The organism is Pseudomonas sp. xss_2 (assembly GCF_043104195.1).
In the GTDB taxonomy this organism is placed as follows: domain Bacteria; phylum Pseudomonadota; class Gammaproteobacteria; order Pseudomonadales; family Pseudomonadaceae; genus Aquipseudomonas; species Aquipseudomonas urmiensis.
The window spans coordinates 1-99,687 of record NZ_JBICKL010000089.1 but is presented as its reverse complement, the minus strand read 5'-3'; the positions used below and the strand labels follow the sequence as shown (position 1 = coordinate 99,687).

The window sequence follows — 99,687 nt, the reverse complement described above, 5'->3', positions numbered from 1 at the left end:
GGCAAAGGCGCCGCCAAACTTAGCGCCAGCTCTCCTTGACCGCCTTGCGCCGCCCGCCAAGAATCACCCAGCCGACCAGCAGCAACACACTCTCGACCACCAAGGCCAGCAAGAACCCCGCCCCCAGGCCCCAGCCAATCGCCTCTGGCACCAGCAGAATCTGGTAGCTGTAGCCTTTGAGGGTTTCATCGCGCAGCTGTGGATCGGCCTGCACCAGCACATGCCAACTACGGCTCAACCACGACCCTTGCAACGCCTGCCACTCGCGTTCGAGCAACTGATTGCGGATCAGCAGGCTCTCGATGCTGTTGGCGTCGCTGAGAAACACTGGATCGTCACTGCTGCGATAGTGGCGCACCAGCGCCTGCAAATCGCCTTTGAAGAAGCGCTCGGCGGTCTCCTGGAAGCCCGACAGCGCCTCGCGCGACTCCAGTACATGCGCCTCGACCCGCTGGCTGTAGTCCTTGACCACGCCTGGGACCTGAATACCGGCCAACAGGCCGAAGGTGAACAGCAGCAACCGCAGGTAACTTCTGAACATGCAGCGTCCTTAGCTTTGCCCGTGGGCGATGCACTCGCCATGGCGCCACAGCGCCCATTGGCCGGGCTCATAACGGTGCCAGGTTTCGTTTTCGGTCAGGGCCTCGGTGGTAATCACCGTGACCACGTCATTGGGAGTGGTTTCTGCCTGGAAGTCGACGATCATGTCGACATCCTTGAGCCTGGCCGGGCCAAACGGTGCGCGACGGGTAATGTGCGCCAGCTTGGTCGAACAGAAGCAGAACAGCCAGTCGCCGTTGCTCAGCAAGCCATTGAACACGCCCTTGCCACGGTACTCGGCGCAGGCCTCGACCAACACGGGCAACAGTTGCTCGACCTTGACCGGCTCCGGGAAGGCGCTACGCACGCGGTTGAGCAGGTCGCAGAAGGCCGCTTCGCTGTCGGTGTCGCCAACGGGCCGATAGAAGGTTTTCTGTCCGCTGAAATCAGCCAGTTGGCCGTTGTGCGCGAAACACCAGTTGTGCCCCCACAGTTCGCGCACGAACGGGTGGGTATTGGACAGGCAGACCTTGCCGACGTTGGCCTGGCGAATATGGCCGATGACCACCTCGCTCTTGATCGGATAGCGCTGGACCAGCTTGGCCACTTCCGATTCGCTGCTCGCTGCCGGGTCCTGGAACAGACGCAGGCCGCGCCCTTCATAGAAACCGATGCCCCAGCCATCGCGGTGCGGACCGGTGCGGCCGCCGCGCTGCATCAGCCCGGAGAAGCTGAAGACAATGTCAGTGGGGACGTTGGCACTCATGCCCAGCAGTTCGCACATATGCGCGGCTTCCTTTACAGACGGGGCTCGACCCGGCCGCGGCCAGGGGCCGCTGGCGGCGGGTCGTTGCGATAACGGTCATTGCGATCGGCGGCAACCGACGCCTCGACCAGCACCTGGTCATCTTCGTTGACCTGGCGCTGGGCGGCGGCTTCGGCCTGCTCGCGGCGCTCGCGGGCGCGTTTTTCCAGCGGCCAGCGGATCAGCACGAAGAGCAGATACAGGGCAAAGGCGATCATGCCGTACATGGCCAGGTCCGAGGCGGCGCGCCAAGCGTTGTTACCGACCTTGAAGGCGATATCCAAGGCACTGATGGCGATGGCCGGGGCGAAGCTTTCCTTGACCGGATCGACGATCGTTGGGGTCAGCAGCAGCACCGCGATGATCACCCGCAGCGGTTCGCGCAGCCAACGCCACATCCAGCCGGTGAGTTTGAAGCCCACCAGCAGGCAGCCCAGGGCGGCCACGGCATAGAGGCCCCAGGCGAGGGTATAGTCGTTCTCGGTCATGGTGTTCGTGCAAGCCAGGCAAAGAGACGCCTATGATAAACACATTTGGGCCTAGGCGCCCCTATCGCGGGGCAAGCCCGCTCCCACGTGCTGTTTGATAGAACACTGCCAGCGTGGGAGCGGGCTTGCCCGGCGATAGGGCCGGCAAAGCCCGTAACAGCACACCAAGAGATCATTCATGCCAGCCACCGCTACCGCCGCTAAAGCTCCAATAGCCCATCAGGCCACAGGCGCCGACCCCTACGCCTGGCTGCAAGAGCGCGACACCCCCGAGGTGCTGGCCTACCTGCACGCCGAAAACGCCTACCAGGAAACCTGCCTGGCCGACCAGGCGCCGTTGCGCGAGCAACTGTTCGAAGAGATCAAGGGCCGCATCAAGGAAACCGACCTGTCGTTGCCCTCGCCCTGGGGCCCTTGGCTGTACTACACACGCACCACCGCCGGCGACGAATACCCGCGCCACTACCGCTGCCCGCGTCCGGCCGACGACTCCAACACGGTCGATGAAAGCCGCGAACAATTGCTGCTCGACCCCAACGCCCTGGCCGCTGGCGGCTTCCTGGCGCTGGGCGCGTTCAATGTCAGCCCCGACCACCGCTTGCTGGCCTACAGCCTCGACACCAACGGCGAAGAAACCTACACCCTGTACGTCAAGGACCTGGCCAGCGGCAGCATCACCACCCTGCCCTTCGAAGACTGCGACGGCAGCATGACCTGGGCCAACGACAGCCAGACGCTGTTCTTCGCCGAACTGGACGACACCCATCGCCCTTGGCGCCTACGCCGCTTTACCTTGGGCGAGGCTGACGCGCAGACCGTGTTCGAGGAAGCCGATGGACGGTTCTTCCTGCACTGCTACCGCGCCAGCTCCGAGCGCCAGCTGATCCTGCTGCTCAACAGCAAGACCACCAGCGAGGCCTGGGTGCTCGACGCCAGCACCCCACAGGCCGACTTCACCTGCCTGGCGCCACGTGAGGAAAATCACGAGTACTACCCCGATCACGGCCAGCTCGATGGCCAGTGGCGCTGGTTCATCCGCAGCAACCAGGACGGGATCAACTTCGCCCTGTTCCACGCCCCTGCCGAGCAGGTGCCGGGCCGCGCGCAGTGGCAGGTGCTGGTGGCGCACCGCGAGACGATCATGCTCGAAGGCCTGAGCCTCAATGCCAGCGCGCTGGCACTGAGCCTGCGCGAAGGTGGCCTGCCGGTCATCGAAGTGCGCCCGCAAGGTTTGCCGACATACCGCGTGGAGCTGCCGGATGCGGCCTACAGCCTGTATGTGCAAGACAGCCTGGAGTTTTCCAGCAGCCGCATTCGCCTGCGTTACGAAGCGCTCAACCGCCCGGCCCAGGTGCGCCAACTGGAGCTGGCCAGCGGTGCTCAGCAGGTGCTCAAAGAGACGCCAGTGCTTGGCGCGTTCGATGCCGACGCCTATGTCAGCCAGCGCCTGTGGGCGACCGCCAAGGATGGCACGCAGGTGCCGATCAGCCTGGTCCGCCGCCGCGAGGATCTGGACAAGACAGTGCCGCTCTATCTGTACGGCTATGGCGCCTATGGCGAAAGCCTCGATCCATGGTTCTCCCACGCCCGGCTGAGCTTGCTCGAACGCGGCGTGGCTTTCGCCATCGCCCATGTGCGTGGCGGCGGCGAGCTGGGCGAGGCCTGGTACCGGGCTGGCAAGCAGCAACACAAGCAGAACAGCTTCGATGACTTCATCGCCTGCGCCGAACACCTCATCGCCGAGGGCGTCACCGGCCGCGAACGCCTGGCGATCAGCGGCGGCAGCGCCGGCGGCCTGCTGATTGGCGCGGTACTCAACCAGCGTCCGGATCTCTTCCGTTGCGCGATTGCCGAAGTGCCGTTCGTCGACGTGCTCAACACCATGCTCGACCCCGAGCTGCCGCTGACCGTGACCGAGTACGACGAGTGGGGCAATCCCGAGGAGCCGGAGGTTTACGCACGGATCAAGGCTTATGCGCCATACGAGAACGTCAAGGCCCAGGCCTACCCTGCCATGCTGGTAGTGGCCGGTTACAACGACAGCCGCGTGCAGTACTGGGAAGCAGCCAAGTGGGTCGCGCGCCTGCGCACGCGCAAGACCGACGACAACCTGCTGCTACTCAAGACCGAGATGGGCGCGGGTCACGGCGGCATGAGCGGCCGGTACCAAGGCCTCAAGGACGTGGCGTTGGAGTATGCGTTCGTCTTCAATGAGCTTGGCGTGGTGTAAATCGGTTTTTTTGTTGTCTTAGGGTGGATTTGTCCGCGGGTTTTGCGTCGCCAGTGCTGGCCTCTTCGCGGGCAAGCCCGCTCCCACAGGGATCGTGCAGACCGCTATCAATTGTGTGATCGACTCGGCCCATGTGGGAGCGGGCTTGCCCGCGAAGAGGCCAGCACTGGCGACAAAAACTGCGCTTGAAAGACGCGAACCAACGATCCACCGTCCAAGACAGAAGAACAACACATGCCAGACGCCTCCCAGCTCAACGCCGAAATCCGCGACATGCTCATGGACTGCGGCCTGTTCGACGCCCTGCAACCGACCGACTTCCACGCCGTGGCCGGCTACTTCAGCCTGGCCCATATGACTGCCGGCGAGACGATTTTCCAGGAAGGCGACGCCGGTACCTTCATGTGCATCCTGCACCGCGGCCAAGTCTCGGTGCGCAAGACCGATGGCAGCGGCCAGGCGGTGGAAATCGCCGTGCTGCGCCGCGGCGCGTTTGGCGAAATGGCCGTGCTCGACGGTGAGCGCCGCTCGGCCAGTTGCGTGGCGGCCAGCGACTGCCAACTGCTGACCCTGGGCAAGGACTCGCTGGAAAAGATGCTCAACGAAGCGCCACGCATCGCTGCGCGGATCATCCGCGCACTGGCTGTGGCGCTATCGAAGCGCTTGCGCATGCAAGACGGCCAGCGCCTGGCTCAGGTCTAATCGTCCTTGGCCGGTGGTCGCGGCGGCTCTTGCGAAAGGCCCGGCAGCGGCTGATCGCGGGGCGGCCCAGGCACGGGCATCGGCGGCAACAGCGGTGCACCGGGCTGGCGGTCGTAGGCCTTGGGCGGTGCGCTCGGGGTGATCTGTGGATAGGGCGTGGGCGTGGCGGTGCCCGGTGCGCCAGGCACCGGCGTGCTGATCCGGGGCTGCTGGCCAGCGGCGTGCGCCAAGGGCGCGGCAACCACGATCAATGCGGCGAGGATCGCATGCAACATCTGCAACCTCCTGTCGGGAATCTTTCTACAGGCTACGCCCATCTGCAGGTTTTTGCCTGTCCGCGTGGCCTGCAGGCGCGCTAGACTCAAGGCTATAACCGTCATTCGCCTGAATACAACAAAGGTAACACCATGAGTTCCACCCTATCGGCCACCGCCCGCCTCGACCGCATCCTTGCCGACGCCAAGCGCGACAAGGAAATGGGCTACCGCGACAAGGCCCTGAAGATGTATCCCCATGTCTGCGGCCGCTGCGCCCGTGAGTTCTCCGGCAAACGCCTGTCGGAGCTGACCGTGCACCATCGTGACCATAACCACGACAACAACCCCCAGGATGGCTCGAACTGGGAACTGCTGTGCCTGTATTGCCACGACAACGAGCACTCGCGCTATACCGACCAGCAGTACTTCAGCGAAGGCTCGACCAGCACGCCGAGCATCGCCAAGGCCACTCACAACCCGTTCGCCGGGTTGGCCGGTTTGCTGAAGAAAGACTGATCCCCATCACTGCCGGCAAGCCCGTATAATCGCGTCTTTTTTGCGAAGGGCCCCGGCACGTGGCAAACAAACGGTACAGCTGCATCGGCCTGTTCAATCCCAAGTCCCCGGAGAACGTCGGCTCGGTGATGCGCGCAGCGGGTTGCTACGGCGTCAACTCAGTGTTCTACACCGGCAAGCGCTATGAGCGCGCGCGCGATTTCGTCACCGATACCAAGCGGGTGCACTACGACATTCCGCTGATCGGAATCGATGACCTGCAGCGCATCATTCCCCTGGGCTGCACGCCGGTGGCGGTGGAGCTGGTCGAAGGTGCTCGGCCGCTGCCTGAGTACACCCACCCGGATCGCGCCATCTACATCTTCGGGCCTGAAGACGGCACCCTCGATGAGAGCGTGCGGGCGTGGTGTGAAGAGACCATCTATATCCCAACCGAGGGCTGCATGAACTTGGCGGCGACGGTCAATGTGGTGCTGTATGACCGCTTGGCCAAGGGGCTCAATACGCGCTCCGGGCCCAAATTCAAGTAGGCAGGGCTGGCCTCATCGCGGGGCAAGCCCGCTCCCACGCAGTGGACTGCCGCCTGAAAGCTGGATGGGTTGGGGGCAGTCCACCCATGGGCAATTGTGCCCCTCGTGGGAGCTGGCGACAGCCTGCGATGGGCCGCGAAGCGGCCGGAAAATCTCAAGCCAGACGCTCACTGGCAGGTTTGCTCCAGGCCGACAGCACCGTCGCCACGATAACCAGCGCCGCCCCCGCCAGCATCCGCAGCGACGGCTGCTCGGCGAACAGCACCCAGGCACAGGCAATCGCATACACCGGCTCCAGGGCAATGATCATCCCCGCGCTACGCGCCTGCAGCCCTTCCAGGCTCTTGACGAACAAGTACTGCGACAACCCCGTGCAAAACACCCCGAGCAGTGCCAGGTAGACCCAATCCGCGACCTGCAAGCCCTGCACCATCAACTGGTTCAGCGCAAACGGCGCTACCAGCACGGCCACCGTCAGGTTCTGCCAGAACGCCACCTGCAGCGCATCCATGCCCCGCGCGGCACGCCGATTGGCGATTGCCAGCAAGGCGAACGACAGACCCGAGGCCAAGCCCCAGAGCAGCCCCAGCGTGCCCTGGTCCAGCAGGTCGAACGACGGCACCACCAGCACCAACCCCAGCGTCACCAAGCCCAGCAACAGCGCTTCACGCAGGTGCAGACGCTCGCGAAACACCAGCAGGTCGAGCAGCGCGATAAACGCCGGGAAGCTGGCAAAGCCCAGGGTCGCCACCGCTACCCCGCCTACCTTGATGGCAATGAAGAATGTCACCCAGTGCGCTGCCAACATGGCTCCGGTGAACAGCATCACGGCGAACTTGCGCCCACTTAGGCCACGGAACAGGGCCTTGCGCTGCACCAGCGCCACCAACCCCAGGGCCAGCACGGCGAACACCGCGCGGCCGGCGGTAATGACCGTGGCGTCAGCATGGATCAGGGCGCCGAGAATGCCGGTCAGACCGAACAGCACGGCGGCGATATGGGCAACGATCAGGGCGTTGCGATGGGATAGCGCAGGCGCAAGCGCGCTGGCTTGGGAAACGATCATGGCAGTCGACTCACAAAAGATTTTAGGTGCGCACGCAGCCACTCCCCAGTGGACCTGTGCACGGGTTTTTCTTGGTTTCAGGGAATGTGTGGCCACCGGTGTCCCGGTAGCCGTCAGCGCCGCAGCCTTGTCTAGCTCATTGCCGAGCCGTGCTGCTTATTCGCTGTGAAGCGGGATGTGTCTGAAGGTTGTGTTCTAGGTTGTGTCTGATCCGGCCTCTTCGCGGGCAAGCCCGCTCCTACAGGGATAGCGCTCATCTTCGCAACGGCGCTGTACCTGTGGGAGCGGGCTTGTCGGGGCGCCGAACCGCCGCAAAGCGGCCCCAAAATGCTCGGTTTACGCCGCGTTGATCCAGATGGTCTTGAGCTCGGTGTACTGGTCATGCGCCCAGATCGACTTGTCGCGCCCACCAAAGCCGGACTCCTTGTAACCACCGAACGGCGTCGACGCATCGCCTTCGCCGAAGCAGTTGACCGTGACCACGCCCGCGCGAATCTCCCGCGACAGGCGCAGGGCATTGCGCAGGCTGCCGGTGTAGGCCGAAGCCGCCAGGCCGTAGATGGTGTCGTTAGCCAGCTCGATGGCCTCCTCGATGGTCTCGAACGAGGTAACGCTCAGCACTGGCCCGAAGATCTCCTCGACGAACAGGCGGCTATCGCGCGCCACGCCATCGACGATGGTCGGCTGCACGAACACACCCTGCTCGGTCTGGCCACCCTGCACCACGTTGAGCTTGTGCTCGGCGGCGTACTCCAGGTAGGACTTGACCTTGTCGAAGTGCGACTTGCTGACCATCGCCCCGAGGCGGTTGTCCGGGTCGAGGGGATCGCCGAGTTTCCATTCCTTCAGGTGCTTGGCAATCAAGCTCAGCAGTTGATCCTTGACGTCCTTGTGCACGATCAGCCGCGACGACGCCGAGCAGTTCTCGCCCATGTTCCAGAACGCACCGGCGGTGACGAACTGGGCCACTTCATCCAAGTCTTCGCAGTCGTTCATCACCACAGCCGGGTTCTTGCCACCCAGCTCGAGGACGATGCGCTTGAGGTTGGACTCGGCCGCGTACTTGAGGAACAAGCGGCCGGTGTCGGTGGAGCCGGTGAAGCTGACCATGGGGATGTCCATGTGCCGGCCAATGGCCTCGCCTACTTCACGGCCACCCCCAGGCACCAGGTTGAACACCCCGGCCGGGACACCCGCCTGATGGGCGAGCTCGGCCACCCGCAGGGCGCTGAGGGTGGTTTCCTTGGCCGGCTTGACCACGATCGAACAACCGGCGGCCAGTGACGGGGCGATCTTCCAGGCCAGCATCAGCAGCGGGAAGTTCCACGGCAGCACCAGGCCGACCACGCCAATCGCCTCGCGCACCACCATGGTCACGGCGGCGTTGCCGGTCGGCGCGGTGTTGTCGTAGATCTTGTCGATCAGCTCGGCGTGCCAACGGATGGTGTGGATGGTTTCTGGAACGTCGACGCTCTGGCACTCGCTGACCGGCTTGCCGCTGTCCAGCGCTTCCAGTACCGCCAGCTCGTGACTGTGGTCTTCTAGCAGCTGGGCGAACTTGAGCAGGATGTGCTTGCGCTCACCCGGTTGCAGCTTGGACCACGAACCGTCTTCGAACACGCGCTTGGCGGCCGCCACGGCGACATCCACGTCCTGCACGTCGCAGGCGGCGACTTCGGCCAGCTGCTTGCCGGTGGCCGGGTTGGTGGTGACGAAGGTGCGGCCCGAGATGGCATCGCGGAACTCACCGTCGATGAACGCCTGGGTACGCAGTTGCAGGTCGGCGGCGATGGCCGCGTATTGGTCCTTGCTCAGCAATTGGGCCATGTTCAGGCACCTCCGGTGATCTGGGCAATGTTGCGCTTGAGTTCACTCACGACGCGCTCAAGCGCTTGCTTCTCGGCAGCGTCCAGCTCGGACAGCGGCTTGCGCACGCCACCGGTGCTCAGGCCGTTCAGGGCCACGCCGTACTTGATCGACTGGACGAACTTGCCACCTTCGAGGAAGTCCATCAGCGGCATCATCGCGCCCATGATGCGCCGGCCTTTGTCGAAGTCCTTGTCGATCACGCACGCCTCATACAGGGCCACGTGCTCGCGCGGGATGAAGTTGGAGCCGGCGCACACCCAGCTCTGGGCGCCCCAGGCGAAGAACTCCAGGGCCTGGTCGTCCCAGCCGCAGGACAGTTGGATGTTCGGGCGCTGGATGGCCAGGCGGTGCAGCTGGCCCATGTCACCGGAGCTTTCCTTGATGGCGACGATGTTCTTCACATCCGCCACGGCATCGAAGAATTCCTCGCCCATGCCCACGCTCATGCGACCTGGGTAGTTGTAGAGCATGATCGGCAGGTCGGCGGCAGCGTCAACGGCTTTGACGTGTTGAGCGATCTCCTGCTGAGTCGGCAGGGCGTACGGCGGCGTGCCGACCAACAACGCATCAGCCTTGATCTCTTTGGCGTGCTTGGCAAAGGCCACCGCGTCTTCGGTGCGGATGCCACCGGTGCCGACGATCAGCGGCAGGCGGCCGTTGAGCACGTCCTTGGCCTGGGCGGCCAGCTCGATGCGCTCCTGGGAGGTATGCGCGTAGTACTCGCCGGTGGAACCGCCGATGATGACGCCATGAATCTTCGAGTCGACCAGGTACTCAAGAACGTCGGCGAACGCCGCCTTGTCGATCGAGCCGTCCGCGGCCAGCGGAGTGATTGCCGGGGTATAGATGCCTTCGAATTTCACGGTGAGTTCTCCAATGCAACGATCAGTTTTGTTCAGGCCGCAGCGCCCGATCAGCGCCACGCCGTGGTGGTGATTCAGCCCAGCGATGCAGCTTGCTGCAGGTTCAGCGAACGGGTTTCCGGCGCCAGCGCGAAAGAGAACGCCAGGCCAATGAAGGTGACGATAGCCGCGGCGTACATGGTGAAAGCGATGCCGTAGCTATCCAGCGCCATCGGCACCAGCCAGGTGCCGATGGCAGCGCCGACCCGCGACAGCGAGGTGCCCACGCCGACTGCGCCTGCACGAATTTCAGTGGGGAACAGCTCGTTCGGATACACCAGCTGCAGCACCTGCGCGCCGCCGATGAACAGCGCGTAGGCGCCAAACAAGCCGAGGATCAGCAGCTCGGAGCCGGCGTGGAATGCCGCCAGGCCCAGCAGCGCCATGCCCGACCAGGCAAAGCTGTTGATCAGCATGCGCCGCCGGCCCATGCCGTTGATCAGGCGGGTGGCGATGATGCAGCCGACCACGAACAGGAACGTGATCGCCACCGAACCGAACGAAGCCCAGTCGCCCTTGAGGTTGAGCGCGGCCAGCACCTTGGGCGCGAAGGCATACACGGCGAACACCGGGATGACCGAACAGGTCCAGAACATCGCCACGAACAGCATGCGTTTGCCGTAGCCTGAGTGCAGCAGGCTGAGCAACGACAGTTTCTTCTGCTTGGGCTCTTCAGGCAGGTTGCGCAGGGAGAAATCACTGCCGTAGACCTGCTTGATCACCGCCTCAGCCTCGGCCGCACGGCCTTTGCTCAGCAGCCAGCGTGGCGATTCCGGGGTGCCCATGCGTAGCACGAACAGCAGCGCGCCGATCACCACCGGGCTGGCCAGCACCAGGCGCCAGGACTCCTCGCCGCCGTGGCGCAAAAGCAGATCGCCGATGACATAGGCGAACGCCGCCCCGGCAAACCAGAGAATGGTCAGGGTAGCCAGGCGCGGGCCGCGGTTCTTCTTGGGCAAGAACTCCACCAGCAGCGAGGTCGCCACCGGGTACTCGATGCCCACCGCGATGCCGATGGCAAAGCGCAGCAAGAACAGCACCAGCGCCGACTCGACCCAGAACTGGCTGAGCGAGGCCAGCATGAACAGCACCGGGCCCACGAAGAACACCCGTTTGCGGCCAAAGCGGTCGGTCAGCCAACCGCCGAAAAAACCACCAAAGAAGATCCCGATCAGCGCCGACGCAGCGATCATGCCTTGCCAGAAACTGCTCAGGTTCAAGCCGGCGGACATCTGCACCAGGGCCACGCCAATAATGCTCAGTACATAGCCATCGACGAACGAGCCCCCGCCGGAGCGCACGGTCAGCAACTGGTGAAAGCGATTGAGCGGTACATCTTCAACGGAAATATTCGGACTTGTCATTATTGTTCCTACCACTTCTGTAGTGCACTTATTCAAGGCGAGCGCGTGCGCGACACTGAAAACTGCCTTCAGCCTCGTTCGATCGACTACCCGCCTCGATCATCTTTGTCTGGGCAAAGGGCGCCCGTGCCGGGTAACTAAGCCCCAGCCAATTGCACGTGAATCGTTAACTTATCGATGGCTCAGCTTTCTTTTCCGGCGCGGTATTGCCCCCACATTAGATTCAGGTTCAAGCCCAGCGATACCAAGGGCTGCGGTGGATTGGCAGAGGGCCCTGGAGCATTCAGCAAGAAGTCGATCAACTCATTGCTTTGGCCCGCCAGCCAATCGGCCAAGAGTTTGCCGGTCACCGTACCGCGGGTAACACCAAGCCCATTGCAGCACAGCGCAGCAAATACATTCGGCGCCAACTTGCCGAAGAAGCCCATGTGATTACGCGACAGGGCCAATGCACCGCCCCAGGTATAGTCAAAGTCGACCTCGGGCAACATCGGGAAACGCCGGGCGAACGACGCGCGGTGACGCTCGACGAACCGTTGCAGGTATTTGCCATTGCTGCGCCCATCGGGGTTGTAGCTGAAACTGTTGCGGATCAGCAGGCGGTTGTCGACCGTGCGGCGCAAGGTGGTCCCGAATGGGTCCGCCGGAATCACGCCCCAGTAGGGCTTGCCGCCCAGGCGCGCCTGTTCGTCCTCGCTCAGCGGGCGGGTGATGCTGGCATAGGTGAACACCGGCAGCATGCGCCCTTTGAGAAAGCCAAAGCTCATGCCAAAGGCGTTGGTGGTCAGCACCAGGTTGTCGGCGATGATCGAGCCATTGGCATGGCGCAAGAGCACCTTGTCGCCATATTCGACATCAAGGATTGGGGTGTTCTCGTACAGCGCAACGTTGCTCGGCAAGTTGTCGGCCAGACCTTTGACCAACGCCGCCGGCTGGATCAGCGCGGTGCCTGGAGTAAACAGGCCCTTGCGGTAGAAGTCGGTGCCAATGTGCTCGGGCAAATCGCGTCCATCGATCATCTGGTAAGGTTGATCGAGCTTGTCCAGCCCCCGGCGATAGGCCTCCAACACGGCGATGCCGCGATCTTCGACTGCCGCCTGGTATTTGCCGCAGTGCTTGAACTGGCAGTCGATGGCATAGCGCTCGACCAGTTCCTTGAGGTAAGACTGGCCGCCCAGATTGAGCTTGAGAATGGTCTTGGCGATGCCGATGTCGCCAATGTAGTCCTCGGCGCCGATGTCATGCGGCAGGTCGATGGCAAAGCCGGCATTGCGCCCGGAGGTGCCAAAGCCGACCTGCTGGGCCTCGATCAGCACGATCTGGTCATCGGGAAAGTTCGCTGCCAGTTGCCGCGCGGCAGCAAGGCCGGTGAAACCGGCGCCGACCACCACCCAGCGGGCTTTGCTCTGGCCGCTGTGAGCGGGCCGAGGCTGACGGGGCTTGCTCAGGTGGAACCAGCCACAGGAGGCGTCATCGGCAGGCAGCGAAGTTATTCTTGTCATTTCATGGACCTGGTGTGTTGTGGTCGTGCATTCACCGCTACGGGCGGTGACTTCAATCTCTACATTTCGATCGGCACATCCAGTCCCTGGGGTGCGGCGTACTCGGCCATGCGTCGGCGCGACAATTCCATGTGCGCACGCACCACGCGGCCTGCGGTTTCAGGATCGCGCCGCTCGATCGCCTCGATGATCTGCTCGTGCTGCGCGCAGGCAAGTTCCAGATCGCGCTGCATGTCATCGGTGGTCGGGTGGCGGTAGAAAATCTTGCCCAGGCGAGTGTGGTCGATAAGGATCCGCCGCAGGCTGGGCATCAGGTAATCGTTGTGCGCCATCTTGCCGATTTCCAGGTGGAAGGCATCGTTGTAGAGCACCCGGTTTTCCACGTCTCGCTGTTCGATCGCCTGGCGGAACTGGGCCTGGATGCCCTTGAGCGCTTCGATCTCGGCGGCGCTGGCGTAGCTGGCGGCCAGCTGGGTGGTGGCGACGTAGATCAGCGGCGCGGCCAGGTAGAAGCTGTGCAGCGACTCGTGGTTCATCGCCGCTACCCGTGGCGCACGGTTGGCTTCCAGCTCGATGTAGCCTTCGGCGGCAATCTGGCGCAGCAGCTCGCGAACCGGTGGACGCGACAGGCCGAATTCGTCGCACAGGGCCAGTTCATCCACCACCGCACCAGGCGCCAGCTCCATGCTGAGGATGCGCCGACGCAGCGCTTGGGCTAGGACGGCCTTGCGGTCCTGGGGCACCTCGTTGCTGATCGGCTGGACGATGCTGGTGGCTTTCATGGCGGCCTTCTTTGTTGTCATAGCGCTGTGTCTACTATTTGTATAACGACTATAGGACGCTGTTAGACAATTTGTCTACAGCCTTTTGGATGAATGGCTCGATCTGCGCAGGGCACGTATTTGGTGGCCTGCAAGGATTTTGAGCGACCGAGTTGGCGCGCTCAATGATGCATTGCCAAACCCGACAGAAAAGTATTCAGACCGGACATTGTGAAGCACAATCGCCGGCTGGCGTTACCTGTCGAAGCAGGGATCAACCAGCGCAGCGCAACCGCCGTCCAGCAATCGAAATGAACGCGCCTGTAACCAGCAGGGTCAGCTGCTTACACTTGCAACGGAGAGTTCGTCATGCTCGATATCCATTCCCCCACAGTAAGCAAAGAGCACAACGTCCACGGCCTGGAACGCGCCAGTTCGCTGGCGGGTGGTGCATTGATGATCGGCAAAGGCCTGCGCCATGGCGGCCTGATCGGCCTGTTGCAGGTGGCGGTTGGAGGGTTGGCACTGGCACGCGGGATCAGCGGGCACTGCTCGACCAAGGCCTGGTGGTTGAGCCATCGCCAGGAGTATCAGCGCCTGCGTGGCGACATTCAGCGCAGCGCGGCAGAGCTTGAGGTGCTCAGGGCCAGTGCCGAGGCGGCGACGCGCGGGGTGACGGTGACTGGGACGGATCCTGCGGCGAAAATTTAACTGCAGCGGCGGGCCGGTGATCGCCATCGCGGGGCAAGCCCGCTCGCACAGGTTTAGCGCAGGTTTTGAGAGAAAGGCGTCAGCGCAGGAGCTTGCTTTGCAGCACTTCGGATTGGCGCCCCAACACGCTTTCGCTGAGCTGGATGAACTCTTCGGTGTTGACGCTGGGCACGCGCATCAGCGCCCGCGCGACATCATCCAGCGAGCGCTTGTTCTGGGTGTGCAGGCGGATCTCGCGGTCCAGCGCCTGCAACAGCTGCACGCCCCGCGCGACCTGACCAGGGTCGGCCTGGTTGCCGCGCAGGCGGGTGACTTTGCTGCCTAGCTTTTGCAGGCGCGCCTGCCAGGCCTGATAGCGGTCATCACTGACGCCTCCAGCCCGACGCAGCAATTCGTTGGCGTAGTAATCGGTCAGGCTCTCACCGATCCAGTCGCTGCCATCGCGGTCATTGATCTGCGCGAACACCTGCACCAGTTCGCGTAGCAGCGGACTATTGCCGCTGTCACCGATCAACGGCCGGTTACTGTGCAGGAACAGCGAATTACGTCCGGTCAGCACGCCGCGCCACATCTCATCGCGCGCGCCGACCAGTAACAGCTTGGGCGGATTACGTGGGAATACCGCCTGCACCTGCGGCCAGACGAACGTCAGTAACGTCAGGGTATCCATGCGGCGCATGCCCTGCCCTTGCGGCGCCGCCACGGTCACGTCGGTTTCGCCCAGGCGCGCCCGACGGCTGCCGAGGTTGCCAGCCAGCATCCAACCGGTGGGACGGTCGAACAGCCGCGAGACGTTATCGATACGGAACTTCTGCTTGCCGATGCGCGGCCAGGCGGTTTCTACACTCTTCCAGCCCGCCGGCAATTCAAAAGCCAGGCGTGCGACCAGCTCGGTGCCGTCCTGCTGGTCGAGGCGCGCCGGGGGCACCAGCTGATCGCCACGAAACACTGCCCAGTGCGGGGTGATGCGGCTTTCATAGGCGCCGCCGTGGGGTTTCTGGTCGAGTTGCACGCGGTAGCTGAGGCTGGTCTTGCCTGGCGCCGGGCGCCATACCCCGCGCTCGCCCTGCTGCTGCCATTGGCCGTCGGCGTGAAACTCGCTGTAGGCGCCCGCCTTGCCCAGGTCGAAGTCCAGGCTGCGCACCGCGCTGCCGTCAGCCAGGGTCAGGCGCACCTCGGCCTGGCTGGTCGATGGCAGCAATCGCACCTGGTAATCCAGATCGACCTTCTTGGCCCAGGCCGGCGTGCAGGCCGCAAGACCCAGGACCAACAGCAGAGGGCGACGCATACAGAAACTCCTTGTTCAGCAGAGGCGAAAGACCGGGGCTCAGCCGGCGCGGAAAATCAGGTGGTCTTCCCAGTCGTCTTCATCCACATCGTTCTCACTGAGCATACGTCCGGACTGGGAGATACGCTGCTCATGCACCTGCTTGCGGTCACCGCAGACCAGGTGGTGCCAGGCGGGCAGATCCTTGCCTTCACTGACCAGGCGATAGCCGCAGGTGGGCGGCAACCATTTGAACTGATCGGCCTTGCCGGGGGTGAGCTGGATGCAGTCAGGCACCTGGGCAAAGCGGTTGGGATAGTCGCTGCACTGGCAGCTGTCGAGATCGAGCAGCTTGCAGGCGATACGCGTGTAGTAGACGCTGTTGTCGTCCTCATCCTCGAGCTTTTGCAGGCAGCACATGCCGCAGCCGTCACAGAGCGATTCCCACTCCTGCGCATCGAGCTGTTCGAGGGTCTTGCGCCGCCAGAAGGGCGCGGTTTGCGGCATCATCACACGGTTTCCTGCATTGATTCTTCATTCACGGCGCGCGGCGGCGCCAGTCTAGAGCCTGGCCTTGGGCAAAGCCAGACCGCTTGTCAGTACCTGCTGGACGCAGTAGCGTGCGCTTCTGGTCTTTCCCTACCTTGCAGGAGCCACCATGAGCGCCAATCCCCGCATTGCCGATTACGCCATCAACGAGCAGTTCATCAACCGCTGGTCGCCGCGCGCGTTTACCGCCGAGCCGATCAGCGAAGACATTCTGCTGAGCTTCCTGGAAGCGGCGCGCTGGGCGCCGTCGGCGTACAACTCGCAGCCATGGCGCTTCCTTTATGCGCGGCGCGACACCCCCAACTGGGAGCGCTACCTGGAACTGCTGGTGCCGTTCAACCGTAGCTGGGCCCAGCAGGCTTCGGCATTGGTGCTGATCATCTCCAAGACCAGCTTCGATGACAAACCGGCGCTGTGGCACACCTTCGACACCGGTTCCGCCTGGGGCCACCTGGCCCTGCAAGCGAGCATCAGTGGCTGGCACACCCACGGCATGGCCGGGTTCGACCAGGAGCTGGCGCGCAAGGAGCTGAAGATCCCCGAGGGCTATGACCTGCATGCCATGGTTGCGATCGGCAAGCTGGGCGACAAGGCCACCCTGGCCGAGGCGCTACAGGCGCGCGAAGTGCCGAGCCCGCGCCGGCCGTTGAGCGAGTTGGCGGCTGAGGGTGATTTCAGCTTGTAATAGGTTTATCGCCTGTGCCGGCCTCATCGCGGGGCAAGCCCGCTCCCACGAGATACTGAGCTACGCCCCAGATGATGGATGGGTGTCCAACATCTGGGGCGCAGCGAGCGTGGGAGCGGGCTTGCCCCGCGATGAGGCCGGCACAGCAGTCAAGCTCAGTACCCGCGCAGAAAATCCACTTCCCCACGCAAGCCCTGCCCCGCCGCATACGCCTGCGCATTCTCGACGAACAAACGCACCATCGCCGCTGGCGAGGTGGGCGCCGAGCTGTGCCCGGTCAACAGCAAGCCCCAGGCGGTCCAGAACGGGTGGCGCTGGGGCAACGGCTCCTGACGGCAGACATCGATCACCGCGCCTGCCAGATGCCCTTCCTTGAGCGCCTCGACCAGGTCGCCATCGACCACAGCCACCCCACGCCCGGCGTTGATGAACAGCGCGCTGGGCTTGAAGCGCTTGAACAGCGCAGCGTCGTACAGATCGTGGGTCGCGGGTGTATCGGGCAGCAGGTTAAGCACATAGTCCGCTTGTTCGACCATGCGCGGTAACTGATCCAACCCCGCCACTTCAATGAACGGCGCCTGCTCCCGGGCACTGCTGGCAACGCCGCGCAGGACCACGCCAAATGGCAGCAAGAACTCGGCAACACGTTGACCGATATCACCGGTCCCGACGATCAGCACCTGACGCCCCTCCAAGGTGCGCCCCGGGCGGTCGTCCCAACGCCGCTCGACCTGGCTGACCAGCCGCGACAGCACATCGCGCTCATGGCCGAGCATATAGGTCAGCATGTATTCGGCCATGACCTGGCCAAAAATCCCCACGGCGCGGGTCAGGCGGTAATCACGTGGCAGGCCGTCAGCCAACAACGGGGTGATGCCGGCCCAGGTCGATTGCACCCATTGCGGCTTATGGCCCTGGCGCAGCAGACTGGCGAGCAGGTCAGGCTGCCCCAGCCACACGGGGCTGTCGGGCGCCAGGCGGGCCAGTTCGGCGGAGTCACCGCTGGTCACCACCTGCAGCTCCGGGGCCGCTTCGGCCAACAGGCGAGCGTAGTTGGCATGATCCTGTTCAGCGATCAGAACGCGCATCTTGAAAAACAACCTTGGCAGACAACTAAACGCGGCCCGACTGGCGGGCCGCTTGGCAGAGGGTTAGCCGCGGGCCGGAATCAGACCGGGTCGTTGCGGCGCAGCAGCTCTTCGGGCAGGTGCTCGATGTACTCGTCCTCAGCGGGCGGCATCTGCAAGTGATAACCCTGACTCTCAAGGTTCTCGAGCACCTTGGCGATATCCTCGCGGGCCAGCTTGCGCTCTGGGCTGAGCACCAGGTCGAAGGCGTGGATCGGGGTGCCGAAAAACGGCAGCAGGCCGTCGGGAACACGCTCCAGGCCATCGGCCTTGAGCACGTAGAGGTACATTTCGTTCTTGCGCGGGCTTTTGTAGATCGAACAGATACGTTTCATCAGGCTTCTCCGGCACCTGCCAGATCATCCAGCAGGGCCTGGCCCATCCGCTCGCGACGCCAGCCGCGCAGCGAATCAGGCAATTGATAGGGACCGTTGGGGTAGCCGCTCTTGAGCAGGGCTTCGAGGGTCTTTTTGCGCAGCATCAGCTCGGGGGCGATGCCCAACCGCTCGCCTTCGGCCTGGCCAACCGCACGCAGGCGCTTGAGGATGCCAGAGGCTTCGATTGGCAGGGGTTCGGGCAAGGCTTGTGGATACTGCTCGGCGGGCACGCTGCCGGCCTGCTTGATCAGCTTGAGCAGGAACTCGCCGTCCTGGCGGATGGTACGCGGGTGCATGTCATCGATCTTGGCCAGCGCCGAGAGGTTGTCGGGCTGGGTCTTGGCCATCGGCCACAGCGAATGCTCACGCAGCACGCGGTTGCGCGGCAGGTCGCGGCTGCGCGCCTCGCGCTCGCGCCAGGCGCACAGCTCACGCAGCACCGCCAGTTGCTGGCGCGACAGTTTCCAGGCCAGCTTGACGTCGCGGTAGAGGGTCTGGGGTTCGACCTCGCGGCGCATCTGCGCGACCAGCTCGGCGCCGTCTTCCAGCACCCAGGCGTATTTGTCGTCCGACAGTTTCGGGCGCAGCTCGCTGAACAGCTCGGCCAGGTGCACGGCATCTTCGGCGGCGTAGCTGACCTGAGTCTCCGACAGTGGGCGCTGCAACCAGTCGGAGCGAGTCTCGCCCTTGGGCAGGTCGAGCCCGAGCACTTCCTGCACCAGGCGCGAATAGCCCATCGAGAAGCCAATGTTCAGATAGGCCGCGGCCAGTTGCGTGTCGAACAGCGGCTGGGGCAGCTTGCCGGTCAGGCGCAGCAGCACTTCGAGGTCTTCGCTACAGGCGTGCACGACCTTGACCACAGCGCTGTCTTCGAGCAGCTCGGCCAGCGGCTGCCAGTTGCCGATCAGCAACGGATCGATCAGAAAGGCCTTGTTGCCATCGCCGATCTGCAGCAGGCCGGCTTTCGGATAAAAGGTGTCGACCCGCATGAATTCGGTATCGAGCGCTACGAAGGGCAGTTCGCGCCAGGTCCGGCAGTGCTCGGCCAGGCTTTGGTCGTCACAGATCCAGTGTATTTCGATGGCCACGAGGCTCTCCCACAATCATTGGCGCGCAGTATATACGCCGTGGGCCCTGCACGCGAAACCTGGCGACCATTGCCGTGCCTGCGCCAGGTTTAGCCAGGCAGGTGAAGTTTGGCATACGGCTCACGCTCGATATCCAGCACTTCTACGCACAACTGGATATCCAGGCCGCTCTGCGCCGGGATGGCCTCGCGCAGCACCTCCAGCAGATGCGCGCTCAGTTGTTTCTTGACCGCTTCGGTGCGCCCGCTGAGGATCGCCAGGCGCACATGGGCAAACGCTCGCGCGGCCAGCGCGGTGCCTACCTGGTAGTTGGCGAAGGCCTGGGCACGGCTCTTGATATCCAGCTCATCGGCAAATTGGCCGCTGGCCAACAAGGCGTTGTTTAGGCGCAACAGCAGTACATCGACCTTCAGCTCAGGCAGGTTATCGCTGTATTCCAGGTTCAAGTGCGGCATGGCAGGGGTTTCCGGTTCGCGGGCAGAAGCGACAGCCTACCCCACTCCCCCAGCGCGGCAAAGGCGACTATCCTCAGGGTTCAACACCTTTCGCTAACCCTGAACAGAGGTGAAGAAATGCCCGTACCGCATGATCTGCTCGCTGACTTGCACATTACTGCTGATGCCTTCCAGGCCCTGATCGACAAGGACCCGGCGCTGCACAAGCTGCACAAGGAATACAACGGCAAGGACAAAGAGGTGGTGGCCGCCGAGGGCAACGGCACCGCAGACGAGGCCGTCAACCGGCTACGCAAGGAAAGGTTGCTGATCAAGGACAAGATCGAACGAATTATCCATCCGCCCAAATCCTGACCCGGGCACAACCAAACATCGCCGGGCACACCTGCTGCCACCTGCTACTCGCGACGAGTTCGACGTGGCAGCGGGCTTGCCCCGCGATGGCTCTGTCAGGCGCTTACGCAGACGCCTTCAGGGCCACATCCAGATCCTCGATCAGATCCCGGTAATCCTCGATCCCCACCGACAGCCGCAGCAGGTTTTCGCCGATCCCCATCAGCCCTTTCTGCTCAGGGCTCAGGGAGTTGTGCGACATGCTCCAGGAGTGGTTGATCATGCTCTCCACCCCACCCAGGGAGTCGGCCAGGACAAAGATCGACAGCGCTTCGACCAGGCGATTGACCGCCGCCCGATCACCCTTGATGCGCATGGCCACCACCGCACCACCGGTGCGCATCTGGCGCTTGCTCAGCGCGTGTTGCGGATGGCTCTCAAGGCCTGGGTAATACACCTGTTCGACCTGTGGATGCGCCTCAAGGAACTGCGCTACACGCAAGGCGTTGGCGCTCTGGCGCTCCATACGCACATCGAGGGTCTTCAGCCCGCGCAGGGCCAGGTAGCAATCGAACGGGCCCTGGATCGCGCCCACCGCCATGCTGATCTTGCGCAGGCGCCCGAGCAGTTCCTGGTTGGCCGCGACCACCACGCCACCGGTCAGGTCGGAGTGGCCGCCAATGTACTTGCTCGCCGAATGCATCACCAAGTCCACGCCCAGGGTGATTGGCTGCTGGTTCCAGGGCGAGCAGAAGGTGTTGTCGATGCAGGTCAGAATGCCGCGCTCGCGGGCCAGCGTGCACACCGCCTGGATATCGACCAGGTGCAGCAGCGGGTTGGTGGGCGACTCGATCCAGATCAGCTGGGTTTCTGGGCGAATTGCGGCGGCGACGGCCTCCAGGTCATTGAGGTCGACATAGCTGGTGGTCAGCCCCGAAGTGCGCCCACGGTAGTCTTCAAGCAGGCGGAAGGTGCCGCCGTAGACGCCGTTCATCACCACCACGTGAGCGTCCTTGGAGAGCAGCTCGAGCACTGTGGCGGTGGCGCTCACACCCGAGGCGCATGCCACCGCGCCAACCCCTTCTTCCAAAGCGGCGACGCAGGTTTCATAGGCATGCCGGGTCGGGTTGGCGACGCGGCTGTAGGCGTACTCGGGGTTATCGTCCAGGCCGCGCTTGATGTACGAGCTGGCGGTGTAGATCGGCGGGAAGATGGCGTTGTCGGCAACGCTGGATTGCTCGCCAGCATGAATGGTGCGAGTGGCGAAATTACGCGGCTTGTCGGACATGGTCGGGTCCATTGACTGGGAAAGAAGTGAAGTGCGCCACTATCGCATATCCAACGCGCCCTGGCCGAGCGGGGAATTTCCTTTGCGCGGATAAGCCCATGGTGTTTTCTGCATGCTCTGGCTGAGCTAATGTGGAGGATATTTTTCTGCTGATAGCCGCCCGCCGATATGGACAGTTTCGACCAGCACATCCTCACCCTGCTCCAGCGCGACGCATCGATTTCCCTCAAGGACTTGGCCGAAGCGGTCAACCTCACCACCACCCCCTGCTGGAAGCGGGTCAAGCGCCTGGAAGACGAAGGCTACATCCGTGGCCGCGTCGCCCTGCTCGACCCTGAGCGCCTGGGGCTGGGCCTGACCGTGTTCGTCCAGCTCAAGACCCAACGCCACGACAGCGCCTGGCTCGAGCAGTTTGCCGCGACGGTGAGCAGCTTCGAGGAGGTGATGGAGTTTTATCGCATGTCGGGGGATTGGGACTACATGCTGCGTGTGGTGGTGGGCGATATCGCAGCCTATGACCGCTTCTACAAGAAGCTAATTACCAGCACCGATGGGCTGTCGAACATCACCTCGAGTTTTGCCATGGAGCAGATGAAGTACACCACGGCTTATCCGGTTCATCGCTGAAATCTGGGCAAGTTGCAGCGGCGCACCGGCCTTGCAACTTGCCCGCGAAGTGGCCGGTATTGGCGCCATCAATCAGCAGTAACCAGCCCGATCCGATTGCCCTGCTTGGCTTTCTCCAAACGAATCGCCACGAACTTGGAGGTCGGCGTGTACGTCCCTTCGCCATAGCTCTCCAACGGCACCAGCGGATTGGTCTCCGGGTAATACGCCGCCGCCTGCCCCTCGGGCACATCGAACGCCACCAGGCGAAAGCCACTAACCCGCCGCTCAAGGCCGTCTTCCCAGAGCGAAACCATGTCCACCTGCTCGCCAGGCTCGAAGCCCAGGCGGCGGATGTCGGCTTCGTTGACGAACACCACTTCGCGCAGGCCAAACACCCCGCGATAGCGATCATCCAGGCCATACAGCGTGGTGTTGTACTGATCGTGCGAGCGCAAGGTCTGCAAGATCAAATCGGGTTTATCCCCGCGTGCCAGCACCTGGGCGTTGACCAGGTGCTCAGGCAGGGCGCTGGCGGTAAAGCGCGCGGTGCCCGTAGAGGTGCGCCAGGTGCGCTCGGCCGCACTGTTGCCCAGATGGAAGCCGCCGGGTTGCTCAAGGCGCTGATTGAACTGGGCAAAACCCGGGATCACATCGGCGATCATGCTGCGGATACGGCTGTAATCGGCGATGGCGTACTCCCAGTCGATGGGGTGCTTGCCCAAGGTCGCCTGGGCCATTCCGGCAATGATCGCCGGCTCCGAGCGCATGTGCGGCGAGCGCGCTTTGAGCTGGCCGTGAGAGATGTGCACCATGCTGAAGGTGTCTTCCACCGTCACCCCTTGCGGGCCGTTGGCTTGCAGGTCGATCTCGGTCCGGCCCAGGCACGGCAGGATCAGCGCGTCCCGCCCGGTCACCAGGTGCGAGCGGTTGAGCTTGGTGGAAATCTGCACGGTCAGCGCACACTTGCGCAGCGCCTCGTGAGTGCGTGGGGTATCGGGGGTGGCTTGGGCGAAGTTGCCGCCCAGGCCGATGAACACCTTGGCCCGGCCCTGCTCCATCGCCTGGATCGCCAGCACAGCGTTATGCCCATGCTCACGCGGCACCTTGAACTGGAAGCGTTTTTCCAGGGCGTCGAGCAGTGATGCCTTGGGCTTCTCGTCGATGCCCATGGTGCGGTCGCCCTGCACGTTGCTGTGGCCGCGCACTGGCGACAGGCCGGCCCCCGGCTTGCCGACGTTGCCGCGCAGCAGTTGCAGGTTGACCAGCTCCTGCACGGTCGGCACCGAGTGGCGATGCTGGGTAACGCCCATGGCCCAGCACATGATCACCCGCTCAGCCTTGCGGTACATGCGCGCAGCCAGCTCGATCTCGGCCAGGGTCAGGCCAGACTGTTCGACGATATGCGCCCACGAGGTAGCATCGACCGCCGCCAGGTAGTCGTCGATGCCGTCGGTGTGCTCGGCGATGAAGGCATGGTCGAACACCGCTGGCTGGCCATTGGCCTGGGCCTCGCGCTCCCACTGCAAAAGGAACTTGGCAATGCCGCGCATGGCCGCCATGTCACCGCCCAGCGCTGGGCGGAAGTAGGCGGTATTGGTGGGTTCAGAGCCATTGCTGAGCATCTCGAATGGGTGCTGCGGGTGCTGGAAACGCTCCAGGCCGCGCTCCTTGAGCGGGTTGAAACACACCACCTGCGCGCCGCGGCGAACCGCCTCACGCAACGGTTCGAGCATGCGCGGGTGATTGGTGCCAGGGTTCTGGCCAATCACGAAGATAGCATCGGCCAGTTCCAGGTCATGGAACACCACCGTGCCCTTGCCCACCCCCAGCGTGCTGCCCATACCCACGCCACTGGCTTCATGGCACATGTTCGAGCAGTCGGGGAAGTTGTTGGTGCCATAGGCGCGGACGAACAGCTGATAGAGAAACGCCGCTTCGTTGCTGGCCCGACCTGAGGTGTAGAACTCGGCTTCATCGGGCGAAGCAAGCGCCTTAAGGTGCTCGGCGATCAGGGCGAAGGCCTCGTCCCAGCTGGTCTCTACGTAATGATCGGTGGCGGCGTCGTAGCGCATCGGGTGGGTCAGGCGGCCTTGGTATTCGAGCCAATAGTCGCTCTGCTCGGCCAGGGCGCTGACGCTGTACTTGGCGAAGAACGCCGGGTCCACCGAGCGGCCGGTGGCCTCCCAGTTGACCGCCTTGGCGCCGTTTTCGCAGAACTTGACCATGTCGCTTTCCGGCGACTCGCCCCAGGCGCAGCCTGGGCAGTCGAAGCCCCCGTTCTGGTTGGTCTTGAGCATGGCCCGCAGGTTCTTGAAGGCGTTTTCACTGCCCAGCCAGCTCTTGGTCACGCTCTTGAGCGCGCCCCAGCCGGCGGCGGGGCCCTTGTAGTCCCTGATGTGTTGGTCTTGGCTCATGCGGTAGATCCTCACGCGGGGCATCGAATGGTTCACCGGATCGAGTCGCCCGATGTTTTTTCCAGCCTAAGAAGGCCGCCCCTGGTGCGTCCAATCGAAATGTCTTACAGCACGATAAGCCCTGTCGATCATGGCCTACAGCCCTTGCCAATCGAGGCCTGCGGCAGTGATAGAGGAGATTGATCATGTGAGAGGGCAAAGCAATTTGACGCAGCCCGGCGCAGGTTATAGCTTGGACCTAACCCCCTCTTACTCAGAGCGCGAATGTGGAACCCAACGGCCAGGCCCTGATCGACGGCTTCAACCGAAGAATCGACTACCTGCGGATGTCGGTCACCGACCGTTGCGACTTCCGTTGCGTGTACTGCATGGCCGAAGACATGCAGTTCTTGCCGCGCCAGCAGATCCTCAGCCTCGAAGAGCTGTACCAAGTGGCCGAGCGCTTCGTCGCCCTCGGTACCCGCAAGATCCGCCTGACCGGTGGCGAGCCGCTGGTGCGCCAGGGCATCGTCGAACTGTGCGCGCGTATCGCCGCCCTGCCCGGCCTGCGTGAGCTGTGCCTGACCAGCAACGGCTCGCAACTGGGCCGACTCGCGCAGCCTTTGTTCGACGCCGGCGTCAGCCGCCTGAACATCAGCCTCGACAGCCTCGACAGCGCGCGTTTCCGCCAACTCACCCGCACCGGCGACCTGGCCCAGGTGATCGCCGGCATCGACGCTGCACGCCAGGCAGGCTTTCGCCGCACCAAGCTCAACTGCGTGGTGCTCAAGGGCCGCAATGACGATGAAATCGTCGACCTGGTGCGCTTTGCCATCGACCGCGAGCTGGATATCTCCTTTATCGAAGAAATGCCGCTCGGGGTGATCAGCGAGCATCAACGCGGCGAATCCTACTGCTCCAGCGACGAAGTGCGCGAGCTTTTGGCCGAGCACTTCACCCTGATCGAATCGGCCGAGTCCTCCCAAGGGCCGGCCCGTTACTGGCGCCTGGCCGAGGCGCCGCAGACCCGGGTCGGATTCATCTCGCCGCACAGCCACAACTTCTGCGCCACCTGCAATCGCGTGCGTCTGACCGTCGAAGGGCGCTTGCTGCTGTGCCTGGGCAACGAGCATTCGATGGACCTCAAGCAAGTCCTGCGTGCCCATCCGGGCGATAGCCAACGGCTGGAGAACGCCATCCGTGAGGCCGTGCACCTCAAGCCTTACCGTCACCACTTCGAGGTCGGCGGCGAGGTACAGATCCTGCGCTTCATGAACATGACCGGCGGCTGATCGGCCGCCTCTGGATTGCCATGATCGTCCACTCCCGCCCCGATGTGCTGCGTGTGCTGTTCACCCTCAAAGGCTCGATCGTCAAACGCATCGCCTTGCGCTGCCTGCTGGTGACCTTGCTGGCGGCGCTGATCGTGCTGGTCGAGCGGCATTATCCGGAACGCTTCTCGCCGGTCAGCGCCACGCCGTTCACCTTGCTTGGCCTGTCGCTGTCGATCTTCATGAGCTTTCGCAACAACGCCTGCTATGACCGCTGGTGGGAGGGGCGCAAGGCCTGGGGCAGGATGATCATCGAGATGCGCTCGTTCGTGCGCGAAAGCACGGCAATTGCCGATCAGCGACTGCGTGCAGAGCTGCTGCGCAGCTTGTGTGGCTTTGCCCATGCGCTCAATGCCGGGCTGCGCAATGAAGATCCGCTCAGTGCTGCGCGGCCATGGCTGGCCGAGTCGAGTGCGATCAGTTCACACAATGTCTGTGATGGGATCCTGCGCGAGCTGGGCCAGCACTGTTCGGACTTGGCGCAGCGCCAGCAGATCAGTGAGTGGCGCTACACCCTGCTTGAGCAGCGGCTGGTTGGCTTGTCGGAAGTCCAGGCGACCTGCGAGCGGATCAAAGGTACGCCGCTGCCCTTCCCCTACACCTTGCTGCTGCACCGAACCATCTACATCTTCTGTTTGTTGCTGCCGTTTGCTCTTGCCGAACCGCTGGGCTGGCTGGCGCCATTGTTCACCACCATCGTCAGCTACACGTTCTTTGGCCTGGATGCGATTGGCAACGAGCTGGAAGATCCGTTTGGCCGCGATGAGAACGACCTGCCGACCGATGCCATGGTGCGCACGATCGAGCGCGATGTGCTGTCGGCGCTGGGGCATGAGCCGCTGCCACCGGCGTTGGTGCCAGTGGACCATGTCCTGAGCTGACTAGCAGGAGCGGCCCTATCGCGGGGCAAGCCCGCTCCCACGAGATGTCCAAGATAAATGTCGACTGCGTGGGAGCGGGCTTGCCCCGCGATAGGCCCGGCACAGACGAAGCCCTACTCCATTCACTCAACCACGCGTTTCACACAACCCCACGGCCTTCAAATGCGGCACGAAGTTGCACGGCCGATGGCGCGCATCCAACTGCTCGGCCAAGATCCCCTCCCATGCCGTACGGCACGCCCCCGTCGACCCCGGCAGGCAGCACACCAGGGTGCCATTGCTCAACCCGGCCAGTGCCCGGCTTTGCACGGTCGAGGTGCCGATATCGAGGATCGACAACGCCCGGAACAGCTCACCGAAACCATCGATACGCTTGTCCAGCAAACATTCCACCGCCTCCGGCGTACTGTCGCGCCCGGTAAATCCAGTGCCGCCGGTGATCAACACCACCTGTACCTGATCATCGGCGATCCAGGTCGCGACCTGGGCGCGGATCTTGTACAGGTCGTCCTTGAGCAGCACCCGCTCGACCAGACGATGGCCGATCTGCACCGAGCGGGTGGCCAACAGCTCGCCCGAGGTGTCGTTGGCAAAGCTGCGGGTATCGCTGACGGTCAGCACGGCGATATTAAGCGGCACGAACTGCGCATCGGGTTTTACACTCACCTGGGCATCCTCTGGAAATTGGCAGTGCCGTCACGCTAGTGGCAAGCCTTGGCAGCGTCCAATCGATATGGCGAACCAGCCGATCAACCGCCTCTATCATTCGGTCACCATTAAAGATTGGCCAGCCTCGGCAGACTTGGTTAAGGTCAAGCAACTCCGTTTCCCGCCCGCCAGGCCGCCCCATGGATATCAAGCAGCTCAAGTTTCTCCTCGCCCTCGACCAGACCCGCCACTTCGGCCAGGCCGCGGCGCTGTGCCACATCACCCAGCCGACCCTGTCCATGCGCCTGCGCAACCTGGAAGACGAACTGGACCTGGTGCTGGTCAAGCGTGGCCAGCGCTTCGAAGGTTTCACCGAGGCCGGCGAGCGCATCCTGGCCTGGGCCCGCACCCTGCTGGCGGCGCATGACGGCCTGCAAGCCGAAGCGGCCAGTTGTCGCGGCCAAGTGGTCGGCAGCCTGCGCCTGGGCAGCGTGCCGCTGGCCAGCTTCAACCCCATGCACCTGCTGCTGCCCCTGCGGGAAAAATACCCCGAACTGCACTTTCAACTCAGCTCGCACACCTCCGAGCAGATCGTCGACGGCCTGAGCCGCAACCAGCTGGACCTGGGCATCTGCTATCTGGACCAAGTCAACGCGAGCTTCTTCGACGTGATCGAACTGGGCACTACCACCATGGGCCTGTTGCACGACACCCGGCATTTCCAGCTACCGCACAGCGCCCTGCGTTGGGAGGAGCTCGGCGATATCCCGTTGGGCCTGTTGAGCAAGGGCATGCATTACCGCCAATCGCTCGACCTGAGTTTTCGCAGCCGCGGCCTGGAGCCGATGGCCGTGCTGGAAAGCGACTCCACCTTCCAGCTGATCCAGGCCATCACCAGCGGCGTGTGCTGTGCGGTGATGCCGCTCGATTGCGGCCTGGAAGACTTGAGCGAACACATGCGCATCATCCCCATCACCGACGCCAGCGTGCTCAGCCCGGTTGGCCTGCTATTGCGCCGCAGCGAGCCTCGTTCGGCAATTGCCGAGCAATGCTTCGACGAGGCGCGGGCGTTGTTTGCGTCGACGCCCCGTTGAAAGCATCGCGGGACCCGCCCGCTCCCACGAGGTGTTCGAATACATCCCGTGGGAGCGGGCTTGCCCCGCGATAGCGCCGTAACTGACTACAAATCAGCTAGGGTTCAACGATAGCGCTCAAGCCAATGCGCATAGGGTGCTGGCAAGGTCCACGAGGCCTTGTCGACCCCCAGCTCCTTGGCCGCAAAGTACGCCCAGTGCGGATCGGCCAGGTGCGCCCGGCCTACCGACACTAGGTCCAACTGACCGGCCTGCAGCGCCCCCTCAGCCAGCTGCGGCGTACCGAAGCCCCAGGCTGAAGTCACCGGCAAATCTGCCTCACGACGCACGCGCTCGGCAATCGGCCCCATGAACGCCGGGCCCCACGGGATGTTGGTCTCGGCAATGGTGAAGCCGACGCTGACGCTGAGCAGATCCAGGCCACCGGCCTTGAAGCGGCGGGCCAGCTCGATCGATTCTTCAAGGGTCTGCTCGTCGCGACCGTCATATTCCAGCACACCGAAACGCGCCGTCAGTGGCAGGTTCTCTGGCCACACTTCGCGCACCGCAGCCAGGGTTTCCAGAAGGAAGCGGCTGCGGTTGTCGAAGCTGCCGCCGTAGGCGTCGGTGCGCTGGTTGGAATGCTCGGAGAAGAAGCTTTGACCCAGATAACCGTGGGCAAAGTGCAGTTCGATCCACTCAAAGCCTGCGTCTCGCGCGCGCCGGGCGGCATCGACGAAGTCTTGCTGGACACGGGCGATGTCAGCCAGGGTCATCTCACGCGGCACTTTCGGCAAGTGGGCACCGAAGGCAATGGCCGAGGGCGCGATGGTCTGCCAGCCGCGCGCATCGTCGGCAGCAATGTGGTCGTCGCCTTCCCACGGCCGATTGGCGCTGGCCTTGCGCCCGGCGTGGGCGATCTGGATGCCTGGCACCGCACCTGCCGCCTTGATCGCCTTGACCACCGGCACGAAGGCTTGCGCATGGGCGTCGCTCCAGATACCCGCGCAGCCGGGGGTGATGCGCCCCTCCGGTGCGACTGCCGTGGCCTCGACCACCACCAGGCCCGCACCACCACGGGCCAGGCTGGCCAGGTGGACGTGGTGCCAGTCATTGATCATGCCGTCCTCGGCGGTGTACTGGCACATCGGCGGAATGGCGATGCGATTGCGTAGGGTAACGTCCTTGAGGGTGTAGGGTTGGAACAGCGCGGTCATGAACAATCTCCAGAAGCTGAATTGGCATTCGATTGTTCGATCATATTCGAACTATGGCAATTTGTGAAACCCCCGTTATCATGTGTGCCATGCGAGCCTATAAACATCCCAACCCTGAAGACCTGATTCTGGAGCGCGTGCTCTACGCCCTGAGCGACCCTGTGCGCCTGGAAATCGTCCGCCATCTGGCGGCTGTGGCCGAGGCCAGCTGTGGCGAGTTGGACGGCGGGCGGCCCAAATCGAGCATGTCCCATCACTTTCGTGTGCTGCGCGATGCCGGGCTGGTGCATACGCGCAATGTCGGCACCACGCATATGAATTCGCTCAGAAGCGCTGAGCTCGATGGGCGTTTTCCGGGCTTGCTGGGGTCGATTCTCCAGCAGCAGTAAGCGCGGCTGGCCCAACCCCTTTGCGGTGGTTGGGCGCCGCGCACAGGCCCGGAGTGGCGTCAGTGCGCTGAGATCACCGCGCGCACCACGCAGTCGGCCATGGCTTGGCGGGCCTGCAAGGTGGCGCTGCCCAAATGCGGCTGGAGCACCACGTTGTCCATGCCCAGCAACACCTCGGGCACTTGCGGCTCATCGGCAAACACATCCAGCGCAGCGCCGGCCAGACGGCCGTCGGCCAAGCGAGCGACCAGTTCAGCTTCATCGACCACGCTGCCCCTGGCCACGTTGACGATGACCCCGTTCGGCCCCAAGGCCTCCAACACCCGGGCATTGACCAGGTGACGCGAGCCGCTACCGCCGGCCGCCGCCACCACCAAGATATCGCAGGCCGCAGCCAGGCTGAGTGGATCGGCGTGATAGGCAAACGTACAAGCAGCTTGTGGCCGACGGTTGTGATAAGCAAGCACGACGCCAAAGGGCTGCAGCCGTTCGGCGATGGCCATGCCGATCCGCCCCAGACCGATGATGCCAACTCGCTGCCCGCGCAGGCTGGTCCCCAACAGCGGGAAACCACCCAGAGGCCACTGCCCCTGCCTGACGAAGCGATCGGCCAGGCACACCTGGCGCAGTTGAGCCAGCAGCAGGGCCACGGCCTGGTCGGCCACGGCATCGGTGAGAAGATCGTCGGTGGTGACGATCGCGATGCCCCGCGCGTGCGCCTGCTCAAGGTCGATGCGGTCCACCCCCACCCCATTGACCGCAATCAGCTGCAGGTTGACCAGCGCCTGCATGAGCCAGGGCGGGACGCCCTCGCCGCCATTGGTCACCAGCGTGGTGAAGCGCTCCGGGCGCTCGCTCAGCAATGCCCGCCGGCTGGCTTCATCAAAGGCGCAGGCCCGCTGGAAACGCTCATCCAGGCGCGCCTGGTAATCGGCCAGCAACGGCGCCAGCATCAACAGTTCAGCTTTCATCGGCTCACTCTCAATCTGCCTGTACGGTGAGCTGGCGCTGTTCGCCAAGGCCTTCAATGCCCAAGTGCATGACCTGCCCGGGACGCAGGAACACCGGCGTTGGCTTGATCCCCATGCCGACTCCGGGCGGGGTGCCAGTGGAGATCACATCACCCGGTTGCAGGCTCATGCAGCGGCTCAGGTAGGCGATCAACTGGGCAATACCGAAGATCAAGGTACGGGTGTTGCCGCGCTGATAACGCTTGCCGTCGACCTCCAGCCAGAGATCCAGCGCATGCGGATCGGGCACCTCGTCACGGGTCACCAGCCACGGTCCAATCGGCCCGAACGTGTCGAAGCCTTTGCCCTTGTCCCAGGTACCGCCGCGCTCAAGCTGCCATTCGCGCTCCGATACGTCGTTGATCACGCAGTAACCGGCGACGTGCTCCAGGGCATTGGCTGGGTCGATATAGCGCCCGCCCTTGCCGATCACTACCCCCAGCTCCACTTCCCAGTCAGTCTTGGTCGAGCCTCGTGGGATCTGCACATCGTCGTTGGGACCACAGACCGCGCTGGTCCACTTGTTGAAAATGATCGGCTCGCTGGGCACGGCCATGCCGGCTTCAGCGGCATGGTCGGCGTAATTGAGGCCGATGCAGATGAACTTGCCAATCTGCCCGACGCAGGGGCCGATACGCGGCGTGCCAGGGACCAACGGCAGGCTGGCATGATCCAGGCTGGCCAAGCGGGTCAGGCTGTCGCTGGACAGTGCTGCACCGGCGATATCCGCCACATGTTGGCTGAGGTCGCGAATCTGCCCTGCGCTGTCCAGCAGGCCCGGACGCTCGGCCCCTTTGTCGCCATAACGCAACAACTTCATGGGTATCTCCTGTCTCGATACAAAGGATTCACAAGCTCATGCCACCGTCGATCAGGTGCACACCACCAGTGGTGTAGGCTGCGGCGTCGCTGGCCAGGTACACGGCCAATTGCGCGATCTCTTCGGCGCTGCCCAGCCGGCCCATGGGCTGGCGGTTGACGAATTGCCGGTAGACCTCCTGGGCATCGCGGCCTTGGGCCAGGGCCTGGGCCGCGATGCGCTGGTGCAACGACGGTGAGTCGACGGTACCCGGGCAGATCGCGTTGCAGCGGATGCCCTCGGCGACATGGTCGGCGGCGACGGCTTTGGTCAGGCCGATCACGGCCGCCTTGCTCGCGCCATAGGCGACGCGATTGGGCACCGCCTTGACGCTGGAAACCACCGACGCCATGTTGATGATCGAACCACCACCGCGGCGCTGCATACCTGGCAGGAACGCACGGATCATCCGGTACATGGCGGTGACGTTGAGCGCCAGCGAACGCTCCCAGGCCGCTTCGTCGCACTCCAGAATGCCACCGCTGTGCACGAAACCCGCGCAGTTGAACAGCACGTCGATATCGCCCAGCTCGGCGCGTAGCGCCTCGATCGCCGCAGCCGAGGTCACATCCAGAACCCGCGCCTGGATACCTGGCTCATCGAGCAGGCTGTCGATGCGAATATCGCTGCCGAACACCTCTGCCCCAGCGGCCGCGAACGCCTGCGCACTGGCCAGGCCAATGCCTTGGCCAGCGGCAGTGATCAGCACCCGTTTGCCCTGAAGGTTCATGCCGCCTCCAGTTTCAGCGATGCATTGCTCGGGGCTTCACGCCGCCCCAGCATGCTTGCCGGGATGGCCAGGATCAGCACGGCACTGACGAACAGGCACAAGCCCAGCACATAGGTGCCGTTGTTGATATTGCCGGTCAGGTTCTCGGCCACCGCCGTGATCATCGAGCCGGTAAAACCGGACAGGTTGCCGATGGCGTTGATCATGCCAATCCCCGCCGCAGCGGCAACACCCGACAACAGGGTGCCCGGCAGGGTCCAGAAGATCGGCATCAGGCTGAGCACGCCGGAGGCCGCGACAGTGAGGAACACCACCGAGAGCACCAGGTTATCGGAGAAAAACGCGCTGAGGATCAAGCCGCAGCCGCCGATGAATGCGGGTATCGCCGCGTGCAGGCGGCGCTCGCCGGTGCGGTTGGAGTGCCGCGCATTGAGCAGCATGGCGATCACCGCAACGCCATAGGGGATGGCCGTCAGCAAGCCGATATCAAAGCTGCTGGTGATGCCGGCGCTCTTGATGATCGACGGCATCCAGAAGGCCAGGCCATAGAAACCAGTGTTGAACGTCAGCAGGATGAACACCAGCAGCCACACCCGCGGATTGAAGAACACCTCGCTCAAGCGTGAGACCTTACCCTGGTTGTCTTGCTGCAGATTGGCCTTGAGCAACTGCTTCTCGTCAGCCGACAGCCAATGGGCCTTGTCGATGTTGTCACACAGGCAGGTGAACACCACCACCGCCATGATCACCGAAGGCAGGCCTTCGATCAGCAGCATCCACTGCCAGCCGGCCATGCCGTGCCAGCCATCGAGGCTGGTCATCAACCACCCTGAGAGCACCCCGCCCAAGGTCAGGCTGACCGGCATGGCCATCAGGAAGCCGGACATCACCCGGCTCTGGCGCTGGGTCGGGAACCAATAGTTGAGGTAGAGGATCACGCCGGGGAAGAACCCCGCCTCGCAGATGCCGAGCAAGAAGCGCAGCACGTAGAACATGGTGCTGGCCTCGACGTGGAACAGTTTCGCCAGCGGCACGGTGAAGGCCACGGCCATGGAAATGATCGCCCAGCTCGCCATGATCCGGGCGATCCAGAAGCGCGCGCCGTAGCGGTGCAGCAATAGGTTGCTGGGCACCTCGAACAGGAAGTAGCCCCAGAAGAACACGCTGGCGCCCAGGGCATACACGGTGTTGCTGAATTGCAGGTCGTTGAGCATGTCCAGCTTGGCAAAACCGATGTTGACCCGGTCCAGGTAGGCGGCCATGTAGCACAACAGCAGAATTGGCAGGATACGCAGGATCACCTTGCGATAGGTACGGTCTTCGAAGCCCGGATCGCGGGCCGGTGCGGCGGGTTGGCTGTGCATCGTTGAAGCCCCTCGGCATGTCGGGCATGCCTGATTGTTGTTATCGACAGGGCACCGGGCGCAGTACGCCCGGTGGTGCAGCGGGTCAGGACAAAGGGTCGCGGCTGGGCTGGCCATCGACCAGGCGCAGCAGCGCGAGTGGGTTGCTGTCGCGTAGCGCCTCGGGCAACAGTGCCTGGGGGAAGTTCTGGTAGCACACCGGGCGCAGGAAGCGATCGATCGCCAGGGTGCCGACCGAGGTGCCGCGGCTGTCGGAAGTGGCTGGATACGGCCCGCCGTGGACCATCGCCTCGCAGACCTCGACGCCGGTCGGGTAGCCGTTGATCAGCAGGCGCCCGGCCTTGTGTTCGAGCAGCGCCACCAGGTCGCAGGCCTCGGCCAACTCAGCCGGCTCGCCAATCAGGGTGGCCGTCAGTTGCCCGCCGAGCGCCGCCAGCGCCGCCAGTAACTCGCTGCGATCGGCGACCTCGACCAGCACCGTGGCAGGGCCGAACACTTCTTCCTGAAGCAACGGTTCACCGTTCAACAGCAACTCGGCATCGGCCTGGAACAGCTGCGCGCAGGCCTGCCCTGCTGGCGGCTCGGCGCCGGCCAGGTGGCGGATGCCCGGGTGCGCCTTGAGCTGAGCCACACCCTGGGCATAGCTGCGCAGGGTGCCAGCGTTGAGCATGGTCTGCGGCGGCTGATCGGCGATGCGCGCCTGCAATTGCTCGACAAAAGCGCTGAACGGCGCAGAACGCACACCCAACACCAGCCCCGGGTTGGTACAGAACTGTCCGCAGCCCAGCACCAGCGAGGCGGCCAGCTCGCCAGCAATGGCCTCACCTCGGCTCGCCAGCGCCTCTGGTAAGACGATCACCGGGTTGATGCTACTCATCTCGGCAAACACCGGGATCGGTTGCGCACGTGCCGCCGCCATGTCGCACAGCGCTCGCCCGCCCTTGAGCGAACCGGTAAAGCCCACCGCCTGGATCGCCGGGTGCTTGACCAGCGCTTCACCGACCCCGGCACCGAAGATCATGTTGAACACGCCAGCCGGCATGGCGCAGCGCTCGGCCGCACGGATGATGGCCTGGGCGACCGCCTCGGCAGTGGCCATATGCCCGCTGTGCGCCTTGAACACCACCGGGCAGCCGGCAGCCAGCGCCGCAGCGGTGTCACCACCGGCAGTGGAAAAGGCCAAGGGGAAGTTGCTGGCACCAAACACCGCTACCGGGCCAAGGCCCATGCGGCACTGGCGGATATCGCTACGCGGCAGCGGCGTGCGCTGCGGTTGAGCGCGATCGATGCGGGCTGCGAGGAAATCACCGCGACGCAGTAGCTGGGCAAACAAGCGCAACTGACCGCTGGTGCGAGCGCGCTCACCCTGGATACGCGCCGCCGGCAACGCCGTCTCGCGGCTGACCAGGGCGATGAAGTCTTCTCCCAGGGCATCAAGCTGTTCGGCGATGCTGTCGAGGAACTGCGCCCGACGCTGCGGCGCCAGTGCCCGATAGACGGGATAGGCCTGGGCGGCGGCACGTGCGGCAGCGTCGACCTCGGCGTCGCTGGCCTGGTAAAAGGCCCCCGGCAAGGCCTGGCCCGTGTGGGCGTCGATGCTGTGCAACAGCGGTTGGCCTGCGCCGCTACGGGCGCCGCCGATAAATTGCTGACCTGCGTTCGGAGTCATGGATGTTCCTTGGCATGCTGGAAAACACTGGTCGCTAATCTAGGCGGGCCTGCGATTCTTTCCCAATGGCATTTGTGGATCATCCGATAACAGATCGTTATCGGATTTCTCGCGCTTTCTGCGCATCGGCCAACAGGATCTGGGCAAACTCCAGCGCCGCGCCACTGAGCACTTCACCTTTGCGGGTGAGAATGCCGTAGTCCTGCGGCGCCAGATGCAAGGGCGTATCGAGGATGCGCAGCACGCCGCTGGCCAGGTGCGGCTCGACCATGGCCTGGGGCAGCATGCCGATCATCGGTCCGCCCTGCAGCACCTTGAGAAAGGTCTGCATGGAAATGGTATCGATGGTGTTGCGTGGCACCCCGACTCCCGCTTCGGCGAAGGCGCGTTCCATGCGGCCCCTGATCGGCGTGCCCTTGGGGTAGAGAATCCATGGCCATTCGAGCAGCTGTTGCAGGGTCACCGGGCCGTGGTCGCACAACGGGTGCTGGTGATTGACCACGAAACAGAACGGCTCCGGCGCCAGTGCCTGGAAGTCGAAACGCTGGCGCTGGGCCTCGTCTGTGAAGCGCGCTACCGCCAGGTGCAGGATCTTGTCATCGAGCATTTCCATCAGATGGTCGCTGGTCTGCTCGACCACTTCTATCGACAGCAACGGCCAGCGTTGCTTGATCTGCACGATGGCGTCCGGCAGGGCGACGGCGGTGGCGGCGAAGATCCCACCCACTTTGAGATGGCCATGCCCGCCCTGGCGCAGGCTGCCGATCTGATCGACGAAGTTGCGCGCATCGTTGAGGGCGACCTGGGCATAACGCAGCACCTGCTCGCCCAAGGCCGTGGGCGGCATGCTGCGCGGTTGACGTTCGAACAGGGCAAAGCCCAGCAGGCTTTCGATTTCTTTGAGCATCTTGCTGATCGCCGGCTGGCTGAGGTTCATCTGCTGGGCAGCCAGGTGCATGTTGCGGGTGCGGCCAAGGGTGTCGATGAGCAGCAGATGGCGGAACTTGAGCCAGTTGCAAACGTGGGAGAACGACAGGTCCGACATGGTATCCACCTTTGGTGCAATAACCTGATGTTATCGATTAGTGAAAAGATGCCATTGGAGTTTATCGCGTCGCTTACCTAGCGTGCAGCTTTCAGGACTCAAGAGACCCTCTGCCATGCCGCTGACCCTAACTCCCGCCAACACCCTGCCCCACGACGGCCTCACCGGCACCCTGGTCGGTCGGGCCTGGATCCCTGGCCAGATCGCCGGCCCCTCGCCGATCGTGCTGCGCGCCGATGGCGTGTTCGACCTGTCCGAGCGCTTCGCCACCTTGAGCGAGCTGCTTGAAAGCGAATCGCCCCTGCACGCCCTGCGTGCGACGGCCGGGCGCTTCATCGGCAGCGTGCAAGAGCTGCTGGCCAACAGCACCAGCCAACCTGACAGCAGCCGCCCCTACCTGCTGCCGCCGCTGGACCTGCAAGTGATCAAGGCTGCCGGAGTGACCTTCGCCGCGAGCATGATCGAACGGGTCATCGAGGAGCAGGCGGGCGGCGACGCAGCCCGCGCCGAGGCAGTGCGGGCGACGGTATGTGCGGTGATCGGCGACAACCTGCGCGCGGTCAAGCCTGGCTCGGAACAGGCCATGGCCCTCAAGGCCCTGTTGATCGAGCAAGGCATGTGGTCGCAGTACCTGGAAGTGGGCATCGGCCCGGACGCCGAAGTATTCACCAAGGCCCCGGTGCTGGCGGCGGTTGGCAGCGGCAGCGTGATCGGCGTGCACCCAGGCTCGCAATGGAACAACCCCGAGCCGGAAGTGGTGCTGGCTGTCGACAGCCGTGGGCGCATCCACGGCGCGACCCTGGGCAACGACGTCAACCTGCGTGATTTCGAGGGGCGCAGCGCATTGCTGCTGAGCAAGGCCAAGGACAACAATGCCTCCTGCGCGATAGGCCCGTTCATTCGCCTGTTCGACGAAACCTTCGACCTCGATGCGGTGCGCAACTGCGTGGTCGACCTTGAGGTGCGCGGCAGCGATGGCTTCGTGCTCGCCGGAAGCAGCTCGATGGGCCAGATCAGCCGCGACCCCGAGGACCTGGTGCGCCAGACCCTCAACCGCAACCACCAATACCCCGATGGTTTCTTGCTGTTCCTCGGCACCCTGTTCGCGCCGACCGAAGACCGCGATCACCCAGGCGCGGGTTTCACCCACAAGGCCGGTGACCTGGTGACTATCTCAAGCCCGTTGCTCGGTGCCCTGCACAACCAAGTCAGCCGCAGTGACCAGGCTGCGCCCTGGACCTTCGGCCTGGCTGCACTGATGCGCAACCTGGCGCAACGAGGGTTGCTGCAAGGCTAAGCCGACTTACCCGCTGCGCCCATAACAACAACAAGCGAGGCAGAACATGCAAACCGAGAGCAACGTCCCCCCCACGCCCGATCCCCGCCAACTGCGCCGGGCGATTTATACCGGCGCCGTCGGCAGTGCCCTGGAGTACTACGATTTCGCCCTCTACGGGCTGGCCTCGGCGCTGGTCTTCGGGCATATCTTCTTCCCCTCGCTGGGCACCACCGGCGCCTTGCTGGCCAGTTTCGCCACCTACGGCGCGGGCTTTCTGGCGCGGCCGTTCGGGGGGCTGTTCTTCGGCTCGCTGGGTGATCGCAAAGGGCGCAAGTTGGTGTTGCTGCTGACCATCGCGCTGATGGGCGCGGCGACCACCCTGATCGGCCTGCTGCCAACCGGGCCCACCGGGGCCGTGCTGCTGGTGCTGCTGCGCCTGCTGCAAGGCTTTGGCGCCGGTGCCGAGCAGACCGGCGCGGCCACCCTGATGGCCGAGCTCGCGCCGCGTGAGCGGCGCGGCTTCTACGCGGCCCTGCCGTTCATTGGCGTGTTCAGCGGGCTGGCCCTGGCGACCATCACCTTCCGTGTGCTACAGGCCACGCTCACCCAGGAGCAACTGCTCGACTGGGGCTGGCGCTTGCCGTTCCTGGCCAGCGTGGTGCTGATCTTCATGGCGGTATGGATTCGTCTGAAACTCAAGGAAAGCCCGGTCTTCCAGCAGCTCAGCCAGAACCAACAGGTGATCGAGTCGCCGATGCGTGCAGTGTTGCGCAACGCCCGTCGGCCACTGGCCGCCACCACCTTGATGCGCATGGCCGAAACCGGCTGCTCGACCCTGTACGCCACGGTCTCGATTGCCTTTCTCACGGGTTTTGCCAGCCGTCACCTGGGCGAGAGCGGCGCCAACCTGGCGGGCATCGGCACCAATGCTGTGCTGGCGGCAAGTATCCTGAGCATTTTCACCACGCCGCTGTTCGGCGCGCTATCGGACCGTTATGGGCGCCTGGCGGTGTACCGTGGCGGCGCTCTGTTTGGCGCGTTGTGGGCCTTCCCGTCGTGGTGGATGATCGACAGCGGCGACCCGACCCTGGTGTGTATCGCCGTGGTCGGTGGCTTCGCCCTGGCCGCCAACAGCATGCTCGGTGCCCAATGCGCGCATTTCACCGAGTTGTTTGGCAACCGCTATCGCTATAGCGGGGTGGCGCTGTCGCGGGAGATCGGCGCGATGCTCTCCGGCGGCCTGGCGCCGATCCTCGGTATCTTCCTGGTTGGCCTTGCCGGTGGCGGCTATTGGGTGCTGGCCCTGTATACCTTGGCGCTCACCGGCCTTACCCTGCTCGGCACCCTGCTGTCGACCGAAACCCGTGGCCGTGACCTGACCGCGCTGGATGACGCCGTCGGCCGCGGTGCGTCTGCCCCTATCGCACCTGTTCACGCCAGCGTCTTGCAACGCTGACCTGCGCCCCATAAAGACAAGAGAGCCCCTGACATGAGCCAGACCCCGAAACGCCCCCTGCGCAGCCAGCAATGGTTCGACGACCCAAGCCACGCCGACATGACTGCGCTGTATGTCGAGCGCTACATGAACTACGGCCTGACCCGCGACGAACTGCAATCGGGGCGGCCCATCATCGGCATCGCCCAGACCGGCAGCGACCTGACTCCGTGCAACCGTCACCACATCGAACTGGCGCAACGGGTCAAGGCCGGTATCCGCGATGCCGGTGGCATCCCGATGGAGTTCCCGGTGCATCCGATCGCCGAGCAAAGCCGCCGTCCCACGGCTGCGCTGGATCGCAACCTGGCCTACCTCGGCCTGGTGGAGATCCTGCATGGCTACCCGCTGGACGGCGTGGTATTGACCACCGGCTGCGACAAGACCACCCCGGCCTGCCTGATGGCCGCAGCCACCACCGACCTGCCGGCGATCGTGCTGTCGGGCGGGCCGATGCTCGATGGTCACCACAAAGGGCAGTTGATCGGCTCCGGCACGGTGCTCTGGCATGCGCGTAACTTGATGGCAGCCGGTGAAATCGACTACGAAGGCTTCATGGAAATGACCACCGCCGCCTCGCCGTCGGTGGGTCACTGCAACACCATGGGCACGGCGCTGTCGATGAACGCACTGGCCGAAGCGCTGGGCATGTCCCTGCCAGGTTGCGCCAGCATCCCGGCGCCCTACCGCGAGCGTGGGCAGATGGCCTACGCCACCGGCAAGCGCATCTGCGAGCTGGTCATGGAGGATATACGCCCTTCCGCGATCATGACCCACCAGGCATTCGAAAACGCCATCGCCGTCGCTTCAGCCTTGGGCGCCTCGAGCAACTGTCCGCCGCACCTGATCGCCATCGCCCGGCACATGGGCATCGAGTTGTCGCTGGACGACTGGCAGCGGGTCGGTGAAAGCGTACCGCTGCTGGTCAACTGCATGCCGGCAGGTAAGTACCTGGGCGAAGGTTTCCACCGTGCAGGTGGCGTACCGGCCGTGATGCACGAACTGCACAAGGCCGGGCGCCTGCATCAAGACTGCGCTACGGTCAGCGGCAAGAGCATCGGCCAGATCGTCAGCGACAGCGTCACCAGCAACACCGACGTGATCCTGCCCTACGACGCGCCACTCAAGCATGGCGCCGGCTTCATCGTGCTTAGCGGCAACTTCTTCGACAGCGCGATCATGAAGATGTCGGTGGTCGGCGAAGCCTTCCGCCAGACCTACCTGTCGGAACCTGGCAAGGAGAACAGCTTCGAGGCCCGCGCGATCGTCTTCGAGGGCCCAGAGGACTATCACGCGCGGATCGATGACCCGGCGCTGGACATCGACGAGCGCTGCATCCTGGTCATTCGCGGTGCCGGAACCGTTGGTTATCCGGGCAGCGCCGAAGTGGTCAACATGGCCCCGCCCGCAGCGCTAATCAAGCGCGGCGTCGATTCGCTGCCATGCCTGGGCGACGGTCGCCAGAGCGGCACCTCGGCCAGCCCGTCGATCCTCAACATGTCGCCGGAAGCGGCGGTGGGTGGCGGCCTGGCACTGCTGCAAACCAACGACCGGTTGCGCGTCGACCTCAACCAACGACGGGTCGACCTGCTGGTGGACGAAGACGAGATGGCCCGCCGTCGCGCCGCCTGGACGCCGAAGGTCCTGGCCTCGCAAACCCCTTGGCAAGAGCTGTATCGCCAGTTGGTCGGGCAGCTGTCCACGGGTGGCTGCCTGGAGCCGGCCACCCTGCACATGAAGGTGATCGCCCGCGAAGGCGGCATGCCACGCCACTCTCACTAAGCCGTCAAGCTGCGCGAGTGGTCTGCTCCACTTGCTCCTCGAACCAGCTCAGCACCGCTTTGCACGCGGGGTGCCTCACCCCGCTGTCACGCAGCCACAGCGCGTACACCCCACCGGTGCGCAACGCCTCGCCGAACGGCACCATTAGATCGCCGCGGGCCAACGCATCGTGGGCGAGCATCTTGTCGGTCATCGCCACGCCCAAGCCTCGGGCAGCCGCATCCAGCGCCAGATCATCGAGGTTGAACAGCAAGTGCTGGTAGCTGCGCTCGGCCTGGTCCTGCTGGGCCTGTAGCCACTGGGTCCATTCATGCCGGCCCGTGGAGCCGTGGATCAGCGCATGTCCGGTCAGTTCATCCAGCGAACGCGGTGCAGGTTGCCCGCCGCTGAGCAGCGGCGCGCAGACGGGTATCAGGTATTCATCGAACAGCGGCGTCAACGGCCGCTGGTCCAGCCCCTCTGGCAGGTACAACACGTAGGCATCGCAGTCGCCACCGGTGTCCACCCGCTCGCCGCTGACAGTTTCGATCGATAGGCTCAGCCCGGGATTGATGGCATAGAACGAACTCAAACGCGGTAACAACCAGCGTACGGCCAAGGACACGAAGATACGGATACGAAACGGTCGGTCCTGCGCTGGCGGCGCCAGGCGAAGCTGCAGATCGCGCAGCGACTCCAGCATCTCTTGCGCCACTGCATAGACCTCGCGGCCATGGGCGGTCAGCGCCACCTTGCGACTGGTGCGTTCGAACAGCACGGTTTGATAGTGCTCTTCAAGCTGCTGCACCTGTCGGCTGATGGCGCTCTGCGTCAGGTGCAACTGACGCGCCGCTTCGGTGAAGTTGCTGGTATCGGCCACCCGAACCAGGGCTTGCAGCGCTTGCAACGAGGGAATACGCAGCGTGTTATCCATGCAAATCTCGAATGGATGGATGAATTTTTAACGTTAGATTCCGCCCCTGAATTGCCCGTAGATTAAGTGCTGACGGCGCATGCAGGGGGTTCTCTCCGATCACTCCTGCGCATTGATTGTGAAGGAGTGCCCTACAATGAACAACCACTGTGGCTGGATCGCGCTGGCCGGCGAGTCCGCGCCCCGCCCCTGCCTGCAAGGCTCACAGAAAGCGGATTGGCTAATCATCGGCGGCGGCATTACCGGGCTGTCGGCAGCACATAACCTGGCCAGTCGCTTTCCCGCTCAGCGCATCGTGCTAGTCGACCGACAGCGCATCGCCCAGGGCGCCTCGGCGCGCAATTCTGGCTTCGTCGTGAGCCACGAACTGCCAAGTGCTGGCGAACTGATCGGCACGGCCGGTTTTGCCGCTTATCAAGTCGCCTCGCGCATCGGGGTCGCGGCCGGCGATGAAGTGCGTCAGCGCGTGCGCCAACTGGGCATCGCCTGCGAGCTGGATGAGGGCGGCTATCACTTCGCCGTCCACCAGCCTGCGCACCTGGCAAATGCCGAACTCGCCGTGCAAACCCTGGAAGCGGTTGGCGCCAAGGCCCAATACCTTGAAGCACAGGCGCTGCAACAGCGCTTGGGGACTGCGTTCTACACCCAGGCGATTCACTGCGCGGGCGGCAACGGCCTGCTGCAGCCGGCGAAGTACGTCAAAGGCTTGGCCGACAGCCTGCCTGAGCAGGTCGAGGTTTATGAAAACAGCGCGGTGAGCGCTCTGCAGCGTGCGCCGGGTGTGGGCTGGAAGGTGACCACTGCCAACGGCGAAGTGCAGGCACCCCAGGTATTGCTCTGCGTCGGCGCCTTCCTGCCGCGCGTGGGCTTGCACCGCAGCGGCACCTTCGCCCTGGAGCTCAGCGCCAGCATCACCCGCCCGCTGAACGAGCCGCACTGGCAGGCGCTGTTCGATGACCAGGGCTGGGGTGTGTTGTCCACCCTGCCTGGCGGCTGCACCTTGCGCCTGCTGCCGGGTCGGCGCCTGCTGATCCGCAATACGGTGGAGTACCGCCAGCACGACCTGGACGCCAATGCCCTGGCCGTGCGCCAGCAACGCCACCTGCTCGGGCTACAAACGCGCTTTCCCGGCATCCAGCGCAGTGACCTGCAATACACCTGGACCGGCCACCTGAGCGGCACTCGCTCCGGCGAGCCGTACTTCGCCAAGGTCGAGCAAGGGCTGCACGCAGTCGCTGGTTGCAATGGTTCAGGGGTCGCGCGCGGCACCTTGTGGGGCCGTTTGCTGGTCGATCTGGCAATCGGCGCCGACTCGCCGCTACTGAGCGATGTGCTCAGCCAGGCGCAACCGGGTTACCTGCCGCCCAAACCCTTTTTCGACATCGGCGCCAGCGTGCGCATGGCCTGGGAGGTTCACCGGGCGCGACACGAACGTTGATCGACCCGGCGCATCTTCCGTTAAAACAAGAGAGAAAAACGATGATCAAGCGCAGCTGCCTCGCCCTGTCCATCTCCGCCTTGCTGGCCTGTGCGGTCCAAGCCACGGAAACCGTCAACATCGCCAACTGGAGTGGCTACATCGCCGACGACACGCTGGCCGAGTTCAACCGCCGTACCGGCGTGCAACCGACCTACGACCTGATCGACAGCAACGAAACCACCGAAGCCAAACTGATGACCGGTGGTAGCGGCTACGACCTGGCCAGCCCGTCCAACCACTTCCTGCCGCGCCTGATCAAGGCCGGGGCGATCCAGGAGTTGGACCGCAGCAAGCTGCCCAACTGGCACAACCTCGATCCCAAGCTGATGCACATCCTCGAGGCCAGCGACCCCGGCAATCGCTATGCGATCCCCTACCTGTGGGTGACCATGGGCATTGGCTACAACGTCGACAAGATCAAGGCGATCTTTGGAGATGTCGATGTCACCCAGTCCTGGCAGATGTTGTTCAAGCCCGAGAACATCAAGAAGCTCAGCCAGTGCGGGGTGGCCTTCCTCGACAATCCGACGCAGATCATTTCCATCACCCTCAAGACCCTAGGGTTGGATCCGCACAGCCAAAAACCTGAAGACCTCAAGCAGGCTGAAGCAGCGCTGCTGGCAGTGCGCCCGTACATCCAGTATTTCCATCAATCGAAGTACGTCAGCGACCTGGCCAACGGCAATATCTGCGTGGCTATCGGCTTCAGTGGCGACGTGTTGCAAGCCATGAGCAGCGCTCAGCAGGCTGGCAATGGCGTGAACATCGGCTACAGCATTCCCCGAGAAGGCTCCACGGTGGCAGTCGATATGGTGGTGATCCCCAAAGGCGCGCCGCATCTGGACAATGCCTATGCGTACCTGAACTATTTGCTTGAGCCCAAGGTGATTGCCGGGATCAGCAACGCGGTCAAGTACCCCAATGGCAACGCGGCCGCCCTGCCCTTGGTCGATGAGGCGCTGCGCACTAACGAGGCGGTTTACCCGCCACAGGCTGTGCTCGATACGCTGTTCCCGATTCAGACCATGAGCCCGGCGGGGATGCGCTTAAGCACGCGGATCTGGACGCGAGTGCTCAGCGGTAAGTGATGGGTATAAAAAAACCACGGGGGGTTAACCTCGTGGTTCTTGGCTGAAGCTACTTGCCCCGCGATGGCACCGGCGACATCACAACGTCGCCAGGGCCGGCGCAGTCTTACAACGCCATGTCGCTAGCAGGATTGGCTTCAACCGGCTTGCTCGGGGTAGCGTCGGTGCCCACGGTCTGATCGATGACCGGTGGCTTCTCCAGCTGCAGCACTTCAGAGGTGTAGTTCCACTCTTTCTGCACCGCGGCTGGCGAGTCGTTCAGCTTGGTGCCGTAGCTCGGCACGATCTGGTGCAGCTTGGCTTGCCACTCAGGCGTGGCGACTTTCTCTTTGAACACGGTTTCGAGCACGGTCAGCATGATCGGCGCGGCGGTCGAGGCACCTGGCGATGCACCCAGCAGGCCTGCGATCGAGCGATCTTGGGAAGTGACCACTTCGGTGCCCAGCTTCAGCACGCCGCCCTTGTCTTCGTCACGCTTGATGATCTGCACGCGCTGACCGGCCTGCCACAGGCGCCAGTCTTCTTTCTTGGCGTGCGGGAAGTAGGTCTGCAGGGCCGCGAAGCGATCGTCGTCAGACAGCATCAGCTGGCCTGCGAGGTACTCGACCAGCGGGTATTGATCGACACCGACCTTGGTCATCGGCCAGACGTTGTGCAGCGTGGTGCTGCTCAGCAGGTCCAGGTACGAGCCGTTCTTGAGGAACTTGGTCGAGAAGGTCGCGAATGGGCCAAACAGGATCACGCGCTTGCCATCGAGCACGCGGGTATCGAGGTGCGGAACCGACATGGGTGGCGCGCCGGTCGAGGCGATGCCGTAGGCCTTGGCCATGTGCTGCATGGCAATGGTCGGGTTCTCGGTCACCAGGAACGAGCCGCCCACCGGGAAGCCTGCGTATTCCTTGGCTTCCGGGATGCCGGATTTTTGCAGCAGCTTCAGCGCGCCGCCGCCAGCACCGATGAACAGGAACTTGGCGTCGGTGGCGGTGGTGGTGCCGTCCTTGAGGTTCTTGTACTCGACGTGCCAGGAGCCGTCTTCGTTGCGGGTGATGTCCTGCACTTCGCTGGACAGCTTGAGGTCGAAGTTCTCGCGGGTTTGCAGGTGCTTGACGAACTGGCGGGTGATCTCGCCGAAGTTGACGTCGGTGCCGATCGGCGTCCAGGTCACGGCCAGCTTCTGGTTCGGGTCACGCCCTTCCATCATCAGCGGAACCCACTTGGCGATTTGCGCGTGGTCTTCGGAGTACTGCATCGGGCGGAACAGCGGGCTGGTTTGCAGCGCGTCGTAACGCTTCTTGAGGAACTTGATGTTGTCATCACCCCAGACGAAGCTCATGTGCGGGGTGGTGTTGATGAACGAGCGCGGGTTGTTCAGCACGCCCTGACGGACCTGCCACGACCAGAACTGGCGGGAGATCTGGAACGACTCGTTGATCTCGATGGCCTTGGAGATATTGACGTTGCCGTCTTTGTCTTCCGGGGTGTAGTTCAGCTCGGCCAGGGCGGAGTGGCCGGTACCGGCGTTGTTCCAGCCGTTGGAGCTTTCTTCAGCCACGCCATCCAGGCGCTCGACCATCTCCATCGACCAGCTAGGCTCCAGCTCGTTGAGCCAGACCGCCAGGGTCGAACTCATGATGCCGCCGCCAACCAGCAGCACGTCGACTTTCTTGGCTTCGTCAGCGTGCGCCTGCATCAGGCTTGCCGCTACAGCCAGACCCAGCAGGGTCTTGCCAGCTTTCTTGAACATTGATCAATTCCAATCGTTAGCACGTAAGGAAGGCCTAGGCCGGGCCTCGTTTATCCATGTCCTTCAGCGCACGCTTGTTATTGATCATTGGAGTCAGCAGCTTAGAAACAGGGACGCCAGCCGATGGTCGAATTGACCGGCCAGGGCTGAAACGTTTCGCCGATTGTAACGCAAATGCCAGCACAAACAAATTGCGCAGGCCGGCGCAAGGTGGCGGGATGCCTCAGTGACCAAACGCCGCGCCCGGGGCCATAAACAAAAACCCCCTGGCACTTTCATGCCAGGGGGTTTTGGACTGAATCCAGAAGGGTTCAGTCAGGCATCTAAAATTACTGCGGGCGTGGCAGCTTGTCGATTGGACCGCAGCCGCCGATAACTTTAGAGATAGAAACCGAAGGGTGGAACAGGTAGTCGTAGGAGCAATTCTTTTGCTGGTTGTAGACCTGACCGGTGCAGCCCGACAGCAGTGCAACACCCGAAACGACTGCTACTGCAACGGTAGCTTTGAACAGCTTTTTCATACAAAGTCCTTTAAATAATGATGCGCCAGCATACTGATGGCGCGCGGATGCTAACCCATTTCCATATACCGTTCAAACTATTGGATCCGATCCGCCATTATAAAAACACCCCGCCACCTGTAGGAGCGGGCTTGCCCGCGGTGAGGCCATCCCGGCGAAAACAACACCATTCCTACACCGCTTAATCAGAATTTCCCGATAGCTTGTAGTCCATTTCCCAAACAGACTCCGTGCGCCCTCAAGCCGTTGCCACTGCCGAGAACTGTCCCTAGTCTCAGCCGGTCGCTGCCAAATCAGCGACCGGCTTTGACAGGCCTAACAGATCTCCGGACACGTGCACCGTTTATGGCGGCTGTACGCGGGGCACCTTGTGTGCGCCGGGTTCTCTGGGATCCTCGGTCTGTCAACCCGTGTACAGCTGCCACCCTCTTGTTTGACAGCAGGTCTGTAGCAGCCCCACTGATCCCAGAGGTGCATATGCTAAAGATTGTCCCTGACCCACCGCTCTACTCGAGCGACTCCTCCCTCGAAGACATCCTTATTCAAACCTCCGAATACCTGGTCTGCGCACTTACCGTCGCTCAACAAACAATGCTGTTGCACACCCTGCCCCCTGGCCAATTCATGACCCTTGCGGCGATACATGAAATCGAAAATGCACGCAGCCTGGTGGAAGTTGCGTTGAGCCGCGTCAACTTACGGCACTGACAGGTTTATTCAAATCAAGGAGAGACAGAATGACCAAGGATAAAGAAACCCTTGCAACCACACATGGCATAGCGGGTTTCGGTGATAGCGGCGACATCAATAACCCAGAGCCGCTGTTTCGAGTAGTCGCCGGTCACGCCGTGGACTATGCGCTGGAACAATCAACAACGCTCATAAGTTGCGCGCACATGCTCAGCGATCTCGCTATCAATCAGGATCTGAAAAACGCGCCGACCTTGATGACAGCAGTGCATTATCTTTCGGGTATGGCCAAGGCCTTGTCGCAGGAAGTCTCGCTTGCGGCAGAACCATCGTCCGGCAACGCAGCTCGCTGAATGCACAAAAAAGCCCCTGACTTCATCGCTGAAATCAGGGGCTTTACATCGCTCGACGTTAGCCAACTTCGACAAACCGCCGTCGCCTGATGAACAACCCTACACCCAGGGACACAGCAAAGACTGACCACAACCCCAGGTCAGCCCCCATCACTTGGATCTGACCTGCAGTAATGCAGCCAATCGCACCAGCCACCAGTAACGCCACCCCTAGCCACTTGCGCAGCAAATAGGGCTTCAGAAACTGATCAAGCAGGAAGAACAGCACCAGGGCGATGACCAGTTGAGTAATGTCGGACATGTACGCTTCCCTCAAGCCTTGATAATCAGCGACGTGCCCGAGCGCTGTGGACCAATCCCGCCATTGACCTGCGCCTCAATGCTGACCAGTACGTCGCCAGCATGGTAGGTGGGCAGGATTTTATTGGCATAAAGACGTACTCCCGCCCCTAACGGAACCCCCACATAGGGAGTGGCGACAGCACTGGTGGCGCTAGTGAACGCACTCGCTGCAATGTTGGCAACGGTGGTGCGCTGCGCGTTCAGCACGTCGCCCTGCTGCCGGGTCAGCGGCTTGGAAATGCCGATCATCATCAGGCACGGCAGGTTCTTGGCCTGCATCTTGTCGTAGACCTCAACGACCTTGCTGCTGACTTCGTAATGGGCGCTTTTCGCTTCGCCAAAATGCAGCTCGCGCAGGCGTGGGCGGTCGCTGTCGGAGAGAGTGATCTGCGAGACGTTGAAGACGATCCCGTGATTACCCATGTATTGAAAAGTCCCATCGAACTTCATTTGCACGCATCCCTTCGAGGCAAAGGAGGCGATTCTCTACAAGGCGCGGATGGGGTGCAATGATTGCAGCATGCCAGCACGGCGACATCGATTGATCAGATGTTTTCACACGAGAAAAACGCCAGTGATAAGTCCCTGACTCCTCGTCGTGACGCGTTCCAGCAAGTGTACTTGAGGAGAACCTACATTCGTGGGGTATCGCTTTAAGGCGTTTAACAGTGGGCACCGCAAGGGATCGTCATCGCTTTTGACTCAAATAGCTTCGAACCTGTAATAGATCACGGCATAATGCCATCAGCGACTTGGAGTCGCCCAAACTAGGTATCGATTGATAAAGGACTCATATGCACGCTCGAATTAAGCTTTTCGCGGCCGCCGTTGGCTTTGCCATCCTCACCGGGTGCGCGTCTGTACCGATGGAGTCACCACAGGCCGACGCAGCGCTAAAGACATTTGCCTCACCTCCCGCTGACCAAGCCGGGCTGTACATCTACCGTGACAGTTTTGCAGGCCAGGGCTTGAAGAAAACTGTCACGCTGGATGGCAAGACTATCGGTGAGACCGCGAACCGGGTGTACTTCCATCGCTTGATCACACCTGGCCTGCACAAGATCGGTACTGAATCAGAGTTCAGTGACAATGTGATCGATTTGGTAGCGGCTGCTGGCAAGAATTACTACGTGCGTCAGTCGATCAAGGTTGGCGTGTTTGTAGGTGGAGCAAAGCTTGAAATTGTTCCTGAGGACATCGGTCAAGCGCACCTGCAAAAGTGCACGCTCGCTTCATCCCAATAATTTCGTGACGTAATCCTGCGTACCTAACGCAATAAGTACGCAGGACGAGAAAAGAGCATGGGCCCTTAAACCCATTACTGATGAGTACGTACTTTCACAAGATAAGGAGTGGGAAGCATCGATTGGAATGGAATCGAATTGTCTGAGTTTCTCCAGTCGGCACCGACGTCGCCATTGTCCTTTTGGATCTCATGCTGATCCTGAGAAAAGACCTACCCCTAGTGGATTCATCCTAAAATCTCAACCGATCCCCTACTGCGTCCTGTGCTCTCTGCGAGCATGCCAGCAGAGGAAGTGATGTATAGCTTAAATCCAGAAACGAAAAAGCCCCGCAGACGTTAATCTGCGGGGCTTCTCGATGTATGGCGGAGAGATAGGGATTTGAACCCTAGGTACTGTTGCCAGTACAACGGATTTCGAATCCGTCCCGTTCGACCACTCCGGCATCTCTCCAGTGGCGCGCATGATACCAGCGATTTCGCGAAAGGCAAACCTTTATTTGAAAAAAATTCGCGTGGTATCAAACGCTTGCGTCAACACGGGCCTTACAGCGGCACGCCCAGGCGCTTGGCAACTTCTTCGTAGGCTTCGATCACGTCGCCCAGACCCTGGCGGAAGCGGTCCTTGTCCATCTTCTTGCGGGTTTCTTTGTCCCACAGGCGGCAGCCGTCAGGGCTGAACTCGTCGCCCAGGACGATCTGGCCGTGGAATACGCCGAACTCCAGCTTGAAGTCGACCAGCAGCAGGCCGGCGTCATCGAACAGCTTGTTCAGCACTTCGTTGACCTTCAGCGACAGCTTCTTCATCTCGACCAGTTGCTCGGCGGTGCCCCAGCCGAACGCAACCACGTGGGATTCGTTGATGAACGGGTCGCCCTTCTCGTCGTTCTTGAGGAACAGTTCGAAGGTCGAGGGCTCCAGCTTGATGCCTTCCTCGACGCCCAGGCGCTTGACCAGGCTGCCGGCGGCGTAGTTACGCACGACGCATTCGACCGGGATCATGTCGAGCTTCTTCACCAGGCACTCGTTGTCGCCCAGCAGTTTGTCGAACTGGGTCGGCACGCCGGCTTCTTCAAGCTTTTGCATGATGAAGGCGTTGAACTTGTTGTTCACCATGCCTTTGCGATCGAGCTGTTCGATGCGCTTGCCGTCGAACGCCGAGGTGTCGTTACGGAACAGCAGGATCAAGCGGTCGGCGTCGTCGGTCTTGTAAACCGATTTGGCCTTGCCGCGGTAGAGTTCTTCGCGTTTTTCCATGATTGGGCTCCGCTTGCTTGAGTAGTTGGGCTAGGCGATTTCGCGCCAGTCGAGCCCGTGTTCCTGATTCGCCACCTGGAGCCAGTCCGGGTCGCACCCCAAGGTGTCGACGAAGCACTGACGGGCCAGTTGTGGCAGGTTGTTCTTGCTGCTCAGATGCGCCAGCACCAGGTGTTGCAGGTGCTGCCATCCCAGCTCGGCCACCAGGTTGGCGGCCTGGTGGTTGTTCAAATGTCCTTGGTTGCCACCGACCCGCAATTTCAAGAAATGCGGGTAATGGCCACGGGCAAGCAGGTCGCGGCAGTGGTTGGCCTCGATCAGCAGTGCATCCAGGCCCTGGTAGCGCTCCAGCAGGCGTGCATCGTAGCAGCCCAGGTCAGTCAGCATGCCGAAGCGCCGACGACCGTCGCTGATCACGTACTGCAACGGCTCGTAGGCGTCGTGCTCGACCCGCGCCGCACTGACTTGCAAGGCGCCGATGCTGAGGGTGTCGCCACAACCGAGAAAACCGGCCACCTCCACCGGCTTGCGCAAACCGCGCAAGGTGCCCTGGCTGAGGTAGACCGGTACATTGTAGCGCCGTGACAGCAAGCCTACGCCATGCACATGATCGGCATGCTCGTGGGTGACCAATACCGCGCTCAGTTGCGCCGCCTTGACCCCGAGCAGCGCCAGGCGCCGCTCGGTTTCGCGCAGGGAGAACCCGCAATCGACCAGGATGAACGTGTCACCACTGGCGATCAGCGTGCCGTTTCCCTGGCTGCCGCTTCCCAGTACCGCGAAGCGCACTTAACCCAGGTGGTCCTGAATGGCGCTCAGCACGCGGCGGGCGACATCGGCCGGGGCCACGGTGTTGATGTTCTTCTCGACGGTAACCTGCACGCTCTCGCCGACCTTGCTCAGGCGCACCTGATAACGCTCGGCGCGTTCTTCACGCTCTTCCTTGGTCGGCTCGCTGCCGAACAGGCGGCTGAAGAAGCCTGGCTGGTTTTGCTTGTCGTCAGGTTTCTCGGACAAGTTGATGTAGTACAGGCCCAGGCTGCGGTTGATGTCTTCGACGCGCCACTCACCCTGCTCCAGGGCGCGGCCTACGCCAGACCAGGCGCGGTCGAGGTCAGAACCCAGGTACAGCACCGGGTTGCCGCTGCCGTCTTCGCTCAGGCTGACGCGGCTTGGTGCGTCGAAATCACGCGCGGCCAGCAGCGAGACCGAACCACCCTTCTCGGCGCTACGGTTCATGCTGGCGAGCATTTCGTCGACCAGCAGTGCATCGACAGCGGTGTTGGTGGAGCTGGACGGGAACTCGGTCTCGGCAGTGCTGCCGGCCGGGCGCTCGGCGCTGACCACATACACTTCGGAGGTGTTGCGCTGCACGCCAGGCTCCATGCGTACCCGCACCCGTACTTCGCTGTCGCCGCTGCTGGCGGAGCTGGCCAAGCGCTGGCCGAGCGACGCCGAGAGCTCATCGAAGCGCTGCCAAGTGGTGGTGAATTCGCCAGTCTGCGGGCGCTCTTCGGCGATACGGAAGCCGTTGTCCTCGAAGAACTGGTGGGTCACCGGCCAGACTTCGGCTGGCGAGCGCTGGGCCAGTACCCAACGGCTGCTGCCGCTGCGCTGCAGGCTGAAATCACTGATATCGGCACCGGCCGTCAGCGGTTGCGGGCGCGGTACTTCGTACTCGCCAGTGGCGGTGTCGTCAGCCACGTTACGCGGGATCGGCAACAGCGGATCGAGGCGCTTGACGTTGGCAGCGTCCGGCGGCAGCTGCATTGGCGCGGTCGGTTGCGCCTGCAGGTAATCGCTGCCGCGGTCGCGGAAATAACCCTCGTCGCCCCACAGCCACCCGCAACCGCTGGTGCTGGAAATGATCAGGGCAAGGGCGGAAAGACCAGCCAGTCGCTTCATGCGGTGTACTTCCTCGATTAAACCAGTACGCCGGACTGGCGCAAGGCAGTACGGACTTTTTCGTGACAACCTTCGCTCAGCCAGGTCAGCGGCAGGCGAATACCTTGTTGCATCAGGCCCATTTCCACGAGCGCGTACTTCACCGGAATCGGGTTGGCTTCGCAGAACAGGTCTTTGTGCAGCGGCATGAGTTTTTCGTTGATCGCGCGGGCCTTCTCGGCATTGCCCTCAAGGGCGGCCTCGCACAGATCGGCCATTTCGCGTGGGGCGACGTTGGCAGTAACGGAGATGTTGCCTTTGCCGCCCAGCAGGATCAGCTCGACCGCAGTCGGATCATCGCCGGACAGGACGATGAAGTCTTTGCTGACGCCATCGATGATGGCCTTGGCGCGGTCCAGGTCGCCAGTGGCTTCCTTGATACCGATGATGTTGGGCACGGTCGACAGGCGGATCACCGTCTCGGCCTGCATGTCGCAGGAGGTGCGGCCGGGTACGTTATAGAGGATCTGCGGAATGTCGACGGCTTCGGCGATGTGCTTGAAGTGCTGGTACAAGCCTTCCTGGGTCGGCTTGTTGTAGTACGGCACCACCAGCAGGCAGGCGTCGGCGCCAGCGTTCTTGGCGTTCTGGGTCAGGTGCACGGCTTCGGAGGTGGAGTTGGCCCCGGTACCGGCGATGACCGGGATGCGCCCAGCGACCCGCTTGACCACGAACTCGATGACCTGAATGTGCTCTTCGACACTCAGGGTCGCCGACTCACCGGTAGTGCCGACAGCGACGATTGCATGCGTGCCTTTTTCCAGGTGGAAGTCTACAAGTTTGCCGAGGCTGCCCCAATCAAGACGCCCTTGTGCATCCATGGGTGTGACCAATGCCACCATACTGCCCGCAATCATGTAACTGCTCCTGCCGGAAAAAGAGAGCGGTAATGGTACTGGCGCCATCGGCCTTGCACAAGCGAAGCTGGCGGGCGGAGCATTCCCCTCGGCGCTGCTTTTCGCTACCCTTGATCCTTTGATCGGTGCAGCGCGGCCCGTCGGGCCGTCGACAGTGCTCCCCACGTGCGTCCATGACCGCCTTAACCGGCCTGGGACCCTGCGCTAAAGGAGGCTAGCCCCCGTCCTGCCCCGACCGCTCATCGCTTTAGGAATGCTGCATGTCCACCCCCACAGTCCGCGAACAATTCCTTGTCATCAGTGCCTTGGGCCCCAACCCGATGGAGCTGGCCAACGTCCTTAGCCGCGCCGCGTTCGACAATCGTTGCGCGGTGGTCACCTCGCGTCTGTCCCGCCATGGCGAAACCAGCGCCCTGGTGCTGCAGGTCGGCGGCAGCTGGGACGCCCTGGCGCGCCTTGAAGCCATTTTGCCGGGCCTGGGCAAGAAGCACGGCCTGACCCTGGATGTGGTGCGCAGCGCCGACCAGGAAGTGCGCCCGCAGGCCCTGCCTTATGTGGCCTACGTCAGCGCCGCCTATCGCCCGGACATCATCAATGAGCTGTGCCAGTTCTTCCTCGACCACCGCGTCGAGCTCGAAGCGATGACCTGCGACACCTACCTGGCGCCGCAGACTGGCAGCAGCATGCTCAACGCCCAGTTCACCGTGATCCTGCCAGCCGGCACCCAGATCAGCTGGCTGCGCGATCAGTTCCTGGACTTTGCCGACGCCCTGAACCTGGATGCGCTGATCGAACCGTGGCGCCCACAGAACCCGATGTAAGGAAACTCCCATGGCCGTAGCACTCGACCAACCCGTTGCCGACTTCCAGGCCCAGGCCACCAGTGGCCAGACCGTCAGCCTTGCTGAGCTGAAAGGCAAGCAGGTGGTGTTGTACTTCTATCCCAAGGACAGCACCCCAGGCTGCACCACCGAGGGCCAGGGCTTTCGCGACCAGCACGCGGCGTTCCAGGCGGCCAACACGGTGGTGTTTGGGGTGTCGCGCGATGGCATCAAGTCGCACGAGAACTTCAAGGCCAAACAGGGCTTCACCTTTGAACTGATCAGCGACAAGGACGAGGCGCTGTGCCAGCTGTTCGATGTGATCAAGCTCAAGAAGCTGTATGGCAAGGAATACATGGGCGTGGATCGCAGCACCTTCCTGATCGACAAGGATGGCGTGTTGCGTCAGGAGTGGCGTGGAGTGAAGGTGCCGGGGCATGTGGATGCCGTGCTGGCCGCGGCTCAGGACCTGAACAAGGTTTGAGATCGATTGGGGCCGCAAAGCGGCCCCAATTCTTTACAGCAACGGCGCCACCGCTGGCTCCTGCCTGGGCCAGGCATCCAGCACCGCCTTGAACAAGGTCGCCAGCGGGATGGCGAAGAAGATCCCCCAGAACCCCCAAAGCCCGCCAAACAGCAACACCGCACAGATGATCGCCACCGGGTGCAAGCTCACCGCCTCGGAGAACAGCAGCGGCACCAGCACGTTGCCGTCCAGCGCCTGGATAATTGCGTACACCGCCATCAGGTAGATGAACTGGTCGCCCCAGCCCCACTGGAACAGCGCGATCAAGGTCACCGGCACGGTCACCACCACCGCCCCTACGTACGGCACCACCACCGACAGCCCCACCAACAACGCCAGTAGCGCCGCATAGTTGAGCCCCAGGCTGATGAAGGCGATGTAGGTGGCAATCCCGCAGATCAGGATTTCGATGCCCTTGCCGCGAATATAGTTGGCGATCTGCCGGTTCATCTCATCGCCCACCCGAGTCAGCAGGGTGCGCTCACGCGGCAGATAACCGCTGACCCACCGCGCGATCAACTCGCGGTCCTTGAGGAAGAAGAACACCAGGATCGGCACCAGCACCAGGTAGATCATCGCGTTGACCAGCAGCGGCAGGCTCGACAGCGAGAAGGTCAACGCCCATTGGCCGAACTTGCCGATCTCGTCCCGCACCGACTCGATAGCGCGCAGCACTTGCTCATCAGACACCAGGTGCGGATAGCGCTCCGGCAGCAGCAACAGCAACGACTGCCACTTGCCGAGCATGCCCGGCAACTCGTTGAACAGGGTGATCAGCTGGTGCCAGAGCAGCGGCACCAGCACCAGCAGGAACACCCCAAGGGCGCCCATGAACAGGGCGAAGACCAGCCCCACGGCATAACGGCTAGGGACTTTCAGCCGCTCCAGGGCATTGACCAGCCCCTGCATCAGAAACGCCAGGACCAAACCCGCCAGCACCGGGGCGAGCATGCCGCCGAGGGTCAATACCGCGGTGAAGGCCAGGACCAGCAGGACCGCCAGCACCACCGCTTCTTCGTCGGAGAAGTAGCGCTGCATCCAGTCGCGAAGCACTTTGAACATTGACGATCCTTGGGAGAAAAACTCAGGCCTTGCGCAGCCAGTAGGTATAAATGCCGGACTCGGCTGTTTCATGCAGCAGGGTATGACCGGACAAGCGGGCAAAAGTGCTGAAGTCGCGCTGCGAACCTGCATCGGTGGCGATCACCTTGAGCACCGCGCCACTGGCCAGGCGATTGAGTTCCATCTTGGCCTTGAGCAGCGGCAATGGGCAGTTCAGACCACTGGCGTCGAGTTCGGCGTCGCAGGTCAGGCTATCGATCATTCGCGGGGCTCCTGGCGAGGGCAACAGTGCATGGCAGACAAGACTCGTAGGATACCGCCACTGGTCGCCAAGGTGTGAGCCAGCTACAGTACGGACTTTGATCCGACGCGAGCTTCGTGCATGAATCTACTGCGCCCCACCCTGCTGACGCTGGCCTGCCTGCTGGCCCTGCCCGGCCATGCTGACGACCTGCCGTCACTGGGCGATGCCAGTTCCGCGATCGTTTCCCCACAGCAGGAGCATGAGCTGGGCCGCGCCTGGCTGAGCTTGCTGCGCGGCAACGTCAGGCAACTGAACGACCCGCAGCTCAAGGACTACGTCGAAACCAGCGTGTACAAGCTGGCCGAAACCAGCCAGTTGCAAGACCGGCGCCTGGAATTCATCCTGATCGACAGCCGTGAGCTCAACGCGTTTGCCGCACCCGGCGGAATCGTCGGGGTCAACGGCGGGCTGTTCCTCAATGCCCAGAGCGAAGGTGAATACGCCTCGGTACTGGCTCACGAACTGGCGCACTTGTCGCAGCGCCACTTTGCCCGTGGAGTCGAGGCGCAACAGCGCATGCAGCTGCCGATGATGGCCGCGCTGCTGGCCGGTATCGTCCTGGCTGCGGGCGGTGGTGGTGACGCCGGCATTGGCTTGATCGCTGGCACCCAGGCGGCGGCAATCCAGGAGCAACGGCGTTTCTCCCGGCAGAACGAGCAGGAAGCCGACCGCATCGGCATCCAGAACCTGGAAAAAGCCGGCTATGACCCGCGCACCATGCCGAGCATGTTCGAGCGGCTGGCCCGTCAGTATCGCTACGGTGCCAAGCCGCCGGAGTTCCTGCTGACTCACCCGGTGACCGAGTCGCGTATCGCCGACACCCGCAACCGTGCCGAGCAGATGCCCAAAGGCGGCGTTGAAGACAGCCTGCGCTATCAGTTGATCCGCGCCCGCGTCGCCTTGACCTATGAGGAAACACCGGGGCTGGCAGCCAAGCGCTTCCGCGACCAGCTCGACCAAAACCCTAACCTGGATGCTGCACGCTATGGCCTGGCCCTGGCGCAGATCAAGGGCGGGCGGCTCAACGAAGCACGCGAGAACCTCAAGCCGCTGCTGGCCAAGGCGCCTAACGACATCACCTACAATCTGGCCCAGGTTGACCTGGACATCACCAACAACCGCCTGGCCGATGCACAGCAGCGCATTGAAAAGCTGCGCGGACTGTATCCGAACAACTACCCCCTGCAGCAGGCGCGGGCTGATCTTTTGATCAAGCAGAGCAAGCCGGCTGAAGCGGAGAAAGTGCTGGATGACCTGGTCAAGAAGCGTCCGGATGATCCGGATGTCTGGTACGAGGTGGCTGAGGTGCGTGGGCTGTCGGGCAATACCATTGGCTTGCATCGGGCACGCGCCGAGTACTTCACCTTGGTGGGTGACTTTGACCAGGCGGTGCAGCAGCTTGATTTCGCCAAGCGCCGGGCGGGGAGCAACTTCCCGCTGGCCTCCCAGATCGATGCCCGGCAGCGGCAGATCCTGGAGCAGCAGCGGATGGTCAAGGACATGATGCGCTAAGGCTCTACAACCCATCGCGGGGCAAGCCCGCTCCCACGCTCAACCCTGTATCGTAGGGTGAGCGTGGGAGCGGGCTTGCCCCGCGATTGCTTACTGAAGACCTCAGGCGTTACCCGATAGCTTCAACCGCGCTGCCTGGGTGAAATCGAGCATCCGGTTGAGCGGCTTGATCGCTCGCGGAATCAACGCCGGATCAACGAAGATCTCGTTAGTGCCCTTCTGCAGGCAATCAAGGGTACGCTCCAGCGTGTTCATCGCCATCCACGGACAATGCGCACAGCTACGGCACGCGGCACCATTGCCCGCCGTCGGCGCGGCAACGAACTCTTTGTCCGGGCACAGCTGCTGCATCTTGTAGAAGATGCCGCTGTCGGTCGCGACGATGAAGGTCTTGTTCGGCAGGGTCTGCGCGGCCTTGATCAGCTGGCTGGTGGAGCCCACCGCATCGGCCAGGTCGATCACCGACTCGGGCGACTCCGGGTGTACCAGGATCGCCGCATCGGGATACAGCGCCTTCATGTCGGCCAGCTGGCGCGACTTGAATTCTTCGTGAACGATGCACGCGCCATCCCACAGCAGCATGTCGGCGCCGGTTTTTTTCTGGATGTAGCGGCCCAGGTGCTGGTCTGGACCCCAGATAATGGTTTCGCCGTTGTCCATCAAGGTCTCGACGATTTCCAGCGCGCAGCTGGAAGTCACGACCCAGTCGGCCCGCGCTTTGACCGCTGCCGAGGTGTTGGCATAGACCACCACGGTACGTTCGGGGTGCTTGTCGCAGAACGCCGAGAACTCTTCCACCGGGCAGCCCAGGTCGAGCGAGCAGGTCGCTTCCAGGGTTGGCATCAGGATGCGTTTTTCCGGGGTGAGGATCTTGGCGGTCTCGCCCATGAAGCGCACGCCGGCGACGATCACCGTGTCGGCGGGGTGGTTCTTGCCGAAACGGGCCATTTCCAGGGAGTCGGACACACAGCCGCCGGTCTCTTCGGCCAGCGCCTGGATCACCGGATCACAGTAGAAATGGGCGACCAGGACGGCGTTCTGGGCCTTGAGTTCGGCGGCGATGGCCGCACGGTACTCGGCCTCCTGCGCGGGGGTCAGGGGGTTGGGCTGCTTGGCATCAAGGTGGGCTTGAACCAACAGGCGTTCGGAAATCTGGGTCATGATCGCTGGACCTGCGGGCGCGCGTGCGCGTCAGTCGAGTGTATCACCCGGCCCTGGCAGATCGGCTAGTGGTGCCGGACGGCAGGCACGCCGTCGCGGCCCTCTGCGGGCGCGGATTATTATCGCGCCGAAGGCTACAGACAATCAGGTCAATGCAAAAGCGATTTTTGTGACAGTCACCCCGGGGCCAGCCAGCAGTTGGTGATGCCAGCCGTTGTGGCCTCATCGCGGGGCAAGCCCGCTCCCACAGGATTGGCGTTGACCGACCGGCTAGCGCCATTGCTGTGGGAAGCGGTTTGCCTGCCAATCAGCCTTGCGGCGACAGCGCGGCCAGATGCGCGCCGAGGATCATCGCGAACTCCTCGACCGTCATTTTCTTGCCGTTGAAGTCGACCATGCCGTCGGCATAGTGCAAGTTGGACACCACGTCATTGCCCTGCACAGTGGCCATGCCACTTTGCAGCGCCATCATGCCGACCATCTCGCCTGCCTGGCTCGATTGCTGGGCAATCGCTTGGGCGTCGGTCTGTCCTTCGAGCAGCGCCTGCAGCGTTGCCAGGTCGCCGATCATCGGCTTGGACAACGACAGCTGGCTCTTCAACTGGCTGACCAGCTGCTTGCCCAGTTGATCAGGCGGCAGGTCGAACGAGCTTGGGTTGGAGAAATCCAGCGCCAGGCTGAAACGGCTCTCGCCATTGGCCGTCTTGAACGACAGTTGCTCCAGCGCCAGCTTCGGCTTGGCGGCGAGGATCTTCTGCAAGTCGGCCTGCACCTTGGCCTTCTCTTCTTCGGTCATGTCGAAGGTCGGGAATGGCTGGCCGGCCGCCTGGGCTTGCTGCATTTCTTGCACTTCAGGCAGCTTGGTCTGGTACCACTCGGCCAGCGACTGGAATGCCGGAATGTCGATCGACTTGACCGTTACCACCATCTGCCCACTGCCAACCGCACGGCCGGCATAGCTGATGTCGTTGACCTTGTACTCGATGCGCCCGCCCATGGTGTCCGGGCCTTCGGCGCTATACAGGTTGTTCTGCTCCAACCCCTTGAGCAGCAGCACCTCATGCTTAGGCCCCAGGGTTGCCTGGGCTTGTGCCAGGGCCAGGTCAAGGTTACCGACATACACCAGGTCATGGCCGGTGCTGGCCAGGTCGCCACCGATCTTCAGGCCTTCGAACTTGAAGGTAGCGGGCGGATGATCATCACCGACCAGTTTCATTTCCAGGCGCTCGGCAGTGCCGTGGATCTTCACCGCCTTGCCTTGCTCATCGCCGCTAAGCTGCAACTGCATGCCGGAGAAGTCCAGGGTGTTGCCGTTGTCTTCGTTGAGCTTGAGCGGCGCCAGGCGGATATCGCTGTCGATACTCCCGGCGTAGCCGAGGCTGACCTGGCCGGTCACTGGCGGCTGATCGCCGGCTGCGGCGAACCAGGCGGCGGTGAAGTCATCTTTCTCCAGCGCGCTATTGCTGGTGGCCAGGACCGGCATCAACTTCAATGCCTTGACCCGCGACCACGGAAACGGGCCGTGCTCGATCTGGTCGACGATACCCACGTCAAAGCTCAGTGGCGCGCCCTCGCCCAGCCACACATCCTTGGCCTTGAGCCGGTAATGCGCAGTACTGGTAAAGAAGTGCTGCTCCAACGAGGCCAGCTCAAGGGTCATGCTGCCGCCCGTGCCGGCCACGGCCTTCTTCAGTTCTTGGTTGGCACGGCTGACGGAACTGTCCAACTGGGCAGGCAGTTGCTTGCCGGTGTACCAGGCGCCAGCGGTGACTGCGACGGCGATGGCGACCGCCAGGCCGGAAAGGATGCCTACTGATTTCTTCATGAATTGAACCGATTGCTGTCCATAGGGGGGAGTGGGCGACTCGCTTGACGAAAATCGCGAGGGCTAAGATTACACTGTCAGGCCGCGTCTGGCGGGACAATTTGGCCAAGCAAATGGCGTCAGGGCATGACAGCATTCGCCCGCCATCACCGGACAAAGGTGCGGTAACTATCTACCGTGCACAGCTTGCCCATCCAGCACACGCTCAATTTCCCTAGTTGTTATTCAGGAAGACCGACGTGAGCTACCAGCCGACTTTTCCAGAGTACCCTGCACTGGGTGAGCCCTTCTCGCCCGAACCTGCTACCCAGCCCGACACCTCCTTCAGCCGCGGCCAACACGCTTTGCTATCGATTATTCCCGCCGCGCCCGAACAGGATGAAGATGTGCTGCTGTCGATCAAGCAAGTATTCGACCGGGAACAGGTGAGCCTAGAGACACCCCTGGACTACGCCGACCAGCAGATTCGCAAATACCTTGAGCAGCACGACATAGACGATGATCCAGAAGATTTGATCCTGGCCACGCTTTACCTGCACCTGGTTAACATCACCCCAGGCCCATGGCAGGCACAGGTGGCCCATGCCATGACCCTGCCGCAAGCATTGATCGGCAACTGGCAGCAACGGGGCAGTGGCTCATGGTCAGATCACCTCGGCTACCCCATGACCTGGAGCAAGAACGGCTATGCGGTTAGCGCACTGGTAAACCTCAGCGACGGCCAATTGGCCGATTCGCGCTCATACGATGGCGTGTACCGGCGTAGCTCGCCGCAGGTTTACGACGCCTCGAACCAGGTAGACCTGGACCCAGCAGCGTTTCTCGAATTCGTTTGGAATGCGCAGTTGCAAGCGCATTATCTGACCCACCTCAACCGCTTCTGGACCGAACACGAAAGTACCTATCACCTGATGCTCAAGGGCAATGTGGTGCACGCCGCGCTGCTGCAACGTGAGGAGGGCTCGCTGAGCGCCGAGCATTCGGCACTGGTGCTCAAGAGCATGATGCTTCACCCCAATACCAGCTGGGAAAACACCTCCTATCGCTACTTTGCCGACAACCCGATTTCAACTCATCATACGATCGTTGAACTACGCATCTATGGCTATGCCGCGTCAGACATCATGGTATTCGGTGACAAGCGCAAAACCGACGTGGTGCTGTACATCCCCGGTAATTCCTCGCCCCTGCATGGTTTCACCAATACCCATGAGCTGCGCATATGGCTGCAGCAGCAATGTCGTGACCCACACAAACGAGCTTCCCTGGCCAGCCACTTCAGCTCTGCGGATCGTCTCGATGGCGCGTCTCTCAGCGGTGTGGATACTGCTCTTCGAGGCGTGGCTGCCTATCCGCGCATACTCGACCAGGCCACTGGGCTGTGGGTGCCGGACAAAATCATCAGCTTTGGCCCAACCCTGTATCCGTATCCCTTCACCTCTATGCGCAGGCAGATCAAGCAACGTTTCTACGCCGATGCCAGACACGACATCGCCACTCAAAGCGAGTACTACCGCAAGCAGCTGGCGCAAGGCCTGGAGGTGACGGTCAATGTCATCGGCGCAATTGCCCTGGCGCTGCCGGAGCTGGCACCGCTAGTCGCGGTACTCGGCGCTGGCCTGCTAGCGGTGGGCGTGGGCGAGATGAGCGCAGCCAAGAATGAGCAGGAAACGGTCGAAGGCATCGGTCGAGTGGCGTTCGGACTGCTCAATGCGCTGCCGCTAATCGGTGAAGCGTCACAGCTTGCCAGGTCCAAGGAAGTGCTCAGCGAAGAGCAGCTGGCTGCGACAGAGGCCGTAGAGCGAGCCCAGCAGCGTCAGGCCGAAAGAGCACAGCAGATAGTCCCTGAAGCCGCACCGCACGCTAACTGGCCGTTGATCGACGAGCTAAAAGTGCAGCGACCACAACTCGACAGCCTGCAACCGGAACTGCGCAACCAACTCACCCAGCTTAAAGCATCCTCCACGATACGCGTCACAGGCGGCGGCAAAGGCACCTTCCTGGACAACGGCAAACTGTATGTCAACATCCGCCATGATGTGTATCGGGTCGAGTGGCTGGAGCACGAGCAGCAGCTGCGGATTCGCTCGGCAGACGATCCACGCGAGTGGGGGCCGTTCCTGAAGGCGACCGAAGACGGCTACTGGGACATCGAGTTGCGCTTCGGACTGCGCGGCGGCAACCCCTCTTTCACCACGATCAGCAGTCCGCCCCTGCCAACGCGGGTCGTTGAGGGTATACAACGTCAGCCTCTGGTACCGAGAGTGGAGGTCACGGTGCCGTTGGATGACATCATCGAGGAGCGCACTCATTTCTACGTGCGCCTGAAAATCCAGAAAGCCGGCGAGGCGGACATCATTGAGGATGAGGTCCCAGTCTTCTACGACGCCGATGCTGCTGCCTGGCGCACCCTTAACGGTGATTACGCATGGCGAGAAGAGCCGTTGTTGCAAACCAAGGTCCGCTGGAAAACGGGCACGGCTAGAGACTTCGAACGCGTGCGCCACCGGCTCCCGGCAGAAAACCACTTCATCGAGTACAGATTCCCTGACCTGCCTCAGCTACCGCAGCAAACCACGCCGGTTAAGAACGAGATACACATGATCTGGGTCGGGGAAAACAGGCTTCCCGCCAATTTGAGCTGGAATATCAGGGAGAACGCCGATAACGCTTACTACCGTTTCATCCTTCATGTAGACGGCGGTGCACCGACGCTTGCGGCAATACGCCAGTCGCTCGAAGCAACCAGCGTTGAAGTCCGCAGCCTGCACGATCAACCCTTCTTCAAGCAGTTCATCAACAGCTCCGAAGGCGACGGTTTCAACTACTTCCGCAGCCCTGACAGCCCGGCAGGTAATCTGGCCGCGGCTGCGGATTTCCTGCGCTATAGGCTGATCTATGAATATGGCGGGATTTATATGGATGTCGATGACAATCTTGTCTCGGTCATTGCTAAAGAGTTGCCGGCGGCGCCGCACGATGTACTGCTGGGTAATCGTTTTCGAATGCCATGGAACGGTAATAAGCTGATCGGCAACGCCCATTTCGCCAGCCACGCAAAAAACCCAGTACTGAAAAAAATCCTCGAGACTGCCAATCAACGATTCCGTCTATTATCCGAGGCATTCAAGACAACCCTCCGCATCAAGACAGCTGAAGCGCTCCACCGGTTCATGAGCACGATTTCTGAAGTGTGTGGCCCCAGGGCACTGAATGACGTGCTACTCGCACACCGGCCTGACTACGCGAAGCTGATCGAGTACATCAAGGCGCAGGCCAACATAAGCTCCAGAGAATATGAACGCTGGCACACCGCAGCGTTAGACCACTACTTCCCATTCAGGCTTGACGGCCCTGTGCCGATTAAAGCCGGCAGCGCACACACCTGGGACGTCTAGAGCGGATGAGAGTCGCCTGGCTGGGGAGCAGCCAGGCGAACCAGGCGAACGTTTTTTTTTACACAAGAATCTACCACTCCTCGAAAACCCTTCTATAAATGGTCAAAATAACCAGTTTTTTTTCGATAAAAATCTAATTCAACTGTCGACCGTCATGTTTAACTTGACACCCTCTGCCCCCCCGTTGATTATTTTTCCCGCCTCGCAATACCCGCCTCCGCTCACAGGAGGCGTCACGCCGCTCCAACATAAAAGGTGAACAATATGGAGCTCATCCGCTTGACCTTGCCGTGCCCGCACGCCGCGTCCGCTGTCCATGCCCAGGAGCCCCGCCAGCATGCAGCATGACCAGAGCACCTCGGCAAACAGCCAGTTTCGCAAGTCCCTGCGCCTTTGGCAGGTCGTGATCATTGGCCTGGCGTACCTCACCCCAATGACCGTATTCGACACCTTCGGCATCGTCTCCGGGATCACCGCCGGGCACGTGCCCAGTGCCTATATCCTGGCGCTGCTCGGCGTGCTGTTCACCGCCGTGAGTTACGGCACCCTGGTGCGGCGCTTCCCACAGTCTGGTTCGGCTTACACCTATACCCAGCGGGCGATCAATCCGCACGTGGGCTTTCTGGTGGGTTGGTCGTCTTTGCTCGACTACCTGCTGCTGCCGATGGTCAATGCCTTGCTGGCCAAGCTCTACCTCTCGGCGATGTTCCCCGAAGTCCCGCAATGGATCTGGGTGGCCGGCTTCGTCACCCTGATCAGCCTGATCAATATGCGCAGCATCAACCTGGTGGCGCACTTCAACGCCCTGTTCGTGGCGGTGCAAGTGGTGATCATCGCGGTGTTCATCTACCTCTGCGTGCGCGGCCTGGACCACGGCGAGGGCATGGGCACCGCCTGGAGCCTGGCGCCGTTCGCGGATGCTCAGACCCAGTTCAGCGCACTGGCTGCCGGGGCGACGATCTTGTGCTTCTCGTTCCTGGGCTTCGATGCGGTGACCTGCCTGTCTGAAGAAACCCGCGACCCGGGCAAGACCATCCCACGGGCGATCTTCCTTACCGCGCTGATTGGCGGTGCGGTGTTTATCCTGGTGTCGTACTTCATCCAGGCGTACTTCCCGACCATGCAGCGCTTCCACGACCAGCAAGCGGCCCTGCCGGAGATCGCCCTGTACGTGGGCGGCAAGCTGTTCCAGTCGGTGTTCATCGCCTGCACGGTAATCAATACCATCGCCTCGGGGCTGGCCTCGCAGACCAGCGTGTCGCGCCTGCTGTATGTGATGGGTCGCGACAAAGTGATCCCCAGCGGGGTGTTCGCCCGCCTCCATTCGCGCTACCAGACCCCGGTACTGAACATTGCGGTGGTCGGCTTGATCGCGCTGTCGGCAATCTTCTTCGACCTGGTGACCGCCACCTCGGTGATCAACTTTGGCGCGCTGGTGGCGTTCAGCTTCGTCAACCTGTCGGTGATCAACCATTGCTACCTGCGCGAGAAGCGCAACAAGGGCCTGGCCAATCACCTCAAGTACCTGGTCCTGCCGACCATAGGTTTTTGCATCATCGTCTCGCTGTGGCTGGACCTCAACGAACACTCGCTACTGTTCGGTGGCGCCTGGGCGCTGGCCGGGCTGATCTACCTCGGTTGGCTGACCAAAGCCTTCCGGGTAGCACCGCCAAACTGCATCGCTGAATGACCACCCTGCCGACGCCCGCCTGATCGCGGGCGTTGCCCTTTTCTCGACAAGGAATGCTGCCATGCTGCTGCGCCGCCTCTCCATCCAGTGGAAGATCACCCTGCTCGCCGGCCTGTGCCTGCTGGTGATCGTCGCCCTGCTGGTGGCCACTTCGCTGACCCAGGCCCGACGCAGCGCGGCGCAGGTCTTCACGGCCAACACCGAATTGCTCGATCACAGCGCGCGCCTGCGCCTGCAAGCCCACGCTGAAACCCAAGCGCTGCGCATCCAGCGCTACTTCATGGATGCTTATCAATACGGCAATGGCTTTGCCCGCCTGGTGCAGGTGCTCAAGCAGCGTGGCGACGCCGATCTGCGCGCCGAGCTGACCACTCAGGCCCGCGCTGCCTTGTCCGGCAACCCAGACCTGATCGGCCTGTACCTGGTGTTCGCGCCCAATGCGCTCGACCAGCGCGACGCCAGCTTCGTCAATCACGATGCCCAGGGCAGCAACGACAGCGGCCGCTTCTCGCTGTACTGGTCGCAGCCACGTCCCGGCACTCTGGAGTCAGAGGCCATGCCCGAATCGATGCTGGCCGACACCAGCGTCGGCGCCAATGGCTCGCCCTACAACCGCTGGCTGACCTGCCCGCAGGAAACCGCCAAGGCCTGCGTGCTCGATCCGTACTTCGATGAGGTCAATGGCCGCCAGGTACTAATGACCAGTATTGCCCTGCCCTTGCTGGAAAACGGCAAGGTAGTCGGCGTGGTTGGCCTGGATATCGGCTTGGACAACTTGCAGCAACTGAGCCTGGCGGGACGTCAGGAATTGTTCGACGGCCAGGGCCAGGTCAGCATCGTCAGCCCGGTCGGGTTGCTCGCCGGACACAGCCGCGACAGTGCCCAGCTGAGCAAGACCCTGGAACAGACCTTTGGCCCGCAGGCGCACGAATTGCTCGCCAGCATGCGCGCAGGCCAACCGGTACAGCGCCTGGATGACGGCCAGATGCGCATCTCCCACCCGTTCGCTCCGATCCCCGGCGCTGCGCCCTGGCAGGTGCTGCTGGAGCTGCCGGAAGCGGTGTTGCAAGCCCCGGCGATTGCCCTCAACCAACGCCTGGACGCACACAATCAAGCCGCCAATGTCACCAGCCTGGTGATTGGCCTGGTGGCTGCGGTGCTGGGTCTGTTGCTGGTCTGGCTGACCGCCCGTGGCGTGACCCGGCCGATACTGGCCGTGGCCGAGCGCCTGCGCGACATCGCCAGTGGCGAAGGTGACCTGACCCGCCGCCTGGACTATGCCCGCCAGGACGAGCTGGGCCAATTGACCGGTTGGTTCAACCGCTTCCTGGACAAGCTGCAACCGGTGATCGCCCAGGTCAAAGGCTCGCTGCACGAAGCACGCGGCACTGCCGATCAGTCCGCCGCCATCGCCAGCCAGACCAGCAACGGCATGCAGCAACAACAACGCGAGATCGAACAGGTGGCCACCGCCGCCAACGAGATGAGTGCCACCGCCCAGGACGTCGCCCACAACGCAGCGCAGGCCGCGCAAGCGGCGCGCGGCGCTGATCAAGCCAGCCGTGAAGGCTTGCAACGGATCTCCGGCACCCGCCAAACCATCGTCCGCCTGGCCAGCGATATGGACGCTGCCATGGACGAGGCGCGGGCACTGGAGAGCCGCAGCGAGCAGATCGGCTCGGTGCTGGAGGTGATTCGCGCGATAGCCGAACAGACCAACCTGTTGGCCCTGAACGCCGCCATCGAAGCCGCCCGCGCCGGCGAAGCGGGACGCGGCTTTGCCGTGGTGGCCGATGAAGTACGCAACCTGGCCCAGCGCACCCAAGTGTCGGTGGAAGAGATTCGCCAGGTGATCGAAGGCCTGCAACAGGGTACTCGCGATGTGGTCGGGGCCATGCACGAGGGCCAGCGCCAGGCTCAGGACAGTGCCAGCCAGATGGAACAGGCCTTGCCTGCACTGCAGCGAATCGGTGAGGCTGTGGCGGTGATCACCGACATGAACCTGCAGATTGCCTCGGCTGCCGAGGAGCAGAGCGCAGTGGCTGAAGAGGTCAACCGCAACGTGGCGGGGATTCGTGATGTCACCGAGTCGCTGTCGGGCCAAGCCGATGAGTCGGCGCGGATCAGCCAGGCGTTGAACCGCTTGGCCAATCAGCAGCAAGCATTGATGGAACAGTTCCGCGTCTAGTCAGTGGCGGCCCTGCCTTGGCATCGTGGGAGCGGGCTTGCCCCGCGATAGGGCTGCCACTGACACCCACAGCACTAGCGCCTTAAAAGAGTTTTAGTTATGGAAACACCAAGCAAACCGGCATTCTTCGACATCACCAGCGAGCAAGGCCTGCTGCGCACCTCGATTGCCGTCACCCTGTTCATCGCCACCATCGGCATCGCCTTCGGCCTGGCCTCGGGCTCGTTCTCGATCGTCTTCGATGGCGTCTACTCGCTGGTCGACGCCAGCATGAGCGGCTTGTCGCTGGTGGTGGTCAAGCTGATCACTGCCCACGTCACCAGCAAACAAATGTCGCGCAAGCTGCGCGAGCGCTTCACCATGGGCTTCTGGCACCTGGAACCGATGGTACTGGCGCTCAATGGCATCCTGCTCAGTGGCGTTGCGGTCTATGCGCTGATCAACGCCGTGAGCAGCCTGCTCGAAGGCGGGCGCCATCTGGAGTTCGGTATTGCCTTGATCTACGCGGTGTTGACGGTGATCGCCTGTCTCACCATCGCCGTGGTCGAAGCACGGGCCAACCGCACACTCAACTCAGACTTCGTGCGCATGGACGTCAAGGGCTGGGTGATGTCGGCCAGCATCACCGCCGCGCTGTTGATCGCCTTCTGCGTCGGCTTTGCCATCCAGGGCACTGAGTGGCAGTGGATTTCGCCGTACATCGACCCGGCCGTGCTGGCCCTGGTGTGCCTGGTGATCATCCCGTTGCCATTATCGGTGGTGCGCCAGGCCATGGCCGAGATTTTCCTGGTGACGCCAAGCGATCTGAAACAACACGTCGACAGCGTGGCCCAGGCGTTCGTCGCCAAGCATGGCTTGCAGTCGTACCGCGCCTATGTGGCCAAGGTCGGGCGCTCGCGAGAGATCGAGCTGTACTTCATCGTGCCCACGACAATGGCCGCCAGAACCATCAGCGAGTGGGATGCCCTGCGCAACGAGATCGGCGATGCGGTCGGCGGCGAAGGGCCGGATCGCTGGATCACGGTCGTGTTCACTGGCGATCCGGAGTGGGCCGAATAGCCCTGCTTATTGCTGGCCCAATTGCCCAAGGTCGGCCGCCAGTTGCAGCCGGGCGGTGTACCAGTCGACCACCGCGGCAACCCGCCGCTGCTGCGCCGAGGCCAAATCGTTCTGGGCGTTGAGTAGCTCGATGATACTGCCGACCCCGGCCTTGTAGCGCCCCAGCGCAACCCGATGCGACTGGCTGGCGCTGCCGACCAGGCGGCGACTGATGGCCAGTGCGCGGGTTCGTGCATCGAGGGTCTGCCGGCTTCTCCATACACTTAGGGCAATCGCGCGCTCAGCCTGCTGCAAGTCCTGCTCGCGAGCGCCCGCTTCGTACTCGGCGGCACGCGCCCGGCGCCGGGCGAGAAAGCCATCGAAGATCGGCACCGTCACTTGCAAGCCGACACTCCAGGTCTCGATCTGCTGGCGCGAGGCGACCTGCTCGACGGGCGTGTCGTCATGTCGGTAGCTGCTGTACAGGGCGATCCGCGGGCGGCCCTCGGCCCTTTGCGCTTCTGCCCTGGCCAGGGTTGAAGACCATTCGGCGCGCGCCCTTTCAACCGACGGGTGAGTCAGGCGGGCCTGCTCCATCAAGGCATCGACACTGACCATGAACGCCTCCTCCTGCCCTTCAGGATCGTTGAGCGCCTCCAGCCGCAGCGGCGCTGAGGGCGACAGGTTCAGGGCACTGGCCAGCGCGCCTTGGGCGGTCGCCAGATCACCCTCGGCCAATACCCGCTCCAGCTGCGCCTGCTCGAAGGTGGTCTGCGCCTGCAAGCGGTCGGCCTGCTCGCCTGCGCCGGCCTGGTGCTTGGCAGTGGTGACCTTGAGGCTATCGGCAGCCAGCGATTCGATGCTGCGACGTGCCTCCAGCAGCGCGCCAGTGGCCTGCACTTGATAGAACGCCTTGCTGGTGTTGAGCACCACCTCCTGGATTTTCTCTACGCGGCTGCTGCTGGCGGCGTTGAGCAACTGGCGGGCGCTTTCGACCTTGGCCTTGCGCAGGCCGAAGTCATACAGCACCCAGCTCAGGTCCAGGCCATAGCTGCTGGTGCGCGCATCGAGGGTCGAATTGGCCTCGGAAAAGCCATCGTAACGGGTCTTGCGGTTGGCCCGGCCGCTACGGGCTACGCCTTGCACCGTCGGCCAGTACGCCGAACGCTCGGCATCCATGCTGGCCTGGCTGCTCAGCTGCGTCCGCCAGGCAGCCTCCACCTCGGGGTCGGCGCACAAGGCCATGGCCACTGCCTGCGACAGCGCCAGCGCCTGCCCAGCGCGCAGCGGCTCGGGGCAGGCCTGCACCGCCGCCGCTGCCGCTCCCGGCATACTCAACAAGGCCAGCATGCCCAGTAGCGCCCAGCGCCGATTCATAGGCTGCTGTCGGGCGTCGGCCCGACGTGAGCAATGCGCCCGTTGTGCAATGCCAGCACCCGTTGCGCCGAGCGAATGGTCTCGGGCCGGTGGGCGACGATCACCCGGGTGATGTTCAGCGACTGCAAAGCCTGGTTGACTGCCGCCTCGCGGTGAATATCGAGGTGGCTGGTGGCCTCGTCGAGAAACAGCAGCTTCGGCCGCCGATACAGTGCGCGAGCCAGCAGGATGCGCTGCTTCTGCCCGCCAGAAAGCACCGTGCCCATATCACCGACCAGGGTGTTGTAGGCCATTGGCATGCGGGCGATGTCATCGTGTACTGCCGCCAGGCGTGCGCACTGCTCGACCCAGGCCTGGTCAGTATCGCTGGCGAAGAAACTGATGTTGTCGCCAATGGAGCCGGCAAACAGCACATCGTCCTGCAGCACCGTGCTGCTGATCTGGCGCAGGCGCTCGAGGTTGTTGGCGTCGATCGGCTCGTCGTCGAGCAACACCTGGCCTTCGACCGGTGGCAGGATGCCAAGCATGACGTTGAGCAAGGTGGTCTTGCCGCATCCCGACGGGCCGACAATCGCCACTGACTCACCAGGTTCGATCGTCAGCGAGACGTCGTCGAGCACCCAGGGTTCATAGTCGGAATAGCGAAACCTGAGCTTGCGCACTTGCAGGCGCGGCACGCGCGCGCAGGCCGCGCTATCGGCGGGCAGCGGCGTTGGCCTGCGCTCGGCGCTTTGCAATACGATATCGGCCAGCCGCTCGCCATGCAGACGCAGCATCAGCACATCGACCAGCTTGTCGATCAGGCCCGCCACGCGGCCATTGAACTGGTCCTTGTAAGCGTTGAAGGCAATCAGCATACCGGCGCTGAATGCGCCGTCGATCACCAGCTTGGCGCCCAGCCAGATCACCAGCAGGGTCACACTGCCGAACAGCAAACCGTTGAACGCGCGGTACAACAGCTGGAGTTTCTGCGGGCGCAATCCGGCGTTGATCTCGTCGACCAGCAAGCCGCCCCAGACCGTGGCACGCTGCTCTTGATGGGCGAACAGCTTGATCGTGCGCACCCCGCGCAAGGTCTCGAGAAAGTAGCTCTGCTGCTTGGCAGCGCGCACCAGCTCCTCTTCACTGGCGCGGCGCAGCGGGCCGAACCAGGCCCAGCGCGCCAGCGCGTAGAGCAGCATGGCGGTGACGGCGATCAGCGCCAATGGCGGGCTGTAGAGAAACATCAGCACCAGCGTGACCACGGTCATCACGCCGTCGAGCAGCGCCTCGATGAACGAGGTCGTGAGGGTGCGCTGGATGGCCTTGAGCGAGCCGAAGCGGGAGATGATATCGCCCAGGTGACGGCGCTCGAAGAACGCCACCGGCAAGCGCACCAGGTGGCTGAACACATTGATCTGCCATTGCGCGCCGAGCAAGGTGCCCAGGTACATCAGTGCCCAGGAGCGGGCTAGCGACAGCGCCTGCTGGGCCACCAGCAACAGGCCAAAGCCGATGGCCAGTACCGCCAGCAGGTCCAGGTCGGCACTGACCAGCACCTTGTCGATCACCGTCTGCAAGAAAAACGGCGCGAGGATCATGCACAGCTCCAGCGCCGCCCCAAGCAGCAGGATGTGCCCGAGCACGCCACCAAAACCTTGCACCCGCCCAAGCAGACGGCGCAGTGGCAGCGGGGTTTTCGCCTGGCCTGGCTGGAAATCGGTTTCCGGCCATAGTTCCAAGGCGATACCCGTGAACGCCTCGGACACTTCCTGGCGGGTCAATCGACACAGGCCGCGGGCTGGGTCGTGAAGGGTCACGCCACGCGGGCCGACCTCCTTGAGCACCACGAAGTGATTGAAGTTCCAGTGCAGGATGCAGGGCAGCTTGAGTTGATCGAGCGCATCGAGTTCCAGGCGTAGCGGCCGAGTGGCCATCCCCAGCTGGCCGGCCATGGCCATCAGCTGCTTGAGGGTGGCGCCCTTCATCGAGGGCGAGAGCTTTTGCCGCAGGGAATACAGGTCGTGGACCTGGCCATGGTAGGCGGCGATCATCGCCAGGCAGGCCTGGCCGCATTCCGCCGCCTCGACCTGCAGAATCACCGGCAGCTTGCGACCCACGCCAAAGGTCAGGGATTGGGCAATGCTCACAGTCGTTTTCCTATGCCGCGCAGCGGTTCGAGCAGCCATTCATAGAGCGGCAGGTTTTCCAGCATGATGTCTGCGTCCAGCTGCATCCCTGAGCGCAGGCGCTCTTCCCGCCCGCGAGCAAACAGGCTTTGTCGCTCCAAGGTGACCCTGACCCGATACAGCGGCCCCTGCTCGCGCAGCTCGTCGGACACGGCGCCGACGGTCATGATCTCCTCGGCTGGCAGTGCGCTGCGCGACACCGAGGCGACCGTGCCACGGGCCAGGCCGAAATGCTGATAGGGGTAGGCCTGGTAACGCAGCATCACTGAATGACCTGGCCGCACGAACCCCGCCGAGCGGCTTGGCACATAGAGTTCGGCATACAGTTGGCTGTGCTGTGGCACCAGGCTGAACAATGGCCGACTGACATCGGCGCGGGCGCCATTGACCACGCCGATGGCGGTAACCTCGCCGGCGGCCGGTGCGGTAATGACGATCTGCCGCTTGACCTCACTCTCCAACAGGCTGCTTTCGCTTTCCAACAGACGCCGCTCGAGGTCGGCCAATTGCTTGGTCTGGTTGAACGGCAGCTCGGCCAGTTCAGCGCGCAAGGCGGCACTGTCGTTGCGCAAGGCCAGCAAGGAACGGTTGAGCTCTTCTGCGCGCAGGCGTACTTCCAATACCGCGTCCTGCTTGGCCTGGAGCAAGTCACGGGACACGAAGTCCTGGCGTTGCAGCTCGGCATAGCGCTCGGCGATGCCTTGCGCCAGGGTCAGGCGCTGGCCGGTCAGGGCGATTTGTGCGCTGACCTTGTCCTGCTCGCTCTGCAGCATCGCCAGACGTCGCTGCTTGCCCTCGCGCTCCTGCTGATGGAGCACACGGGTCTCGGCGATTTCATCGGTCAGGCTGCGGGTGCGCCGCTGGATCAGCCGACTGATGGCGACCTGATTGGCACCGGCCTCGCCGTTGTGGGTGTCACTGATCAGCGCCAGCAACGCGGCGCCCGCTTCCACCTGCTGGCCCTCGACCACCGCCAGGTCCTGGACCACGCCAACCTGCGGCGCGAACACCTTGATCAGCCCGGCCTCCGGCACCAACACCCCAGTAACCGCTTCGCGCCGGGTGTAGCTGGCAAAGCTGATGAACAAGGCCAAGACGATGCAGAACAGCAGCGCACACACCCCTGCCATGCGCAACGAGGGCGGCGAGACCAGCATGACGCTGCCCAGATCCTTGTCCCTGCCTGCTTGCAGAGCTTCCTTTCGAAATAGCATTCCCTGACCACGATCCTGGCGAACCCAAAAGTCGACCTCGCGACAAGACGCAACTACGAGGCCCTGCCAGCCTAAACAAGGGCGCGCCAGTCGACACTAGTACAGGTGGGCTATTGCCGGGGGGCTCAAAGCAGGTGCAAGCCATCGCAGAACACGGTGTGGCGCTGTGACATTAGGTCACCCGGGCTATTGCTGCACAGGCACTCGCCAGACACATTATTTCAGCAAGTCCTGGTGCAACAGGACTTCCATCAGACGGAACAACATGATCGAGAACGAGGAAGCTCTCAGATGAATACTGCACAGACTGAAATGCGTACGTTGGATGTCGAGGAACTGGATCAGGTCAGCGGGGGGCTGTCGGCCTTCGGTTACTACGTCAATGCCGACGTGGTGAACTACGGTGATGGCGACAAGTTGCACGTGAGCTGGGGCAAGGACGGCGGCAGTTACAACTTCAAAGAATTCAATTTGAACTGCCAGTAAGGCGCGACAACGAAAAAGCCCGCCTCCGTAACCGGAAGCGGGCTCTTTCTTACTGCATATGGTGGGTCGTGTAGGATTCGAACCTACGACCAATTGGTTAAAAGCCAACTGCTCTACCAACTGAGCTAACGACCCGTTGGATGGCGCGTATAATACTGATTTCTAACGAGAAATCAACACCCCATCACACGTTTTTTGTAAAAAATATGGGGTCGGATCTTCGACGCCAGCAGCCTTGAAGCCATCAGCCCGCAAGCGGCAGCTATCGCACTTGCGGCACGCGCGGCCCTGGTCATCAGCCTGGTAGCAAGACACCGTCAGGCTGTAGTCGACACCACGCTCGACGCCCGCCTGGATGATCTGCGCCTTGCTCATGTTCTGCAGCGGCGCCTGGATGCGGAAGCCCTGCCCTTCTACCCCAGCCTTGGTCGCCAGGTTGGCCATGCGCTCGAACGCTTCGACGAACTCAGGACGGCAATCGGGATAACCGGAATAGTCCACGGCATTGACGCCGATGAAGATGTCGCGCGCCTCGAGCACTTCCGCCCAGCCCAGCGCCAGGGACAGGAACACGGTGTTACGCGCTGGCACGTAGGTCACCGGGATGCCCTCACCTGGCGTCTCAGGCACATCGATGCTGCTGTCGGTCAGGGCCGAACCACCAATACCGTTGAGGTTCAGGCCGATCACCTTGTGCTCGACCACTCCCAGGTCACGGGCGACACGCGCCGCTGCATCGAGCTCGGCGCGGTGACGTTGGCCATAGTCAAAGCTCATGGTGTAGCAGCTGTAGCCCTCGGCCTTGGCCATGGCCACTACCGTGGCCGAGTCCAGGCCACCGGACAGCAGGATTACCGCGCGTTTGTCAGTCATGTATTTTCCTCTCAGCGTCCGGGTTCGTCGTTCCACAGCAACTTGTGCAGTTGCAGCTGGAAACGGACGGGCAGGTTGTCGGCAACGATCCAGTCGGCTAGTTCGCTGGCGTTGACCTGATGGTGGCTAGGCGAGAACAGCACCTCGCCGGCACGTTCTGCCAGGTTGTACTGAATCAACTTGGACACTGCCCAGTCGTAGTCCTCACGCGAACAGATGACGAACTTGACCTGATCGTTGTTGGTCAGCAGTTCCATGTTCTGGTAAAGGTTGCGGTGCGACTCTTCCGAGCCTGGGGTCTTGAGGTCGACCACCCGGCTGACTCGCGGATCTACCCGGGAGATGTCCAGGGCACCGCTGGTCTCCAGCGAAACCTCGTAGCCGGCGTCGCACAGACGTTCTAGCAGTGGCAGTGCGTTAGGTTGCGCCAGCGGCTCACCACCGGTGACGCAGATATAGCGCGGACGAAAGCCGGCCACCTGCTCGAGGATCGAGTCGAGGCTGCGGATAGTGCCGCCGGTGAAGGCATAGGCGCTGTCGCAGTACTGGCAGCGCAGGGGGCAACCGGTCAGGCGCACGAAAACCGTGGGCAGCCCAGCCGTTCGCGTTTCACCCTGCAACGAGTAAAAGACTTCGGTGATGCGTAATGTATCTTGCATGATCGCCACGGGCGTGACAGCTAAACAGGCTGTCCGCCTCCGTCAGGCACTGTCGCGGACTCGACAAAGCGTTATCCGCGGCAGCGTATTTTGATAAAAGGGCCAAGATTCTAACGAAAAAACCCGCGACAAGCGCGGGTTTCTTTCAAGCGGTATAACTTAGAGCTTTTGCAGGTCGCGTTGCGCCAGTTGCGCGGCAGAAGTGCCGGGGTACTGGGTGACTACCTGCTGCAGGATGCCCTTGACCTTGTCGGTATGGCCCAGACGACGCTCGACGTCGGCCAGCTTGTACAACGAGTCAGGCACCTTGCTGTGCTTAGGGTACGACTGGCTGACCTTGGCGAAGGCTTGGCCGGCACCTTGCAGGTCGCCTTTGGCCAGGTTCACTTCACCCAACCAGTACTGCGCGTTGCCGGCGTACTGGCTGTTGGGGTATTTGCGCAGGAAGGCGTTGAACGCCTGGCTGGCCTTGTCGAAGTCTTTCTGTTTGATCAGGTCGAAAGCGGCATCGTAATAGAGCTTCTCTTTCGCCGGATCACCCGGCTCGCTGCTCGTGGCAGGCGGCTGGGCAGCAGCGCCGCCATCGGTGGCAGGCGCACCAGTAGCGGGAGCGCTACCAGCGGGGGAATTCTCGGGGGTCGCGGCAGGCGCGGCACCACTGTTGATGCGACGGTCCAGATCCTGGTAACGCTCCAGGTTTTCCTGCTTCATGCGCGACACATCGTTCTGCAGCTCTTCGATGATGCCTTGCTGGCGGGAAATCTGATCCTGCATCTGTTGCAGCTGCATGAACAGCTGGCCCTGTGCAGAAGCAGGGGTTGAAGCCCCTGCTCCGGCATAGGCGCCGCTCGTGCCATAACCCGCGGGCGGATAACTGCTCGCGTTGTCATCTACTACAGGAACCGCAGCCCACGCCGTGAGGGGCAGGCTGAGTACGAGGACGGTCAAAGCACGGCGGCACGTACGCATAGGACTTACTTACGCAGTTCTACGCGACGGTTTTGAGCCCAGGATTGCTCGTCGTTGCCGGTAGCAACTGGACGCTCTTCACCGTAGGAAACCAGCTCCAGCTGAGCAGGGGAAACGCCCTGCAGAACCAGGTAACGCTGGACGGCCTTGGCGCGACGCTCACCCAGAGCCATGTTGTACTCGCGGGTGCCGCGCTCGTCGGTGTTGCCTTCCAGAACAACGCGGTTGCCGTTGGACTTCAGGTCCTTGGCGTGAACGTCCAGAGCGCGCATGGCTTCTGGCTTCAGGTCCGAGCTGTCGTATTCGAAGTAGAAGGTGGTGATTGCGCGCAGGGCGGCTTCTTCGCTCAGGCTGCCATCAACAGCGCCAGTGTTGGCACCGTAACCAGCGTTAGGATCTACAGCGCCTTCACCGGCGTTGTCGCCACCTTTCGAAGAGCAACCTACAGCTACAGCCATGGCCAGAGCCAGCGCAGCGAATTTACCAAACTTCAGCATTTCCATCGTGAAACTCCTAATGAAACCCCAGTGTGTTAAGCAAAACGTATTACGCCGCAATCAGTTCAGGTAAGGGGACCAGGACGGTTCTCTGACTTCGCCTTGCGCGGTAGGAAGCGGGAGCCTCACGCGTCCGTTGAGAGAGACGAGCATCAAGACTCCCCGGCCCTGCTGGCGGGTGGCGTAGATTAGCATGGTGCCGTTTGGCGCAACAGTGGGAGACTCATCAAGACTTGTATCAGAGAGAATCTTTACACTTCCACGTTGCAGGTCCTGGGCCGCCACTTTGAAGTTGGTGAAACCTTGTTGGCGATGGATCATCACCAGGGTCTTTTCATCCGCCGACAGTTTCGGGTTGGCGTTGTAGTTACCCACGAAAGTTACACGCTCGGCGCCACCACCACTGACCGAAGTCTTGTAGATCTGCGGCTTGCCGCCACGGTCGGAGGTGAAGTACAGGGTGTTACCGTCTTTACCCCAGAACGGCTCGGTGTTGATGCCTGGGCCTGCGGTCACGCGGCTGATCTGACGCGAACCCATGTTCATCACGTAGATGTCCGGGTTGCCATCCTTGGACAGCACGAAGGCCAGGCGCGAACCATCCGGCGACCAGGCCGGAGCACCGTTGAGGCCTTCGAAGTTGGTCACCTGCTCGCGGCGGCCGGTATCGATGTGCTGGACGAAGATGCGCGGACGGCGCTGTTCGAACGAGACATAGGCGATACGCTTGCCATCCGGTGCAAAGCGCGGCGACAGGATCGGCTCACGCGATTGCAGCAGGGTCACCGCACGCGCGCCATCGTAGTCCGAGCGCTGCAGGGTGTAGCGGGTGTTGTTGGTCGAGAAGCGCTCGGCAGTCACGTACAGCATGCGGGTGGAAAACGCACCCTTGATGCCGGTGAGCTTTTCGAACGACTGGTCGGCGATGTAGTGCGACATGTCACGCAGTTGGTCGACAGTACCGGCGACGCTGCCGGTCAGCACTTGCTGCTCGGTGGCGACGTTGAACAGGGCGTACTGCACCTGCAGGCGACCACCGGATGGCACGATGCTGCCGACCATCACGTATTGCGCGCCCAGGGCCTTCCAGTCACGGAAGATGACTTCGCTGGCCTGGGTCGGCTGGCTGATCATGTTCTGGCGTGGAATGGGCGAGTAGTAGCCAGAGTTGCGCAGGTCGTTGCCGATGATATCGGCCATGTCTTCTGGCAACACGCTGCCACCCTGCAGACCGAACGGCACTACCGCGATGGGCGTGGCCCGGTCGCTACCGCTGGTGACCAGGATGTTCTTTTCCTCTGCTACGGCCATACCTGCCACGCAGCAGAGCATGACCAGCAGTCCTCGAAGGAGTTTAATCACAACGCTAGATCCTCAGGTGTAAATGTCATCTTGAATGAACGATACGGATTGAACTCGTTCGGCTTCAAGCCCTGCATTTCGGTCAATCGACCAATGTTCTTCACTGCTGCCACCGCCGAGCTGTCGAACGGACCGTCTCCACTGGAGCGGGATACGCCGACGCTGGTGATGGTACCGTCCGGCAGCATGTTGATCTGCAGAACTACCGTCATGCCCTTGCGTGCGGAAGGCGGACGCGCCCAACCTTCGGCTGCGCGCATGCGGATCAGGTCGTCGAAGTCGCCGGCCACCTGGTCACCCTGCTCGTCAGCCAGCGCCTGCTGCCGCTCGGTGGTGTCGGACAACAGCTCGGCCAGGGCCTGGGCTTTCTTGTCTTCTGCCGCCTTGCGGGCTGCTTCCTGTGCTTTCTTCTTCTGGGCGTCTGCCGCGGCCTTTTTCTTGGCCTCTTCAGCTGCCTTCTTCTTCGCATCCTCGGCCGCCGCTTTCTTCTTGGCGTCCTCGGCTGCTTTTTTCTTGGCGTCTTCGGCGGCTTTTTTCTTCGCCTCCTCAGCTGCCGCTTTCTTGGCTTCTTCCTCGGCCTTTTTCTTGGCCTCGTCTTCGGCTTTTTTCTTGGCGATGTCGGCCTGCTGCTTTTCAGCGGCCTTCTTGGCTTCTTCGGCTTTCTTGGCCTCGGCGGCCTTCTTGGCTTCGGCGGTCTTGGCCGCTTCCTCAGCTTTCTTCGCTTCGGCGGCTTCGCGAGCCTCCTCGGCCTTTTGAGCAGCATCGGCTTTCTTTTGTTCCGCGGCCTTCACGGCCTCCTGCTCGACCTTCTTCTGCTCAAGCTGCTCGACTTCGGTCTGGCGCGCGGCGGTTTTCTTCGCCTCCCCGGCAATCTTCTGATTGGTCTGGGTAGTCGCCTGGCTCTTGGACTTGAGCTGATACAGGGTAGCCTGGACGATCGGCTTGGACGGTGGCAGCTCCGGAGTCATGGCGAAGCTGACGAACAGCAGCGCGAACACCAGCACGTGCAGGCCAATGGCCCAGACACTGGGCCAGAAGTAGCTTTCCGAGGCGGATGGCTCTCGCTGCTGCATCAGGGCGCCTCGGTAATCAGGCCAACGTTACCGACACCGGCCTTCTGCAACCCGCCCATGGCACCCATGACCGCGCCGTAGTCGACAGCCTTGTCGCCACGAATGAAGACCTGGGTCTGCTTGCCCTGGTCACGACCGGCGGCGATGATCTTGGTCACGGCGCTGGTCATGTCCGGCAGGGTCATGGCCTTGTCCATCTGCTTGTCGGTGTCGACCTCGCTGCCAAGGTTCCAGTAGTAGGTCTTGTCGGCTTTGATCGAGATAGTGAGGATCTGGACGTTGTTGTCCTGCGGCAGGGCTTCGCTGGAAACCTTGGGCAGGTCGACCTTCACCCCCTGGTTGAGCATGGGGGCCGTCACCATGAAGATGACCAGCAGCACCAGCATCACGTCGATGTAAGGCACCACGTTCATCTCGGCGACCGGCTTGCGTTTGTGGCGAACTCGGGCCATGGGTTTCTACCTGATTACTCTTCGCTGGTGTGCACTTTGCGGTGCAGGATCGCCTGGAACTCGTCGGCGAAGGTGTAGTAACGACCGATCAGCACTTCGCTGCGCGCGGCGAAACGGTTGTAGGCGATGACCGCCGGGATCGCGGCGAACAGGCCGATCGCGGTGGCGATCAGGGCCTCGGCGATACCTGGCGCTACGGTGGCCAGGGTTGCCTGTTGCGCCGAAGCCAGGCCGCGGAAGGAGTTCATGATGCCCCAGACGGTACCGAACAGGCCGATGTACGGGCTGGTCGAACCGACGGTGGCGAGGAACGGCAGGCTTTGCTCAAGCTTTTCTTCCTCACGCGAGATCGCCACGCGCATGGCCCGGCCAACGCCTTCCATGACCGCATCCGGATCGACACCCGGCTGCTGGCGCAGGCGCGAGAACTCTTTGAAACCGGCCCGGAAGACCTGCTCGACACCCGAGTCCGGGTCCGGGTTGCTGCCCGCCTGGCGGTACAGCTTGGACAGGTCGATGCCCGACCAGAAACGTTCCTCGAAGGCATCCAGCGCACGACGACCGGCGCGCAGCATGGTGCTGCGCTGGAAGATCATGATCCATGAGGTGACCGAGGCGGCCACCAGGGTCAGCATTACCAGCTGTACTACCACGCTGGCATTGCTGACCAGACTCCACATGGAGGTATGGTCGACGACGTTAGCTTCCACGCTTATTCTCCTGCAATCGATTGAGTACCCGTACCGTCCGCCAGGAAAGCGTCGCGCAGCTCTGGGGGGATGGCCCGGGGTTTGAAAGTGTCGGCGCGCACGGCGGCCACCAGGAACTGCCCCTCACAGAGCAGCGTTGCATCTTTTTCTCGCCAGACCTGCTGCACGAAACGCAGGCTGGCGCGATTCAATTCAGTTACTTGCGCGGTGACTCGCAGTTCGTCGTCCAGACGGGCCGGCGCGTGATAGCGCGCCTCGCTGGAATGCACCACGAACAACAGGTTTTGCCCGGCCAGTTGATGCTGGGAAAAGCCCAGGTGTCGCAGCCGCTCGGTGCGCGCACGCTCCATGAATTTCAGGTAGTTGACGTAATACACCACGCCACCTGCGTCGGTATCTTCGTAATAGACGCGACAGCGGTGTGCGAACGATTCCAGCTGATTTTGCGCGCGCATACTCTAGTGCTTACTCCTCAGCTTGCCAATCCGCCCCGGCAACTGTTTTTTCATCGATAATGTCGTATTGCCAGCGCGCCATCGGCATGCCAGCGATGAGACCACAAAAAGCCCGGTTTGATCTGTCATTCATCGGCAGAATCAGAAAAGTCAGCGCCCTCGCCCAATCGCCCGGGAATGTTCAGGCCAAAGTGCAGGTAGGCATGCCGGGTGACCACCCGCCCACGCGGAGTGCGCATGATGTAGCCCTGCTGAATCAGGTAGGGTTCGAGCACGTCTTCGATGGTGTGCCGCTCTTCGCTGATCGCTGCCGCCAGGTTGTCGACCCCCACCGGACCACCGTCGAACTTCTCGATCATGGTCAGCAGCAGGCGCCGGTCGGAATGATCGAAGCCGCGCTCGTCGACATCCAGCAGGTTCAACGCCAGATCCGCCACCGCCTTGGTGATCTCGCCCTTGCCGCGCACTTCGGCGTAGTCGCGCACGCGGCGCAGCAGGCGGTTGGCGATGCGTGGCGTGCCACGGGCACGGCGGGCGATTTCAAAGGCGCCCTGGGCATCGATCACCAGGCCAAGGATGCCCGCCGAGCGGCTGACGATGGTGGCCAGGTCTTTGTCGCTGTAGAACTCCAGGCGCTGAACGATGCCGAAGCGGTCGCGCAAGGGGTTGGTGAGCATGCCGGCACGAGTGGTCGCGCCAACCAGGGTGAATGGCGGCAAGTCGAGCTTGATCGAGCGCGCTGCCGGACCTTCGCCGATCATGATGTCGAGCTGGAAGTCTTCCATGGCCGGGTACAGCACTTCCTCGACGATCGGCGACAGCCGGTGGATCTCGTCGATGAACAGCACATCATGTGGCTCAAGATTGGTCAGCATCGCTGCCAGGTCACCCGGACGCTCAAGAATGGGGCCCGAGGTGCTTTTAACCGATACGCCCATTTCCTGGGCGATGATGTTGGCCAGGGTGGTCTTGCCCAGGCCAGGCGGGCCGAAGATCAAGGTATGGTCCAGCGACTCGCTGCGACCGCGCGCGGCCTGGATGAACAGTGCCATCTGCTCGCGCACCACCGGCTGGCCGATGTACTCATCCAGGCTCAGCGGGCGAATCGCGCGGTCCTGGACCTCTTCGCGGTCGCGTCCGGAGGCGGCGATCAGGCGGTCGGTTTCGATCACTTGCTAATCATCCCTTTAAGGCTGCTGCGGATCAGGTCTTCGCTGCTCATGCCCGCCTTGTCCTTGATTGCCGACACTGCCTTGCTCGCTTCCTGAGGCTTGTAACCCAGCGAAACCAGGGCGCTGACCGCATCGGCCTCGGCAGTGGAGGCGCTGCCGACCGGAGCTGGGCCATCGGACACCAGGGTGAACATGGCGGGGGAGGTTTCCCAGGCCTTGAAGCGGTCCTTGAGCTCGACCAGCAGACGCTCGGCGGTCTTCTTGCCGACCCCCGGCACACGCACCAACGCCGAAGCGTCCTGGGCCTGTACGCAGCGGATCAGATCGTTTACTTCAAGACCGGACATCAGCGCCAGCGCAAGCTTGGGGCCGACGCCGTTAAGGCGGATCAACTCACGAAACAGCTCGCGCTCACGGCGTTCGGCGAAGCCATAGAGCAGGTGAGCGTCCTCACGCACCACCAGGTGGGTGTGCAAGGTCACCGGCTCGCCGACCTTGGGCAAGCGGTACAAGGTGGTCATTGGCACTTCAAGCTCATAGCCCAGGCCATTGACGTCGATAATCAGGTGCGGCGGTTGTTTTTCCGCCAGGGTGCCACGCAAACGTCCAATCACGTTCCGATCCTTCCTCTGGGGTGCCGGTCAGCGACCGGTCAACCCTATCAGCAAATGCGCCGGGTGAACGTCTCACCCGGACAAAATGTGTATCAGCGCATGAAGCGGCTACAGACGCAAGCGCCCGCCGCGTCGCCGCGCGGTAGTCAAGCCGTGGGGGATCAGGCTGGAGCGGGTGTGGGCATGGCACAAGGCGATGGCCAGGGCGTCGGAGGCGTCGATCTGCGGTTTTTGCGTCAGCTTGAGCAGGTGCATGACCATCAGCATGACCTGCTCTTTATTCGCCCCACCGGTCCCGGCCACTGCCTGCTTGACCTGGGTTGCGCTGTACTCGGCGATCTCCAGGCCTGCCTCGACCGCCGCGACGATTGCCGCGCCCCGGGCCTGGCCAAGCTTGAGCGCCGAGTCGGGGTTGCGCGCCATGAACACCCGCTCGATGCCCATTGTTACCGGGCCATGCTGCTGGATGATCTCGCTGACACCGCGAAATACGATCTGCAGACGCTCAGGCAACTCGCCGGCACCGGTGCGGATACAGCCCGATGCCACGTACTCGCAACCACGCGCGGTCTGGCGTACCACGCCGAAACCGGTGATGCGCGAGCCGGGGTCGATACCTAAAATCAGAGTCATAACGCCTGCATGGATTGGGCGCGAAAGCGCCACTTGAAGAGTGAAGCGCGGCCTGTGCCGCCCTCATCGCGGGGCAAGCCCGCTCCCACGCTGGCGCGATGTGCAAACGTGGGAGCGGGCTTGCCCCGCGATGAGAGCGGCACAGGCGCCTGAAGCGTTACCTGCGCACTACCTTAACCCAGCTGCTCCATGATCTCGTCAGAGATCTGCGCATTGGAGTAGACGTTCTGCACGTCATCCAGGTCTTCGAGCATGTCGATCAGCTTGAGTACCTTCTGCGCACCATCGAGGTCCAACTCGGCACTGGTGGTCGGCTGCATGACGATCTCGGCGTCGGCGGCCTTGAAGCCGGCTTCTTCCAGGGCGTTACGCACCGCATAGAAGCTGTTGAAGGAGGTAAACACGTCGAACGAACCGTCGTCGTTGCTGACTACGTCATCGGCATCGGCTTCCATGGCCGCTTCCATCAACGCATCCTCATCCACGCTGGCGTCGAAGCTGATCTGCCCCTTGCGCTCGAACAGATAGGCGACCGAGCCGTCAGTGCCGAGATTGCCGCCGCACTTGGTGAAGGCATGGCGCACGGCTGCGGCGGTGCGGTTGCGGTTGTCGGTCATGGCTTCGACCATGATTGCCACGCCACCCGGGCCGTAGCCTTCGTAGCTGAGCTCTTCGACGTTATCGCTTTCGTTGGTGCCCGCCCCGCGCGCAACCGCCCGATCGATGATGTCGCGACTCATGTTGGCGCCAAGCGCCTTGTCCAGGGCCAGGCGCAGACGCGGGTTGGACGCAGGATCTGGACCGCCCTGCTTGGCGGCGACGGTCAGCTCGCGGATCCACTTGGTGAAAACCTTGCCTCTCTTGGCATCCTGGCGCTCTTTGCGGTGCTTGATGTTCGCCCACTTGGAATGACCAGCCATAACGACTCCAAATCCTTGAAACAGAAACAGGTTCCGCCCCGAAGGGCGGAACGCGAAGAAATCTGCGCCGTAGCGCGGGGATGCACCCTTGCAGATGCACCCCGGTCGCGCTTACTCGACCTTGGTCTGCTCGCGCAGACGGATGTGCAGCTCGCGCAGGGCCTTGGCATCGACCAGACCTGGGGCCTGGGTCATGACGCACGCGGCGCTCTGGGTTTTCGGGAACGCGATCACTTCACGGATCGACTGGGCGCCAGTCATCAGCATGACCAGGCGATCCAGACCGAAGGCCAGGCCACCGTGTGGCGGTGCGCCGAACTTCAGGGCGTCGAGCAGGAAGCCGAACTTCTCTTCCTGCTCCGCCGCTTCGATACCCAGCAGGCGGAATACTGCCTGCTGCATCTCTTTGCGGTGGATACGGATCGAACCGCCACCCAGCTCAGTGCCGTTGAGCACCATGTCGTAGGCACGCGACAGCGCGGTGGCCGGGTTGGCCTCCAGCTCTTGCGGCGAGCATTTCGGCGCGGTGAACGGGTGGTGCAGTGCGGTGAAGCTGCCGTCTTCGTTCTCTTCGAACATCGGGAAGTCGACAACCCACATCGGCGCCCACTCGCAGGTGTGCAGGTTGAAGTCGTTGCCGACCTTGATGCGCAGGGCGCCCAGGGCCTCGCTGACGATCTTGAACTTGTCGGCACCGAAGAACACGATGTCGCCGTCAACCGCGCCAACGCGATCGAGGATCACGTTGAGATTGGCCTCAGGGATGTTCTTGACGATCGGCGACTGCAGGCCTTCAACGCCTTTGGCACGCTCGTTGACCTTGATGTACGCCAGGCCCTTGGCACCATAGATGCCGACGAACTTGGTGTATTCGTCGATCTTGCTGCGCGGCATGCTGGCGCCGCCTGGCAGGCGCAGGGCGGTAACCCGGCACTTGGGATCGTTGGCGGGGCCGGCGAAGACCTTGAAGTCGACATCCTTGAGCTGGTCGGCAACGTCAACCAGTTCCAGCGGGTTACGCAGGTCCGGCTTGTCGGAACCATAACGACGCATGGCCTCTTCGAAGGTCATGTGCGGGAACTCACCGAATTCCAGGTCCAGCACTTCCTTGAACAGCTTGCGGATCATGCTCTCGGTCAGGCCCATGATCTCGGACTCGTCGAGGAAGCTGGTCTCGATGTCGATCTGGGTGAATTCCGGCTGGCGGTCGGCACGCAGGTCTTCGTCGCGGAAGCACTTGGCGATCTGGTAGTAGCGATCGAAGCCGGCCACCATCAGCAGCTGCTTGAACAGCTGTGGCGATTGCGGCAGGGCGAAGAAGCTACCGGCGTGGGTACGGCTTGGCACCAGGTAGTCGCGCGCGCCTTCTGGGGTGGCACGGGTCAGGATCGGCGTCTCGACGTCGAGGAAGCCGTTCTCGTCGAGGAAGCGACGGATGCTGCTGGTGATACGCGAACGCAGACGCAGCTTGTCGGCCATTTCTGGGCGACGGAGGTCGATGAAGCGATAGCGCAGGCGGGTTTCTTCGCCCACGTCGGAGTATTCGTTCAGCGGGAACGGCGGAGTCTCGGCTTCGTTGAGCACGGTCAGCTCATAGCCCAGCACTTCGATACCGCCGGACGCCATGTTGGCGTTGACCGCACCTTCAGGACGCTTGCGCACCTTGCCGGTGATCTGCACCACGTACTCGCTGCGCACGCGGTCAGCGGCGGCGAAGGTCTCGGCGCGATCCGGATCGAACACGACCTGGGCCATGCCTTCGCGATCACGGATGTCGAGGAAGATCACCCCGCCGTGGTCGCGGCGACGATGGACCCAGCCGCAAAGGGTGACTTCCTGGCCGTCCAGGCTCTCGTTCAGTTGGCCGCAATAATGGCTGCGCATCATGATGGTGGTTCGCTTCTCGTGATTCGTGTATTCAAGGAGGCCTTGGCCGCCCAAAGGGCTTAGGGCTTGTACGAAAAAAACCAGATCGGTGATTTTTCGTGCAAACCCTTATAGTGCAAGACCCGGACGTTGCAATTCAACTCAGTCGGCCTTGTCGCCGCCGGCCAGATTCTTTTTCGCCCCGGTCTTGAAGTCGGTTTCATACCAACCCGTGCCGCTCAGGCGAAAGCCGGGTACCGACAGCAGCTTTTTCAATGCCGGCGCCTGACAGGCCGGGCAATCGGTCAGCGGCGCGGCGCTGATCTTCTGCAGCGCTTCGAACTGGTGTTCACAGGCTGCACATTGATAGTCATAAAGTGGCATGGGTGTCTCTCGTCAACCACAACGCTGGCTGCCAGGGCAGCAAAAACCGCGATTATATATGGTTAGAGAGTGCTGTGCAGCCCGCCCGGCGATCAATGCGTGGTTGGTGGATCAAGCAGCCAGGCTACACAAATCACCCGGATCAGACCACTGAAGTTCCTCACCCCACCCTGGCGCAAGTGCACCTCGCGGTCCACGTAGGACAATATCGCACTGACCGAGCAACCATTGGCTTCGGCGATTCGTTGCAGAATTCGCCAGTAGACCTGCTCCAGGCGCAAGCAGGTAGCAAAGCCGTTGAGCCGCACCGAGCGCGATACCGGCCGCACCTGGGCCATGTCGAAGTCTGCGCCAAAAGGGTCTATGCACTGCTTGCCCAGACACCCACCCTGGCTAGCATTGCGCTTGCCACGCTGCCCACTGATTTCCATTTCCATTGTTTCCACTCCATCGCCAAAAGAACTGCCCATGCACCAGAGCACGTGGGCATGGCGTCCAATGAAGCGCTGCAACGGAGTTGAAAAGCAGCGGCAAAGCTTTCCTTAAGGAAACAAAAAGCCCGGCAACACGAAGCGCAGCCGGGCCTGGTTCAGCGGATCAGATTGTCATTTACCCTCGAGCAGCACTCGCAGCATCCAAGCGGTTTTTTCATGCACCTGCATGCGCTGGGTCAGAAGGTCTGCGGTCGGCTCGTCACTGACCTTGTCAACCACCGGGAAAATACTGCGCGCGGTACGCGTGACCGCCTCTTGCCCCTCCACCAACTGGCGGATCATCTCATCGGCAGGGGGTACGCCTTCCTCCTCCTTGATCGAGGAATGGCGTGCGTAAAATGCGTAGGAACCAGGGGCTGGGAAGCCCAATGCGCGAATTCGCTCGGCGATGGAGTCCACGGCCAGGGCCAGTTCGTTGTACTGCTCTTCGAACATCAGGTGCAGGGTACGAAACGACGGGCCGGTCACGTTCCAATGAAAGTTATGGGTTTTCAGATACAGCACATAGGTATCCGACAACAGGCGGGATAGCCCATCTACGATGGACTTGCGATCTTCTTCACTGATACCGATATCGATTGCCATGAAGTTCCCCTTTCCATAAGGCTTGATCAGTCAAGCGGGCGATCCACACTGTAACAAGACTTGCTCCAGCGTGCATGTGACCTACGGCAACTCATCAGCTCACCCGCCCCTCGGTTTGAGAAGCCTGCGCCTTTGCTGTTAAATAGGCAGCGTGCCACCCGTGCGGACTGTAAATGCCGGGTGCATAGGCTGGCCAGCCGCGTGACCGCGCTTTCTATCTCCTGCGCACCGCGCTGACAGCTCTTCCTGTGATCGGCCTTATCAATGTGAGCCTAACCAAATGTTCAAGATCGTCCATCTGGTGACGGGCGTTGCAGCTTTGCTGCTGTCGCTCATACCCAGCCTGAAAACCGAAGCGATACCTTTCCTGCAGCAACCGCAGGCCATCTACCTGGCCTTGCTCGGCCTGCTTAACCTGCTTCTGGCACCGGTGGTGCCGTTGTACTACAGAGGCGCGCGCCAACAGCTGCAACACCTGGCCAGCGCCCTGCTGGTGGTCGCGGTGATCCTGCAAACCGTGACCCTGCTGGCACGCCCGGAGCTGGGTGATCTACCCGCCCTGCTCTGCGCTGCCCTGGCCATCGCCCTGCACCTGGGCGCAGGCTTTGCCCGCAGCCCCAAGAAAGCTCGCGCCAGCGCCAGCAGCACGCAAGATGCAGGCAAGCGCGATACCGGCACCGTCAAGTGGTTCAACACGTCCAAGGGGTTTGGTTTTATTTCCCGCGACTCCGGTGACGATATCTTCGTGCACTTTCGCGCCATTCGTGGCGAGGGCCACCGGGTCCTGGTCGAAGGCCAGCGCGTGGAGTTCTCGGTCATGCACCGCGACAAAGGCCTGCAGGCCGAAGATGTGATCGCGGTTTCTCGCCGCTGATCGGGTCTACCTTGCGGGAGCCATGCTCCCGCAAGTCTCGCAGCCTCAATAATGAGGTGGCGGCGCCTCCTCCCCCTCGCTGCCGTACTGCCCGACCATTTCCTCGTAGCGCTTGATCAGCTCGGCCATCTGCAACTGCAGGCGATCAATCACCCGCCCCTGCTCGACCACCACGTCATTGAGCGCCTGGATGGTGTCGTCCTGAAACGCCATGCGGGTTTCCAGGTCGATGATCTGCGATTCCAGCGACATACCTTCAAGCCTCCTTGTAGCTGGCGTTCAACACCGAACGCAGGCGCTGACGGATGTCATCCAACTGCTCCTGACGGTATTCGATCGCAGGCACCTTGCCCCACACCGGCGCCGGCCAGGCGGCATCGTCATGGCGGCGCACGACCACATGCATGTGCAGCTGGCTGACCACGTTACCCAGGGTGGCAACGTTCATCTTGTCAGCCTTGAACGCCGATTTGAGCGCACCGGCCAGGTAGTTGGTTTCCTGCCAGAGCAACTGCTGGTCGGCTTCACTCAGGTCGAACAGCTCACTGATCCCGGCTTGGCGTGGGACCAGAATGAACCACGGGTAGTTGGCATCCTTGCTGAGCAACAACTGGCACAGCGGAAAATTTCCCAGGACTAGAGAATCCTGCTGCAGACGCGAATCCAGGACGAACACGGCAACGCTCCTTCTTTAATAACGCAGCCCGTAGATCACGGGCATTGATGGGCGAAGGATACCCTGCTTCGCGTGCGCCGACATGAAATGCCGCCCACAGGGGCGCTGGAGCACAGTTTTGGTTCACGCCACACGATTGCGAGCCCCAAGCCGGTAACACAGCGCTACTTTTCGCACCAAAATGAAGCCAAAAAATTCAGCAAACAGGACTCATTCACACTAAAACTACTCAGCGTGAACAGTTTGCGGTAACACATTGAGTTAGTTAGCAACCTTACAGTTTCACTTCGCCAGTATTACTGGCACACCATCAGACAGTCACGCCCCCGTGTTTCCGGCAGTTCTCCCCCGCCACCACGGGTGAATGTGAAAATTTCATCAAGGCCGTGTGAAATTGAGCACGCTTGTTGCATTCCCTTTGGGCCATGTCGGCACGACACCTGCATTGGGCGGGTGGACGCGACAAATAACAACAGCGGCATTGGAAAACCAGGGAGTTTCAAAGCTTGAGTGTGTTCTTTACACATTCGTGACGGCGATTGAAGCAACGCTGGGGTGGACGTCCCTGATTCGGGACGTGATTTGCGACAAGGAATTAACCAAAAGCGACCCGTTATAAAGTTTCTGAAAAGTTGCTTTTTACATATCGCCAAGATCAGTCAGCGTGATATACATTTTCGCCGACATAACAAGAAAGAGCTGCCCCATATAACTAAAACTCTTGGGCGCAGCGGTACTCTTCCTAAAAACCAAAGGAGCAAATCACGATGCGCGTGATGAAGTGGAGCATGATCGCCCTGGCCGTTGCGGCAGGGACCTCGCAGATGGCCATCGCCTCTTCGCAAGATGAATCCAAAGGCTTTGTCGAAGACAGCCAACTGGGTGTAAAACTGCGTAACCTGTACTTCAGCCGTGACTTCCGTAACGATGACCGTGACGCGAATGGCAACCGTCAAAGCCGCTCCGCCGAGTGGGGTCAAGGCTTCATCGGCACCTTCGAATCGGGCTTCACCCAAGGTACTGTCGGCGTAGGGGTCGATGCTATCGGACTGCTGGGCATCAAACTGGATGGCGGCCGCGGCACTTCCGGCACTGGCCTGTTCCCAACCGGTTCCGATGGTCGTTCGCAAGACGACTACTCCGAAGCCCACGGCGCCGTCAAACTGCGCATCTCCGATACCACTCTCAAGTACGGCGGCCAGTTCACTGCAATGCCGGTCTTCGCCACTGACGATAGCCGTCTGCTGCCAGAAGTTGCCGAAGGCTTCTTGCTGACCAGCAAGGAAATCGAAGGACTTGAACTGAACGCTGGTCACTTCACCCGCCTCAACGCCCAAGCCCAAACCTACAAGGACAGCATCCTTGGCAAGAACCGCAGGACTGGGGTCAAGAACCCTGGCCTGACCGAGGCTAATGTGTTCGGCGGTACCTATGCCGTCACTGACAGCCTGAGCACCAGCCTGTATTACTCGCGCGTGGAAGACCACTTCCGCAAGTGGTACGGCAACATCAACTGGGCGCTGCCGATCAGCGACAATCAGGGCCTGGTGTTCGACTTCAACATCTATGACACCAAGTCGATCGGTGACAACCGTACCGGTGCAGCTGTAGCCAAGGCCGACGGCAGCAACGAACTTGACAACATCGCAGCGAGCCTGTCGGCGGCCTACAACATCGGCGCCCACACCTTCACCCTGGCCTACCAGAAAGTCAGCGGCGACGGTGATTATGCCTACGGCATCGACGGCGGCGGCACCGTGTTCCTGGCCAACTCCATCGCGCGCTCCGACTTCAACGCCGAAGACGAGAAATCCTGGCAGGCTCGCTACGACCTGAACTTCGCCGAGTTCGGCATCCCTGGCCTGACCTTCATGACTCGCTACGCCCGTGGTACCGGTGCAACCACCGAGACCACCAACAACGGCAAGGAATGGGAACGCGACATCGACGTGAAATACGTCCTGCAGGAAGGCCCTGCCAAGGACCTGAGCTTCCGCGTCCGTCAAGCCACCTACCGCTCCAGCGATGGCGTCTACTACGGTTCGAGCTCGATCGACGAACTGCGCCTGATCGTCGAGTACCCGCTGAGCATCCTGTAAGCCTGTCTTGCAGTGCCCCGCACTTGAAAAAGCCCGGCGATCACGCCGGGCTTTTTCTTGGCTGACAAGCGCCCCGCTCTGGGGCATCCTGTACGCTTTCGTTTCGCCCCCGTAGAATGCGGGGTCATTTCAACGTCTTAGGCAATCGACACGGCTCCCCATGCGCACCAGTCAATATTTGCTCGCCACCCAGAAAGAAACCCCTGCAGATGCAGTGGTCATCAGCCACCAGCTCATGCTGCGTGCCGGCATGATCCGCAAGCTGGCCTCCGGCCTGTACACCTGGCTGCCGATGGGCCTGCGAGTAATGCGCAAGGTCGAAGCCGTGGTGCGCGAAGAAATGAACGCTGCTGGCGCCCTGGAAGTACTGATGCCGAGCATCCAGCCTGCCGAACTGTGGCAGGAATCCGGCCGCTGGGAGCAATACGGCCCTGAGCTGCTGCGCCTCAAGGACCGTCACGGCCGTGAGTTCTGCGTCGGCCCGACCCACGAAGAGGTCATCACTGACCTGGCCCGCAACGAGCTGTCCAGCTATAAACAGCTGCCGCTGAACATGTACCAGATCCAGACCAAGTTCCGTGACGAAATCCGTCCACGCTTTGGACTGATGCGCGGCCGCGAGTTCATCATGAAGGACGCCTACTCGTTCCATGCCGACCAGGCTTCCCTGCAGGAAACCTACGACCGCATGCACCAGGCGTACTGCAACATCTTCACCCGCCTGGGCCTGGATTTCCGTCCGGTGCAGGCCGACACCGGCTCCATCGGTGGCAGCTACTCGCACGAATTCCACGTTCTGGCCTCCTCCGGCGAAGACGACGTGATCTTCAGCGACACCTCCGACTACGCCGCCAACATCGAGAAGGCCGAGGCCATCCCGCGTGAAACCGTGCGTCCAGCCCCTACCGAGGAGCTGCGCCTGGTCGACACCCCGGACGCCAAGACCATCGCCCAGCTGGTCGAGAACTACAACCTGGCGATCGAGAAGACCGTCAAGACCCTGATCGTGCGCGGCGCCGAAGAAGGCAAGCTGATCGCCCTGGTGGTACGTGGCGACCACGAGCTCAACGAAATCAAGGCCGCCAAGCTTGAGCAGGTCGCAGATCCGCTGGTCATGGCTACCGACGCCGAACTGCGTGACGCCATTGGCGCTGGCGCAGGCTCGCTGGGCCCGCTGAACCTGCCGCTGGAATGCATCATCGACCGTTCGGTCGCCCTGATGAGCGACTTTGGCATCGGCGCCAACATCGACGACAAGCACTACTTCGGCGTCAACTGGGAACGTGACCTGCCCGTTCCACAAGTGGCCGACCTGCGCAACGTGGTTGCGGGCGACCCAAGCCCAGATGGCCAGGGCACCCTGGTGATCAAGCGCGGCATCGAAGTGGGCCACATCTTCCAGCTCGGCACCAAGTACAGCGAGGCGCTCAAGTGCCAGGTACTGGGTGAAAACGGCAAGCCAGTCGTGCTCTCGATGGGCTGCTACGGCATTGGCGTGTCGCGCGTGGTCGCTGCTGCCATCGAGCAGAACTTCGATGATAAAGGCATCATCTGGAGCGACACCTTGGCGCCCTTCCAGATTGCCCTGGTACCGCTGCGCTACGAGACCGAGCAGGTTCGCGAGGCAACCGACAAGCTGTACGCCGAACTGACCGCTGCAGGTTTCGAAGTACTGCTGGACGACCGTGACAAGAAGACCAGCCCGGGCATCAAGTTCGCCGACATGGAATTGATCGGCATTCCACACCGGATCGTGGTCAGCGACCGCGGCCTGGCCGAGGGCAACCTGGAGTACAAGCACCGCACTGAGCAGGAAGCCCAGCCTCTGCCGCTCAATGACGTGCTGACCTTCCTGCAAGCCCGCATCCGTCGCTGATAGCCCAATGCGCGAGTGATCATGTACAAGCGAAGTACCATTACCCTGGGGGGCGCCGCACTGTGCGGCGCCCTGTTCGTCAGCGGCTGCGCCAACCAGATGTCCCAGCGCAGCGAGCATGAGGAACGCGTCGAGCGCAAGCTGCTCGAACACAGTCTGCAGATCGACGTCGGCGAGCCCAAGGTGATGGAGCTGCCCCAGCGACGAGTACGCGTCCACGAGCAGCAGCGCTTCGAAGTCACCGAGTTCGAAGTGACCCGCCGTTACGACCGCTATACCCCCTACCAGCCTTGGCGGGAGATCTACGAGATCCCGCTGGGTGCGGTGGCGGTAGTTGCAGGTGTAGGCGCCAACGTGGTCAATGTGTTCGCCCTGGGCAATCTGCCGGACAGCGTCACCCATGACTGGCTGAGCTACGGCGTGGCCGGGCTCAACCCGTTCATGAACGTGCAGTCCAATGGCCGCGCGCAGCAGAACCTGGCGGGTATCAGCGAGGTGGAGAAAGCCAAGCGCGAAGAGTCCACCAGCCTGCCCTGGAGCGAACGCCTGGTCGAGGTCAAGGCTGGCAAAGCCAGCCATGAGCTGACGACCGACCGCAACGGCGTACTGCGCCTGAACCTGTTGGATACGCCATTCTCCGAGCAGAATCTCAGCCGCGTCGGCACCTTGCACTTGCAAGTGGTCGATGAGGACAACGGGATTCGCGGCGACGCCAGCCTGCTGGTCAGCGGCAATCTGCGCAGCAAGCTGCTGGAGGCCCACCACCTGATCTTCGATGACCTTGAGGACGATGAAGTCGGCCAATGGGTGCACCGGGTCAAGCGTCTGTCTGAGCTGGGCCTGGAAGAGGAAGCCAGTGAACTGGAGCAAAGCCTGATCGAGCTGACGCGCAACGATCCGGAGCTGCAGCAGGAGTTTTTACAGGCGCTGACCAAGCAGACCGGCCGGCTTGTGGCGGACCCTGGGGTCCAGTAAAGATCCAAAATCCTGGGGCCGCTTTGCGGCCCCAGTGCTGCTGATTTCAACAGCCAGGGAAGAGCTCCAACTGCTCATGCGCCCCACGCAAATCCCTTAACCGCACCCCCACCCCCAGCAATCTCACCGGCTTGCCACCGCGAGCGAATGCTTGGCTGAGCAACTGCCGATAACTTTCCAGATCGCGCCCCGCCCCGGCCTGCTCTAGGGTCGTCTGGCTGAAATCGTGAAACTTGACCTTCACGAAGGGTTTGTCCGCCTTGTAGCTACTGTCCATGCGCGCAACCCGCTCATTGAGACTGTCCAGCAGCGCCGGCAGCTTCTCCAGGCAAGTGTTCAAGTCCGGAAGATCGGTATCGTAGGTGTTCTCGACGCTGACCGACTGCCGGCGGCTGTCGTTGTGCACCACGCGCTCATCTATGCCCCGCGCCAGCCCCCACAACCGCTCGCCAAAACTGCCGAACTCGCGCACCAGGGCCAGCTTTGACCAGTCGCGCATGTCCATGCAGGTATCGATGCCCAACCGCGTCAGCTTATCGGCAGTGACCTTGCCCACCCCATGCAACCGCGCAACCGGCAAAGCCGCCACAAAAGCCTCGACTTCACCCGGGGTGATGACAAACAGGCCATTGGGTTTGCGCCAGTCACTGGCAATCTTGGCCAGAAACTTGTTCGGCGCAACGCCCGCCGAGACGGTGATGTGCAAGGTCTTGGCCACCCGTCGACGAATATCTTCGGCGATCCGCGTGGCACTGCCGGCAAACCATTGGCTATCACTGACATCCAGATAGGCCTCATCCAGCGACAGCGGCTCGATCAGCTCAGTGTAATCGCGGAAAATCGCATGAATTTCGCGTGAGGCCTCGCGGTAGGCCTCAAAGCGCGGCTTGACGATCAGCAGATCCGGGCACAGCTTGAGCGCATGACGCGACGACATGGCAGAGCGCACGCCATAGGCCCGCGCCTCGTAGTTGCAAGTGGCGATCACCCCGCGACGATCTGCCGAGCCACCCACCGCCATTGGCCGACCGGCCAGAGTAGGGTCGTCACGCATCTCGATGGCTGCGTAAAAGCAGTCGCAGTCGATGTGGATGATCTTGCGCAGAGACATGGATGACCGTTAGCACTGTAAATTCATACAGATATTACCGTAAGCGCCCCTCAGTGAAATAGTCACGCCATGACACTCTCGACAATCGGCCTGCAAGCCCCGCCGTTACTGCCCCGCAGGGCAAATCGAGGCGCTAACAGATTGAACGGAAAAGAAATTTCCCCAGAAATAGCTTGACTCTACGGCGCAAAACCGTAGAATTCATCTCAACAGGCGCGGGATGGAGCAGCCTGGTAGCTCGTCGGGCTCATAACCCGAAGGTCGTCGGTTCAAATCCGGCTCCCGCAACCAGATTCAGAAAAAGGCCACTGTCTAGACAGTGGCCTTTTTCATTGTCTGCAAAAAACTCAACCTGAAATAAATCTAGAGAAATCAAAGGTTAACGTTTGACTCTGCGGCAGATGTCCGTATAGTGCACCCCACTGACGCGGGATGGAGCAGCTTGGTAGCTCGTCGGGCTCATAACCCGAAGGTCGTTGGTTCAAATCCAGCTCCCGCAACCAGATTCAAGAAAAGGCCACTGTTGATACAGTGGCCTTTTTTATTGACTACGAAATGGCCTGACAGAAATTTACCGCAAATCAAAGATTAACCTTGACGCCGCGGTGGATATCCGTAGAATGCGCCCCACTGACGCGGGATGGAGCAGCCTGGTAGCTCGTCGGGCTCATAACCCGAAGGTCGTCGGTTCAAATCCGGCTCCCGCAACCATATTCGTCAGAACAAACCCCGCCTGCTTTCAGCAGTGCGGGGTTTGTTGTTTTCAGGGTTTGTATCCCTGACGGTCAAGCCCCTCCTCCGCCCCTCCCCTCTGGCAGGCACCCCGCCTGGATGAACTATCTTTAACCGTGCCAAACGGCTAAAAGCGACTCCGTCAGGAGTAACATCTGGATACGTTTTCCAAAGGGACTCCCACTTGGCCGCACCTTCCCCCTACCTCGCGCTGTCCGCCCGGGGTACTGCATGACCGCCCACAACTGCGAACCTCAAACGCCTCTGGCTGCGGCGCTGCCGGTTGCTGCCCAACGCCTGCCCTGGGTTGAACGGCTGAGCCGCTACCGCCAGCCGATTGGCCTGGCATTGACCCTGCTGTTGTTCGGCATGGCCTTGGTCGCTTGTCGCCATCTGCTCAGCGAGCTGGACATCTACGCGCTGCATGACGCCATGCTCAGCGTGCCTAGCCAATCGCTGTTCGGCGCCCTGCTGGCAACTGTTCTGGGCTTCGTCATTCTGCTCGGCTACGAATGGTCGGCCAGCCGCTATGCCGGCGTGCACTTGCCTGCCCGCACCCTGGTGCTGGGTGGTTTCAGCGCATTCGCCATCGGCAATGCGATTGGTCTGTCGATGCTTTCCGGGGGGTCGGTGCGCTATCGTCTGTATGCCCGCCAAGGCCTGGGAGCTGCTGAAGTTGCGCGGATTACGGTGTTCGCCAGCCTTTCGCTGGGCTGTGCACTGCCACCGTTGGCCGCATTGGCGACGTTGAGCAATCTACCCGCAGCCTCCAATGCCCTGCGCATGCCGGTAGGTTGGCTGGCCGGCATTGCAATCGCCGTGCTGGCCCTGACCGCCTTGCTGGTGGTTGGCCTGTATCGCCGCCGCCTGGCCGAGCAACCCTTGCGCGATAGCCTGCTGGTGCAGCTCGGCCGACGCACCTTGCGCCTGCCTAGTGGTCGCCTTGCGGCACTGCAATTGTTGATCACCGCGCTAGATGTCGCCGCCGCGGCCACGGTGTTGTACCTGCTGTTGCCCGAGGCACCGCCCTTCGCCGCTTTTGTGCTGGTCTACCTGCTGGCCTTGGCCGCTGGGGTACTCAGCCATGTGCCGGGGGGTGTCGGTGTGTTCGAGGCCATCCTGCTGGCGGCCTTCGCCGATCAACTGGGAGCTGCGCCACTGGCTGCTGCCCTGCTGCTGTATCGCTTGATCTATGTAGTGCTACCGCTGCTGGTGGCCTGCGTGCTGCTGCTGGCCAACGAGGCGCGACGATTGCTACTGGCCCAGCAGGCGATCAAGGCCGCCTCAGGGCTGGCCGCGCCGGTATTGGCCATCCTGGTGTTCCTGTCTGGCGTGGTGCTGCTGTTCTCAGGGGCCACTCCAGAGATCGACACACGCCTGGAACACATGGGGTTCCTGGTGCCGCACCGGCTGATCGATGCCTCGCACTTTGGCGCCAGCCTGATTGGCGTACTGTGCCTGCTGCTGGCACAAGGACTGCGCCGGCGCCTGTCCGCTGCCTGGCTGCTGACTACGATTCTGCTGCTGGTCGGCGCGCTGCTGTCGCTGCTCAAGGGCTTTGACTGGGAAGAAGCCTGCGTGCTGACCTTTACCGCAGCGCTGCTGGCGTTGTTCCGGCGCTCGTTCTATCGACCCAGCCGCTTGCTGGAGCTGCCTTTCTCGCCGGTCTACCTGGTTGCCAGCGCCTGCGTCGTGGGCGCTTCGGTATGGCTGCTGCTGTTTGCCTATCAAGATGTTCCCTACAGCCATCAGTTATGGTGGCAATTCACCCTGGACGCCGACGCCCCACGCGGCCTGCGCGCAGCCATGGGCAGCGCGGTGCTGCTGGTGTTCGTGGTCCTGACCTGGCTGCTGCGCACTGCCAGGCCGGTGATCCACCTACCCAATGAACACGAGCTACAGCGCGCCAAGCAGATCCTGCTGAGCTCCGATCAGCCCGACGGTGGCCTGGCCCTGACCGGCGACAAGGCGCTGTTGTTCCACCCCAACGACAACGCTTTCATCATGTATGCCCGTCGTGGGCGCAGCCTGGTGGCCCTGTACGACCCGATCGGCCCGGCCCAGGAGCGCGCCGAGATGATCTGGCAGTTCCGCGACCTGTGCGACCTGCACCACGCCCGCCCGGTATTCTACCAGGTGCGCGCAGAGAACCTGCCGTTCTACATGGACATCGGTTTGACCGCCCTCAAGCTTGGCGAAGAAGCGCGGGTCGACCTGCGCCGCTTCGACCTGGAGGCCAAGGGCAAGGAGATGAAAGACCTGCGCTACACCTGGAACCGCGGCGGCCGTGATGGCTTGAGCCTTGAGGTACACGAACCCGGCCAAGCGCCACTTGAAGCACTCAAGCAGATCTCCGACGCCTGGCTGCAAGGCAAGAACGTACGCGAGAAAGGCTTCTCGCTCGGGCGCTTCAGCCCCGACTATCTGCAGCACTTTCGGATCGCCCTGATTCGCTTCCAGGGCCGCCCGGTAGCGTTTGCCAACCTGCTGGAAACGCAGAGCAACGAGCTGGCCAGCCTCGATCTGATGCGGGCGCACCCGGAGGCGCCGAAGCTGACCATGGAGTTCATGATGATCGGCCTGATCCTGCATTACAAAAGCCATGACTACGGGCGCTTCAGCCTCGGCATGGTGCCGCTTTCCGGTCTGCAGCCACGGCGTGGCGCCCCCTTGACCCAACGCCTGGGTTCGATGGTGTTCCAGCGCGGCGAGCAGCTTTACAACTTCCAGGGCCTGCGGCGCTTCAAGGACAAGTTCCAGCCGGACTGGGAACCTCGTTACATGGCTGTGCCAGCCGGGCTCGACCCGCTGGTGGCGCTGGCCGACACTGCCGCCCTGATCGCGGGCGGCCTGACTGGATTGGTGAAACGTTGATGATCCGACGCTATTGGCAGTATGTATTGATTGCCTTGCTGGTGGCCCTGGCGGCTGCGGCAGTAGGGTTCTGGCTATGGACCCGCCCAGCGCCGGAGGCGCACATTGAGCACCTGGCGCTGACCGATGGCAGCAGCCTGGTTCGTGCCACCCCAGGTGTGCACGCCAAGGCCCGCGTGGCCATCGGCGTACCTGAGGATCAGGCACTGAGCGATAAACAGTTGCTCGACCTGAGCCAAGCCGGTGAGGCGCAACTGGTGCAAGTGATCCTGCCACCCAATGACTGCGCCAAGCAGCAACAGGCCCTGGACCAGGCCATCAGCCATTTGTCCGCTGCGCCCACCCTGGTGGCAGGCATCGGCCC

The 99,687-nt window shown here is 62.2% G+C and carries 94 protein-coding genes, 5 tRNA genes and 2 pseudogenes; 37 read left to right on the top strand and 64 right to left on the bottom strand.

Annotated features, from left to right (window positions below):
• Positions 1–19 precede the first annotated feature (19 nt).
• Genes ACF8K2_RS22960 through ACF8K2_RS22950 form a run of 3 tightly spaced genes read right to left on the bottom strand, consistent with a single transcriptional unit; the run spans position 20 to position 1,833 of the window.
• On the bottom strand, positions 20–541 hold the full coding sequence (locus ACF8K2_RS22960) for a DUF2937 family protein (protein ID WP_186557472.1): 522 nt from the start codon (positions 539–541) through the stop codon (positions 20–22).
• 9 nt (positions 542–550) lie between these two features.
• Positions 551–1,324 carry a class II glutamine amidotransferase gene (locus ACF8K2_RS22955; RefSeq protein WP_186557473.1) on the bottom strand — a complete coding sequence of 258 codons (774 nt, stop codon included), beginning with the start codon at positions 1,322–1,324 and terminating at the stop codon, positions 551–553.
• A gap of 14 nt (positions 1,325–1,338) precedes the next feature.
• Positions 1,339–1,833 carry an MFS transporter gene (locus ACF8K2_RS22950; RefSeq protein WP_186557474.1) on the bottom strand — a complete coding sequence of 165 codons (495 nt, stop codon included), beginning with the start codon at positions 1,831–1,833 and terminating at the stop codon, positions 1,339–1,341.
• 178 nt (positions 1,834–2,011) lie between these two features.
• On the opposite strand from ACF8K2_RS22950, the gene ACF8K2_RS22945 reads away from it, so the two are divergent.
• Both ACF8K2_RS22945 and ACF8K2_RS22940 read left to right on the top strand, forming a co-directional pair.
• A complete protein-coding gene (locus ACF8K2_RS22945) occupies positions 2,012–4,063 on the top strand; it encodes a S9 family peptidase (protein WP_392467791.1) in 2,052 nt (683 codons plus the stop codon).
• A gap of 234 nt (positions 4,064–4,297) precedes the next feature.
• Positions 4,298–4,765, top strand: a complete 468-nt coding sequence (locus ACF8K2_RS22940) for a cyclic nucleotide-binding domain-containing protein (protein WP_186555287.1) — start codon at positions 4,298–4,300, stop codon at positions 4,763–4,765.
• Here the strand turns inward: ACF8K2_RS22940 and ACF8K2_RS22935 are convergent.
• On the bottom strand, positions 4,762–5,040 hold the full coding sequence (locus ACF8K2_RS22935; protein WP_392467789.1) for a hypothetical protein: 279 nt from the start codon (positions 5,038–5,040) through the stop codon (positions 4,762–4,764). The genes ACF8K2_RS22940 and ACF8K2_RS22935 overlap by 4 nt on opposite strands.
• A gap of 132 nt (positions 5,041–5,172) precedes the next feature.
• On the opposite strand from ACF8K2_RS22935, the gene ACF8K2_RS22930 reads away from it, so the two are divergent.
• Together ACF8K2_RS22930 and ACF8K2_RS22925 are read left to right on the top strand one after the other, a co-directional pair.
• Entirely contained in the window at positions 5,173–5,538 is a 366-nt protein-coding gene (locus tag ACF8K2_RS22930; protein ID WP_186555289.1) for a YajD family HNH nuclease, read from the top strand.
• Positions 5,539–5,597: 59 nt separating this feature from the next.
• The gene (locus tag ACF8K2_RS22925) at positions 5,598–6,068 is read left to right on the top strand and encodes an RNA methyltransferase (protein WP_186555290.1); all 471 of its coding nucleotides are present in this window, start codon (positions 5,598–5,600) and stop codon (positions 6,066–6,068) included.
• A 154-nt stretch (positions 6,069–6,222) separates the two neighbouring features.
• Here the strand turns inward: ACF8K2_RS22925 and ACF8K2_RS22920 are convergent, their stop codons facing one another.
• From ACF8K2_RS22920 to ACF8K2_RS22895, 6 genes are all read right to left on the bottom strand, one after another.
• On the bottom strand, positions 6,223–7,134 hold the full coding sequence (locus ACF8K2_RS22920) for a DMT family transporter (protein ID WP_392467786.1): 912 nt from the start codon (positions 7,132–7,134) through the stop codon (positions 6,223–6,225).
• A gap of 336 nt (positions 7,135–7,470) precedes the next feature.
• Positions 7,471–8,961, bottom strand: a complete 1,491-nt coding sequence (locus ACF8K2_RS22915) for an aldehyde dehydrogenase (protein WP_392467784.1) — start codon at positions 8,959–8,961, stop codon at positions 7,471–7,473.
• Between the two features lie 2 nt (positions 8,962–8,963).
• A complete protein-coding gene (locus ACF8K2_RS22910; RefSeq protein ID WP_392467782.1) occupies positions 8,964–9,866 on the bottom strand; it encodes a dihydrodipicolinate synthase family protein in 903 nt (300 codons plus the stop codon).
• 74 nt (positions 9,867–9,940) lie between these two features.
• Positions 9,941–11,269 carry an MFS transporter gene (locus ACF8K2_RS22905; protein ID WP_392467781.1) on the bottom strand — a complete coding sequence of 443 codons (1,329 nt, stop codon included), beginning with the start codon at positions 11,267–11,269 and terminating at the stop codon, positions 9,941–9,943.
• Between the two features lie 182 nt (positions 11,270–11,451).
• Positions 11,452–12,771 carry an NAD(P)/FAD-dependent oxidoreductase gene (locus ACF8K2_RS22900; RefSeq protein WP_392467779.1) on the bottom strand — a complete coding sequence of 440 codons (1,320 nt, stop codon included), beginning with the start codon at positions 12,769–12,771 and terminating at the stop codon, positions 11,452–11,454.
• A 59-nt stretch (positions 12,772–12,830) separates the two neighbouring features.
• Entirely contained in the window at positions 12,831–13,553 is a 723-nt protein-coding gene (locus tag ACF8K2_RS22895) for a GntR family transcriptional regulator (protein ID WP_392467777.1), read from the bottom strand.
• A gap of 348 nt (positions 13,554–13,901) precedes the next feature.
• Between ACF8K2_RS22895 and ACF8K2_RS22890 the strand changes: the two genes are divergently transcribed.
• Positions 13,902–14,243 (top strand): DUF2892 domain-containing protein, encoded by a 342-nt coding sequence (locus ACF8K2_RS22890; protein WP_186555297.1) that lies wholly within the window; start codon positions 13,902–13,904, stop codon positions 14,241–14,243.
• A 79-nt stretch (positions 14,244–14,322) separates the two neighbouring features.
• Here ACF8K2_RS22890 and ACF8K2_RS22885 read toward each other — a convergent pair whose 3' ends face one another.
• Positions 14,323–15,531, bottom strand: a complete 1,209-nt coding sequence (locus tag ACF8K2_RS22885; RefSeq protein ID WP_186555298.1) for a hypothetical protein — start codon at positions 15,529–15,531, stop codon at positions 14,323–14,325.
• 39 nt (positions 15,532–15,570) lie between these two features.
• Positions 15,571–16,020 (bottom strand): YcgN family cysteine cluster protein, encoded by a 450-nt coding sequence (locus tag ACF8K2_RS22880; protein WP_186555299.1) that lies wholly within the window; start codon positions 16,018–16,020, stop codon positions 15,571–15,573.
• 148 nt (positions 16,021–16,168) lie between these two features.
• Here ACF8K2_RS22880 and ACF8K2_RS22875 point away from each other — a divergent pair, with 148 nt between their 5' ends.
• Positions 16,169–16,744: a nitroreductase family protein gene (locus tag ACF8K2_RS22875; RefSeq protein ID WP_186555300.1), complete on the top strand. Its 576-nt coding sequence runs from the start codon at positions 16,169–16,171 to the stop codon at positions 16,742–16,744.
• 155 nt (positions 16,745–16,899) lie between these two features.
• Here the strand turns inward: ACF8K2_RS22875 and ACF8K2_RS22870 are convergent, their stop codons facing one another.
• The 4 genes from ACF8K2_RS22870 to ACF8K2_RS22855 form a co-directional block, all read right to left on the bottom strand.
• A complete protein-coding gene (locus ACF8K2_RS22870) occupies positions 16,900–17,832 on the bottom strand; it encodes a D-2-hydroxyacid dehydrogenase (RefSeq protein ID WP_392467774.1) in 933 nt (310 codons plus the stop codon).
• Between the two features lie 80 nt (positions 17,833–17,912).
• Positions 17,913–18,206 carry a YcgL domain-containing protein gene (locus ACF8K2_RS22865; protein WP_368973197.1) on the bottom strand — a complete coding sequence of 98 codons (294 nt, stop codon included), beginning with the start codon at positions 18,204–18,206 and terminating at the stop codon, positions 17,913–17,915.
• Positions 18,206–19,336 carry a ribonuclease D gene (rnd, locus tag ACF8K2_RS22860; RefSeq protein ID WP_186555303.1) on the bottom strand — a complete coding sequence of 377 codons (1,131 nt, stop codon included), beginning with the start codon at positions 19,334–19,336 and terminating at the stop codon, positions 18,206–18,208. Before rnd ends, ACF8K2_RS22865 begins: the two co-directional genes overlap by 1 nt.
• A gap of 89 nt (positions 19,337–19,425) precedes the next feature.
• Entirely contained in the window at positions 19,426–19,791 is a 366-nt protein-coding gene (locus ACF8K2_RS22855; RefSeq protein ID WP_392467771.1) for a 5-carboxymethyl-2-hydroxymuconate Delta-isomerase, read from the bottom strand.
• Positions 19,792–19,908: 117 nt separating this feature from the next.
• On the opposite strand from ACF8K2_RS22855, the gene ACF8K2_RS22850 reads away from it, so the two are divergent.
• Positions 19,909–20,145, top strand: a complete 237-nt coding sequence (locus ACF8K2_RS22850) for a YdcH family protein (protein ID WP_186555305.1) — start codon at positions 19,909–19,911, stop codon at positions 20,143–20,145.
• 103 nt (positions 20,146–20,248) lie between these two features.
• Here ACF8K2_RS22850 and ACF8K2_RS22845 read toward each other — a convergent pair whose 3' ends face one another.
• Positions 20,249–21,424, bottom strand: a complete 1,176-nt coding sequence (locus tag ACF8K2_RS22845) for a PLP-dependent aspartate aminotransferase family protein (RefSeq protein WP_186555306.1) — start codon at positions 21,422–21,424, stop codon at positions 20,249–20,251.
• Positions 21,425–21,580: 156 nt separating this feature from the next.
• Here ACF8K2_RS22845 and ACF8K2_RS22840 point away from each other — a divergent pair, with 156 nt between their 5' ends.
• A complete protein-coding gene (locus tag ACF8K2_RS22840; RefSeq protein ID WP_186555307.1) occupies positions 21,581–22,039 on the top strand; it encodes an Lrp/AsnC family transcriptional regulator in 459 nt (152 codons plus the stop codon).
• 68 nt (positions 22,040–22,107) lie between these two features.
• Here ACF8K2_RS22840 and ACF8K2_RS22835 read toward each other — a convergent pair whose 3' ends face one another.
• Positions 22,108–24,435: an FdhF/YdeP family oxidoreductase gene (locus ACF8K2_RS22835; RefSeq protein ID WP_392467769.1), complete on the bottom strand. Its 2,328-nt coding sequence runs from the start codon at positions 24,433–24,435 to the stop codon at positions 22,108–22,110.
• Positions 24,436–24,701: 266 nt separating this feature from the next.
• On the opposite strand from ACF8K2_RS22835, the gene moaA reads away from it, so the two are divergent.
• Both moaA and ACF8K2_RS22825 read left to right on the top strand, forming a co-directional pair.
• Positions 24,702–25,706, top strand: a complete 1,005-nt coding sequence (gene moaA / locus ACF8K2_RS22830; RefSeq protein WP_186555309.1) for a GTP 3',8-cyclase MoaA — start codon at positions 24,702–24,704, stop codon at positions 25,704–25,706.
• A gap of 20 nt (positions 25,707–25,726) precedes the next feature.
• Positions 25,727–26,626 (top strand): bestrophin family protein, encoded by a 900-nt coding sequence (locus ACF8K2_RS22825; RefSeq protein ID WP_186555310.1) that lies wholly within the window; start codon positions 25,727–25,729, stop codon positions 26,624–26,626.
• A gap of 126 nt (positions 26,627–26,752) precedes the next feature.
• Here the strand turns inward: ACF8K2_RS22825 and moaB are convergent, their stop codons facing one another.
• Entirely contained in the window at positions 26,753–27,292 is a 540-nt protein-coding gene (gene moaB, locus ACF8K2_RS22820; protein ID WP_186555311.1) for a molybdenum cofactor biosynthesis protein B, read from the bottom strand.
• 182 nt (positions 27,293–27,474) lie between these two features.
• On the opposite strand from moaB, the gene ACF8K2_RS22815 reads away from it, so the two are divergent.
• Positions 27,475–28,368, top strand: coding sequence for a LysR family transcriptional regulator (locus ACF8K2_RS22815; RefSeq protein WP_392467766.1), 894 nt, complete (start codon positions 27,475–27,477; stop codon positions 28,366–28,368).
• A gap of 104 nt (positions 28,369–28,472) precedes the next feature.
• Here ACF8K2_RS22815 and xenA read toward each other — a convergent pair whose 3' ends face one another.
• The gene (gene xenA / locus ACF8K2_RS22810) at positions 28,473–29,564 is read right to left on the bottom strand and encodes a xenobiotic reductase XenA (protein WP_392467764.1); all 1,092 of its coding nucleotides are present in this window, start codon (positions 29,562–29,564) and stop codon (positions 28,473–28,475) included.
• A gap of 53 nt (positions 29,565–29,617) precedes the next feature.
• Between xenA and ACF8K2_RS22805 the strand changes: the two genes are divergently transcribed.
• On the top strand, positions 29,618–29,953 hold the full coding sequence (locus ACF8K2_RS22805; protein ID WP_186555479.1) for a helix-turn-helix transcriptional regulator: 336 nt from the start codon (positions 29,618–29,620) through the stop codon (positions 29,951–29,953).
• 59 nt (positions 29,954–30,012) lie between these two features.
• Here the strand turns inward: ACF8K2_RS22805 and ACF8K2_RS22800 are convergent, their stop codons facing one another.
• From ACF8K2_RS22800 to ACF8K2_RS22775, 6 genes are all read right to left on the bottom strand, one after another.
• On the bottom strand, positions 30,013–30,924 hold the full coding sequence (locus tag ACF8K2_RS22800; RefSeq protein WP_392467762.1) for a 2-hydroxyacid dehydrogenase: 912 nt from the start codon (positions 30,922–30,924) through the stop codon (positions 30,013–30,015).
• Between the two features lie 10 nt (positions 30,925–30,934).
• Positions 30,935–31,783: an ureidoglycolate lyase gene (locus tag ACF8K2_RS22795; RefSeq protein ID WP_392467760.1), complete on the bottom strand. Its 849-nt coding sequence runs from the start codon at positions 31,781–31,783 to the stop codon at positions 30,935–30,937.
• Positions 31,784–31,811: 28 nt separating this feature from the next.
• Positions 31,812–32,552 (bottom strand): SDR family oxidoreductase, encoded by a 741-nt coding sequence (locus ACF8K2_RS22790; protein ID WP_392467759.1) that lies wholly within the window; start codon positions 32,550–32,552, stop codon positions 31,812–31,814.
• Complete coding sequence (locus ACF8K2_RS22785) at positions 32,549–33,916, bottom strand: MFS transporter (RefSeq protein ID WP_367616006.1); 1,368 nt, start codon at positions 33,914–33,916, stop codon at positions 32,549–32,551. Before ACF8K2_RS22785 ends, ACF8K2_RS22790 begins: the two co-directional genes overlap by 4 nt.
• Before the next feature lie 85 nt (positions 33,917–34,001).
• Positions 34,002–35,585: an aldehyde dehydrogenase (NADP(+)) gene (locus tag ACF8K2_RS22780; RefSeq protein WP_392467757.1), complete on the bottom strand. Its 1,584-nt coding sequence runs from the start codon at positions 35,583–35,585 to the stop codon at positions 34,002–34,004.
• 97 nt (positions 35,586–35,682) lie between these two features.
• Positions 35,683–36,630, bottom strand: a complete 948-nt coding sequence (locus tag ACF8K2_RS22775; protein WP_186555318.1) for a LysR family transcriptional regulator — start codon at positions 36,628–36,630, stop codon at positions 35,683–35,685.
• Between the two features lie 115 nt (positions 36,631–36,745).
• Between ACF8K2_RS22775 and ACF8K2_RS22770 the strand changes: the two genes are divergently transcribed.
• From ACF8K2_RS22770 to ACF8K2_RS22760, 3 genes are read left to right on the top strand one after another with little or no spacing between them, the layout of a single operon-like run.
• Positions 36,746–37,927: a fumarylacetoacetate hydrolase family protein gene (locus ACF8K2_RS22770; RefSeq protein ID WP_392467755.1), complete on the top strand. Its 1,182-nt coding sequence runs from the start codon at positions 36,746–36,748 to the stop codon at positions 37,925–37,927.
• A gap of 46 nt (positions 37,928–37,973) precedes the next feature.
• The gene (locus ACF8K2_RS22765; RefSeq protein WP_392467753.1) at positions 37,974–39,365 is read left to right on the top strand and encodes an MFS transporter; all 1,392 of its coding nucleotides are present in this window, start codon (positions 37,974–37,976) and stop codon (positions 39,363–39,365) included.
• A gap of 33 nt (positions 39,366–39,398) precedes the next feature.
• Positions 39,399–41,186: an IlvD/Edd family dehydratase gene (locus ACF8K2_RS22760; protein ID WP_392467751.1), complete on the top strand. Its 1,788-nt coding sequence runs from the start codon at positions 39,399–39,401 to the stop codon at positions 41,184–41,186.
• A 4-nt stretch (positions 41,187–41,190) separates the two neighbouring features.
• Here ACF8K2_RS22760 and ACF8K2_RS22755 read toward each other — a convergent pair whose 3' ends face one another.
• Positions 41,191–42,099: a LysR substrate-binding domain-containing protein gene (locus tag ACF8K2_RS22755; protein ID WP_392467749.1), complete on the bottom strand. Its 909-nt coding sequence runs from the start codon at positions 42,097–42,099 to the stop codon at positions 41,191–41,193.
• Positions 42,100–42,235: 136 nt separating this feature from the next.
• Here ACF8K2_RS22755 and ACF8K2_RS22750 point away from each other — a divergent pair, with 136 nt between their 5' ends.
• Positions 42,236–43,537: an NAD(P)/FAD-dependent oxidoreductase gene (locus tag ACF8K2_RS22750; protein ID WP_392467747.1), complete on the top strand. Its 1,302-nt coding sequence runs from the start codon at positions 42,236–42,238 to the stop codon at positions 43,535–43,537.
• 41 nt (positions 43,538–43,578) lie between these two features.
• Complete coding sequence (locus tag ACF8K2_RS22745) at positions 43,579–44,667, top strand: polyamine ABC transporter substrate-binding protein (RefSeq protein ID WP_392467745.1); 1,089 nt, start codon at positions 43,579–43,581, stop codon at positions 44,665–44,667.
• A 106-nt stretch (positions 44,668–44,773) separates the two neighbouring features.
• Here ACF8K2_RS22745 and mqo read toward each other — a convergent pair whose 3' ends face one another.
• Entirely contained in the window at positions 44,774–46,411 is a 1,638-nt protein-coding gene (gene mqo / locus ACF8K2_RS22740; protein ID WP_392467743.1) for a malate dehydrogenase (quinone), read from the bottom strand.
• Positions 46,412–46,740: 329 nt separating this feature from the next.
• Positions 46,741–46,932 (bottom strand): DUF4223 family protein, encoded by a 192-nt coding sequence (locus tag ACF8K2_RS22735; RefSeq protein WP_186555326.1) that lies wholly within the window; start codon positions 46,930–46,932, stop codon positions 46,741–46,743.
• Between the two features lie 737 nt (positions 46,933–47,669).
• Here ACF8K2_RS22735 and ACF8K2_RS22730 point away from each other — a divergent pair.
• On the top strand, positions 47,670–47,975 hold the full coding sequence (locus ACF8K2_RS22730; protein WP_392467740.1) for a DUF3077 domain-containing protein: 306 nt from the start codon (positions 47,670–47,672) through the stop codon (positions 47,973–47,975).
• Positions 47,976–48,033: 58 nt separating this feature from the next.
• On the opposite strand, the gene ACF8K2_RS22725 is transcribed toward ACF8K2_RS22730, so the two are convergent.
• Together ACF8K2_RS22725 and ACF8K2_RS22720 are read right to left on the bottom strand one after the other, a co-directional pair.
• Positions 48,034–48,276 carry a hypothetical protein gene (locus ACF8K2_RS22725; RefSeq protein WP_392467739.1) on the bottom strand — a complete coding sequence of 81 codons (243 nt, stop codon included), beginning with the start codon at positions 48,274–48,276 and terminating at the stop codon, positions 48,034–48,036.
• Between the two features lie 11 nt (positions 48,277–48,287).
• The gene (locus ACF8K2_RS22720; protein ID WP_186555329.1) at positions 48,288–48,767 is read right to left on the bottom strand and encodes a hypothetical protein; all 480 of its coding nucleotides are present in this window, start codon (positions 48,765–48,767) and stop codon (positions 48,288–48,290) included.
• Between the two features lie 344 nt (positions 48,768–49,111).
• On the opposite strand from ACF8K2_RS22720, the gene ACF8K2_RS22715 reads away from it, so the two are divergent.
• A complete protein-coding gene (locus tag ACF8K2_RS22715) occupies positions 49,112–49,561 on the top strand; it encodes a DUF2846 domain-containing protein (RefSeq protein ID WP_392467737.1) in 450 nt (149 codons plus the stop codon).
• 363 nt (positions 49,562–49,924) lie between these two features.
• Here ACF8K2_RS22715 and ACF8K2_RS22710 read toward each other — a convergent pair.
• From ACF8K2_RS22710 to dapA, 5 genes are all read right to left on the bottom strand, one after another.
• A tRNA-Ser gene (locus ACF8K2_RS22710) sits at positions 49,925–50,014 on the bottom strand.
• Between the two features lie 92 nt (positions 50,015–50,106).
• On the bottom strand, positions 50,107–50,817 hold the full coding sequence (gene purC / locus ACF8K2_RS22705) for a phosphoribosylaminoimidazolesuccinocarboxamide synthase (RefSeq protein WP_008097517.1): 711 nt from the start codon (positions 50,815–50,817) through the stop codon (positions 50,107–50,109).
• A gap of 30 nt (positions 50,818–50,847) precedes the next feature.
• Positions 50,848–51,606, bottom strand: a complete 759-nt coding sequence (locus ACF8K2_RS22700) for an MBL fold metallo-hydrolase (protein WP_392467735.1) — start codon at positions 51,604–51,606, stop codon at positions 50,848–50,850.
• Positions 51,607–52,722: an outer membrane protein assembly factor BamC gene (bamC, locus tag ACF8K2_RS22695; RefSeq protein ID WP_186555333.1), complete on the bottom strand. Its 1,116-nt coding sequence runs from the start codon at positions 52,720–52,722 to the stop codon at positions 51,607–51,609.
• A gap of 17 nt (positions 52,723–52,739) precedes the next feature.
• Positions 52,740–53,618, bottom strand: a complete 879-nt coding sequence (gene dapA / locus ACF8K2_RS22690) for a 4-hydroxy-tetrahydrodipicolinate synthase (protein WP_392467733.1) — start codon at positions 53,616–53,618, stop codon at positions 52,740–52,742.
• A 260-nt stretch (positions 53,619–53,878) separates the two neighbouring features.
• Here dapA and ACF8K2_RS22685 point away from each other — a divergent pair, with 260 nt between their 5' ends.
• Together ACF8K2_RS22685 and ACF8K2_RS22680 are read left to right on the top strand one after the other, a co-directional pair.
• Positions 53,879–54,439 carry a glycine cleavage system protein R gene (locus ACF8K2_RS22685; RefSeq protein ID WP_186555335.1) on the top strand — a complete coding sequence of 187 codons (561 nt, stop codon included), beginning with the start codon at positions 53,879–53,881 and terminating at the stop codon, positions 54,437–54,439.
• A gap of 10 nt (positions 54,440–54,449) precedes the next feature.
• Positions 54,450–54,923 (top strand): peroxiredoxin, encoded by a 474-nt coding sequence (locus ACF8K2_RS22680; RefSeq protein ID WP_392467731.1) that lies wholly within the window; start codon positions 54,450–54,452, stop codon positions 54,921–54,923.
• Between the two features lie 33 nt (positions 54,924–54,956).
• On the opposite strand, the gene ACF8K2_RS22675 is transcribed toward ACF8K2_RS22680, so the two are convergent.
• Both ACF8K2_RS22675 and ACF8K2_RS22670 read right to left on the bottom strand, forming a co-directional pair.
• Positions 54,957–56,027: an AI-2E family transporter gene (locus tag ACF8K2_RS22675; protein WP_264236165.1), complete on the bottom strand. Its 1,071-nt coding sequence runs from the start codon at positions 56,025–56,027 to the stop codon at positions 54,957–54,959.
• Positions 56,028–56,049: 22 nt separating this feature from the next.
• On the bottom strand, positions 56,050–56,289 hold the full coding sequence (locus tag ACF8K2_RS22670) for a sulfurtransferase TusA family protein (RefSeq protein ID WP_186555338.1): 240 nt from the start codon (positions 56,287–56,289) through the stop codon (positions 56,050–56,052).
• A 120-nt stretch (positions 56,290–56,409) separates the two neighbouring features.
• Here ACF8K2_RS22670 and ACF8K2_RS22665 point away from each other — a divergent pair, with 120 nt between their 5' ends.
• Entirely contained in the window at positions 56,410–57,843 is a 1,434-nt protein-coding gene (locus ACF8K2_RS22665) for a M48 family metalloprotease (protein ID WP_368973081.1), read from the top strand.
• A 102-nt stretch (positions 57,844–57,945) separates the two neighbouring features.
• On the opposite strand, the gene nadA is transcribed toward ACF8K2_RS22665, so the two are convergent.
• Together nadA and ACF8K2_RS22655 are read right to left on the bottom strand one after the other, a co-directional pair.
• Complete coding sequence (gene nadA, locus ACF8K2_RS22660; RefSeq protein WP_186555340.1) at positions 57,946–59,004, bottom strand: quinolinate synthase NadA; 1,059 nt, start codon at positions 59,002–59,004, stop codon at positions 57,946–57,948.
• 307 nt (positions 59,005–59,311) lie between these two features.
• Positions 59,312–60,829: a YdgA family protein gene (locus ACF8K2_RS22655; RefSeq protein WP_392467727.1), complete on the bottom strand. Its 1,518-nt coding sequence runs from the start codon at positions 60,827–60,829 to the stop codon at positions 59,312–59,314.
• 239 nt (positions 60,830–61,068) lie between these two features.
• Between ACF8K2_RS22655 and ACF8K2_RS22650 the strand changes: the two genes are divergently transcribed.
• The 5 genes and pseudogenes from ACF8K2_RS22650 (at position 61,069) to ACF8K2_RS22630 (ending at position 69,164) form a co-directional block, all read left to right on the top strand.
• Positions 61,069–64,227, top strand: coding sequence for a glycosyltransferase family 32 protein (locus ACF8K2_RS22650; RefSeq protein WP_392467723.1), 3,159 nt, complete (start codon positions 61,069–61,071; stop codon positions 64,225–64,227).
• Between the two features lie 337 nt (positions 64,228–64,564).
• Positions 64,565–65,917, top strand: coding sequence for an APC family permease (locus ACF8K2_RS22645; protein WP_392467721.1), 1,353 nt, complete (start codon positions 64,565–64,567; stop codon positions 65,915–65,917).
• A 61-nt stretch (positions 65,918–65,978) separates the two neighbouring features.
• Positions 65,979–67,247 (top strand): annotated as a pseudogene (locus ACF8K2_RS22640) (HAMP domain-containing protein); the annotation flags it as partial.
• Between the two features lie 102 nt (positions 67,248–67,349).
• Positions 67,350–68,105 (top strand): methyl-accepting chemotaxis protein, encoded by a 756-nt coding sequence (locus ACF8K2_RS22635; RefSeq protein WP_372353331.1) that lies wholly within the window; start codon positions 67,350–67,352, stop codon positions 68,103–68,105.
• A 99-nt stretch (positions 68,106–68,204) separates the two neighbouring features.
• On the top strand, positions 68,205–69,164 hold the full coding sequence (locus ACF8K2_RS22630; protein ID WP_392467720.1) for a cation diffusion facilitator family transporter: 960 nt from the start codon (positions 68,205–68,207) through the stop codon (positions 69,162–69,164).
• Positions 69,165–69,170: 6 nt separating this feature from the next.
• Here the strand turns inward: ACF8K2_RS22630 and ACF8K2_RS22625 are convergent, their stop codons facing one another.
• Genes ACF8K2_RS22625 through ACF8K2_RS22615 form a run of 3 tightly spaced genes read right to left on the bottom strand, consistent with a single transcriptional unit; the run spans position 69,171 to position 73,902 of the window.
• Positions 69,171–70,520 (bottom strand): TolC family protein, encoded by a 1,350-nt coding sequence (locus ACF8K2_RS22625; protein ID WP_392467718.1) that lies wholly within the window; start codon positions 70,518–70,520, stop codon positions 69,171–69,173.
• Complete coding sequence (locus ACF8K2_RS22620) at positions 70,517–72,649, bottom strand: peptidase domain-containing ABC transporter (protein ID WP_392467716.1); 2,133 nt, start codon at positions 72,647–72,649, stop codon at positions 70,517–70,519. Before ACF8K2_RS22620 ends, ACF8K2_RS22625 begins: the two co-directional genes overlap by 4 nt.
• Complete coding sequence (locus tag ACF8K2_RS22615; RefSeq protein ID WP_186555348.1) at positions 72,646–73,902, bottom strand: HlyD family secretion protein; 1,257 nt, start codon at positions 73,900–73,902, stop codon at positions 72,646–72,648. Before ACF8K2_RS22615 ends, ACF8K2_RS22620 begins: the two co-directional genes overlap by 4 nt.
• 291 nt (positions 73,903–74,193) lie before the next feature.
• Here ACF8K2_RS22615 and ACF8K2_RS22610 point away from each other — a divergent pair, with 291 nt between their 5' ends.
• Entirely contained in the window at positions 74,194–74,388 is a 195-nt protein-coding gene (locus tag ACF8K2_RS22610) for a hypothetical protein (protein ID WP_186555349.1), read from the top strand.
• 59 nt (positions 74,389–74,447) lie between these two features.
• On the opposite strand, the gene ACF8K2_RS22605 is transcribed toward ACF8K2_RS22610, so the two are convergent.
• From ACF8K2_RS22605 to ACF8K2_RS22520, 18 genes are all read right to left on the bottom strand, one after another.
• Positions 74,448–74,523, bottom strand: a tRNA-Lys gene (locus tag ACF8K2_RS22605).
• Between the two features lie 27 nt (positions 74,524–74,550).
• Positions 74,551–75,261 (bottom strand): 7-cyano-7-deazaguanine synthase QueC, encoded by a 711-nt coding sequence (queC, locus tag ACF8K2_RS22600; protein WP_392467714.1) that lies wholly within the window; start codon positions 75,259–75,261, stop codon positions 74,551–74,553.
• Between the two features lie 11 nt (positions 75,262–75,272).
• A complete protein-coding gene (queE, locus tag ACF8K2_RS22595; RefSeq protein WP_392467712.1) occupies positions 75,273–75,920 on the bottom strand; it encodes a 7-carboxy-7-deazaguanine synthase QueE in 648 nt (215 codons plus the stop codon).
• A 159-nt stretch (positions 75,921–76,079) separates the two neighbouring features.
• Positions 76,080–76,889 (bottom strand): tol-pal system protein YbgF, encoded by an 810-nt coding sequence (gene ybgF / locus ACF8K2_RS22590; RefSeq protein ID WP_186555352.1) that lies wholly within the window; start codon positions 76,887–76,889, stop codon positions 76,080–76,082.
• Between the two features lie 5 nt (positions 76,890–76,894).
• The gene (gene pal / locus ACF8K2_RS22585) at positions 76,895–77,392 is read right to left on the bottom strand and encodes a peptidoglycan-associated lipoprotein Pal (protein WP_008090230.1); all 498 of its coding nucleotides are present in this window, start codon (positions 77,390–77,392) and stop codon (positions 76,895–76,897) included.
• Between the two features lie 54 nt (positions 77,393–77,446).
• On the bottom strand, positions 77,447–78,718 hold the full coding sequence (gene tolB / locus ACF8K2_RS22580; protein ID WP_189661848.1) for a Tol-Pal system beta propeller repeat protein TolB: 1,272 nt from the start codon (positions 78,716–78,718) through the stop codon (positions 77,447–77,449).
• Between the two features lie 26 nt (positions 78,719–78,744).
• Positions 78,745–79,821, bottom strand: a complete 1,077-nt coding sequence (gene tolA / locus ACF8K2_RS22575) for a cell envelope integrity protein TolA (RefSeq protein ID WP_392467708.1) — start codon at positions 79,819–79,821, stop codon at positions 78,745–78,747.
• Positions 79,821–80,273 carry a protein TolR gene (gene tolR / locus ACF8K2_RS22570; RefSeq protein WP_008090221.1) on the bottom strand — a complete coding sequence of 151 codons (453 nt, stop codon included), beginning with the start codon at positions 80,271–80,273 and terminating at the stop codon, positions 79,821–79,823. Before tolR ends, tolA begins: the two co-directional genes overlap by 1 nt.
• 14 nt (positions 80,274–80,287) lie before the next feature.
• Positions 80,288–80,983 carry a protein TolQ gene (tolQ, locus tag ACF8K2_RS22565; protein ID WP_010952367.1) on the bottom strand — a complete coding sequence of 232 codons (696 nt, stop codon included), beginning with the start codon at positions 80,981–80,983 and terminating at the stop codon, positions 80,288–80,290.
• Positions 80,984–80,985: 2 nt separating this feature from the next.
• Positions 80,986–81,438, bottom strand: coding sequence for a tol-pal system-associated acyl-CoA thioesterase (gene ybgC, locus ACF8K2_RS22560; protein WP_186555355.1), 453 nt, complete (start codon positions 81,436–81,438; stop codon positions 80,986–80,988).
• 125 nt (positions 81,439–81,563) lie between these two features.
• Entirely contained in the window at positions 81,564–82,610 is a 1,047-nt protein-coding gene (gene ruvB, locus ACF8K2_RS22555) for a Holliday junction branch migration DNA helicase RuvB (RefSeq protein WP_186555356.1), read from the bottom strand.
• On the bottom strand, positions 82,607–83,224 hold the full coding sequence (gene ruvA, locus ACF8K2_RS22550; RefSeq protein ID WP_186555357.1) for a Holliday junction branch migration protein RuvA: 618 nt from the start codon (positions 83,222–83,224) through the stop codon (positions 82,607–82,609). The genes ruvB and ruvA overlap by 4 nt, the downstream gene beginning before the upstream one ends.
• A 108-nt stretch (positions 83,225–83,332) precedes the next feature.
• The gene (gene ruvC, locus ACF8K2_RS22545; protein ID WP_186555358.1) at positions 83,333–83,857 is read right to left on the bottom strand and encodes a crossover junction endodeoxyribonuclease RuvC; all 525 of its coding nucleotides are present in this window, start codon (positions 83,855–83,857) and stop codon (positions 83,333–83,335) included.
• A gap of 173 nt (positions 83,858–84,030) precedes the next feature.
• Positions 84,031–84,777, bottom strand: coding sequence for a YebC/PmpR family DNA-binding transcriptional regulator (locus ACF8K2_RS22540; protein WP_186555359.1), 747 nt, complete (start codon positions 84,775–84,777; stop codon positions 84,031–84,033).
• A gap of 111 nt (positions 84,778–84,888) precedes the next feature.
• The gene (gene aspS, locus ACF8K2_RS22535) at positions 84,889–86,664 is read right to left on the bottom strand and encodes an aspartate--tRNA ligase (RefSeq protein WP_186555360.1); all 1,776 of its coding nucleotides are present in this window, start codon (positions 86,662–86,664) and stop codon (positions 84,889–84,891) included.
• A 141-nt stretch (positions 86,665–86,805) separates the two neighbouring features.
• Positions 86,806–87,027: an FmdB family zinc ribbon protein gene (locus tag ACF8K2_RS22530; RefSeq protein WP_186555361.1), complete on the bottom strand. Its 222-nt coding sequence runs from the start codon at positions 87,025–87,027 to the stop codon at positions 86,806–86,808.
• 92 nt (positions 87,028–87,119) lie between these two features.
• Positions 87,120–87,458 (bottom strand): ribbon-helix-helix domain-containing protein, encoded by a 339-nt coding sequence (locus tag ACF8K2_RS22525; RefSeq protein WP_264236232.1) that lies wholly within the window; start codon positions 87,456–87,458, stop codon positions 87,120–87,122.
• Between the two features lie 174 nt (positions 87,459–87,632).
• The gene (locus ACF8K2_RS22520; RefSeq protein WP_186555362.1) at positions 87,633–88,106 is read right to left on the bottom strand and encodes a Dps family protein; all 474 of its coding nucleotides are present in this window, start codon (positions 88,104–88,106) and stop codon (positions 87,633–87,635) included.
• 280 nt (positions 88,107–88,386) lie between these two features.
• On the opposite strand from ACF8K2_RS22520, the gene ACF8K2_RS22515 reads away from it, so the two are divergent.
• The gene (locus ACF8K2_RS22515) at positions 88,387–88,980 is read left to right on the top strand and encodes a cold shock domain-containing protein membrane protein (protein ID WP_392467704.1); all 594 of its coding nucleotides are present in this window, start codon (positions 88,387–88,389) and stop codon (positions 88,978–88,980) included.
• Positions 88,981–89,025: 45 nt separating this feature from the next.
• Here the strand turns inward: ACF8K2_RS22515 and ACF8K2_RS22510 are convergent, their stop codons facing one another.
• Positions 89,026–89,232 carry a SlyX family protein gene (locus tag ACF8K2_RS22510; RefSeq protein ID WP_186555364.1) on the bottom strand — a complete coding sequence of 69 codons (207 nt, stop codon included), beginning with the start codon at positions 89,230–89,232 and terminating at the stop codon, positions 89,026–89,028.
• Positions 89,233–89,236: 4 nt separating this feature from the next.
• Positions 89,237–89,656 (bottom strand): HIT domain-containing protein, encoded by a 420-nt coding sequence (locus tag ACF8K2_RS22505; RefSeq protein WP_392467702.1) that lies wholly within the window; start codon positions 89,654–89,656, stop codon positions 89,237–89,239.
• 767 nt (positions 89,657–90,423) lie between these two features.
• Between ACF8K2_RS22505 and ACF8K2_RS22500 the strand changes: the two genes are divergently transcribed.
• The 3 genes from ACF8K2_RS22500 (at position 90,424) to ACF8K2_RS22490 (ending at position 94,606) form a co-directional block, all read left to right on the top strand.
• On the top strand, positions 90,424–91,755 hold the full coding sequence (locus ACF8K2_RS22500; protein ID WP_392467700.1) for an OprD family porin: 1,332 nt from the start codon (positions 90,424–90,426) through the stop codon (positions 91,753–91,755).
• Between the two features lie 160 nt (positions 91,756–91,915).
• Positions 91,916–93,631, top strand: a complete 1,716-nt coding sequence (locus ACF8K2_RS22495; RefSeq protein WP_186555367.1) for a proline--tRNA ligase — start codon at positions 91,916–91,918, stop codon at positions 93,629–93,631.
• Between the two features lie 21 nt (positions 93,632–93,652).
• Positions 93,653–94,606, top strand: a complete 954-nt coding sequence (locus ACF8K2_RS22490) for a hypothetical protein (protein WP_186555368.1) — start codon at positions 93,653–93,655, stop codon at positions 94,604–94,606.
• A 46-nt stretch (positions 94,607–94,652) separates the two neighbouring features.
• Here the strand turns inward: ACF8K2_RS22490 and dinB are convergent, their stop codons facing one another.
• Complete coding sequence (dinB, locus tag ACF8K2_RS22485; protein ID WP_186555482.1) at positions 94,653–95,711, bottom strand: DNA polymerase IV; 1,059 nt, start codon at positions 95,709–95,711, stop codon at positions 94,653–94,655.
• A gap of 220 nt (positions 95,712–95,931) precedes the next feature.
• On the opposite strand from dinB, the gene ACF8K2_RS22480 reads away from it, so the two are divergent.
• The 5 genes and pseudogenes from ACF8K2_RS22480 to ACF8K2_RS22460 form a co-directional block, all read left to right on the top strand.
• Positions 95,932–96,008: transfer RNA gene (locus ACF8K2_RS22480), tRNA-Met, on the top strand.
• A gap of 135 nt (positions 96,009–96,143) precedes the next feature.
• Positions 96,144–96,220, top strand: a tRNA-Met gene (locus tag ACF8K2_RS22475).
• Between the two features lie 131 nt (positions 96,221–96,351).
• Positions 96,352–96,428, top strand: a tRNA-Met gene (locus ACF8K2_RS22470).
• 252 nt (positions 96,429–96,680) lie between these two features.
• Positions 96,681–99,323 carry a bifunctional lysylphosphatidylglycerol flippase/synthetase MprF gene (gene mprF / locus ACF8K2_RS22465; RefSeq protein ID WP_392467698.1) on the top strand — a complete coding sequence of 881 codons (2,643 nt, stop codon included), beginning with the start codon at positions 96,681–96,683 and terminating at the stop codon, positions 99,321–99,323.
• A pseudogene (locus ACF8K2_RS22460) lies at positions 99,323–99,687 on the top strand (virulence factor family protein); the annotation flags it as partial. The gene mprF and the pseudogene ACF8K2_RS22460, both read left to right, overlap by 1 nt.

Coding starts and splice junctions, on each gene's coding strand:
- dapA (WP_392467733.1), bottom strand. CDS start 53,618: ATGATTGCGGGCAGTATGGTGGCATTGGTCACACCCATGGATGCACAA.
- ACF8K2_RS22940 (WP_186555287.1), top strand. CDS start 4,298: ATGCCAGACGCCTCCCAGCTCAACGCCGAAATCCGCGACATGCTCATG.
- ACF8K2_RS22680 (WP_392467731.1), top strand. CDS start 54,450: ATGGCCGTAGCACTCGACCAACCCGTTGCCGACTTCCAGGCCCAGGCC.
- ACF8K2_RS22745 (WP_392467745.1), top strand. CDS start 43,579: ATGATCAAGCGCAGCTGCCTCGCCCTGTCCATCTCCGCCTTGCTGGCC.
- ACF8K2_RS22800 (WP_392467762.1), bottom strand. CDS start 30,924: ATGAAAGCTGAACTGTTGATGCTGGCGCCGTTGCTGGCCGATTACCAG.
- ACF8K2_RS22540 (WP_186555359.1), bottom strand. CDS start 84,777: ATGGCTGGTCATTCCAAGTGGGCGAACATCAAGCACCGCAAAGAGCGC.
- ACF8K2_RS22785 (WP_367616006.1), bottom strand. CDS start 33,916: ATGCACAGCCAACCCGCCGCACCGGCCCGCGATCCGGGCTTCGAAGAC.
- ACF8K2_RS22630 (WP_392467720.1), top strand. CDS start 68,205: ATGGAAACACCAAGCAAACCGGCATTCTTCGACATCACCAGCGAGCAA.
- ACF8K2_RS22930 (WP_186555289.1), top strand. CDS start 5,173: ATGAGTTCCACCCTATCGGCCACCGCCCGCCTCGACCGCATCCTTGCC.
- ACF8K2_RS22760 (WP_392467751.1), top strand. CDS start 39,399: ATGAGCCAGACCCCGAAACGCCCCCTGCGCAGCCAGCAATGGTTCGAC.
- ACF8K2_RS22780 (WP_392467757.1), bottom strand. CDS start 35,585: ATGACTCCGAACGCAGGTCAGCAATTTATCGGCGGCGCCCGTAGCGGC.
- xenA (WP_392467764.1), bottom strand. CDS start 29,564: ATGACCGCGCTGTTCCAACCCTACACCCTCAAGGACGTTACCCTACGC.
- nadA (WP_186555340.1), bottom strand. CDS start 59,004: ATGACCCAGATTTCCGAACGCCTGTTGGTTCAAGCCCACCTTGATGCC.
- ACF8K2_RS22755 (WP_392467749.1), bottom strand. CDS start 42,099: ATGGATAACACGCTGCGTATTCCCTCGTTGCAAGCGCTGCAAGCCCTG.
- ybgF (WP_186555352.1), bottom strand. CDS start 76,889: ATGCGTACGTGCCGCCGTGCTTTGACCGTCCTCGTACTCAGCCTGCCC.
- tolR (WP_008090221.1), bottom strand. CDS start 80,273: ATGGCCCGAGTTCGCCACAAACGCAAGCCGGTCGCCGAGATGAACGTG.
- ACF8K2_RS22635 (WP_372353331.1), top strand. CDS start 67,350: ATGCAGCAACAACAACGCGAGATCGAACAGGTGGCCACCGCCGCCAAC.
- ACF8K2_RS22895 (WP_392467777.1), bottom strand. CDS start 13,553: ATGAAAGCCACCAGCATCGTCCAGCCGATCAGCAACGAGGTGCCCCAG.
- tolA (WP_392467708.1), bottom strand. CDS start 79,821: ATGCAGCAGCGAGAGCCATCCGCCTCGGAAAGCTACTTCTGGCCCAGT.
- mqo (WP_392467743.1), bottom strand. CDS start 46,411: ATGTTCAAGAAAGCTGGCAAGACCCTGCTGGGTCTGGCTGTAGCGGCA.
- ACF8K2_RS22915 (WP_392467784.1), bottom strand. CDS start 8,961: ATGGCCCAATTGCTGAGCAAGGACCAATACGCGGCCATCGCCGCCGAC.
- ACF8K2_RS22665 (WP_368973081.1), top strand. CDS start 56,410: ATGAATCTACTGCGCCCCACCCTGCTGACGCTGGCCTGCCTGCTGGCC.
- ACF8K2_RS22845 (WP_186555306.1), bottom strand. CDS start 21,424: ATGGACCCGACCATGTCCGACAAGCCGCGTAATTTCGCCACTCGCACC.
- ACF8K2_RS22615 (WP_186555348.1), bottom strand. CDS start 73,902: ATGCTATTTCGAAAGGAAGCTCTGCAAGCAGGCAGGGACAAGGATCTG.
- ACF8K2_RS22935 (WP_392467789.1), bottom strand. CDS start 5,040: ATGTTGCATGCGATCCTCGCCGCATTGATCGTGGTTGCCGCGCCCTTG.
- ACF8K2_RS22655 (WP_392467727.1), bottom strand. CDS start 60,829: ATGAAGAAATCAGTAGGCATCCTTTCCGGCCTGGCGGTCGCCATCGCC.
- ACF8K2_RS22670 (WP_186555338.1), bottom strand. CDS start 56,289: ATGATCGATAGCCTGACCTGCGACGCCGAACTCGACGCCAGTGGTCTG.
- queC (WP_392467714.1), bottom strand. CDS start 75,261: ATGACTGACAAACGCGCGGTAATCCTGCTGTCCGGTGGCCTGGACTCG.
- ACF8K2_RS22750 (WP_392467747.1), top strand. CDS start 42,236: ATGAACAACCACTGTGGCTGGATCGCGCTGGCCGGCGAGTCCGCGCCC.
- ACF8K2_RS22715 (WP_392467737.1), top strand. CDS start 49,112: ATGCACGCTCGAATTAAGCTTTTCGCGGCCGCCGTTGGCTTTGCCATC.
- ruvC (WP_186555358.1), bottom strand. CDS start 83,857: ATGACTCTGATTTTAGGTATCGACCCCGGCTCGCGCATCACCGGTTTC.
- tolB (WP_189661848.1), bottom strand. CDS start 78,718: ATGCTCTGCTGCGTGGCAGGTATGGCCGTAGCAGAGGAAAAGAACATC.
- ACF8K2_RS22520 (WP_186555362.1), bottom strand. CDS start 88,106: ATGGCAATCGATATCGGTATCAGTGAAGAAGATCGCAAGTCCATCGTA.
- ACF8K2_RS22770 (WP_392467755.1), top strand. CDS start 36,746: ATGCCGCTGACCCTAACTCCCGCCAACACCCTGCCCCACGACGGCCTC.
- ACF8K2_RS22730 (WP_392467740.1), top strand. CDS start 47,670: ATGACCAAGGATAAAGAAACCCTTGCAACCACACATGGCATAGCGGGT.
- ACF8K2_RS22525 (WP_264236232.1), bottom strand. CDS start 87,458: ATGGAAATCAGTGGGCAGCGTGGCAAGCGCAATGCTAGCCAGGGTGGG.
- ACF8K2_RS22495 (WP_186555367.1), top strand. CDS start 91,916: ATGCGCACCAGTCAATATTTGCTCGCCACCCAGAAAGAAACCCCTGCA.
- ACF8K2_RS22920 (WP_392467786.1), bottom strand. CDS start 7,134: ATGATCGTTTCCCAAGCCAGCGCGCTTGCGCCTGCGCTATCCCATCGC.
- ACF8K2_RS22625 (WP_392467718.1), bottom strand. CDS start 70,520: ATGAATCGGCGCTGGGCGCTACTGGGCATGCTGGCCTTGTTGAGTATG.
- ACF8K2_RS22510 (WP_186555364.1), bottom strand. CDS start 89,232: ATGTCGCTGGAATCGCAGATCATCGACCTGGAAACCCGCATGGCGTTT.
- ACF8K2_RS22880 (WP_186555299.1), bottom strand. CDS start 16,020: ATGATGCCGCAAACCGCGCCCTTCTGGCGGCGCAAGACCCTCGAACAG.
- ACF8K2_RS22530 (WP_186555361.1), bottom strand. CDS start 87,027: ATGCCACTTTATGACTATCAATGTGCAGCCTGTGAACACCAGTTCGAA.
- ACF8K2_RS22765 (WP_392467753.1), top strand. CDS start 37,974: ATGCAAACCGAGAGCAACGTCCCCCCCACGCCCGATCCCCGCCAACTG.
- mprF (WP_392467698.1), top strand. CDS start 96,681: ATGACCGCCCACAACTGCGAACCTCAAACGCCTCTGGCTGCGGCGCTG.
- ACF8K2_RS22720 (WP_186555329.1), bottom strand. CDS start 48,767: ATGAAGTTCGATGGGACTTTTCAATACATGGGTAATCACGGGATCGTC.
- purC (WP_008097517.1), bottom strand. CDS start 50,817: ATGGAAAAACGCGAAGAACTCTACCGCGGCAAGGCCAAATCGGTTTAC.
- ACF8K2_RS22890 (WP_186555297.1), top strand. CDS start 13,902: ATGCTCGATATCCATTCCCCCACAGTAAGCAAAGAGCACAACGTCCAC.
- ACF8K2_RS22840 (WP_186555307.1), top strand. CDS start 21,581: ATGGACAGTTTCGACCAGCACATCCTCACCCTGCTCCAGCGCGACGCA.
- ACF8K2_RS22900 (WP_392467779.1), bottom strand. CDS start 12,771: ATGACAAGAATAACTTCGCTGCCTGCCGATGACGCCTCCTGTGGCTGG.
- ACF8K2_RS22490 (WP_186555368.1), top strand. CDS start 93,653: ATGTACAAGCGAAGTACCATTACCCTGGGGGGCGCCGCACTGTGCGGC.
- ACF8K2_RS22790 (WP_392467759.1), bottom strand. CDS start 32,552: ATGAACCTTCAGGGCAAACGGGTGCTGATCACTGCCGCTGGCCAAGGC.
- ACF8K2_RS22610 (WP_186555349.1), top strand. CDS start 74,194: ATGAATACTGCACAGACTGAAATGCGTACGTTGGATGTCGAGGAACTG.
- ACF8K2_RS22835 (WP_392467769.1), bottom strand. CDS start 24,435: ATGAGCCAAGACCAACACATCAGGGACTACAAGGGCCCCGCCGCCGGC.
- ACF8K2_RS22675 (WP_264236165.1), bottom strand. CDS start 56,027: ATGTTCAAAGTGCTTCGCGACTGGATGCAGCGCTACTTCTCCGACGAA.
- ACF8K2_RS22795 (WP_392467760.1), bottom strand. CDS start 31,783: ATGAAGTTGTTGCGTTATGGCGACAAAGGGGCCGAGCGTCCGGGCCTG.
- ACF8K2_RS22950 (WP_186557474.1), bottom strand. CDS start 1,833: ATGACCGAGAACGACTATACCCTCGCCTGGGGCCTCTATGCCGTGGCC.
- ACF8K2_RS22870 (WP_392467774.1), bottom strand. CDS start 17,832: ATGCGCGTTCTGATCGCTGAACAGGATCATGCCAACTACGCTCGCCTG.
- ACF8K2_RS22825 (WP_186555310.1), top strand. CDS start 25,727: ATGATCGTCCACTCCCGCCCCGATGTGCTGCGTGTGCTGTTCACCCTC.
- ACF8K2_RS22775 (WP_186555318.1), bottom strand. CDS start 36,630: ATGTCGGACCTGTCGTTCTCCCACGTTTGCAACTGGCTCAAGTTCCGC.
- ACF8K2_RS22815 (WP_392467766.1), top strand. CDS start 27,475: ATGGATATCAAGCAGCTCAAGTTTCTCCTCGCCCTCGACCAGACCCGC.
- ACF8K2_RS22850 (WP_186555305.1), top strand. CDS start 19,909: ATGCCCGTACCGCATGATCTGCTCGCTGACTTGCACATTACTGCTGAT.
- ACF8K2_RS22735 (WP_186555326.1), bottom strand. CDS start 46,932: ATGAAAAAGCTGTTCAAAGCTACCGTTGCAGTAGCAGTCGTTTCGGGT.
- ACF8K2_RS22685 (WP_186555335.1), top strand. CDS start 53,879: ATGTCCACCCCCACAGTCCGCGAACAATTCCTTGTCATCAGTGCCTTG.
- ACF8K2_RS22885 (WP_186555298.1), bottom strand. CDS start 15,531: ATGCGTCGCCCTCTGCTGTTGGTCCTGGGTCTTGCGGCCTGCACGCCG.
- pal (WP_008090230.1), bottom strand. CDS start 77,392: ATGGAAATGCTGAAGTTTGGTAAATTCGCTGCGCTGGCTCTGGCCATG.
- ACF8K2_RS22945 (WP_392467791.1), top strand. CDS start 2,012: ATGCCAGCCACCGCTACCGCCGCTAAAGCTCCAATAGCCCATCAGGCC.
- ACF8K2_RS22905 (WP_392467781.1), bottom strand. CDS start 11,269: ATGACAAGTCCGAATATTTCCGTTGAAGATGTACCGCTCAATCGCTTT.
- ACF8K2_RS22500 (WP_392467700.1), top strand. CDS start 90,424: ATGCGCGTGATGAAGTGGAGCATGATCGCCCTGGCCGTTGCGGCAGGG.
- ACF8K2_RS22805 (WP_186555479.1), top strand. CDS start 29,618: ATGGCAATTTGTGAAACCCCCGTTATCATGTGTGCCATGCGAGCCTAT.
- queE (WP_392467712.1), bottom strand. CDS start 75,920: ATGCAAGATACATTACGCATCACCGAAGTCTTTTACTCGTTGCAGGGT.
- ACF8K2_RS22855 (WP_392467771.1), bottom strand. CDS start 19,791: ATGCCGCACTTGAACCTGGAATACAGCGATAACCTGCCTGAGCTGAAG.
- bamC (WP_186555333.1), bottom strand. CDS start 52,722: ATGAAGCGACTGGCTGGTCTTTCCGCCCTTGCCCTGATCATTTCCAGC.
- ACF8K2_RS22955 (WP_186557473.1), bottom strand. CDS start 1,324: ATGTGCGAACTGCTGGGCATGAGTGCCAACGTCCCCACTGACATTGTC.
- aspS (WP_186555360.1), bottom strand. CDS start 86,664: ATGATGCGCAGCCATTATTGCGGCCAACTGAACGAGAGCCTGGACGGC.
- ACF8K2_RS22865 (WP_368973197.1), bottom strand. CDS start 18,206: ATGAAACGTATCTGTTCGATCTACAAAAGCCCGCGCAAGAACGAAATG.
- ACF8K2_RS22645 (WP_392467721.1), top strand. CDS start 64,565: ATGCAGCATGACCAGAGCACCTCGGCAAACAGCCAGTTTCGCAAGTCC.
- ACF8K2_RS22875 (WP_186555300.1), top strand. CDS start 16,169: ATGAGCGCCAATCCCCGCATTGCCGATTACGCCATCAACGAGCAGTTC.
- ybgC (WP_186555355.1), bottom strand. CDS start 81,438: ATGCGCGCGCAAAATCAGCTGGAATCGTTCGCACACCGCTGTCGCGTC.
- ACF8K2_RS22725 (WP_392467739.1), bottom strand. CDS start 48,276: ATGTCCGACATTACTCAACTGGTCATCGCCCTGGTGCTGTTCTTCCTG.
- ACF8K2_RS22515 (WP_392467704.1), top strand. CDS start 88,387: ATGTTCAAGATCGTCCATCTGGTGACGGGCGTTGCAGCTTTGCTGCTG.
- ACF8K2_RS22960 (WP_186557472.1), bottom strand. CDS start 541: ATGTTCAGAAGTTACCTGCGGTTGCTGCTGTTCACCTTCGGCCTGTTG.